Source organism: Allobosea sp. GW823-FHT01F03, assembly GCF_058798075.1.
Map to the genome: position 1 here is coordinate 1,213,001 of NZ_CM179505.1, position 112,116 is coordinate 1,325,116.

General features: G+C 67.8%; 107 protein-coding genes (2 of these 107 only partly in view). 52 read left to right on the forward strand and 55 right to left on the reverse strand.

The features are described from left to right. The 5 genes from AC3RCC_RS05615 to AC3RCC_RS05635 all read right to left on the reverse strand — a co-directional run. Positions 1–464, reverse strand: partial view of an NAD(P)-dependent oxidoreductase gene (locus AC3RCC_RS05615; protein ID WP_492258753.1) — the 5' portion only. It extends 394 nt beyond the left edge of the window; the window shows 464 of its 858 coding nt (coding positions 1–464); its start codon is at positions 462–464; its stop codon lies beyond the left edge, outside the window. Between the two features lie 88 nt (positions 465–552). Further along, the gene (locus tag AC3RCC_RS05620) at positions 553–1,455 is read right to left on the reverse strand and encodes a carbohydrate ABC transporter permease (protein ID WP_291641387.1); all 903 of its coding nucleotides are present in this window, start codon (positions 1,453–1,455) and stop codon (positions 553–555) included. Beyond that, on the reverse strand, positions 1,448–2,401 hold the full coding sequence (locus AC3RCC_RS05625) for a carbohydrate ABC transporter permease (protein ID WP_291641389.1): 954 nt from the start codon (positions 2,399–2,401) through the stop codon (positions 1,448–1,450). The genes AC3RCC_RS05620 and AC3RCC_RS05625 overlap by 8 nt, the downstream gene beginning before the upstream one ends. A 60-nt stretch (positions 2,402–2,461) precedes the next feature. Next, a complete protein-coding gene (locus tag AC3RCC_RS05630) occupies positions 2,462–3,769 on the reverse strand; it encodes an ABC transporter substrate-binding protein (protein WP_291641391.1) in 1,308 nt (435 codons plus the stop codon). 119 nt (positions 3,770–3,888) lie between these two features. Next, positions 3,889–4,941: an ABC transporter ATP-binding protein gene (locus tag AC3RCC_RS05635; RefSeq protein WP_492257856.1), complete on the reverse strand. Its 1,053-nt coding sequence runs from the start codon at positions 4,939–4,941 to the stop codon at positions 3,889–3,891. 258 nt (positions 4,942–5,199) lie between these two features. Here AC3RCC_RS05635 and AC3RCC_RS05640 point away from each other — a divergent pair, with 258 nt between their 5' ends. The 3 genes from AC3RCC_RS05640 to AC3RCC_RS05650 all read left to right on the forward strand — a co-directional run bounded on the left by AC3RCC_RS05640 (position 5,200) and on the right by AC3RCC_RS05650 (position 7,930). Further along, complete coding sequence (locus AC3RCC_RS05640) at positions 5,200–5,958, forward strand: FadR/GntR family transcriptional regulator (protein WP_492257857.1); 759 nt, start codon at positions 5,200–5,202, stop codon at positions 5,956–5,958. 200 nt (positions 5,959–6,158) lie between these two features. Next, positions 6,159–7,133, forward strand: a complete 975-nt coding sequence (locus tag AC3RCC_RS05645) for a 2-hydroxyacid dehydrogenase (protein ID WP_492257858.1) — start codon at positions 6,159–6,161, stop codon at positions 7,131–7,133. Continuing rightward, positions 7,118–7,930: an AprI/Inh family metalloprotease inhibitor gene (locus AC3RCC_RS05650; RefSeq protein WP_492257859.1), complete on the forward strand. Its 813-nt coding sequence runs from the start codon at positions 7,118–7,120 to the stop codon at positions 7,928–7,930. Before AC3RCC_RS05645 ends, AC3RCC_RS05650 begins: the two co-directional genes overlap by 16 nt. Positions 7,931–8,079: 149 nt before the next feature. On the opposite strand, the gene denD (AC3RCC_RS05655) is transcribed toward AC3RCC_RS05650, so the two are convergent. From denD (AC3RCC_RS05655) to AC3RCC_RS05690, 8 genes are all read right to left on the reverse strand, one after another. Further along, positions 8,080–9,063 carry a D-erythronate dehydrogenase gene (gene denD, locus AC3RCC_RS05655; protein ID WP_452117245.1) on the reverse strand — a complete coding sequence of 328 codons (984 nt, stop codon included), beginning with the start codon at positions 9,061–9,063 and terminating at the stop codon, positions 8,080–8,082. A gap of 25 nt (positions 9,064–9,088) precedes the next feature. Continuing rightward, positions 9,089–10,081, reverse strand: a complete 993-nt coding sequence (denD, locus tag AC3RCC_RS05660; protein ID WP_492257860.1) for a D-erythronate dehydrogenase — start codon at positions 10,079–10,081, stop codon at positions 9,089–9,091. A 130-nt stretch (positions 10,082–10,211) separates the two neighbouring features. Continuing rightward, positions 10,212–10,958, reverse strand: coding sequence for an SDR family oxidoreductase (locus AC3RCC_RS05665; RefSeq protein WP_066477402.1), 747 nt, complete (start codon positions 10,956–10,958; stop codon positions 10,212–10,214). 26 nt (positions 10,959–10,984) lie between these two features. Next, entirely contained in the window at positions 10,985–11,431 is a 447-nt protein-coding gene (locus AC3RCC_RS05670; protein ID WP_492257861.1) for a GNAT family N-acetyltransferase, read from the reverse strand. 1 nt (position 11,432) lies between these two features. Further along, positions 11,433–12,110, reverse strand: coding sequence for a GNAT family N-acetyltransferase (locus AC3RCC_RS05675; protein ID WP_492257862.1), 678 nt, complete (start codon positions 12,108–12,110; stop codon positions 11,433–11,435). After that, positions 12,107–12,433, reverse strand: a complete 327-nt coding sequence (locus AC3RCC_RS05680; protein ID WP_492257863.1) for an immunity protein CdiI family protein — start codon at positions 12,431–12,433, stop codon at positions 12,107–12,109. Before AC3RCC_RS05680 ends, AC3RCC_RS05675 begins: the two co-directional genes overlap by 4 nt. After that, complete coding sequence (locus AC3RCC_RS05685) at positions 12,430–13,269, reverse strand: isocitrate lyase/PEP mutase family protein (RefSeq protein ID WP_492257864.1); 840 nt, start codon at positions 13,267–13,269, stop codon at positions 12,430–12,432. The genes AC3RCC_RS05680 and AC3RCC_RS05685 overlap by 4 nt, the downstream gene beginning before the upstream one ends. A gap of 267 nt (positions 13,270–13,536) precedes the next feature. Further along, positions 13,537–15,387, reverse strand: a complete 1,851-nt coding sequence (locus AC3RCC_RS05690; protein WP_492257865.1) for an IlvD/Edd family dehydratase — start codon at positions 15,385–15,387, stop codon at positions 13,537–13,539. A 358-nt stretch (positions 15,388–15,745) separates the two neighbouring features. Here AC3RCC_RS05690 and AC3RCC_RS05695 point away from each other — a divergent pair, with 358 nt between their 5' ends. The 3 genes from AC3RCC_RS05695 (at position 15,746) to AC3RCC_RS05705 (ending at position 17,664) form a co-directional block, all read left to right on the forward strand. Continuing rightward, a complete protein-coding gene (locus tag AC3RCC_RS05695) occupies positions 15,746–16,930 on the forward strand; it encodes a pyridoxal phosphate-dependent aminotransferase (RefSeq protein WP_492257866.1) in 1,185 nt (394 codons plus the stop codon). A 2-nt stretch (positions 16,931–16,932) separates the two neighbouring features. Further along, positions 16,933–17,265, forward strand: coding sequence for an NIPSNAP family protein (locus AC3RCC_RS05700; protein ID WP_291637606.1), 333 nt, complete (start codon positions 16,933–16,935; stop codon positions 17,263–17,265). Positions 17,266–17,334: 69 nt separating this feature from the next. Next, positions 17,335–17,664 (forward strand): SMR family transporter, encoded by a 330-nt coding sequence (locus AC3RCC_RS05705; RefSeq protein ID WP_492257867.1) that lies wholly within the window; start codon positions 17,335–17,337, stop codon positions 17,662–17,664. A 173-nt stretch (positions 17,665–17,837) separates the two neighbouring features. Here the strand turns inward: AC3RCC_RS05705 and AC3RCC_RS05710 are convergent, their stop codons facing one another. Next, entirely contained in the window at positions 17,838–18,749 is a 912-nt protein-coding gene (locus AC3RCC_RS05710; protein WP_291637611.1) for a tellurite resistance TerB family protein, read from the reverse strand. A 289-nt stretch (positions 18,750–19,038) separates the two neighbouring features. Here AC3RCC_RS05710 and ykgO point away from each other — a divergent pair, with 289 nt between their 5' ends. The 6 genes from ykgO to AC3RCC_RS05740 all read left to right on the forward strand — a co-directional run bounded on the left by ykgO (position 19,039) and on the right by AC3RCC_RS05740 (position 23,125). Beyond that, complete coding sequence (gene ykgO / locus AC3RCC_RS05715; RefSeq protein WP_114828362.1) at positions 19,039–19,164, forward strand: type B 50S ribosomal protein L36; 126 nt, start codon at positions 19,039–19,041, stop codon at positions 19,162–19,164. Positions 19,165–19,309: 145 nt separating this feature from the next. Continuing rightward, a complete protein-coding gene (locus AC3RCC_RS05720; RefSeq protein ID WP_492257868.1) occupies positions 19,310–19,981 on the forward strand; it encodes a tetratricopeptide repeat protein in 672 nt (223 codons plus the stop codon). 48 nt (positions 19,982–20,029) lie between these two features. Continuing rightward, positions 20,030–20,986, forward strand: coding sequence for an alpha/beta fold hydrolase (locus AC3RCC_RS05725; RefSeq protein WP_492257869.1), 957 nt, complete (start codon positions 20,030–20,032; stop codon positions 20,984–20,986). Between the two features lie 73 nt (positions 20,987–21,059). Next, a complete protein-coding gene (locus AC3RCC_RS05730) occupies positions 21,060–21,473 on the forward strand; it encodes an MbcA/ParS/Xre antitoxin family protein (RefSeq protein WP_291637619.1) in 414 nt (137 codons plus the stop codon). After that, the gene (locus AC3RCC_RS05735; RefSeq protein ID WP_492258754.1) at positions 21,467–22,180 is read left to right on the forward strand and encodes an RES family NAD+ phosphorylase; all 714 of its coding nucleotides are present in this window, start codon (positions 21,467–21,469) and stop codon (positions 22,178–22,180) included. Before AC3RCC_RS05730 ends, AC3RCC_RS05735 begins: the two co-directional genes overlap by 7 nt. Before the next feature lie 216 nt (positions 22,181–22,396). Beyond that, entirely contained in the window at positions 22,397–23,125 is a 729-nt protein-coding gene (locus AC3RCC_RS05740) for a class I SAM-dependent methyltransferase (protein WP_492257870.1), read from the forward strand. Positions 23,126–23,147: 22 nt separating this feature from the next. On the opposite strand, the gene pncB is transcribed toward AC3RCC_RS05740, so the two are convergent. The 4 genes from pncB to AC3RCC_RS05760 all read right to left on the reverse strand — a co-directional run bounded on the left by pncB (position 23,148) and on the right by AC3RCC_RS05760 (position 28,032). Continuing rightward, the gene (pncB, locus tag AC3RCC_RS05745) at positions 23,148–24,452 is read right to left on the reverse strand and encodes a nicotinate phosphoribosyltransferase (protein ID WP_452117231.1); all 1,305 of its coding nucleotides are present in this window, start codon (positions 24,450–24,452) and stop codon (positions 23,148–23,150) included. 258 nt (positions 24,453–24,710) lie between these two features. Further along, positions 24,711–26,150, reverse strand: a complete 1,440-nt coding sequence (pyk, locus tag AC3RCC_RS05750) for a pyruvate kinase (protein ID WP_291637625.1) — start codon at positions 26,148–26,150, stop codon at positions 24,711–24,713. A gap of 125 nt (positions 26,151–26,275) precedes the next feature. Further along, a complete protein-coding gene (locus tag AC3RCC_RS05755) occupies positions 26,276–26,728 on the reverse strand; it encodes a DUF1036 domain-containing protein (RefSeq protein WP_492257871.1) in 453 nt (150 codons plus the stop codon). Next, entirely contained in the window at positions 26,725–28,032 is a 1,308-nt protein-coding gene (locus tag AC3RCC_RS05760) for a glycerate kinase type-2 family protein (RefSeq protein ID WP_291637629.1), read from the reverse strand. Before AC3RCC_RS05760 ends, AC3RCC_RS05755 begins: the two co-directional genes overlap by 4 nt. 228 nt (positions 28,033–28,260) lie before the next feature. Here AC3RCC_RS05760 and AC3RCC_RS05765 point away from each other — a divergent pair, with 228 nt between their 5' ends. Further along, on the forward strand, positions 28,261–29,034 hold the full coding sequence (locus tag AC3RCC_RS05765) for an N-formylglutamate amidohydrolase (RefSeq protein WP_492257872.1): 774 nt from the start codon (positions 28,261–28,263) through the stop codon (positions 29,032–29,034). Positions 29,035–29,112: 78 nt separating this feature from the next. Next, positions 29,113–29,355, forward strand: coding sequence for a DUF2312 domain-containing protein (locus tag AC3RCC_RS05770; RefSeq protein WP_066477463.1), 243 nt, complete (start codon positions 29,113–29,115; stop codon positions 29,353–29,355). 93 nt (positions 29,356–29,448) lie between these two features. Here AC3RCC_RS05770 and AC3RCC_RS05775 read toward each other — a convergent pair whose 3' ends face one another. Beyond that, on the reverse strand, positions 29,449–30,144 hold the full coding sequence (locus AC3RCC_RS05775; protein WP_492257873.1) for a pentapeptide repeat-containing protein: 696 nt from the start codon (positions 30,142–30,144) through the stop codon (positions 29,449–29,451). Positions 30,145–30,279: 135 nt separating this feature from the next. Beyond that, a complete protein-coding gene (locus AC3RCC_RS05780; protein ID WP_291637636.1) occupies positions 30,280–30,867 on the reverse strand; it encodes a nitroreductase family protein in 588 nt (195 codons plus the stop codon). 185 nt (positions 30,868–31,052) lie between these two features. On the opposite strand from AC3RCC_RS05780, the gene AC3RCC_RS05785 reads away from it, so the two are divergent. Then, complete coding sequence (locus AC3RCC_RS05785) at positions 31,053–32,018, forward strand: LysR family transcriptional regulator (RefSeq protein WP_291637639.1); 966 nt, start codon at positions 31,053–31,055, stop codon at positions 32,016–32,018. Positions 32,019–32,097: 79 nt separating this feature from the next. After that, positions 32,098–32,706, forward strand: a complete 609-nt coding sequence (locus tag AC3RCC_RS05790) for a glutathione S-transferase family protein (protein WP_492257874.1) — start codon at positions 32,098–32,100, stop codon at positions 32,704–32,706. Positions 32,707–32,715: 9 nt separating this feature from the next. Here AC3RCC_RS05790 and AC3RCC_RS05795 read toward each other — a convergent pair whose 3' ends face one another. The 6 genes from AC3RCC_RS05795 to AC3RCC_RS05820 form a co-directional block, all read right to left on the reverse strand. Continuing rightward, positions 32,716–35,865 (reverse strand): efflux RND transporter permease subunit, encoded by a 3,150-nt coding sequence (locus AC3RCC_RS05795; protein ID WP_291637643.1) that lies wholly within the window; start codon positions 35,863–35,865, stop codon positions 32,716–32,718. Positions 35,866–35,868: 3 nt separating this feature from the next. Next, the gene (locus AC3RCC_RS05800) at positions 35,869–37,035 is read right to left on the reverse strand and encodes an efflux RND transporter periplasmic adaptor subunit (RefSeq protein WP_492257875.1); all 1,167 of its coding nucleotides are present in this window, start codon (positions 37,033–37,035) and stop codon (positions 35,869–35,871) included. A gap of 140 nt (positions 37,036–37,175) precedes the next feature. Further along, a complete protein-coding gene (locus AC3RCC_RS05805; protein WP_492257876.1) occupies positions 37,176–38,909 on the reverse strand; it encodes a peptidoglycan L,D-endopeptidase MepK in 1,734 nt (577 codons plus the stop codon). Between the two features lie 223 nt (positions 38,910–39,132). After that, positions 39,133–41,037 carry a L,D-transpeptidase family protein gene (locus tag AC3RCC_RS05810; protein WP_492257877.1) on the reverse strand — a complete coding sequence of 635 codons (1,905 nt, stop codon included), beginning with the start codon at positions 41,035–41,037 and terminating at the stop codon, positions 39,133–39,135. A 60-nt stretch (positions 41,038–41,097) separates the two neighbouring features. Beyond that, positions 41,098–42,666: a sigma-54-dependent transcriptional regulator gene (locus AC3RCC_RS05815; RefSeq protein ID WP_291637651.1), complete on the reverse strand. Its 1,569-nt coding sequence runs from the start codon at positions 42,664–42,666 to the stop codon at positions 41,098–41,100. 106 nt (positions 42,667–42,772) lie between these two features. Further along, a complete protein-coding gene (locus tag AC3RCC_RS05820; protein WP_492257878.1) occupies positions 42,773–44,029 on the reverse strand; it encodes a GGDEF domain-containing protein in 1,257 nt (418 codons plus the stop codon). 220 nt (positions 44,030–44,249) lie between these two features. On the opposite strand from AC3RCC_RS05820, the gene AC3RCC_RS05825 reads away from it, so the two are divergent. The 6 genes from AC3RCC_RS05825 (at position 44,250) to grxD (ending at position 50,384) form a co-directional block, all read left to right on the forward strand. Further along, complete coding sequence (locus tag AC3RCC_RS05825; RefSeq protein WP_492257879.1) at positions 44,250–46,106, forward strand: M3 family oligoendopeptidase; 1,857 nt, start codon at positions 44,250–44,252, stop codon at positions 46,104–46,106. Between the two features lie 16 nt (positions 46,107–46,122). Further along, positions 46,123–47,010: a methyltransferase domain-containing protein gene (locus AC3RCC_RS05830; RefSeq protein WP_492257880.1), complete on the forward strand. Its 888-nt coding sequence runs from the start codon at positions 46,123–46,125 to the stop codon at positions 47,008–47,010. Continuing rightward, positions 47,007–47,444, forward strand: coding sequence for an acyl-CoA thioesterase (locus AC3RCC_RS05835; protein ID WP_291637660.1), 438 nt, complete (start codon positions 47,007–47,009; stop codon positions 47,442–47,444). The genes AC3RCC_RS05830 and AC3RCC_RS05835 overlap by 4 nt, the downstream gene beginning before the upstream one ends. A gap of 95 nt (positions 47,445–47,539) precedes the next feature. Further along, entirely contained in the window at positions 47,540–49,750 is a 2,211-nt protein-coding gene (purL, locus tag AC3RCC_RS05840; protein WP_291637662.1) for a phosphoribosylformylglycinamidine synthase subunit PurL, read from the forward strand. 14 nt (positions 49,751–49,764) lie between these two features. Beyond that, positions 49,765–50,001 carry a BolA family protein gene (locus AC3RCC_RS05845; RefSeq protein WP_492257881.1) on the forward strand — a complete coding sequence of 79 codons (237 nt, stop codon included), beginning with the start codon at positions 49,765–49,767 and terminating at the stop codon, positions 49,999–50,001. Between the two features lie 47 nt (positions 50,002–50,048). Then, the gene (gene grxD / locus AC3RCC_RS05850; RefSeq protein ID WP_291637666.1) at positions 50,049–50,384 is read left to right on the forward strand and encodes a Grx4 family monothiol glutaredoxin; all 336 of its coding nucleotides are present in this window, start codon (positions 50,049–50,051) and stop codon (positions 50,382–50,384) included. Between the two features lie 99 nt (positions 50,385–50,483). Here the strand turns inward: grxD and AC3RCC_RS05855 are convergent, their stop codons facing one another. Further along, positions 50,484–52,229, reverse strand: a complete 1,746-nt coding sequence (locus tag AC3RCC_RS05855; protein ID WP_492257882.1) for a carbamoyltransferase family protein — start codon at positions 52,227–52,229, stop codon at positions 50,484–50,486. Positions 52,230–52,431: 202 nt separating this feature from the next. Here AC3RCC_RS05855 and AC3RCC_RS05860 point away from each other — a divergent pair, with 202 nt between their 5' ends. After that, a complete protein-coding gene (locus AC3RCC_RS05860) occupies positions 52,432–54,645 on the forward strand; it encodes a mechanosensitive ion channel domain-containing protein (RefSeq protein ID WP_492257883.1) in 2,214 nt (737 codons plus the stop codon). Positions 54,646–54,688: 43 nt separating this feature from the next. On the opposite strand, the gene tlpA is transcribed toward AC3RCC_RS05860, so the two are convergent. Further along, positions 54,689–55,315, reverse strand: a complete 627-nt coding sequence (gene tlpA / locus AC3RCC_RS05865) for a thiol:disulfide interchange protein TlpA (protein ID WP_492257884.1) — start codon at positions 55,313–55,315, stop codon at positions 54,689–54,691. Positions 55,316–55,345: 30 nt separating this feature from the next. Here tlpA and argH point away from each other — a divergent pair, with 30 nt between their 5' ends. The 6 genes from argH (at position 55,346) to AC3RCC_RS05895 (ending at position 63,432) form a co-directional block, all read left to right on the forward strand. Continuing rightward, entirely contained in the window at positions 55,346–56,752 is a 1,407-nt protein-coding gene (gene argH / locus AC3RCC_RS05870; protein ID WP_492257885.1) for an argininosuccinate lyase, read from the forward strand. A 129-nt stretch (positions 56,753–56,881) separates the two neighbouring features. Continuing rightward, positions 56,882–57,145 (forward strand): LPS translocon maturation chaperone LptM, encoded by a 264-nt coding sequence (gene lptM, locus AC3RCC_RS05875; protein WP_291645758.1) that lies wholly within the window; start codon positions 56,882–56,884, stop codon positions 57,143–57,145. A 7-nt stretch (positions 57,146–57,152) separates the two neighbouring features. Continuing rightward, positions 57,153–58,442, forward strand: a complete 1,290-nt coding sequence (gene lysA / locus AC3RCC_RS05880) for a diaminopimelate decarboxylase (protein ID WP_492257886.1) — start codon at positions 57,153–57,155, stop codon at positions 58,440–58,442. 149 nt (positions 58,443–58,591) lie between these two features. After that, entirely contained in the window at positions 58,592–61,285 is a 2,694-nt protein-coding gene (locus tag AC3RCC_RS05885) for a TIGR02302 family protein (RefSeq protein ID WP_492257887.1), read from the forward strand. A gap of 155 nt (positions 61,286–61,440) precedes the next feature. Beyond that, positions 61,441–62,073, forward strand: coding sequence for a glycoside hydrolase family 19 protein (locus tag AC3RCC_RS05890; RefSeq protein ID WP_492257888.1), 633 nt, complete (start codon positions 61,441–61,443; stop codon positions 62,071–62,073). Positions 62,074–62,217: 144 nt separating this feature from the next. Beyond that, entirely contained in the window at positions 62,218–63,432 is a 1,215-nt protein-coding gene (locus tag AC3RCC_RS05895) for a GGDEF domain-containing protein (protein ID WP_492257889.1), read from the forward strand. A 92-nt stretch (positions 63,433–63,524) separates the two neighbouring features. On the opposite strand, the gene AC3RCC_RS05900 is transcribed toward AC3RCC_RS05895, so the two are convergent. Then, positions 63,525–64,679 (reverse strand): trans-sulfuration enzyme family protein, encoded by a 1,155-nt coding sequence (locus tag AC3RCC_RS05900; protein WP_492257890.1) that lies wholly within the window; start codon positions 64,677–64,679, stop codon positions 63,525–63,527. Positions 64,680–64,783: 104 nt separating this feature from the next. Here AC3RCC_RS05900 and AC3RCC_RS05905 point away from each other — a divergent pair, with 104 nt between their 5' ends. After that, complete coding sequence (locus tag AC3RCC_RS05905) at positions 64,784–65,293, forward strand: TspO/MBR family protein (protein WP_291637687.1); 510 nt, start codon at positions 64,784–64,786, stop codon at positions 65,291–65,293. Positions 65,294–65,297: 4 nt separating this feature from the next. Here AC3RCC_RS05905 and AC3RCC_RS05910 read toward each other — a convergent pair whose 3' ends face one another. The 5 genes from AC3RCC_RS05910 to AC3RCC_RS05930 form a co-directional block, all read right to left on the reverse strand. Beyond that, entirely contained in the window at positions 65,298–65,705 is a 408-nt protein-coding gene (locus AC3RCC_RS05910; RefSeq protein WP_492257891.1) for a type II toxin-antitoxin system VapC family toxin, read from the reverse strand. 9 nt (positions 65,706–65,714) lie between these two features. Next, complete coding sequence (locus tag AC3RCC_RS05915; protein WP_291645750.1) at positions 65,715–65,984, reverse strand: antitoxin; 270 nt, start codon at positions 65,982–65,984, stop codon at positions 65,715–65,717. A 70-nt stretch (positions 65,985–66,054) separates the two neighbouring features. Beyond that, a complete protein-coding gene (locus AC3RCC_RS05920; protein WP_291637692.1) occupies positions 66,055–66,429 on the reverse strand; it encodes a response regulator in 375 nt (124 codons plus the stop codon). Positions 66,430–66,433: 4 nt separating this feature from the next. Continuing rightward, positions 66,434–66,994, reverse strand: coding sequence for a hypoxanthine phosphoribosyltransferase (hpt, locus tag AC3RCC_RS05925; RefSeq protein ID WP_291637694.1), 561 nt, complete (start codon positions 66,992–66,994; stop codon positions 66,434–66,436). Between the two features lie 126 nt (positions 66,995–67,120). Further along, a complete protein-coding gene (locus AC3RCC_RS05930; protein WP_492257892.1) occupies positions 67,121–68,077 on the reverse strand; it encodes a zinc-ribbon domain-containing protein in 957 nt (318 codons plus the stop codon). 199 nt (positions 68,078–68,276) lie between these two features. On the opposite strand from AC3RCC_RS05930, the gene ftsE reads away from it, so the two are divergent. The 5 genes from ftsE to AC3RCC_RS05955 all read left to right on the forward strand — a co-directional run bounded on the left by ftsE (position 68,277) and on the right by AC3RCC_RS05955 (position 72,053). Beyond that, positions 68,277–68,936 (forward strand): cell division ATP-binding protein FtsE, encoded by a 660-nt coding sequence (gene ftsE / locus AC3RCC_RS05935; RefSeq protein WP_291637698.1) that lies wholly within the window; start codon positions 68,277–68,279, stop codon positions 68,934–68,936. Then, the gene (locus AC3RCC_RS05940; protein ID WP_291637700.1) at positions 68,923–69,909 is read left to right on the forward strand and encodes a cell division protein FtsX; all 987 of its coding nucleotides are present in this window, start codon (positions 68,923–68,925) and stop codon (positions 69,907–69,909) included. Before ftsE ends, AC3RCC_RS05940 begins: the two co-directional genes overlap by 14 nt. Before the next feature lie 120 nt (positions 69,910–70,029). Next, on the forward strand, positions 70,030–70,776 hold the full coding sequence (locus AC3RCC_RS05945; RefSeq protein WP_291637703.1) for a YdcF family protein: 747 nt from the start codon (positions 70,030–70,032) through the stop codon (positions 70,774–70,776). 48 nt (positions 70,777–70,824) lie between these two features. After that, positions 70,825–71,607 carry a lysophospholipid acyltransferase family protein gene (locus AC3RCC_RS05950; RefSeq protein ID WP_291637705.1) on the forward strand — a complete coding sequence of 261 codons (783 nt, stop codon included), beginning with the start codon at positions 70,825–70,827 and terminating at the stop codon, positions 71,605–71,607. Between the two features lie 59 nt (positions 71,608–71,666). Beyond that, on the forward strand, positions 71,667–72,053 hold the full coding sequence (locus AC3RCC_RS05955; protein WP_492257893.1) for a hypothetical protein: 387 nt from the start codon (positions 71,667–71,669) through the stop codon (positions 72,051–72,053). Positions 72,054–72,057: 4 nt separating this feature from the next. Here AC3RCC_RS05955 and AC3RCC_RS05960 read toward each other — a convergent pair whose 3' ends face one another. Further along, complete coding sequence (locus tag AC3RCC_RS05960) at positions 72,058–72,615, reverse strand: gamma-glutamylcyclotransferase (RefSeq protein WP_492257894.1); 558 nt, start codon at positions 72,613–72,615, stop codon at positions 72,058–72,060. Positions 72,616–72,746: 131 nt separating this feature from the next. Here AC3RCC_RS05960 and AC3RCC_RS05965 point away from each other — a divergent pair, with 131 nt between their 5' ends. Further along, positions 72,747–73,811: a DUF2125 domain-containing protein gene (locus tag AC3RCC_RS05965; RefSeq protein ID WP_492257895.1), complete on the forward strand. Its 1,065-nt coding sequence runs from the start codon at positions 72,747–72,749 to the stop codon at positions 73,809–73,811. On the opposite strand, the gene rpoH is transcribed toward AC3RCC_RS05965, so the two are convergent. From rpoH to hemC, 5 genes are all read right to left on the reverse strand, one after another. Then, complete coding sequence (gene rpoH, locus AC3RCC_RS05970) at positions 73,805–74,701, reverse strand: RNA polymerase sigma factor RpoH (RefSeq protein ID WP_291642136.1); 897 nt, start codon at positions 74,699–74,701, stop codon at positions 73,805–73,807. The genes AC3RCC_RS05965 and rpoH overlap by 7 nt on opposite strands. 206 nt (positions 74,702–74,907) lie before the next feature. After that, positions 74,908–75,936: an RluA family pseudouridine synthase gene (locus tag AC3RCC_RS05975; RefSeq protein ID WP_492257896.1), complete on the reverse strand. Its 1,029-nt coding sequence runs from the start codon at positions 75,934–75,936 to the stop codon at positions 74,908–74,910. Positions 75,937–76,101: 165 nt separating this feature from the next. Further along, positions 76,102–77,787, reverse strand: a complete 1,686-nt coding sequence (locus AC3RCC_RS05980; protein ID WP_492257897.1) for a heme biosynthesis protein HemY — start codon at positions 77,785–77,787, stop codon at positions 76,102–76,104. 10 nt (positions 77,788–77,797) lie between these two features. Continuing rightward, positions 77,798–79,813 (reverse strand): uroporphyrinogen-III synthase, encoded by a 2,016-nt coding sequence (locus AC3RCC_RS05985; RefSeq protein ID WP_492257898.1) that lies wholly within the window; start codon positions 79,811–79,813, stop codon positions 77,798–77,800. Positions 79,814–79,845: 32 nt separating this feature from the next. Further along, on the reverse strand, positions 79,846–80,805 hold the full coding sequence (gene hemC / locus AC3RCC_RS05990) for a hydroxymethylbilane synthase (protein WP_291642130.1): 960 nt from the start codon (positions 80,803–80,805) through the stop codon (positions 79,846–79,848). Between the two features lie 158 nt (positions 80,806–80,963). On the opposite strand from hemC, the gene tsaD reads away from it, so the two are divergent. From tsaD to acs, 5 genes are all read left to right on the forward strand, one after another. After that, on the forward strand, positions 80,964–82,007 hold the full coding sequence (gene tsaD, locus AC3RCC_RS05995; protein WP_492257899.1) for a tRNA (adenosine(37)-N6)-threonylcarbamoyltransferase complex transferase subunit TsaD: 1,044 nt from the start codon (positions 80,964–80,966) through the stop codon (positions 82,005–82,007). Further along, positions 82,007–83,002 carry an NAD(P)H-dependent glycerol-3-phosphate dehydrogenase gene (locus AC3RCC_RS06000; RefSeq protein WP_492257900.1) on the forward strand — a complete coding sequence of 332 codons (996 nt, stop codon included), beginning with the start codon at positions 82,007–82,009 and terminating at the stop codon, positions 83,000–83,002. The genes tsaD and AC3RCC_RS06000 overlap by 1 nt, the downstream gene beginning before the upstream one ends. Before the next feature lie 29 nt (positions 83,003–83,031). Next, a complete protein-coding gene (locus tag AC3RCC_RS06005; RefSeq protein ID WP_492257901.1) occupies positions 83,032–83,367 on the forward strand; it encodes a hypothetical protein in 336 nt (111 codons plus the stop codon). Then, positions 83,367–83,777, forward strand: a complete 411-nt coding sequence (locus AC3RCC_RS06010) for an EVE domain-containing protein (RefSeq protein WP_291645738.1) — start codon at positions 83,367–83,369, stop codon at positions 83,775–83,777. The genes AC3RCC_RS06005 and AC3RCC_RS06010 overlap by 1 nt, the downstream gene beginning before the upstream one ends. Before the next feature lie 264 nt (positions 83,778–84,041). Next, positions 84,042–85,994: an acetate--CoA ligase gene (acs, locus tag AC3RCC_RS06015; RefSeq protein WP_492257902.1), complete on the forward strand. Its 1,953-nt coding sequence runs from the start codon at positions 84,042–84,044 to the stop codon at positions 85,992–85,994. A gap of 123 nt (positions 85,995–86,117) precedes the next feature. Here the strand turns inward: acs and AC3RCC_RS06020 are convergent, their stop codons facing one another. Continuing rightward, positions 86,118–86,576 (reverse strand): Fur family transcriptional regulator, encoded by a 459-nt coding sequence (locus tag AC3RCC_RS06020; protein ID WP_492257903.1) that lies wholly within the window; start codon positions 86,574–86,576, stop codon positions 86,118–86,120. 128 nt (positions 86,577–86,704) lie between these two features. On the opposite strand from AC3RCC_RS06020, the gene AC3RCC_RS06025 reads away from it, so the two are divergent. The 5 genes from AC3RCC_RS06025 to AC3RCC_RS06045 all read left to right on the forward strand — a co-directional run bounded on the left by AC3RCC_RS06025 (position 86,705) and on the right by AC3RCC_RS06045 (position 90,587). Then, the gene (locus AC3RCC_RS06025) at positions 86,705–87,625 is read left to right on the forward strand and encodes a metal ABC transporter substrate-binding protein (protein WP_492257904.1); all 921 of its coding nucleotides are present in this window, start codon (positions 86,705–86,707) and stop codon (positions 87,623–87,625) included. After that, positions 87,622–88,533 carry a manganese/iron ABC transporter ATP-binding protein gene (locus AC3RCC_RS06030; protein WP_452117190.1) on the forward strand — a complete coding sequence of 304 codons (912 nt, stop codon included), beginning with the start codon at positions 87,622–87,624 and terminating at the stop codon, positions 88,531–88,533. The genes AC3RCC_RS06025 and AC3RCC_RS06030 overlap by 4 nt, the downstream gene beginning before the upstream one ends. Further along, positions 88,530–89,384 carry a metal ABC transporter permease gene (locus tag AC3RCC_RS06035; protein WP_291642114.1) on the forward strand — a complete coding sequence of 285 codons (855 nt, stop codon included), beginning with the start codon at positions 88,530–88,532 and terminating at the stop codon, positions 89,382–89,384. Before AC3RCC_RS06030 ends, AC3RCC_RS06035 begins: the two co-directional genes overlap by 4 nt. After that, positions 89,381–90,250 carry a metal ABC transporter permease gene (locus tag AC3RCC_RS06040; protein ID WP_291642113.1) on the forward strand — a complete coding sequence of 290 codons (870 nt, stop codon included), beginning with the start codon at positions 89,381–89,383 and terminating at the stop codon, positions 90,248–90,250. The genes AC3RCC_RS06035 and AC3RCC_RS06040 overlap by 4 nt, the downstream gene beginning before the upstream one ends. Before the next feature lie 79 nt (positions 90,251–90,329). Further along, a complete protein-coding gene (locus AC3RCC_RS06045) occupies positions 90,330–90,587 on the forward strand; it encodes a hypothetical protein (protein ID WP_291645735.1) in 258 nt (85 codons plus the stop codon). Positions 90,588–90,626: 39 nt separating this feature from the next. Here the strand turns inward: AC3RCC_RS06045 and AC3RCC_RS06050 are convergent, their stop codons facing one another. The 4 genes from AC3RCC_RS06050 to AC3RCC_RS06065 form a co-directional block, all read right to left on the reverse strand. Beyond that, positions 90,627–91,832, reverse strand: a complete 1,206-nt coding sequence (locus tag AC3RCC_RS06050) for a CaiB/BaiF CoA transferase family protein (protein ID WP_492257905.1) — start codon at positions 91,830–91,832, stop codon at positions 90,627–90,629. Continuing rightward, positions 91,829–92,659, reverse strand: a complete 831-nt coding sequence (locus tag AC3RCC_RS06055) for an IclR family transcriptional regulator (protein ID WP_492257906.1) — start codon at positions 92,657–92,659, stop codon at positions 91,829–91,831. The genes AC3RCC_RS06050 and AC3RCC_RS06055 overlap by 4 nt, the downstream gene beginning before the upstream one ends. 4 nt (positions 92,660–92,663) lie before the next feature. Continuing rightward, a complete protein-coding gene (locus tag AC3RCC_RS06060; RefSeq protein ID WP_492257907.1) occupies positions 92,664–93,416 on the reverse strand; it encodes an enoyl-CoA hydratase-related protein in 753 nt (250 codons plus the stop codon). A 66-nt stretch (positions 93,417–93,482) separates the two neighbouring features. Beyond that, positions 93,483–94,433, reverse strand: a complete 951-nt coding sequence (locus AC3RCC_RS06065) for an NAD(P)H-dependent flavin oxidoreductase (protein WP_492257908.1) — start codon at positions 94,431–94,433, stop codon at positions 93,483–93,485. A gap of 237 nt (positions 94,434–94,670) precedes the next feature. On the opposite strand from AC3RCC_RS06065, the gene AC3RCC_RS06070 reads away from it, so the two are divergent. The 4 genes from AC3RCC_RS06070 (at position 94,671) to AC3RCC_RS06085 (ending at position 100,600) form a co-directional block, all read left to right on the forward strand. Next, positions 94,671–96,746, forward strand: a complete 2,076-nt coding sequence (locus tag AC3RCC_RS06070; RefSeq protein ID WP_492257909.1) for a 3-hydroxyacyl-CoA dehydrogenase NAD-binding domain-containing protein — start codon at positions 94,671–94,673, stop codon at positions 96,744–96,746. A 65-nt stretch (positions 96,747–96,811) separates the two neighbouring features. Then, entirely contained in the window at positions 96,812–97,996 is a 1,185-nt protein-coding gene (locus AC3RCC_RS06075) for an acetyl-CoA C-acyltransferase (protein WP_492257910.1), read from the forward strand. A 107-nt stretch (positions 97,997–98,103) separates the two neighbouring features. After that, on the forward strand, positions 98,104–99,300 hold the full coding sequence (locus AC3RCC_RS06080; protein ID WP_492257911.1) for an acyl-CoA dehydrogenase family protein: 1,197 nt from the start codon (positions 98,104–98,106) through the stop codon (positions 99,298–99,300). Between the two features lie 151 nt (positions 99,301–99,451). Then, a complete protein-coding gene (locus tag AC3RCC_RS06085; protein WP_492257912.1) occupies positions 99,452–100,600 on the forward strand; it encodes an acyl-CoA dehydrogenase family protein in 1,149 nt (382 codons plus the stop codon). A 7-nt stretch (positions 100,601–100,607) separates the two neighbouring features. Here AC3RCC_RS06085 and AC3RCC_RS06090 read toward each other — a convergent pair whose 3' ends face one another. After that, positions 100,608–101,087: an Lrp/AsnC family transcriptional regulator gene (locus tag AC3RCC_RS06090; protein WP_066477611.1), complete on the reverse strand. Its 480-nt coding sequence runs from the start codon at positions 101,085–101,087 to the stop codon at positions 100,608–100,610. A 182-nt stretch (positions 101,088–101,269) separates the two neighbouring features. Here AC3RCC_RS06090 and AC3RCC_RS06095 point away from each other — a divergent pair, with 182 nt between their 5' ends. Continuing rightward, entirely contained in the window at positions 101,270–101,791 is a 522-nt protein-coding gene (locus AC3RCC_RS06095) for a cysteine dioxygenase (protein ID WP_492257913.1), read from the forward strand. 20 nt (positions 101,792–101,811) lie between these two features. On the opposite strand, the gene AC3RCC_RS06100 is transcribed toward AC3RCC_RS06095, so the two are convergent. Next, positions 101,812–102,492: a nitroreductase gene (locus tag AC3RCC_RS06100; RefSeq protein WP_492257914.1), complete on the reverse strand. Its 681-nt coding sequence runs from the start codon at positions 102,490–102,492 to the stop codon at positions 101,812–101,814. 174 nt (positions 102,493–102,666) lie between these two features. After that, positions 102,667–104,379, reverse strand: coding sequence for a lysine--tRNA ligase (locus tag AC3RCC_RS06105; RefSeq protein ID WP_492257915.1), 1,713 nt, complete (start codon positions 104,377–104,379; stop codon positions 102,667–102,669). Between the two features lie 164 nt (positions 104,380–104,543). On the opposite strand from AC3RCC_RS06105, the gene AC3RCC_RS06110 reads away from it, so the two are divergent. Then, positions 104,544–105,713 carry an amidohydrolase gene (locus tag AC3RCC_RS06110; RefSeq protein ID WP_492257916.1) on the forward strand — a complete coding sequence of 390 codons (1,170 nt, stop codon included), beginning with the start codon at positions 104,544–104,546 and terminating at the stop codon, positions 105,711–105,713. On the opposite strand, the gene AC3RCC_RS06115 is transcribed toward AC3RCC_RS06110, so the two are convergent. The 7 genes from AC3RCC_RS06115 to kduD all read right to left on the reverse strand — a co-directional run. Continuing rightward, a complete protein-coding gene (locus tag AC3RCC_RS06115) occupies positions 105,714–106,610 on the reverse strand; it encodes a transporter substrate-binding domain-containing protein (RefSeq protein ID WP_291642063.1) in 897 nt (298 codons plus the stop codon). Between the two features lie 201 nt (positions 106,611–106,811). Beyond that, positions 106,812–108,281: a mannitol dehydrogenase family protein gene (locus AC3RCC_RS06120; protein WP_492257917.1), complete on the reverse strand. Its 1,470-nt coding sequence runs from the start codon at positions 108,279–108,281 to the stop codon at positions 106,812–106,814. Next, the gene (locus tag AC3RCC_RS06125) at positions 108,278–109,558 is read right to left on the reverse strand and encodes a TRAP transporter large permease (protein WP_492257918.1); all 1,281 of its coding nucleotides are present in this window, start codon (positions 109,556–109,558) and stop codon (positions 108,278–108,280) included. Before AC3RCC_RS06125 ends, AC3RCC_RS06120 begins: the two co-directional genes overlap by 4 nt. A gap of 3 nt (positions 109,559–109,561) precedes the next feature. After that, complete coding sequence (locus AC3RCC_RS06130) at positions 109,562–110,095, reverse strand: TRAP transporter small permease (protein WP_291640965.1); 534 nt, start codon at positions 110,093–110,095, stop codon at positions 109,562–109,564. Between the two features lie 131 nt (positions 110,096–110,226). After that, a complete protein-coding gene (locus AC3RCC_RS06135; protein ID WP_291640963.1) occupies positions 110,227–111,210 on the reverse strand; it encodes a TRAP transporter substrate-binding protein in 984 nt (327 codons plus the stop codon). Between the two features lie 92 nt (positions 111,211–111,302). Then, on the reverse strand, positions 111,303–111,644 hold the full coding sequence (locus tag AC3RCC_RS06140; RefSeq protein WP_291640961.1) for a cupin domain-containing protein: 342 nt from the start codon (positions 111,642–111,644) through the stop codon (positions 111,303–111,305). Beyond that, positions 111,641–112,116: the 3' portion of a 2-dehydro-3-deoxy-D-gluconate 5-dehydrogenase KduD gene (kduD, locus tag AC3RCC_RS06145; protein ID WP_492257919.1), read on the reverse strand. It continues 289 nt past the right edge of the window; the window shows 476 of its 765 coding nt (coding positions 290–765); the start codon falls outside the window, past its right edge; it ends in the stop codon at positions 111,641–111,643. The genes AC3RCC_RS06140 and kduD overlap by 4 nt, the downstream gene beginning before the upstream one ends.

Consider the following 112,116-nt stretch of genomic DNA (forward strand, 5'->3'; position numbering starts at 1 on the left):
TGGCCGGGCTTCAGGCCGACATGGAAGACCTTGTCGCCCATCGCGTCGAGCATCGGCTTGCCGGCGTCGAAACTCTCCTGCGAGGCGCCGGCCATGATCGTCAGCGTGCCGTTGCGGGCGCCGTTGACGCCGCCGGAGACCGGCGCGTCGACGAAGCGGCGGCCGCTCTTCTCGACTTCGGCGGCGATCGCCTCGACCTCGCCGGGCGGGCAGGTCGCCATCAGGATGACGGTCGCCGCGGGCGCGAGGGCGGCGAGCGCCCCGGCCTCGAACAGCACGGAGCGGGCCTGAGCGGCATTGACGACCATCAGGATCAGGGCATCCGCACCTTGCGCCGCTTCGCCGGCGCTCGCCGCGGCATGACCGCCGGCTGCGGCTAGGGCGTCGCGCGCCTGCTGGCGCATATCGAAACCGGTGACGCGGAACTGGCGCTTGACGAGGTTCTCGGCCATCGGCGCACCCATGGCGCCGAGACCGACGAAGGCGATCGAACTCACAAAACCAACCTTTTTGCTGACAATGGGCCCGTCCCTGGACGGGCCCGGCAGGGGCTCATTCCTTCACCGCGCCGGTGAGCGAGGCGACGTAATAGTCGACGAAGAAGGAATAGAGCAGGGCGACCGGGATCGAGCCGAGCAGGGCGCCGGCCATCAGCGAGCCCCAATGGTAGACGTCGCCCTCGACGAGCTGGGTCAGCACGGCGACGGGCACGGTCTTCTTCTCGGCCGACTGGATGAAGGCCAGCGCGTAGATGAACTCGTTCCAGGACAGGGTGAAGGCGAAGATACCGGCCGAGATCAGCCCGGGCAGCGCCAGCGGCAGGGTGATCTTCCAGAGCGTCTGCAAACGGGTCGCGCCGTCGATCATGGCGCATTCCTCGAGCTCGAACGGGATCGACTTGAAATAGCCGATCAGCAGCCAGGTGCAGAACGGGATCAGGAAGGTCGGATAGGTCAGGATCAGCGCCCATTGCGAGTCGAACAGACCGAGCTGGAAGATCAGCGTCGCCATGGGGATGAACAGGATCGAGGGCGGCACCAGATAGGCGAGATAGATCCCGAGCCCGACATATTGCGAGCCCTTGAACTTCAGGCGCTGGATCGCATAGGCGGCGAGCACGCTGGAGAACAGGGAGAGAGCCGTCGCGACCGTGGCGACGGTCATCGTCGTCAGCAGCCATTGCGGATAGTCGGTCTGGAAGAGCAGCTTGTTGATGTTCTCCAGCGTCGGCGACTTCACCCAGAACGGGTTGTTGTTCTTGTAGTCGTAGAGTTCCGAGTTCGGTTTGATCGCAGTGATCGCCATCCAGTAGAACGGGAACAGCAGTATGATCACGAAAAGCGAAAGCGGCAGATAGAGGGTGATGAAGCGGCGCGGCCCCGACGACCAGTCGATGACGCCGGCCTGCTCCTTCTCGACCAGATGCGGGCGCTCCGCGGCAGCGTGATCAGTCATTGTCTTCTCCCTGCTGCCATTTGCGGCGGGCGAGCGCGAAGTAGCTGAACAGCGTCGCCATCACGAGGAAGGGGATCATCGCGACCGCGATCGCCGCGCCCTCGCCGAGCTGGCCGCCGGGGATGCCGCGCTGGAAGGCGAGCGTCGCCATCAGATGGGTGGAGTTGATCGGCCCGCCGCGCGTGATGGCGTAGACGAGCTGGAAATCGGTGAAGGTGAACAGCACCGAGAAGGTCAGCACCACAGCCAGGATCGGCATCAGCATCGGCAGCGTCACATGTCGGAAGCGCTGCCAGGCATTGGCGCCGTCGAGCATCGCCGCTTCGTAGAGGGCCGGTGAGATGGTCTGCAGGCCGGCGAGCAGCGAGATCGCGACGAAGGGAATGCCGCGCCAGACATTGGCGGCGATCAGGGAAAAGCGTGCCGGCCAGGGAGCGCCGAGGAAGTCGATATAGGTTTCGCGCCAGCCGAGCACGTCGACCAGGATGTAGGAGATGATCGAGAACTGCGGATCGTAGATCCACCAGAAGGCGATCGCCGAGAGCACGGTCGGGACGATCCAAGGCACCAGGATCAGCGCGCGCAGCAGCGATTTGAACGGCAGGTGGTTGTTGAGCAGCAGCGCCAGCCAGAGCCCGAGCGCAAACTTCCCGATGGTCGCGACGCTCGTATAGAGCAGCGTGTTCCAGACCGACGTGATGAAGACCGGATCGTGCCAGAGCGACTGGAAGTTCTCGAAGCCGATGAAATAGCCGGCGCGGCCGATGCGGGTGTCGGTGAAGGCGAGCCAGACGCCGAGGCCGAGCGGATAGCTCAGGAATACCAGCAGCAGGCCCAGTGCCGGCAGCAGGCAGATGAAAACCAGAAATGGCTTGTAGTCGAACAGGCGCGTCAACCAGCCCTGGGAGAACTGGTGGCCGGCCCGTGCCTCGGCCGCGATCGTCATGGCGCGATTTCCCGTGATGAAGCCGCGCCGCCGCGGTGGCGGCGGCGCGGTCGTGACGGATCAGGTGCGGTAGTAGCGCTTGGCGCGGCGCTCGGCTTCCGCAGCGGCCTGTTCGGGCGTCGCCTGGCCGGCGCAGACCGAGGCGACCATCTGCACCATGACGTATTCGGCGTTGACGGTGCCGGCAGCCTCGGTGATCGCGCCCTTGTAGCCGCTCCACAGAGCGCGCTCCCAGGTGTCGCGATAGACCAGGATCTTCGGATCGCTCTCCCAGACCTTGCTCGAGGCATAGGCCTTGAGCGGCTGGGTCCAGTAGCCATAGCAGCCGGTCAGCCACTTATCGTACTGCTCCTTCTCCATCATGAAGCGGAGGTACTCTTTCGCGGCGTTCGGGAATTTGGTGTGCTTGAACACCATGGCGTTGATGACCAGCGCCGTCTCGGTCGGACGGCCGACGCCGGCGCCGATCGGCATCGGTGCATGGTTGAGGTCCTTGCCGACGGCGGCGATCTTCTCGTCCTTGGAGTTCTTGATCGAGAAGTAGAGCGAGACGCCGTTCTGAGTCAGGCCGACTTCACCGGCCGTCAGCGCCTTGTTGTTGCTGATGTCGAGCCAGGAAAGCGTACCCGGGATGAAGGTCTCGTAGAGCGCCTTGGCGTATTTCAGCCCCTCGATCGTCTCCTTGCTGTTGATCGCGACCTTGTTGTTCTCGTCGACCATGTAGCCGCCATGCGACCAGATCAGCCAGTTGCAGAAGGCATTGCCGTCGCCGACGGCATTGCCGAGGGCAAAGCCCGCCGGGTGGCCATTGGCCTTGAGCTTGCGGCAGAGGTCGAGGAAACCGGCATGGTCGGTCGGGAACTTGTCGAAGCCCGCTTCCTTGACCCAGGATTCGCGATAGACCGCCGGGCCGCCCGAGCCGCCCATCGGGATCGAGATCCAGGTGTTGGTCTTGTCCTTCTTGCCGTATTTCTCGGCGATCGGGTACCAGCCGCCGTATTTCTTGCCGAGGTCCTCGGCGATACCAGTCAGGTCGACGAGCTTGTCGGCGAAGATATGGGGGTCGTCGGCCCAGCCGACGACGACGTCCGGTCCGGCGCCGGTATTCGCGGTCACTGCCGTCTGCGGGCGCAGGTCTTCCCAGCTCGCATAGTCGACGCGGACCTGGACACCGGTCGCCTTGGTGAAGGCGGCGGTGTTCTCGTCGAAGATCGCCTGATCGGGATCGACGAACTTGGTCGGACGCAGGACGCGCAGGGTCGCGCCCTTCTCGATATTTGCGGTCTGGGCGATCGAGGGTGCGGCAAGCGTTGCGCCGGCGGCGAGTCCGGCGCCGCCGATCAATACGTCACGTCTGGAAATCGTCATGGGTCAGCTCCTCCGTTGGACCGCGAGGCCCTACATGGGAGCCTCGTCAGGGTTTGTAGTCGGCGGATGCGCGACGCCGCCCCGGGGGCGGCGCCCCCATTGGGCGGAGCAGCGGATGGTCAGATGCGCGTGCCGGTCGCGGCGTCGAAGAGATGCGTGACCGAGGTGTCGGGCCGGATATGGATGTTCTCGCCCGGCTTGGCGGTGATGCGCTCGCGGAAGATGCAGGTCAGATCCTGGCCACCGCAGCGGACGACCACCTGCGTCTCGGAGCCCATCGGTTCGATCACCACGACTTCGGCCGGCAGGCCGGCCGGGTCGAGCAGGATGTGCTCGGGGCGGATGCCCATCACGGCGGCGCGCCCGTTCGAATCGGCCGGATGCTGCCCGACCGGCCAGATCACGCCGCCCTCGGTCTCGAAGCCGTTGGCGCGGATCGTGCCCTTCAGCAGATTCATCGAGGGCGAGCCGATGAAGGCGGCGACGAAGAGGTTGGCCGGGTTGTCGTAGAGGTCGAGCGGTGCGCCCATCTGCTCGACGATGCCGTCATGCATCACGACGATCTTGTCGGCCATGGTCATGGCCTCGATCTGGTCGTGGGTGACGTAGACCGTCGTGGTCTTGAGGCGCTGGTGCAGCTCCTTGATCTCGGTGCGCATCTGGACGCGCAGCTTGGCGTCGAGATTGGAGAGCGGCTCGTCGAACAGGAAGACCTGCGGGTCGCGCACGATGGCGCGGCCCATGGCGACGCGCTGGCGCTGGCCGCCCGAGAGCTGGCGCGGATAGCGGTCGAGCAGCTTGTCGAGGCCGAGAATGCCGGCGGCCTTGTTGACGCGCTCGTCGATCTCGGCCTGCGGCGCCTTCCGCAGCTTCATCGAGAAGGCCATGTTGTCGGCCACCGTCATATGCGGATAGAGCGCATAGTTCTGGAAGACCATGGCGATGTCGCGCTCTTTCGGCGGCACGTCGTTGACGACGCGCGGGCCGATGCGGATCTCGCCGCCGGTGATGTTCTCCAGCCCGGCGATCATGCGCAAAAGGGTCGACTTGCCGCAGCCGGAGGGACCGACCAGAATGACGAACTCGCCGTCGTCGATGTCGATGTCGACACCATGGATGACCTGCGTCGAGCCATAGGCCTTGCGCACATCGGCGATCTGGACTGAGGCCATCTTGGCGTCTCCCGGTCTTCGTTTCCTTCGGGGACGAGTGATCGCACCCCGGCGGCATGGCCGCAATCCCATTGGTCTCGGCTTCTCTGGGCCGATGACCATGGCGCGCCGCAATGCAGGCAAATCCTCGCCTGTTGCGTAGCCCCCGTTCCCGGATAAAGTCATACGATACGAACGGGCGTGTCAAGCGCTCGGCCAGAAGAGCGCCGACGTCGCCGGAAGGCGGCGTGGCGCGGAGGAAAGCCGAAGCGGATGCGGATGCGCGACATTTCGCGGGCGAGGATGCTGAGCCCCGACCGGCTGTTCGGACAGGTCGCCCACAAGCTGGCGGTTTCGATCATCAGCGGCGCCTCGCGGGCTGGTGATCTGTTGCCGAACGAGGACGGCATCCGCGGCGAGATCTCCGTGTCGCGTACGGCCTACCGCGAGGCCGTGAAGTTCCTGACCGGCAAGGGGATGGTTGAGGCGAGGCCGAAAAGCGGCACCCGCGTCGCGCCTCGCGAGTCCTGGAACCTGCTCGATCCCGATGTCCTGGCCTGGCATTTCGAAGCCGATCCGAACGAGAAATTCATTCGCGATCTCTTCGAGTTGCGACTTTTCGTCGAGCCGAGCGCAGCGCGGCTGGCGGCACAACGGCGCAGCGAGGACGACCTCGCCCGGATCGAGGCTGCCTATCGCGGCATGACGGTGAATCCGCCCTATGCCGAGCCGACCGTGCAGGCCGATCTCGCTTTCCACGAGGCGATCTTCGAGGCGACGCGCAACCCGCCGCTGCAATGCCTCGCGCCGGCCGTCTGCGCCACGATCCAGTGGTCGCTGTTCCTGAAGGCGCCGGACGACCGCTTCTTCTTCACGGCGTCACTGGTGGATCACGAGCGGGTGCTGGATGCGATCAGCCAGCGCGATGGCGATCTCGCCGCGGCCCGGATGAGTGGGCTGGTGATCGACAGCCTGAACAGCACCCTGCGATTGCTGGCCGGCCGCTCGTCGGAAAAAGGCGAGCCAGGCCGTGAATAAGTCATACTATAAATGCCGGGATTGGTGGCTCGGCAGGGAAGCGGCGCCTCGGGCCGTCTCTGCTCTGCGGGCGACCCGGCGATGCATCCGCCCCGGTGGGCGGATCGAGCTGGAGCCTCTACGCTTCATTTAATCGTTTTAATATTTTGAAATCAACCCGGATACGCGTATCCGTTCACGTCCACGAGAGCACAGGCCCCATGACCGCGCAGAACAAGATCGAGATCATCATGACCGGGCCGCTGATGGCCTATGCCGCCGACCAGCTCAAGGCACGCTTCATCGTGCACGAACTCTGGAAGGCAGAGGATAAGGCCGCCGCGCTCGCCGAGCTCAGGGACCGGGTGCGCGGCGTCGCCGGCGGTGGCGCGCATATCAAGATCGACGGCGCCCTGTTCGATGCGCTGCCCAAGCTCGAGATCGTCTCGAATTTCGGCGTCGGCTACGACAATGTCGACGCTGCCGAGGCCGGAAGGCGCGGCCTCGTCGTCACCAACACGCCGGATGTGCTGACCGACGAGGTCGCCGACCTCGCGCTCGGGCTCCTGCTTTCGACCGTCCGGCAATTGCCACAGGTCGACCGCTATCTGCGCGAGGGCAAGTGGCTCGCCGGCCCCTATCCGCTGACCACCTCGCTGCGCAAGCGCAAGATCGGCATCGTCGGGCTCGGGCGGATCGGCAAGGCGGTGGCGCATCGCCTCGAGGCCTTCGGGGTCGAGATCGCCTATCATGGCCGCTCGCGCCAGGCCGATGTCGCCTATCGCTATTATCCTTCGCTGGTCGAGATGGCCCAGGATGTCGACACGCTCGTCTCGGTGGCCCCGGGGGGTGACTCGACCTATCACATCATCAATGCCGAGGTGCTGAAGGCGCTGGGGCCGAACGGCATCGTCGTCAATGTCGGCCGCGGCACGGTGATCGACGAGCAGGCGTTGATCAAGGCGCTGCAGGACAAGACCATCCTCTCCGCCGGCCTCGACGTGTTCGAGGACGAGCCGCGCGTGCCGGCCGAACTGATCGCGCTCGACCATGTCGTGCTGCTGCCGCATGTCGGCTCGGCCTCGGTGCACACCCGCGAGCAGATGGGCCAGCTCCTGGTCGACAATCTGAGTTCGTGGTTCGACGGCAAGGGGCCGCTGACCCCGGTCGTCGAGACGCCATGGAAGAAGGCCTGATCTCCATCCGCAAAGCGAAGGGGTTCGCGGCGCTCGCCGCCGGGCTCCTTCTGCTCGCCGACCCGGTTTTCGCGCAGGGGCAACCCGCGGGCAGGCCGGCGGCCGCGCCGCGCGCGCTGGCCGGAGCCTGGGAGATCGAGAAGATCGGCGCGCCGCGCAGCTGCACCGTCACTTTCGGCACGGAGCCTGCGGCGAAAGGCTGGCAATTGCGCTTTCCGGCGACCTGCCGGCGGGCGCTACCGATCCTGAACGAGGCCGCCGGCTGGGATCTGGGCTCGGCCGGCGCTCCGCGCCTGGTCGACGGGGCGGGCAAGGTGCTGATCGCCTTCGACGAGAGGTCAGGCGCGGCCGGGCGGCGCGGCAAGGGGAGCGACGGCGCGCAATACGGGCTCGACCCCAAGGGCCATGCCCGCGTCGTGGCGGGCCCGGCGCCGAGCGCCGCCGAACTGGCGGCGACCGCCGCGAGCCGACGTACCCCGGTCGATCCGGCGCAGGCGCCGGCGATGGAAAGCGTGCCGGGCCGCTATGCGGCGATGCGCCAGCCGGGGCGGGAGGTCTGCAAGCTTTCCCTGACAGCGGCGGCCTCCGAGACCGCAGGCGCGACAGTCGCGAGCTTCGAAGGCGCTTGCACCGACACTGGCCTGACGATCTTCTCGCCCGTGGCCTGGCGCTATGTCGCCGGCCGGCTCGAGCTGATCGCCCGCAAGGGCCACAAGGTCGAGCTCGTCTTCGAGGACGGGCAATGGCGCAAGGACCCGGCGGTCGGCGCACCGCTGATGCTGAAGAAGCTGCCTTAGGACAGGTTAGCTTTCTGCCTGAAGGCCTTTCTCGTCATGGTCGGGCTTGGCCCGACCTTCCACGTCTTTGCTGATCGAGTGCGGTGATCAAGACGTGGATGCTCGGCACAAGGCCGAGCATGACGGTGGAGGCATTCGACCTTCGGTCCTTACGCGACGAACTTGCCGCCGAGCTCATCCTCGATATGGACGCGGATGATCTCCTCGAAATTCGCCTCGGCCTTGAAGCCGAGCGCGGTCGCGCGCTGGGCGTTGAAGTTGCGCGGCCAGCCGGCGACGATCTTGTCGATCACCGGATCGATCTCGCGGCGGATGCGCTTGACGACGTTCTCGCCGGCGACCTTGCGCAGGGTCTCGATCTGCTCGGCAACCGTGCAGGAATAGCCCGGCATGGTCAGGGCGCGGCGCGGGCCGATCGCGGCGGTGTCCATGGTCGCGGCATGGACGAGGAAGCCGACGGCCGAGCGCGGCGAGGCATGCCAGTGGCGGACCTGGTCGGAGACGGGCAGCACCGCTTCCTGGCCGTTCAGCGGCTCGCGGATGATGTTGGAGAAGAAGCCGGAGGCGGCCTTGTTCGGCGTACCCGGGCGCACGCAGATGGTCGGCAGGCGGATGCCGACGCCGTCGAAGAAGCCGCGGCGGCTGTAGTCGCAGAGCAGGAGTTCGCCGATCGCCTTCTGGGTGCCGTAGCTGGTCAGCGGCGTGGTGAAGAACTCGTCCTCGATCTTGTCATGGAAGGGCGCGCCGAAGACGGCGACCGAGGAGGTGAAGACCACGCGCGGCTTGTAGCCGTCGCCGGCGTGGCGGATCGCCTCGAAGAGATAGCGCGTGCCGTCGAGATTGATGCGGTAGCCCTTGTCGAAATCGGCCTCGGCCTCGCCGGAGACGACGGCGGCGAGATGGACGATCAGCTCGGGGCGCGAGGCGATCAGCTTCTCGGCCTCGCCGGGTTGCGACAGGTCGGAGGTCAGCGTCTCGAAGGCGAAGGGGGCGTTGGCCGGCGGGCTGGCCGGGAAGATGTCCTGGGCCGTGACCTTGTCGACCGTCTTGCCGCCGAGCTCCTTGTCGCGCGCCAGGCGCTCGATGAACTTGCGGCCGACCATGCCGGCGCCGCCGAGAACGAGAATATGCATGGGTGTTTCCTCGATGTCCTGATTGTCAGTTCGGAAGACGGCCGCCGAGGTCATCCTCGATGTGGATGCGGATGATCTCGTCGAAATACTTCTCGGCCTTGAAGCCGAGGGCGGTGGCGCGGGCGGCGTCGAAGCGGGTGGGCCAGCCCTTGACGATGTCGGAGGCCGCCTTGTCGGGCGCGCGCCGGATCAGCTTCACCGCCTTGTCGCCGGCGATCCGGCGCAGCGCCTCGATCTGCTCGCCGACCGTGACGCAGACGCCCGGCATGCTCAGATTGACGCGTGGGCCGAGCTGTTCGCGGCCGAGGCCGGCGGCATGGATCAGGAAGCCGACGGCCGAGCGCGGGCTGGCATGGCTGAAGAGCACGCTGTCCTCGACCGGCAGCAGCGCCTCCAGCCCCTGCAGCGGCTCGCGGATGATGCCGGAGAAGAAGCCGCCGGCCGAGGCGTTGGGCTTGCCTGGACGGATCACGATCGAGGGGAAGCGGACGCCGACGCCCTCAATGAGCCCGCGGCGCGAATAGTCGGCGAGCAGGAGTTCGCCGATCGCCTTCTGGGTGCCGTAGCTGGTCAGCGGCGTGACGTGGAATTCGTCCGAGATCGAAGCCGGGAAGGGGGCGCCGAAAATCCCGCTCGACGAGGAGAAGACCAGCTTGGGGACGTAAGGCCCGTTGCGGATGCCCTCCTGCCGGATCGCCTCCAAGAGGTTGCGCATGCCGTCGAGGTTGATGCGATAGCCCTTGTCGAAATCGCGTTCCGCCTCGCCGGAGATGATCGCGGCGAGGTGGAAGACGAGGTCGGGCCGCAGCACGGCGAGGGCTGCGGCGACCGCGGGCTCGGCGGCATCCTCGGTGCGGGTCTCGATCTCTCCGGAAAAGCCGGTAGGCCTTGGTGGAGCGACGACATCGGTCAGGGTCAGGCGTGAGATCGGCCGGTCGTTGCAGGTGCCCTCGCGCGCCAGGCGTGCGGCAAGGCGCTGGCCGATCATGCCGCCGGCGCCGGTGATCAGGACATGCATGGCGTCGCTCCGATTGCCGGAGCCTGTTCGGCAAAGAGGAAAGCTACTCTCAGCGATCCGAACAGGCTCGACTTATTGACCTGGCAGGAGTGATTTCCGCTCGGCTGTTTCCAGCCGAGCGGAAGGCGCCTCAGAGCGCGAAGCCGCCGTCGGCGAGGTGGATCTGGCCGGTGGTGTAGCTCGCCTCGTCGGAAGCGAGGTAGACGGCGAGCCAGGCGATCTCCTCGGCGGTGCCGAGACGGGCCATGGGCTGGCGATCGATGAAGGCCTGGCGCGCCTGGGCCTCGGTCGTGTTCGTGACCTTGGCGAGCTCGATGATGCGCTGGTCGAGCGAGGGCGACTGGATGGTGCCGGGGCAGATCGCGTTCGAGCGGATGCCCTTCTTGATGTAGTCCGCCGCGACCGCCTTGGTCAGGCCGATCACCGCCGCCTTGGTCGCGCCGTAGACATAGCGGTTCGGGATGCCGCGCACCGAGCCGGCGCCCGAGGCGATGTTGACGATCGAGCCCTTGCCGGCGGCGAGCATGCCGGGGACGAAGGCCTTGATCGTGCGGTGCATCGACTTGACGTTGAGGTCGAAGGAGAACTCCCAGGCCTTGTCGTCGCATTCCAGCACGGTGCCGTGATGCACGAAGCCGGCGGCGTTGACGAGGATGTCGATGGTGCCGACCTTCTCGGCGAAGGCCTCGACGGCCTTGGTCGAGAGCACGTCGAGCTTGCGCTTCTTGGCCTTCGGGATGCCCTCGAGCAAGGCGACGTCCTTGTCGGTCGCCCAGACGGTCGCGCCCTCGGCGACGAAGGCCTCGGCGATCGCGCGGCCGATGCCCTGTCCCGCCGCGGTGACGACCGCAACCTTGCCCTTCAAACGTCCAGCCATTGTGCTTCTTCCTCGTATTTTTCCGACTATCGGAGGTTCTTGCGCATATGGATCAGCCGACGATCCGGCAGATCCTCGAAATGGGTGGTCTGGTAGCCCAGCCGCTCATACCAGCCGATGCGCTCGGCAAGCCTGGCATGGGTATAGAGGTGGATGGCGTCGTGGCCGAGCGCCCGGGCCTGCTCCTCGGCGAAATCCATCAGGGCCGAGCCCACCTTGCGGCCGCTGGCGGCGGGGGCGACGGCGATGCTCCAGAGCGTGAACTTCGCCGGCTCCTCCTCGAGCACCAGGACGCCGTCGAGCGTGCCGTCGCTTTCTGCGAGCCAGACTTCATGCTCCGCCAGCACCTGATGATAGTCGGCGATGCGCGGTAGCGAGGGCACGCCGATGACGCTCTCATTCGGCAGATAGGCAGCCTCGGTCAGCGCGGCGATCGCCGGGATATCGTCCGTCGAGGCGCGGCGCAGCGACATGTCAGGCTGCTTTCGCCTGCTTCATGAAATCCGTCAGCGAGGTCTTCTGCCGGCCTTCCGCATCGAAATTCTCCGGCGCCAGCCAGCGCTCGAAGGCTTCGGCCCGTTTCGGCCATTCGCCATCGGTGATCGAGAACCAGGCGGTGTCGCGGTTGCGGCCCTTGACCACCATGTGCTGGCGGAAAAGCCCCTCATACTGGAAGCCGAAGCGCAGAGCGGCGCGCTTGGAGGGCTCGTTGAGATTGTTGCACTTCCACTCATAGCGGCGATAGCCGAGCGAGAAGCCATAGGCGCCGCAGAGATAGATCGCCTCGCTCGCCACCCGGGTGCGCTGCAAGGACGGCGAGTAGGTGATGTAGCCGACCTCGAAGACGCCCTGCTCGGGGCGGATCTCCATCAGCCAGAGATGGCCCTTGGCCTTGCCGTCGGCCTTGTCGATCACGGCGAAGGGCACGATGCCGGGCTTGGCGACCATGGTCGCCAGCAACTCGCCATAGGCCGCCTTGTCCTCGGGCGGATGGGCCGGCATCCATTCCCAGAGCGCGTCATGGCCGGCCATTGCCGTCCAGATATCGTCGAGATGACGGGCCGGGTCGATCGGTTCGAGCCGGCAATAGCGGCCGTCGAGGACCTTGGCGGGCGGGAAGGGCGGGGGAGTCCAGTCCAGAACCGGGTTCATTTCGTCGCCTTTTCGCGCCAGCCGTTCAGGTCCTGGGTGACGTCCCAGTCCGGTCCGAGCTCGTCGATGATGGCCTCTGCCAAAGCGGCGCCTTCGGCTTCCCAGGCGAGCCGCTCGACCGGGTTGCCGAAATCGGAGGCGGCTTCATCGGCTTCGTCATAGATCGCGTCGAAGGAATCCATCCAGCTTTCGAGCCGGTCGGCAAGATCGTCGGAGAGGCCGACATCCTCGGCGTCGACCGGCTTGCGCTTGCCCTTGGCGTCGACCAGCCAGAGGCCGCTGCGGCCGAGCCATTCCGGCGCGATGAGGAGTTGTCCGCTCACGAGCGTGCCTTCAGATCATCGCGGAAGAACGGGATGAGCGGGGCGGAGGCGCCATTGCCGGCAAAGCCCCGAAAACTGCCCTCGTCCTTGATCAGGCGGGTGGCCTCGATGAAGGCTGCCCAGGCGGCGCGGGCGAGCGCTCCGCCGATCGAGATCCGGCGGGTGCCGGCCGCGGCGATGTCGGAAACGCTGAGGCCGAAATCGCCATAGACCAGTGTATTGACCGGCTTGCCGCCGGCCGCGGCGACGATGGTGCCGATATCGGCCGCAGTCTTCGGGCCGGGGGCATAGAGCACGTCGGCGCCCGCCTCCGCATAGGCGCTGATGCGGCGCGCCGACTCGTTGAGCGGATCGGGGTGGCCGGTCAGGAAGCACTCGGCCCGGGCGGTCAGCAGCGCGCCGGAGCCGGTCTCGTCGATGGCGCGGCGGGCGGCACGGACGCGCTCGACCGCGAGCTCGAACGGATAGAGCGGGTCCTCGGTGCGGCCGGTCGCATCCTCGATCGAGAGGCCGGCTACGCCGGTCGCGATACAGAGCTTGACGTTGGCGGCGACGCCGTCGGGCGTGTCGGCATAGCCGTTCTCGAAATCGGCATTGATCGGCAGGTCCGGCACGGCCTTCACCAGCTCGGCGAGATGCGCCAGCATCATGTCGCGCGGCACGTCCTGGTCGGCGCGGGCCCTGGTGAAGGCGAAGCCGGCGCTGGTCGAAGCCAGAGCCGGAAAGCCCTGTCCGCGCAGCCAACGCGCCGAGCCTTCGTCCCAGGGATTGGGCATGACGAAGCAGCCGGCTTCATGAAGCCTACGGAAGATCTCGACCTGCGGGCTGTACGCCATTTTAAATCGTTTCAAAACGGTCTAGGGGCGCCATACTGTCGTTCTTGCGCCGATTTGTCAGCCCCGCAGCCCCGCATCGGGGGGCAAGCCGGGATGCGCCATGCGAATGCCGTGTCCTGAGGCGGGCCGGATGGCGCCGCGAGCGGCCCGGGCCCGTATCCCGACGACGCATCCTTCGCGGCTGAAAGAGCATCGCCCCGCGGCGCGGTCGCGCGGGCGGGGCGATGTCGTAGACGCTGGATGGCGTCGCGATCGTTGCGGGCGCGATCAGTGGTTGTCGCGCGGCACGCCGAACTTCTTGTGGATCTTCTGGTACTTGACCGCCGGCTTGAGAACCATGCCCTCGGAGAGCTCGCCGACGATCTTGCGCTGGATCTCCTGCCAGGGGGTCTGGCTCTTCGGATACTTGTAGCCGCCATTGGCCTTGAACTCGGCCCGGCGCTGCGCCAGCTCCTCATCCGAGATCAGGATGTTGGCGGTGCGCTTCTTCAGGTCGATGCGGACCTTGTCGCCGGTGATGAGCAGAGCCAGCCCGCCGCCGGTCGCCGCTTCCGGCGAGGCGTTGAGGATCGAGGGCGAGCCCGAGGTGCCGGACTGGCGGCCATCGCCGACGCAGGCCAGCGCGGAAACGCCCTTCTTGATCAGGTAATCCGGCGGCCGCATGTTCACCACCTCTGCCGCGCCCGGATAGCCGATCGGCCCGACGCCGCGGATGAACAGGATGCAGTGCTCGTCGATGGCGAGCGCCTGATCGTCGATGCGGTGGTGATAGTCTTCCGGTCCGTCGAAGACGATCGCCCGGCCCTCGAAGGCCATCGGGTCCTTCGGGTTCTCGAGATAGCGCTTGCGGAACTCCGGCGTGATCACCGAGGTCTTCATGATTGCCGAGTCGAACAGGTTGCCGGAGAGGTTGAGGAACCCGGCCTCCTTCTTCATCGGCTCGTCATAGCTCTTGATGACGTCGCGGTTGATCGCGAAGAAGCCCTTGCAGTTCTCTTCGTGGGTGCGGCCATTGGCGGTGATCGCCGGCTTGAGCTTGCCCTTCTCGAGCAGCTCGGCGATCACGGCGGGCAGGCCGCCGGCGCGATAATAGTCCTCGCCGAGATATTCGCCGGCGGGCTGCATGTTGACCAGCAGCGGTGTGTCGTAGCCGATCTTGGTCCAGTCCTCGTTGTCGAGGGCTACGCCGATATGCTTGGCGATGGCGTTGACATGGACCGGCGCATTGGTCGAGCCGCCGATCGCCGAATTGATGACGATGGTGTTCTCGAAGGCTTCACGCGTCAGGATCTTCGAGGGGATCAGGTTCTCCCAGACCATCTCGACGATGCGGCGGCCGGTGAGATAGGCCATCTCATAGCGGTCACGATAGGGGGCCGGAATGGCGGCCGCGCCGGGCAGGGTCATGCCCATCGCCTCGGCGAGCGCGTTCATGGTCGAGGCCGTGCCCATGGTATTGCAGTGGCCGGCCGACGGCGCCGAGGAGGCGACGAGGTCGACGAAGCCGCGATAGTCGATCTCGCCGGCCGCCATCATCTGGCGCGCCTTCCAGACGATCGTGCCCGAGCCGGTGCGCTCGCCGCGGAAGTCGCCGTTCAGCATCGGGCCGCCCGGCAGGGCGATCGCCGGGATGTCGACCGTCGCAGCCGCCATGATCTGGGCCGGGGTGGTCTTGTCGCAGCCGGTGGTCAGCACGACACCGTCGATCGGGTAGCCGTAGAGGATCTCGACCAGGCTGAGATATTGCAGGTTGCGGTCGAGCGAGGCGGTCGGCCGCTTGCAGGTTTCCTGGATCGGATGGATCGGGAACTCGAAGGGCACGCCGCCCATTTCGCGGATGCCGTCGCGGACGCGGCTGGCGAGCTCGAGATGATGGCGATTGCAGGGGGCGATGTCGGAGCCGGTCTGGGCGATGCCGATGATCGGGCGGCCCGACTGCAATTCCTCGCGCGACAGGCCGAAATTCATGGTGCGCTCGATATAGAGCGCGGTCATGTCGGCATTGGCGGGGTTGTCGAACCAGGCCTTGGAGCGCAGCTGCTCCGGCTTGATCCTGCGGACCGGCTTCTTGCCGTTCGAAGACTTGCTCGGCGTCTTGCCTGTGGGGCTCTTGGCCATCCCGTCGTTTCCTCTCGCGGCCAGGCGGCCTTCGAGCCGCTTCGGCATCGTCTTTAAATCGATTTGACCGACAGGTCATGCCGGCCAGGGCAGCACGGCAAGCGCACTTGCCGTTGCTGCTGTATTCTGCATACAGCAGCTTTGAGCGGCCTGCCAATCGCCAATGCACGCCCGGCACCAGCAAAGGTCGCGGCGGCGCAGTTTGCAAGTGTTCCAAATGCGGCCCAGCCCGGCGAGGGGCGCAGATGCGGGGGCCGAGAGCAGGCTTGCCCGGGCGCGGCTTTGCGGCCAAGACAGATGGACAAGGCCGGCCCGGCCTGCGGGACGGGTGCGACAACAAGCGCAAGAGGAAACCGCCATGACGCTCCAGGTCGTCCCATCCTTCGCCCGGATCGGCGAGGAAAACGCTTTCGCCGTGCTGGCGCGGGCGACCGAATTGCAGCGCCAGGGCAAGGACATCATCAATCTCGGCATCGGCCAGCCGGATTTCCCGACGCCGGAGCATATCGTCGAGGCGGCGGTGAAGGCGCTGCGCGACGGCCATCACGGCTATACGCCGGCGAATGGCATCCTGCCCCTGCGCGAGGCGGTCGCTGCCGACCTGCACAAGCGCTATGCCGTGAATGTCTCGCCGGAGGAGGTGATGATCGTGCCGGGCGGCAAAGTCACCATGTTCATGGCGATCCTGATGTTCGGCGAGCCCGGCGCCGAGATCCTCTATCCCGATCCCGGCTTCCCGATCTATCGCTCGATGATCGAGTACACCGGCGCGACGCCGGTTCCGGTGCCGATCCGTGAGGCGAACGGCTTCGCCTTCTCGGCCGAGGAGACGCTGTCGCTGATCACGCCGAAGACGCGGCTTTTGATCGTCAACTCGCCGGCGAACCCGACCGGCGGCGTGACGCCCAAGGCCGAGGTCGACAAGCTCGTCGCCGGCCTTGCGAACTTCCCCTACGTCGCCGTGATGTCGGACGAAATCTACGACCAGATGCTCTATGACGGCGAGAAGCATGTCTGCCTGTTGAGCTATCCGGAAATCCGCGACCGGCTGATCCTGCTCAATGGCTGGTCGAAGACCTATGCCATGACCGGCTGGCGCATGGGCTTCTCGATCTGGCCAAAGCCGCTCTACGACAATGCCCGCAAGCTCGCGGTGAACTCGCATTCCTGCGTCAACGCGCCGGCGCAATGGGCGGGGCTCGCGGCGCTGACCGGCCCGCAGGACGCGGTCGCGATGATGCTGGCGGAGTTCTACCGGCGCCGGAAGGCGGTCGTCGCCGGGCTGAACGAACTGCCTGGCGTCTCCTGTATCGAGCCGAAGGGGGCGTTCTACGCTTTCCCGAATGTCTCGCAGACCGGCTGGAAGGCGAAGAAGCTCGCTTCGGCGCTGCTCGAGGAGACCGGCGTCGCGACCATCGGCGGGCCGGATTTCGGCGTGCATGGCGAGGGCTATATCCGCCTGTCCTATGCCAACTCGCTGGAGAATATCGAGCGGGCGCTCGGCCGGATGGGCGAGTTCCTCAAGAGCGCCAAGGCCGCTTGAGTATGATCACCTGCCATTTGCGCTATGTCGTCGATCCCTATCAGCTGCCGGCGTTCGAGCATTACGGCAAGCTCTGGATCAGGCTGGTCGAGAAGTTCGGCGGGAAGCATCACGGCTACTTCATGCCATCGGAAGGGACCTCGAACGTCGCCCTGGCGATGTTCAGCTTTCCGTCGCTGGCCGCTTATGAGGAATACCGTGAGGCCTCGTTCAAGGACGAGGAGTGTCTGGCGGCCGTCGCACTGAACGAAAAGCACCGCTTCATCATCAGCTATGAGCGCTCGTTCTTCCGACCGGTCTTCGAGGACGATCAGGGGGCGCGCCGCGCGCCCTGAAACCGGCAGATATGGCGAGCGCGTCTGCCGGCTCTCCCGAGCGCCGGGGCGAAGGAAGAGCCTGACCGCATGAGCTATCTTTATCTCGCATTCGCGATCGTCAGCGAGGTGATCGGCACCTCGGCCCTGAAGGCGTCGGAGCAGTTCAGCCGGCCGGTGCCCTCGCTGATCACCCTGGTCGCCTTCGCGAGCGCGTTCTACTTCCTGTCGCTGACCCTGCGGACCATGCCCGTCGGCGTCGCCTATGCGATCTGGTCGGGCGTCGGCATCGTCTTGATCAGCCTGATCGCGCTCGTCCTGTTCGGGCAGAAGCTCGACCTGCCGGCGGTGATTGGCATGGGCCTGATCGTCGCCGGCGTCGTGGTGATCAACGCCTTCTCGAAATCGGTCGCCCACTGAGCGGCGCGCGGGCAGGGCGCTAACACAGTATAGTCCTCATCCTGAGGAGCCATTCCGAAGGGAATGGCGTCTCGAAGGATGCTCTATGAGCCTCAGCGCCTTCTGGAGCATCCTTCGAGACGGCCCTCTCGGGCCTCCTCAGGATGAGGGCTGATTGTTTTTCCAGTAGGTGGTCAGACCTTCGCGGCGCTCGCGGCGGCGTCGATATTGGCCACCAGCTCGGCATCGAGGCCGAGGGAGCCGGCGAGGCCGGCGAGGAAGTCCTTCTCCGCCGGCTTGTCCGGATTGATGGCGATTCGGGCCGCCGTGTAGATTTGCGCCGCGAGTTCCGGCGACTCTGCGCCCTCGACCAGCTCGTCGACCGAGGCGGGATTCGCCATCTCGTTGGCGAGCCAGGCATTTGCCTCCGGGTCGAAGCCGGCCTCGCGCAGGCCGCCGAGAATGGCGCCACGCTCGCTGTCGTCGATATGGCCGTCCGAGGCTGAGGCGGCGATCATGGCGCGGATGAAGATCAGCGCATTGGCGTCACTCGCGGCTTCCGGCTCGAAGCCCGAGCCGGCGGGGGCTGGCAGCAGCACCCGCTGCTCGGCGCCGAGCAGCGGCTTGCCGGCCTGATAGTTCTGGTAGGCCTTGTAGGCGAGGCCGCCGACCAGAGCGAGGCCGCCGACCTTGACGGCGGAGCCGGCAATGGAGCGCCCGGCCGAGGTGCCGAAGATCAGCGCGCCGAGCCCACCGAGGACCGCACCGGCGGCCAGCTGATTGTTGCCGAACATGCCCTTCGCCTGGGCGAGTAGCTCCTCCGGCGTCTTGCCGCCGGAAATCTGGCCGACGATGTCGGTGGCGCCCTGCTGCAGCCCGGTCTTCTGGGCGGCGTCCTGCACGCCCTGCGTGGCCTGGCCGAAGATCTGGCCGGCCATGCCGGCGAGGCCGCCGGCGCCGCCCGCCTGCTGGACCTGCTGGGCGATGTTGCCGAGCATGCCGCTCAGCCCGCCGCTGCCGCCCTGTGCGCCCTGCTGCCCTGCCTGGGCACCGATCTGGCTGCCGGCGCTGACGAGCGCATCGAGAAGGGATTTGGCGTTGAACATCGAAGGACTCCTTCGGAAGGCATGCCGGGGCGGCGGCGCACTCTAGGCACCGCATTCTGTGGCCGCTAGACGGGTCATGCGAAAACGGCGGGAGGATGGCGGCGGGCGGTCGCGAGAAAGGCGATGAATTCGGCGCCTTCGCCCTTGCTTTCGGCGTCAAAGTCCTTATACAGCCGCCATCGCATCAGGCGCGCTGTCGTTTGTTCGATGAGGGCCGGTCAAACGGTTCGCGTCGCGCCAAAATTTTTGACCGGTTTCGCCGCAGGGCGAGCCGATGGGAGTTCGAGCCATGAAGATCCGCAATTCGCTCAAGTCGCTGCGTCTCCGTCATCGCGACAACCAGCTCGTGCGCCGCAAGGGCCGCGTCTACATCATCAACAAGGTCCAGAAGCGCTTCAAGGCGCGCCAGGGCTGAGTTTTGACGCGGCTTTGTGCCGCGTCGACCGGCGCTGTGCCAGACCGGAACAAGAGCGGGCTGCACTTCGGTGCGGCCCGCTTTTTTGGCTTGGCCGTCCTGGCTTTCCGGCGAGTTCGCCGTCCCGTGAATTGACGCCGGGCCGATGCCGCCTACATTCACCGGCATGAGGCTCGCCCGTTTCCTCCGCCTGGCGTTGGTGCCGCTGTCGCTTGCCGTGACGGCGCCGCTATCCGTCTGGGCGCAGCCGGCGCCGCCGTCGCGCGACGGCGCGGTGCCGCCGGCCGACATCGACGACAAGCCCAATCAGCCAGAGACGCCGGCGCCGCGCAGCCCGGCGGCGACACTCGACAAGCTGTTCGAGCGTCTGGCTGCCGCCAAGACGCCGGAAGAGGCCAAGGGCATCGCCAATCTGATCCAGCGCCGCTGGGCGCGCTCCGGTTCGGACACCGCCGACCTCCTGATGAGCCGGGCGCAGCAGGCCGTGAAGGCGCAGGAGCTGCCGCTGGCGATCGAGCTGCTCGACCGGGTGATCACGCTCGAGCCCGACTGGGCCGAGGGCTGGAACCAGCGCGCCAATGCGCTCTTCCTGCTGGGGGACCCGATTCGCTCGCTTTACGACATCGGAGAGACGCTGAAGCGCGAGCCGCGCCATTATGGTGCGATCATGGGGCTGGGCACGATCCTGCGCCAGCAGGGCGACGACAAGCGCGCCATGATCGCCTATCGGCAGGTGCTGGCGATCTATCCCGAGCTCGAAGCGGTCAAGGAGGCCGTCGAAGCGCTCAAGATCGAGGTTGACGGTCGCGACGCCTGAGTCGCGCTCGCGTAGCGACTCAATGCGATTGCCCGCGATGGAGCGGCAATGTTGCGTTGCGCCCTGATCGCCATCCTGCTCCTCACGCTCGGCCTGGCCGTCTTCAGCGAGGTCACCCGCGCCGAGGTGGAGGCGCGCCACCCGCCCCGAGGCGCCTTCGTCGCGGTTGAAGGCGGGCGGCTGCATTATCGTGAGTGCAGGCCGGCGGGGGAGCCGCGCGGTACGGTGGTGCTGCTCCATGGCGCCTATGACAATCATGCCGATCTGCTCGCGGCGCTCGGTCCGACGCTCTCCAGTTATCGCGTCATCGCACCGGATCGCCCCGGCCATGGCTGGAGCGAGCGCTTGGGTGGGCGGGACATGGCCGATCCCGGCCGGCAGGCGCAGGCCCTGATGCAGGGGCTCGACCGGATCGCGCCGGAGCGCTTCGTGCTCGTCGGGCATTCGCTCGGCGGTGCGATATCGTCCCGAATCGCACTGGAGCGACCGGAAAGGCTGCAGGGCCTCGTGCTGCTCGGCGCCATGAGCCATCCCTGGCCGGGCGGCATCACCTGGTCGCAGCGCATCGCCGCTACGCCCTGGATCGGGTCGCTGTTCAGCCATGTCGTCGGCGTGCCGCTGGCGCGCTACCGGCTGGGCGGCGGGACGGACGCGGTCTCGGGCCTTGTCCCGCAACGGCCTTGCCATGAGGCGGCGGGCGAGGCTCGCCTGCTGCTGCGTCCCGACGTTCAGCAATCCAATGCGGAGGACATGGCTGTCGCTTTCGATTTCCTTGCCGATCAGGCGCCGCGCTATCGCGAGCTCGAAGTGCCGGTGCTGGCGGTCGCTGGGGATGCCGACACCATCGTTTCGCCAACGATCCATTCGGCTGCGATCGCGCGCGAGGCTCCGCAGGGGCGCCTGCTGCTGCTGCCGGGCGTCGGTCATATGCCGCAGCATGTCGCGCCGGGGCTGATCGCCGCGGCTATCGACGCGATGCTCGCAGTGGCTCGTGATCGGCGCTGAGCCAGCCAATCGCTGATCTAAACTTGCCATATGGCATCAATTTATCTATATGATGCCATATGGAGGACTAGTCATGACTGCGCTTTCTCCGGTCGATACCGCTGCTGCGCCGTTTTCTCCCGCCGCGATCACGCAGGAGGAGGCGGCGGCGATGTTCCGGGCGGCGGTCAATCTGTTTCGGCTCTGGGGCGTCACCGACGAGGAGGCCGCCATGCTGCTCGACCAGCCGGTGCGCAGCTACCGGCGCTGGAAGTCCGGCGAGATCGGCCGGATCGACCGCGACGGCGCGGCGCGGCTCTCCAATCTGATGGGCATTCACAAGGCGCTGCGCCTGATCTTCCGCGAGCCGCAGCGCGGCTATGCCTGGATCAGGGCTGCGAACGAGGCCTTCGGTGGCAAGTCGGCGCTCGCGGTCATGCTCGATGGCGAACTCACCGATCTGATGCGGGTGCGGCGCTATCTCGACGCCGAGCGTGGGCTCTGGTGAGTTCCGGCGAGTTTCCGGTCGTTCCGGTCGCGTGCTCGGCGGCGGTCCGCATCATCCGCAGCGCCTTCCCGCCGATCGATCTGTTCGAGGACATCGCCGACCCCGCCGACTGGCCACTGCTGATCTCGGCCGAGATGAAGACCAATCCGCGGCTGATGGAGACGATCGGCAATCTCGACCTGGTGCCGCCAGGTCGTCGCGTCTCCGGTCCCGGGGCGAGCCTCCTGATGGCGCCCTTCACCCATGTCAGCCGCGACCGGCCGAGCCGGTTCAGCGACGGCTCGTTCGGCGTGCTCTATGCCGGCGACGTCTTCGAGACGGCGCTGTTCGAGACGATCCATCACCATGCAAGCTTCATGGCGAAGACACAGGAGCCGCCGGGCTGGACCTCGCAGTTCCGCGAGATCGTTCTCTCGGTCGAAGGCTCACTGCACGATCTGCGTGGCGAAGCGGTCGGGACGAGCCCGCTGCTGCTGGCGGAGGGGTACGAGGCCGGGCAGGCGCTGGGCGCGCGGCTCAGGGCGTCGGGCTCGGACGGCGTCGTCTATCCGAGCGTGCGCCGGCCGGACGGCGAATGCGTCGGCCTGTTCTGGCCGGACCTCGCGCACGATCCGGTTCAGGGCCGGCATCTCGACTATCACTGGAACGGCAGGCGGGTGGATCTCTACCGCGAGGCGGGGACGGGGAGGGTGTTCCGGATCGGGTAGCCCGTTGACAGGCCCTCGCTCTCCTCCAGATAATGCCGGCATGATCGAGAAGGACACGCATATTGTCGCCCGGCTCGCCGGCATCCCGACAGGCGGGATGCCGGGGCATCGATCGCGTTAGTCCAAGCGTATCGCGCACCCGCAGCCTCGCCGGATACGGACGAGGCCGTCTTTTCGCCTGTGCCTCGCCCATCCGCATGACCGATGGAGCCTTGCATGGCACAGAACATCTATGACGATCCCAAATTCTTCGCCGGCTATAGCCAGCTTCCGCGGCAGGTCCACGGCCTCGCCGGGGCGCCGGAATGGCCGGCCATCCGCGCGCTCATCCCCGATCTGAAGGGGAGGCGGGTCGTCGATCTCGGCTGCGGCTTCGGCTGGTTCGCGCGCTGGGCGCGCGAGCAGGGGGCCGCATCGGTCACGGGTCTGGATGTCTCCGAAAAGATGATCGCGCGTGCCCGGGCGCAGACCTCGGATGCCGCGATCGCCTATGAGATCGCCGATCTCGAGATGCTTGAGCTGCCTCCGGCGGCGTTCGACTTCGCCTACAGCGCCCTGACCTTCCACTATATCGCGGATTTCGGCCGGCTGGTCCGCATGATCCACCAGGCTCTGACGCCGGGCGCGCATTTCGTCTTCACGATCGAGCACCCGATCTACATGGCGGCGGCCCATCCGCGCTGGTCGAGCGATGAGGACGGGCGCAAGACCTGGCCGGTGAACCGCTATGCCGTGGAGGGCGAGCGCCGCACCAACTGGTTCACCGACGGCGTCCTCAAATATCACCGGACGCTGGGTACGACGCTGAACGGCCTGATCGCCGCCGGCTGGACGCTCCGCCATGTCGCGGAATTCGCGCCGACGGCCGCGCAGATCGCGGAGAATCCCGGGCTGGCGGAGGAGCTGGAGCGGCCGATGATGCTGCTGGTGTCGGTGCAGCGCTGATACCGTGCGGATCGCGGCGTGCTCAGACCCTGACCGCCTTCGCCTTGCGATCCGCGCCGCCGAAGACACGCAGATACCTCGCGATCTCGGCCGGATCGCCCGTGGCCTTGTTCGGGTTGTCGGAGAGTTTCACCGCCGGGCGGCCATTGGCGCTGACGACCTTGCAGACCAGCGAGATCGGGTCGAGATCGGGCGTGCCGACCGGCGAGCAGCCGACGAAGTCGTTGGTGAGGTTGGTGCCCCAGCCGAAGCTGGTGCGGACCCTGCCGTGGAAATGGTGATAGGCCTCCTCGATCGAGTCGATGTCCATGCCGTCGGAGAAGATCAGCAGCTTGCTCTGGGGATCGCGGCCCTGGGATTTCCACCAGGCGATGATCTGCTCGCCGGCCTCGATCGGTGGGGCGCTGTCGGGGCGAAAGCCCGTCCAGTCGGCGAGCCAGGAGGGGGCGTCGTCGAGGAAGGCGGTGGTGCCGAAGGCGTCGGGCAGCACGATCAGGAGGTTGCCGGCATAGACCTGACGCCATTCGTCGAGCACGCGATAGGGGGCGGCGCGCAGTTCCTCGTCGCTGTCGGCCAGCGCCGCCAGCACCATCGGCAGTTCATGGGCGTTGGTGCCGATCGCCTCGAGATCGTTCTCCATGGCGAGCAGTACGTTCGAGGTGCCGGTGAAGGTCGGCCCCAGGCCCTCCTTCAGCGCCTCGACGCACCAGCGCTGCCAGAGATGGCCATGGCGGCGGCGGGTGCCGAAATCGGAGATGCGCAGATCGGGCAGCTTCTTCAGCCGCTCGACCTTGTCCCAGAGCTTCGACTTGGCACGGGCATAGAGCACGTCGAGCGCGAAGCGCCCCCAGCCCTTCAGGGCCTGGCGCGAGCGCAGTTCGTTGACGATGGCGAGGGCCGGGATCTCCCACATCATCGAATGGGTCCAGGGGCCGGCGAAGGTCAGCTCGTATTGCCCGTCGACCTTGCGCAGCTCGTAATCGGGCAGGCGGAACTCGGCGAGCCAGGCGATGAAATCCGGCGTGAACATCTGGGTCTTGCCGTAGAAGCTGTTGCCGGCGAGCCAGATCAGCTCCTTCTTGGTGAAGCGCAGTTCCCGGGCATGGTCGAGCTGGGCGCGCAGCTCACCCTCGTCGATCACCTCGGCGAGGCGGATCGCCTTGCTGCGGTTGATCAGCCCGAAGGTGACCTCGACCTTCGGGTGGAAGCTCCTGATCATCTGCAGCATCAGGAGCTTGTAGAAATCGGTGTCGAGCAGGCTGCGCACGATCGGGTCGAGCCGCCAGCTGTGGTTGTAGGTCCGTGAGGCGATGTCGGTGATGGCCATGGGCGTCGCGGGCTGCTGGAAGGATCGCTCAAGCAGTAGAGCAGGGGCGGCCGCAGGGGAATGGTGGGCGGCGGCACAGGGCCATTCCGGGGCAGGCCGCAAGGCCCGAGCCCGGAACTCATGACCTCGATGCGTTTTCGAGAAAGCAGCACGACCGAAAGTCTTGCTGCCGGCCGTGGTATTCATGGGGCCGGGCGCTTCGCTGCGCGAAGCCCCGGAAAGACGGCGTGCTTCCTCAGCAAGCGCGAAGAGACGTCCTCACGCCTGTTCGACATGCTCCTTCGCCACGAAGGCGATCCGGACCATGTTGGTCGCACCCGGCGTGCCGAAGGGGACGCCGGCGACGACGATGATGCGGTCGCCGAGCGCCGCATAGCCCTCGCGCACCGCGAATTTGCAGGCGCGGAAGGCCATGTCGTCATTGTCGCTGGCGTCCTTGGTGACGACCGCGTGCACGCCCCAGACCAGGGTCAGGCGGCGCGCCGTGGCGCGGTTGGGCGTCAGCGCGACGACCGTCGAATTCGGCCGCTCGCGGGCGAGGCGGAAGGCGGTCGAGCCCGAGGAGGTCCAGGCCGCGATCGCCTTCAGATGCAGGGCCGAGGCGATCTCATGGGCGGCCTTGGCGATGGCGTCGGCGCCGGTCGCCTCCGGCTCGGCGCGCTGCGCGTCGAGGATCGAGCGATAGGTCGTGTCGTTCTCGACCTCCTCGGCGATGCGGTTCATCATCGTGACCGCCTCGACCGGGTATTGGCCTGCGGCGCTCTCGGCCGAAAGCATCACGGCGTCGGCGCCCTCGAAGACGGCGGTCGCGACATCGGAGACCTCGGCGCGGGTCGGCACCGGGGCGGTGATCATGCTCTCCAGCATCTGGGTCGCGACCACCACCGGCTTGCCCATGCGCCGCGACAGGCGGGTGATGCGCTTCTGCGTGCCGGGGACCTTCTCGAGCGGCATCTCGACGCCGAGATCGCCGCGCGCGACCATGATCGCGTCGGAGGCATCGATGATTTCCTCGAGCCGCAGCAGCGCCTGCGGCTTCTCGATCTTGGCCAGGGCGAGCGCGCGGCCGCGCACGATCTTGCGGAGATCGGCCATGTCCTCGGGCCGCTGCACGAAGGAGAGCGCGATCCAGTCGACGCCGGCCTCGGCCGCCGCCTCGGCGTCGGAGCGGTCCTTGTCGGTCATCGCCGAGACCGCAATCGTGGTGTCGGGCAGGCTGATGCCCTTGCGCGAGGACAGCCGCCCGCCGACCGTGACCTTGGTGACGGCCTGCTTCTCCGAGGCCTTCTCGACCACGAGCCGGATCTTGCCGTCATCGAGGATCAGGTTGTGACCGGGCTCCAGCGCCGAGAGGATTTCCGGATGGGGCAGGTGGACGCGCTTGACCGTGCCGGGGGCAGGATCTGAATCGAGGGTGAAACGCGCGCCGTTCTCCAGCAGCACGCCGCCATCGCCACCGAACTGGCCGACGCGCAGCTTCGGCCCCTGCAGATCGGCGAGGATGCCGACCGGACGCCGGAACTGCGTCTCCAGCGCCCGCAGCATCGCGACCCTCTCGGGCAGCGTCTCGCGCTGGGTATGGCTCATGTTGATCCGGAAAACGTCGACGCCGGCCTGGAAAAGTTTCGCACACATCTCCGGCGTGGAGGAGGCGGGCCCCAATGTCGCGATGATCTTGATCCGTCGTTCCCGCCACATTGGGTCGTTTCTCCTTGTTTGCGCAGTTCGTTCTGCGTCCGGTCGTTCCGTCGCTTATTCGTGGCTCCAGGGCAAGCGCCGACGCAAGATTCTGCGCTCGCCCGAAACTGAAAAGGCTACCGCGGTCAAGGCCGCGGCGGCGCTGCGCCGGGGGTGTCGGTGAGCTGGATCGTCCAGCCCTTCTGTTCGCCGGTGTCGACCTCGAAGAAGCCCGAGCGGTCATAGCCGCGCGACAGGCAATCCTCGATGCCGCGGATGGTGAACTCCTTGTTGCGCGTGCACATGATCGACTTGCCGGTCCATTCGCCGCCCTTGTCGTAGTCGACGGCGTGGACATAGTAGAAGCGTGCCGCCAGCGTGCCGCGCAGCAGGGTCTCGCAGGCCCGCGGCGCGATGTTCCACCAGCCCTCGGTGACCCAACCCTGGGCGTCGCGATAGCCGATGGCGACGCCGACGCGGCTGCCCGTGGTGTTGCACATGCGCAGATCAGCCAGCGCCGGGACGGCGCCTGCGAGCAGGAACGCCGCCGGCAAGGCGAGGCGAAGCACGGATCGGGCGAGGCGTGCGCTCAAAATCATGGATCGATCAGGATTACGCGGCAATCGTTGACATTGGTCAGGGTCGGGCCGGTCCGCAGCAGGTCGCCAAGGCCTTCGAAGAAGCCGGTCGAATCATTGTCGCGCAGCGATTGGGCGGGATCGAGGCCGAGCGCGCGGGCGCGTGCCAGCGTCGTCTCGTCGATGATCGCGCCCGCCGGATCGCTGGCTTCGCCGCCGCCGCCATCGGTGCCGTCGGTGTCGCCGATGAGCGCGACGATGCCCGGCTCGCTGGCGAGCGCGATGGCCAGCGCCAATGCGAACTCCTGGTTCGGGCCGCCACGGCCCTTGCCGGCGATGGTGACGGTGAGTTCGCCGCCCGAGATCAGCGCGGCGCGCCGGCCTTCCGCCTTCAGCGCAAGGGCCTGCCGGGCCTGCCCCTGCGCGACCTCGCGGGCCTCGCCTTCGAGATCGGGGCCGAGATCGATCGGTTCGTAACCGGCGGCGCGGGCGGCTGCCACCGCGGCGGCGATCGCGTCGGCCGGGCGGGCGACGATGCGATAGTCGCTGCCGGCAAAGGCGGGATGGCCGGGCTTCGGCGTCTCGTTGGCCTCGTCGGCGAGGAGTGCCTCGGCCGCCGGCGGTAGCTTCAGCCCGTAGCGGGCGACGATGGCGCGGGCATCGGCCATGGTGCTGGGGTCGGGCACGGTCGGGCCCGAGGCGATGGCGGCGGGGTCATCATGCGGCACGTCGGAGACCGCGATGGTCAATAGCCGTGCCGGGGCGGCGGCGAGGGCGAGCCTGCCGCCCTTGATGCGCGAGAGCCGCTTGCGCACGATGTTCATCTCGCCGATCGGCGCGCCCGAGCGCAGCAGCGCCTTGTTGACAGCCTGCTTCTCGGCCAGCGTGAGCGTGCCGGCCGGTGCGACCCAGTTGGCCGATCCGCCGCCGGAGAGCAGGACGAGGACGAGATCGTCGGCCGTTGCGCCCTGGGCGAGAGCGAGCGCGCGCTCGGCGCTGGCGATGCTGCCTTCGTCCGGTACCGGATGGCCGGCGGCCACCATCGGGATGTGGCGGGTCTTGGTCTCGTAGCCGTGCCGGGCGACGGCGTGGCCGAGCAGGCGTTCGGGCGCGAGGCCGAGCGTGTCGAGATAATGCGCTTCGGCGAGCGCGGTCATGCTGCCGGCGGCCTTGCCGGCGGCGAGCAGGATCAGGCGGCCGGACGGGGGAGGCTTGGGCAGGTGCCCGGCGAGCCAGCTGCTCGGATGGGCGCGCGCCACGGCGGCGTCGAAGATCGTCCGCGCCACTTTGCGCTGCTGTTCGATTGCCTTGCGAAGCTGTTGCAAACCGTCGGCCTTCCCGCGAATCCGATCATGCCAATCGACTTTCGTCTCAGCCCCTTCTATGTCGCTGGCGCGCGGGCGTCATCCGCGATTTGCTAGATCGCCGCGCGTCCGTCCGGACGCGGCTACGGTGATCTATCTTTTTGTTATCGCATCGGAGTTTTCCGAAAAGTGGATTCCACTTTTCAGTCCGATGCCATAGGCAGTTCCGAGGGCGGAATGGAAGCGCAGATGGCCTTGCCGAACGGAGCTCCCGTGTTGCGACCCGGCGAGGTCGAGATCATCCTGGGCGATCCGGCGACCGGCGTGCTGCTGCTCTGTGACCACGCCACCAACGCCATTCCTGCCGAGCTCGACGGGCTCGGCCTGCCGGCCCAGCAGCTCGAGCGCCATATCGCCTACGATATCGGCGCGGCCGAGATGACCCGCGCTATGGCGGCGGCGCTGGGCGCGCCGGCGGTGCTGAGCAATTTCTCGCGGCTCCTGATCGATCCCAATCGCGGGCGCGACGACCCGACCCTGGTGATGCGCATCTCGGACGGTGCGCTCGTTCCCGGCAATGCCCGGATCGACGAGGCCGGCATCGCCGAGCGGATCCTCCGCTATTACGCGCCCTATGACGCCGCCATCGACGTGGCGGTCGAGGCCGCGATCGCGGCCGGGCACCTGCCGGCGATCGTCTCGCTGCATTCCTTCACGCCGTTCTGGAAGGGCGTGCCCCGCCCCTGGCATGCCGGCGTGCTCTGGGACCGCGAGGGCCGGCTGGCACAGGCGCTGATCGCGGCGCTGCAGAACGAAGGCGATCTGACCGTCGGTGACAACGAGCCCTATAGGGGCGGGCTGCCGGGCGACACGATCGACCGGCATGCGACGCGGCGCGGCTTGCTCGACGCGCTGATCGAGATCCGCCAGGACCTGATCGGCGAGCCGCATGCGGCGCGCGCCTGGGGCAGGCGGCTGGCGCGCTTGTTGCCCGCGAGCCTCGCAATCGCGCGAGAAATGTGAAATCCGGCCGCTTCCCGCTTGACCTCGCGGCCCATCCGGGCGAACCCCTGCGACCAATTTTCGAAGAAGGGTTTGAGAATGGACGATCCGGTTGCAGGCGATCAGCTGCTTAGCATCGTGCAGCGCATCGAGCGGCTCGAGGAAGAGAAGAAGACGATCTCCGACGACATCAAGGAGGTCTATTCCGAGGCCAAGGCCAATGGCTACGACGTCAAGGTGCTGCGCAAGGTGATCGCGCTGCGCAAGCGCGACCTCGACGAGCGCAAGGAAGAGGAGGCGATCCTCGACCTCTATCTGCAGGCCGTCGGCGAGACGCCCTGATCCGGGCGGCGCGCCGAGCGCCAACCCGCCTATTGCCAGCCGGACTGCCCCTGTCGTCAGGCGATCGAGGCCGTCCGGCCCTGGCGCTGTCCGCTACCGGACGTTCAGCCCGAATTCCCGCAGCAACTGCCCGGCCTGTTCGCGCGAGATCGTCGCGCCCTTGAAGGCGGCTGCATCGCCGAGCCGCAGTCCACCGAGATCGGCGCCGCGCAGATCTGCGCCCTGAAAGCGCGCGCCTTTCAGCGAGGTCTCGCGCAGGCTGACGCCTGCGAGGATCGCGTCGCGGAAATCGCAGTCGCCGAGATCGGCCTGCGAGAAGTCGACGCCCTCGAGGTGCATCCCGCGAAACGACATGCCGCGGAGCTTGGCGTAGACCAAAAGCGTGTCGCGGAAGCAGGTGTCCAGCGACCGGGTTTCCGTCAGGGTGGCCCCCGTGAGCTTGCAGCCGATGAAGGATGCGGCGGTGAGCTTCGCCCCGCGCAACCCGGCATTGTTGAGGTCGCAGGACGTGAATTTGGCCTCGGTCAGGTCCGCTGCGGTCATGTCGGCGAAGGCGGCGCTGCACGATGTCCAGCTCGTGCGCTCCAGAATGGCGCCCTTCAGTTGCGCGTGCTGGAGATTGCAGCGCTCGAAGGTCCAGTCGGAAAAGTCCAGCCGCGACAGGTCGAGCCCCTGCAGGTCGCAGCCGGAAAGGCGGGCTGGTTGCTCCCTGGCGGCCAGAGCGGCCAGCTCGGAGCGATCGGGCCTGCAGCTGGCGACGACGGCGTCAGGCGTCCTGTTCTCGGCCATCGCGAAGCTCCTGCGGGTGCGTTCTCAGTTGGCAGCCCTGTCGGCCATCGCTCCCGCGCCGTCAATTCATGACGGAAAACGCCGGCCTCGGATCATCCGAGACCGGCGTTTCCTGGGCGGCCTTGCGGGCGGCTGTCAGCTATGGGTCCGGAACCGGACCTCGTCATCGATGAAGGTCTTTTCCTGGAAAGCCGCTTCATTGGAGCCGAAGGGCATCTGCGCCGTCAGCTTCCAGGACGCAGGGATGTTCCAGGCCTTGGCGACGTCTGCGTCGACGAGCGGATGGTAATGCTGGAGGCTCGCACCGATATCGGCGTCGGCGAGCGTCGTCCACACGGCCAGCTGCGCGATGCCGGTCGAATGTTCCGACCAGATCGGGAAGTTGTGCGCGTAGAGCGGGAAGCTGGCCTGGAGCGCCTTGACCGGCTCCTGATCCTCGAAGAACAACACGGTTCCCGCGCCGTTCGCGAAGCTGTCGATCTTCTTGCTCGTCCCCTCGAAATCGGCGGCCGGCACGACGGCGCGAAGCGCTTCCCGCGTGATGTTCCAGAACTTGTCGCTCTCCTTGCCGAAGAGAATGACGGCGCGCGAGCTCTGCGAGTTGAAGCTGGAGGGAGACAGGCGGATCGCTTCCCTGATCAGGGTATCAACCTGCGCTTCGGGGATCGGCAGATTCTTGCCGAGAGCGTATTGCGTACGGCGCTTCTTGAGCTTGTCGAGCATGGCTTCCTCATATGCGAACGCATGTCACGTCGGTGGACCGATGAGACAGGACGGGTTTCCCTGAGCGCCTGCACAGGCGCCGTCCCGGCGAAGGCGGGACTTGATGAGGGAGAGGTAGCGGTTCACTTGCTGCATCGGAATGCCCATATTGGGCACCAATCTGTTGCTAGCGGGGGAACGCCTGCATGTCCGAGCTCGACGATATCCGTAGCTTCGTCGCCGTGGTCGATTCCGGAGGCTTCGGCCGGGCCGGGCGTAGCCTCGGCCTGTCGAAATCGATCGTCAGTCGCCGCGTGGCGCGGCTGGAGGCCGATCTCGGCACCAGACTTCTGAGCCGTACCACCCGCGGCGTCAGCCCGACCGAAGCCGGGCTCGAGTTCAAGGCGCGCGGCGAGCGTATCCTGGCCGAGCTGACAGAAGCCCGCGAAGCGGTGGCGCTGCAGGCCGGCGGGGTCGCGGGCCGCCTGCGGCTGAGCATGCCGCTCTCCTTCGGCATCCACCATGCCGCGCCGGTGCTGGCCGAGTTGGCGCGCCGGCATCCCCGGCTCGAGATCGATGCCGAGGCCAGCGACCGGCAGGTCGACCTGATCTCCGAGCGCTTCGACATGGCGATCCGGATCGGCGTGCTGAAGGATTCCAGCCTGGTGGCGCGTCGGATCACCTCCGTGCGCGGCATCGTCGTCGGCAGTCCCGCCTACCTTGCCGGGCATGGCCGCCCGGCGACGCCGGCCGATCTCACCGGCCATGAATGCCTGATCTATACCGGCGGGGCGGTGCCCGACTGGAATTTCAAGGTCAATCGGCGGCTTGTCTCGGTCCGGCCGAGCGGGCGGCTTCGTTCCGATAATGGCGACACCTTGCTGCAATGGGCGGAGGCCGGGCTGGGTCTCGCCCTGCTGCCGAGCTTCATTGCCGGCGAGGCGATTCGCGCCGGCCGGGTCGAGCCCGTTCTGGTCGAGTTTCCGCTGCCGGAAAGCGGGCTTTATGTCGTGCGTCCGCCGGGCGCCTATGTCTCCGGCAAGGTCCGTGTGCTCACCGATCTCCTGGTCGAACGCTTCGGCTCCGCCGCGACCTGGGATCCCTGCCGGAAGGTGCTGGATCAGCATGCGCAGATGGTCGGATCTGGTGAGGACGAACATCAAGCTGCGTGAAGTTGCACTTCACCCGATTTCACGTGCCAGCCGTCTTTCGCAAAGGCAGTGTTGCGGCCCATCGAAGCGGGAGATCGTGATGCTGCTGGTTGGAATGCTCGACAGCCCCTATGTGCGGCGCGCCGCGATCACCGGAACCTTGCTCGGGCTCGAATTCGAGCACCGCTCGGTCTCGGTGTTCCGGCACATGCCGGAGTTCAGCAAGATCAATCCGCTGATCAAGGCGCCGACGCTGGTCGCCGATGACGGCACGGTGATCAGTGAATCGCTGCTGATCATCCAGCATTTCGAGGATGTCGCCGGACGCTCATTGCGGCCCGTCGACCCGGCCGCACGGGTGCGAGACCTCAGCCTGACCGGCATCGGCATCGTGGCCGCCGACAAGGCGGTTTCGGTCGAATACGAGCGCAAGCGTCCGGAAGAGCGCCGCTACGCCAACTGGCAGGAGCGCATTCTGACGCAGCTGCATACGGCGCTCGATCTGCTCGACCAAGCGACGCGGCGCGGCGAGCTCGCCGCCGGTCCGGAATTGCGGCCGGGCGACATCGCGGCGGCGATCGCCTGGGGCTTCTGCCGTTTCGTCATCCCGGAGTTCGTCGACGAAGCGCGCTGGCCGGCGCTCGCCGCACAGGCCAAGGCCTGCGAGGCGCTCGACGTGTTCGAGGCCTGGCCGATCGACCGGGAGTAAGACCCGGCGCTACTGCGCCGGGTCGGGTTCGCGCTCGACCTTCGGCCTGGAGGCCGGGCGGAAGCGCTCGCGCAGCGACTGGAAGATGACGTAGAGCGCCGGGATCAGGAAGATGCCGATCACGGCCGCCGCGATCATGCCGCCGAAGACCGGCGTGCCGACATTGCGTCTGGCGAGCATCGAGGGCCCCTCCGCGATCACCAGCGGCAAGAGGCCGAGGATGAAGGCGAGCGAGGTCATCATCACCGGCCGGAAGCGCAGGCGCGCGCCCAGCGTCGCCGCGTCGAGGAGGGGAAGCCCTTTTTCGCGCTGCTCCTTGGCGAATTCGACGATCAGGATGCCGTTCTTGGCCGCGAGGCCGATCAGCACGACGATGCCGATCTGGGCATAGAGGTCGAGCGTCAGCCCGCCGATGACAATGCCGACGAAGGCGCCGAGCACGCCGACCGCGACCGAGAGCAGGACTGGCACCGGGATCGTCCAGCTCTCATAGAGCGCGACCAGGAAGAGATAGGCAAAGAGCAGGGCGAAAGCGAGGATCATCCCCGTTTGGCCCTCGGCCCGCTTCTCCTGGAAGGAGACGTCGGTCCAGTCGCCGCGATAGCCCGCCGGCAACGTCTTCGCCGCGACCTGCTCCATCGCCGCCAGCGCCTGGCCGGAGGAGACCCCCGGCGCCGGCGAGCCCTGTATCGTGACGGCGAGGCGGTTGTTGTAGCGGATCAGCGCCTGCGGCCCGACGATGATGCGTGCCTCGAGCAGGCTGCGCAGCGGGATCATGCTGCCGTCGCGGCTGCGGACATTGATGCGGTAGATGTCGTCGATCGACTTGCGGTCGGCGCCGTCGGCCTGGATCTGGACCTGCCAGGTGCGGCCGAAAAGATTGATGTCGTTTACATAGTAGCCGCCGAGCGAGGCCTGGAGCGACTGGAACAGGGTGCTCAGCTCGACGCCGAGGATCTGGACCTTGTCGCGGTCGATGTCGAGGAAGACCGAGGGCGTCGTGTCCGAGAAGGTCGAGAAGACGCGGCTCAGCTGCGGGTCCTGATTGGCGGCGATGGTCAGGCCGCGCAGCGTGCGGGCGAGCGCCTTGGGATCGGAGCCGCCCATGTCCTGCAGCACATAGGTGAAGCCGCCGCCGGTGCCGAGGCCGACGATCGGTGGCGGCGCGATCGGCACCACGGCGCCGCCGCGTACCGCCCGCAGCTTCTGCGCGACGCGGGCGAGGACCGCGTTGGCGCTCTGGTCGGCACCCTTGCGATCCGCGAAGGGTTTCAGCGTGACGAGGAAGAAGCCGGCATTGGACTGCGAGTTCCCGTCGATGAAGTTCAGCCCGATGATGGTCGAGTAATCCTCGACCGTTGGCTCGGCCTTGAGGATCTTCTCGACCTCGGCGGCGACGGCGGCAGTGCGGCCGACCGAGGCGCCGTCGGGCAATTGCGCGACGACGAAGAAGGCGCCCTGATCGTCCTCCGGCAGGAAGCCGGTCGGTGTGATGCGCCCCATGCCGTAGATCGCGGCGCCGAAGGCCGCGGTCAGCGCCAGGCTGATCAGCGAGATGCGCACCAGCCGGGCGACGAGGTCGCCATAGCGATCGCGCGTCCAGTCGATGCCGCGCATGACATGGCCGATCGGCCCGCGGCGCGGGCCGTGATGCGGCTTGAGCAGAACGCCGCAGAGCGCCGGCGACAGGGTCAGCGCATTGATCGCCGAGATCAGCATCGCGACCGCGACGGTGACGGCGAACTGGCGGAAGAGTTCGCCGGAAATGCCGGGGATGAAGGCGACGGGCACGAAGACCGAGAGCAGCACCAGCGTGATCGCGATGATCGGCGCCACGATCTCGCCCATGGCGCGCTTGGTCGCATCGGCCGGCGAAAGCTCGGGATGCTCCTCCATCACGCGTTCGACATTCTCGACGACGACGATCGCGTCGTCGACGACGATGCCGATGGCGAGCACGACGGCGAGCAGCGAGACCGTGTTGGCGGAGTAGCCGATGGCGTTCAGCACGATGAAGGTGCCGATGAGGCTGACCGGGACGGCGAAGGTCGGGATCAGGGTGGCGCGGAAGCTGCCGAGGAAGAGGAAGACGACGATGATGACGAGGATGAACGCCTCGATCAGCGTCTTCTTGACCTCGTCGATGGTCGCGGTGACGAAGGCGGTCGGGTCGTAGGTCACCTTCCAGGCGAGGTCTTCCGGGAAATTGCGGGCGATGTCGCCGACGGTCTTCTTGACCGCATCGAGCGCCGCGATGGCATTGGCGCCCGGCGACTGGTAGATGCCGATTAGGACGGCCGGGCCGCTGTTGAGGCGGGTCTCGCGGTCGAGATTGGCGGCACCGAGCTCGATGCGCGCGACGTCGGAGAGCCGCAGCACCGACCCGTCCGGGTTGGTGCGCACCACGATCTTCTCGAATTCCTGCGGCGAGCTCAGCCTGCCCTTGGTCTGGATGTTGAGCTGAAGCTGCTGGTCGTCGGAGATCGGACGTGCGCCGATGCGGCCGACGGCGGCCTGGGTGTTCTGCGACTGGATGGCGTTGATGATGTCGCCGGTGGTCAGGCCGAGCCCGGTCAGGGCGTCGGTGCGGACCCAGGCGCGCATCGAATAGTCCTGCGCGCCGAACAGCGAGGCGTCGCCGACCCCCGGGGTCGAGCGGATAGCATCGAGCAGGTTGATGGTGGTGTAGTTCGAGACGAAGAGGTTGTCGTAGGTCTTCTTCGGAGAATAGACCGCGATGACGCCGAGCAGCGCCGAGGACTGCTTCTTAACCGTCACGCCGTTGCGCTTGACCTCCTCGGGCAGCTTCGACAGCGCGATCTGGACGCGATTATTGACGTTGACGGTGTTGATGTCGGGATCGGTGCCGAGCTCGAACGAGATCTTCAGCGAATAGCTGCCGTCATTGCCGCTGACGCTCTTCATGTAGAGCATCTTGTCGGTGCCGACGATCTGGGCCTCGAGCGGTTGCGCCACGGTCGATTCGACCACGGCCGCCGATGCGCCGGGATAGGAGGTCGTCACCGAGACCTGGGGCGGCACGATGTCGGGATATTGCGCGACCGGAATCGCAAAGAGCGAGATCAGGCCGGCGATGACCGTGACGACCGCGATGACGATGGCGAGGCGCGGCCGGTCGACGAAGACGGAGGTGAACATGCCTCAGCTCCGGCCGGCCGGCGGCGCCGCGACGGGGGAGGCGAGAACCGGCGTGCCGGGCCGCAGGCCCTGGAGCCCCTCGACCACGATCTGCTCGCCGCCATTCAACCCCTGGTCGACCACGACATAGGCGCCGGCTTCGGCCCCGATCTTCAGGCGTTTGACCACGGCCTTGCCGCCCTCGACCACAAAGACGTAAGCGCCTTGCTGGTCGGCGATCAGCGCCGCCTGGGGCACCAGGACCTTGTCCACGGGCTTGTCGGCATGGACGGCGACATTGACCAGGGTTCCGTCGATCAGCCGGCCTTTCGGATTGGGCACGACGGCACGGACTAGGACGGTGTCGGTGGAGCGGTCGACCGAGACGTCGACGAAGTCGATCGTGCCCTGCTGGTCATAGGTCGAGCCGTCTGAAAAGCGCAGGGTGACCTTTGGTCCGGTCGCGCCGGCATCGACGCGATTATGGCCGAAGGTGACGAATTCGCGCTGACTGACCGGGAAGTTCACATACATCGGGTCTTCGCTGACGATCAGGGCCAGCGCGCCGCTGTCCGGCGAGACGACATTGCCCTTGGTCAGCTTGGTACGGCCGATCCGGCCGGCGATGGGCGAGGTGATCTCGGTGTAGCCGAGATTGATCTCCGCGGTCTTCAGATTGGCGGCGGCGGTGGTGGTCGAGCCCTTCGCAGCGGTCTCCTCGGCGACGCGCTGGTCGCGTACCGCGACCGAGCCGGCATTGGTCCGCAGCAGGTCCTCGGCACGCTGGCGCTGGGTGGTGGCGTTCTGCAGCGTCCCCTCGGCGCTCTCGAGCGTGCCCTGCGCCTGCTGCACGGCCGCCTCGAACGGCGCTCTCTCGATGCGGAACAGCGGGGCGCCTTCCTTGACGCTGTCACCGTCGCGGAACAGGACGGCTTCCAGGAAACCGGTGACGCGGGCCCTGATCTCGACCCGGTTGATCGCCTCGATGCGGCCGACGAAATCGGCGGTGCGCTCGATCGGGCGCTTCTGCGCCGGGGTGGTGCCGACCGGGATGGCCGCCGGCTGGGCGGGTTGAGCCGGCTGGGCGAGTGCGGACCAGGAGGGGCCGAGCAGGGCGAGGCCGGCGACGAGCAGGAAGGTCGCTCCATTCCGCGACCGGCGAGCCGGACTTTCCGCAAGTTGAGCGCGCATTTCCATGACTCCCGTAGGCATCGTCCGTATCCTGCCATGACGCGTATCATGACGCGACGGCACTGTGCGCGTTTTATTGATGCAGCGCTACGCCTACAAGATCATGACGGGCGCTGTCGCAGCGTCGGCCCGTCGGCAGGTCAGTTCTGGACGAAGGTCGTCGGCAGGGCGCGGACGGCGGGGCCGCTGAAGCCGCTGGTCTTGAGGTCGCTGGGGGCGGCGTTGCTGAAGCCGAGCGCGGCCGCCGGGCTTGGCCCCGCGACCCACCCCCTGGCGGCAGGATCGGTCACCTTCGCCTTGGCGGTGGCGACGCCGGCGCGGCGCGGCGCGGCCGCCGGCTGGGCGACGGCGGCGAACAGCGAATCTAGACCGGAGCGATCGGCATCGTATTCGGCGGCCATCGGCGTCCGCGTTTCGGCCGCCGCGCCTTCGGCGACGCGTCGCGGCGCTTCGCCCGGCGCACGCGGACGGATCGGCGGCGGTGGATGCGAGACATTGACCAGGCGGGCGCCGGCAGGAGCCGCGTCCTCGGCCTCGGCGCGAGCGGGCTCCGGGGCGAGGTTCGCGAGAACGACCGGGCGGATCGGCGGCAAGGGCGCCGCGACAGGCCGGCCGGCCACGACAGCCTCGATCACGGGGGGCGGCAGGTCGCCGGGGCGGCGCGGCGGCAGCGAGGCGAGAATCAGCTTCTGCTCGGTCTGCGGCAAGGGCAATGCCGAGGCCTCGGCGGCCAATGCGGCGAGTTGCGGCGAGCCGGCGGGCGGCGGCGGCAGCGTCAGGCTGGCCGGTCGTGCGACCGGCAATGCTGTCGCGATCGCGCTGGGCTTGGGCGGCTCGGCCGGCGGTGGCGCAAGGGCGGCGAGCTGGGTCTCGGCCGGTGCGGCAGCGGGCGCTGCGGGAGCCGGTGCCGTGGCGCGGTTCGAGCGCTCGCGCATCAGGGCGCGGCCGGTCGGCTCGGTCTGGGCGGGCTGGGCATTGAAGACCGCGAAACGGCCGCCATCGCCACTGTTGCTGTCGCCGGCATAGGCCATGACGGTGGGTTGCGGCGTCGGTGCGCGGCGGGCCGCGGCGCGGCCGCGGCTCGGGCGGGCATCCGCCTCCTCGTCGTCGCCGCCGAAGAGCGCTGCCCAGAAGCCCTTGCCGCCGCGGCCGGAAGCGATGATCGCGCCCTCGTCGAAATCTGTGGCGGCATAGCCCATCACCGAGCCGCCACTGGAGAGAATCTCGGCCTTGGCGACCTCGTAGCCGCCGAGGGGCTTGCCGTCGGCCGGCAGATGCACGGTCTTCTCGTCCGGGAACAGACGCACCAGCTGGTCGCGGGTCATGCGTGGCCAGGAGCGCACCGAGCCGGCGTCGAGATGGATGAACGGGGTATGGGCGCCGGGATAGAAGCCGACGCCGCCGCGTTGCAGCCGCATGCCGACCTCCCGGATCTTCGCGGTCGGCGTGTCCGGCAGGTAGAAGTCCATCGCCTTGCCGACCATGTGCTGGCTGGACTTGGCGACCCCGCGCGAGCGCCGGCGCAGCATCGAATTGGTGCCGGGCGAGCGATAGGCGGACACGACGTGGAAGGGCTCTTCGGAGCCGACCTTGCGATGAACTTCCCAGGCGAGATCGAACAGGCGCGGGTCCATCCGGATCGGCTCGTCGGTGCGCCAGTCGCGCATCGCCCAGTTCAGCTTCTCGAGCGCTGCGGAATCGTAGCGGCCGTCACGCCTGAAGGTGACGGTCGTCTCCTCCTTGGTATGCATGTGCTTGATGGTGATGGTGCGGGTATCGCCGTTGGCGACGGCATCCTGCGTGCCGCGGACCCCAATGCACAAGACGACCACGCTGGTCGCGACGAGCGCGCCGGTATGCGCGAAGCGCCGCATGGGGCGCGTCAGCCGTCTCGTCGTCTCGGCTTTCGACCAGCTCACTCTCACCTGACCCGTCTCGAAGCGCCGGCGAGCCGGTGCGGTAAACGTGAAGGAACAGTTGCCGAGAAGGCTTAACGGGAGGTTACCGGCGGCACAACCATCCCGCCGGATTTTCGGCAAGTCCGCAGCTGGCTACCCACAGATCATGGCGAAACCGTGCCGCCGCCGCAATCTGGCCTCAGGAGAGCCGCTCGAGCGCGGTGCGGACGAGCCGGTGGAAGCCGTAGAGATCCTCAAAGGTCGTGATCGCGCCGGCCTCGTTCACCACCAGCGTGTTGTAGACCAGATGGATCGGCAGCGGCTGCGGCAATCTGATCGTGCGCTCGCCGGAGCCGATCAGGCGCTTCAGCCGTTCGTTCGTCCATTCCGGGCCGAGCACGAGATCGGCGAGCGCGAACGGGTTCTCGACGCGCACGCAACCATGGCTGAGCGCGCGCTTGTTGCCGGCGAAGAGGCGGCGGTTCGGCGTGTCGTGCAGATAGACGGCATGGTCGTTCGGGAACATGAACTTGATCCAGCCGAGCGCGTTGCGCTCGCCGGGGGGCTGGCGCACCGAGATCGAATTGCCGCGGCGGGTGACGACATAGCCGCGCTTGGCGGCATAGTCGGGATCGGCCTTGAGCCCGGGCAGGAATTCCTTCTTCAGGATCGAGGGCGGCACGTACCAGGACGGATTGACGACGACATATTCCATCTTGTGCGAGAAGATCGGCGTCGCGCTCTGCGGCTTGCCGACGATGACGCGGGTATCGTGCACGGGCTTGCCGTCATGGACCATGCGCATCCGGAACTCGGGGACGTTGACCATGACATGGCTGGCACCGAGATCGGCGGGCAGCCAGCGCCAGCGCTCCATCTGGGCGATGATGTCGTTTTCCAGGCGGGCGGCGGGCGGCGAGCCGAGCGCGGCGAGCGTCTGGTTGCTGAGCACGCCGTCGGCGCGCAGCCCGGCCTGCTTCTGGAATTCGGCGAGTGCGGTCGCGGTCGAGCGGTCGAAGACCGGTTCCTCGCTGGCGCCGAGGCCGAGGCGGGCGCGGACCAGCGGCACGCGCTGGTCGCGCATGCCGAGCCGCAGCGGTGGCCCGGCAGGGATGCGCACCGAAGGCACATCCTCGTCGTTGGAGCGCAGCGTGGCGAGCTTGGCCTTGAGCCGGCGATAGCCCTCGTGCTGCGGGTTGTAGGCGGCGAGCACCGCGCCCGGGTCGGCGGCGCCGGCGAGCTCCGACAGCACCTCGGTGGCCGAGGGCAGGTCGAGCTCCGGGGTCAGCATCTTCGAGAGGCGGCGCGGATCGATGCGGCCGCCGCGCGCGTCGCGGGCATAGAGCACGGCGAGGGCCGAGAGCCTGACATCGGCCTCGGCGAGGCCGTCCTTGTCGCTGGCCTCGAAAGCCGGCACGGCATAGTCGGCGGGGCGCAAGCCGTCCTGGCCAGCGCGGGCGAGCTGGGCGACGAGCTGCTTGCCGGCGGGGCTCCAGCCCTTGCCCTCGATCCAGAACGGCCGATTCTCGTTGGCAGCGTAGGCGGCGAGGATGTCGGCGCGCTCGCGCTGGGCGAGGCGCGGCACGGCGAGACCTTCCTCGGCACGCTGGGCGATGCGGGCGGCGAGCTCGAGCGCGCTCGGCAGCGACAACACGACTTCGGGCAAGGCCGGCGGCGCGATCTCGATCTGCGCCGGGAGCGCGGCCGGGGAGGGCGCGTCCGGCGCCGGCCTGGCGGTCAATGCGGGATCGACCGGCGGCAGCTCGGGAGCCGGGATGTCGAGCAGGAATATGCGGTCCTCAGGCTGCGGCGTCACCGAGATCGCTCCGGTGACGAGCTCGGTCGCATCGAGCGGGGCGGCGAGCTCAGGCTGCTCTTCGGCGGGGCCGGTTCGCAGGTCGAGCACCAGCTCGGGCGGGGCGGGAATGTCGAGCCTGAGCGGGGCCGCTTCCGGCGGCATCACCAGCGGAGCCGGCAGTTCCGGCAGCGGCAGGCGCGGCGCGGCGGCCTCGTACGGCGCTTCCTGCGCGAGCGCGCCGGCGATGCCGAGCGCGAGAGCCAGGATAGCGGCGGAGGCGGATTCCGCCAGAAGGCGACGGCGCATGCTGTGTCCCCGAATCGCTGCCGATCCACGCCGATACCTGCGTGAGGCAGCCTGTTTCGACTAGTGCCGCCCTGCAACAGCGGCGGCCATTCTGTCCGAAGCCGGTTCTGCCGGCCGCGGCGCTCGGTCCGGTTCCGGCTCGGCGGCGTCCACTCCGGTCGGACCGGTCTCGCCTTCGATCAGCCCGTAATCCTTGAGCTTGCGATAGAGCGTCGAGCGGCCGATGCCGAGCTTGCGCGAGATCTCGGACATGTGGCCGCGATAATGGGCGAGCGCGAATTTGATGATCTCGCGTTCGAGCTCGTCGAGGCTGCGCATGTCGGAGCCGGCGACGAGGTCGAGCGCGTTGGGATCGCGCACCGGCACCTGGACGATGCGCGGCGGCGCATCCTCCTGGCGCGCGCCGGAAAGGGGAGGCGGAGCCGGCGGGATGCGGACGTCGAAGCCCTCCATCTGCGCGGCGATCTGCGGGAATTCGGCGATGGTCAGTTCGTCGCCATCGGCCAGGACCACGGCGCGGAACATGGCGTTCTCGAGCTGGCGGACATTGCCCGGCCAGTCGTAGCGGCTAAGCAGTCCGAGCGCCTCGCTGCTGATGCCGCGCAGCTTCTTGCCCTCTTCGGCGGAGAAGCGGGCGAGGAAGCCGCGGGCGAGGTCGGCGACATCCTCGCGGCGCTGGCGCAGCGGCGGCAGGGTGATGGGGAAGACGTTGAGGCGGTAATACAAGTCCTCGCGGAACTCGCCGCGCTTGACCTGATCGAGCAGGCTCTTGTTGGTCGCCGAGATGATGCGGATGTCGACGCGCACCGATTTCTTGCCGCCGACCGGGTCGACCTCGCCCTCCTGGATGGCGCGCAGCAGCTTGACCTGGGCGTCGAGCGGCAATTCGCCGACCTCGTCGAGGAAGAGCGTGCCGCCATTGGCCTCGACGAATTTGCCGACATGGCGCTCGGTGGCACCGGTGAAGGCGCCCTTCTCGTGGCCGAAGAGGATGGATTCGACGAGGTTGTGCGGGATCGCTCCGCAATTGACGGTGACGAAGGGCTTGCCGCGGCGGTCGCTGGAGCCCTGGATGGCGCGGGCGAGGACCTCCTTGCCGACGCCGGATTCGCCTTCGACGAGGACCGGAATGTTCGACTTGGCGGCGCGCTCGGCGAGCTGCACGACCCGGCTCATATCCGGGCTCTTGCTGGCGAGGTCGCGGAAGCCGAGCTGGCCGGCGGAGCGCCGCTTCATGTAGCGGATCTCATGCTCGAGCGCGCCGAGCTTGAGCGCGTTCTTGAGCGAGACCTGCAGGCGCTCGGCTCCGACCGGCTTGACCACGAAGTCGACCGCGCCCGCCCGCATCGCGGAAACTACGGTCTCGATCGATCCGTTCGCGGTCTGGACGATCACCGGCGTCGCGATGCCGCGCTCGCGCAGCGCAGCGAGCACCGCCATGCCATCGCGGCCGGGCATGACGAGGTCGAGCACCAGGCAGTCGATATGCTGCGATTCGTCGCCGAGCAGAGCGAGCGCCTGCTCGCCGCCCTCTGCCGTCAGGACGTCATAGCCGAAACGCTTGAGCATCGCGTCGAGCAGCCGGCGCTGGACGGGATCGTCGTCGACGACGAGGACGGTGGCGGACATGGACCCTCGATCGGACAGGGGCTTGCAGGCGGAAGCGCTGTTCCGTTTCGGGGCAATCTCGGCCAGAAGGGTTAAGCCGTGATTAAGGCAGCGACACCGTTCGCGCTCAGGGGCGCGTGCGGGTCCGTGCTTCAGGTGCGGTGAAGGCGCGCCTGTAGCGGCGGCTATGCGAGGTGCCACGCTGCGAGACTTCCGGCGTGCCTTCCGCCAGGCCGGCGACCTCGACCCGGTCGCGGCCCTTGCGCTTGGCCCGGTAGAGCGCCGCATCGGCACGCTCGATCACGGCTTCCAGCTCCTCCTCGCCGGCCGTCTCGGCGACGCCGATGCTGACCGTCACCGGGCCTTGCAGGGGGCGGATGGCGCGCGAGCGACGCGCATAGTCGGCCCGGATCGCCTCGGCCATGGCGAGCGCCGGCTCGAGTGGCGTGCCGGGCAGGAGAGCGACGAACTCCTCGCCGCCGAGGCGGCCGAGAATCGCGCCGTTCCCATCCGCCGCTTCGGCCAGGACGTTGGCCAGCTCCTTGATGACGAGATCACCGGTGGCGTGGCCATAGACGTCATTGACCTGCTTGAAGGCGTCGATGTCGCAGAGCAGGAGCGTCGCCGGCGCTTCGCGGCAGGTTGCGGCCAGCGCGGTCTCGGCGGCGGTGAAGAAGCCGCGGCGATTGCCGATGCCGGTGAGCGGGTCGGTCAGCGACTGCGCGGTCGCCTCGGCCATCAGGTCGCTAGTCGCCCTAAGCAGGAAGAGGGCGGCCATGGCGCACCAGCTCAGCATGGCGAAAATCCGGAAGCTCACACCCCAGAAGGCGCTCGTCACTTCCGCCTCGCTCTCGATCGGTCCCTCCAGCGCGAAGGCGAGGGCGGGACGGGCGAGGAGCAGGGCGGCCGTCAGCACGAAGACCAGGCCGGTCAAACGGTCGATCCTGCTGCGATCCGGGGCACGCGCGATCGCGCGCGCCGCGATCAGGAAGATCAGGGCGGCTCCGATGCTGGCGATGGTGCCGCGCCAGAAGACGCTCGGGCTCACGAGGCCGAACCAGATTCCGGCGAGGATGGTGGCGAGCAGGATCGGCAGGGTGACGCGGTCGGCCGCCCGGCCGTCATGCAGAAGCAGGGCGCCGCGGGCCGCGAAGAAGGCGACACCGACCAGAAAGGCGTTGGCGATCAGGGAGAAGGGCGCGGCGTTCTCGGTGACGAGGCGCGCTAGGCTGATCGCGGAGCCGAGGACGGCGCAGGCATAGGCCAAAGACCAGTTGAGCACATGCCGGTGCTCCCTTTGCTTCAGCCAGAGGGAATAAAGGGTCGCGCAGAGCACCGCGGCAATGACGGGCAGAATCGCGGTCAGAAGATAGGCGTGGTCCATTCCACCATTCCGCGGTCGGCGCGCGCTCGCAGAGGCCGGTCTCGACCTTGGGTAGTGGCAGCCCTTACGGAAAGTCAACGTCTTCAGTTCGTGCGGATGCCCCGCATGCACAGGCGGTGCGAGCGAGCCGCGGCGCGATTGCGGCGCAGCGCAACGTTGATCGCGCGGTCTTGTCCGCGCATATGGGAGGGAACGGTTTCGCCAGAAAGGTGCCTTTGACATGACGACAGCCTTCGCCGGGACGACCGCCGCCAATGTCGCAAGGAGCCCTGTCGGCCGCGCCGACAAGGCGGCCAAGGCGCTGGGCGTCCTGCCGGAATGGGATCTGACGCATCTCTATCCGGCGATGGACGCGCCGGAATTCGCCGCCGATCTCGAAAAAGCCCTGGCCGAGGCGCGCAGCTTCGCGGCCCTCTACCGCGGCAAGCTCGCGGTGCTGGCGGCGCGCGCCGACGCCAGCACCGTGCTGGCGGAAGCGGTCTCCGCCTATGAGAAGCTCGAAGACCTCGTCGGCAAGATCATGTCCTATGCCGGGCTGGTCTATTCCGGCGATACCACCGACCCGCAGCGCGCCAAGTTCTATGGCGACACGCAGGACAAGGTCACGGCGATCTCGACCGAACTCTTGTTCTTCGGGCTGGAGCTCAACCGGATCGACGAGGCCGCGCTGGCCAAGGCGGCGGCACAGGCGCCGCTCAGCCATTGGAAGCCGTGGATCGAGGACCTCGCCAAGGACAAGCCGCATCAGCTCGAGGACCGGATCGAGGAGCTGTTCCACGAGAAGTCGGTGACCGGCCACGGCGCCTGGAACCGGCTTTTCGACGAGACCATCGCCTCGCTGCGCTTCAAGGCCGGCGGCGAAGATCTTACGCTCGAACTGACGCTGAACCGCCTGCAGGACGCCGATGGGGCTGTGCGCAAGGAGGCGGCGGAGGCGCTCGGAACGGTGTTCCGCCAACATCTGCGGACCTTCGGTCTGATCACCAACACCCTCGCCAAGGACAAGGAGATCTCCGATCGCTGGCGCAAATTCGAGGATGTCGCCGATTCCCGGCATCTGGCGAACCGGGTCGAGCGCGAGGTGGTCGATGCGCTGGTCGCGGCGGTGCGCGAAGCCTATCCGCGCCTGTCGCACCGCTACTACAAGCTGAAGGCGCGCTGGTTCGGGCGCGAGGCGCTCGACTACTGGGACCGCAACGCGCCACTGCCACGCATCGAGCAGCGCACAATCCCGTGGGACGAGGCGCGCGACACCGTGCTGTCGGCCTATGGTGATTTCTCGCCGGAAATGGCGGACATCGCCCGGCGCTTCTTCGACGAGCGCTGGATCGACGCGCCGGCGCGGCCCGGCAAGGCGCCGGGCGCCTTTGCCCATCCCACCGTGCCCTCTGCGCACCCCTATGTGCTGGTCAACTATCAGGGCAAGCCGCGCGACGTGATGACCCTCGCCCATGAGCTCGGCCATGGCGTGCACCAGGTGCTGGCCGGGCCGAACGGCGCGCTGATGGCGCCGACGCCGCTGACGCTGGCCGAGACGGCGAGCGTCTTCGGGGAGATGCTGACCTTCCGCAAGCTGCTCAACGAGACGGTCGACGCCAAGCAGCGCAAGGCGATGCTCGCCGCCAAGGTCGAGGACATGATCAACACGGTCGTGCGCCAGATCGCCTTCTACTCCTTCGAGCGGAAGGTCCACGAAGCCCGCCGCTCGGGCGAGCTGACGGCGGAAAATCTCTGCGAACTGTGGATGAGCGTGCAGTCGGAGAGCCTCGGTCCCGCGATCAGGCTCGGCCCGGGCTACGAGACCTTCTGGGCCTATATCCCGCACTTCATCCACTCGCCCTTCTACGTCTACGCCTATGCCTTCGGCGATTGCCTGGTGAACTCGCTCTACGGCGTCTACCAGAACTCGGCGGAGGGCTTTCAGCAGCGCTATTTCGCGCTGCTCTCGGCCGGCGGCACCAAGCATCATTCCGAACTGCTCAAGCCGTTCGGCCTCGACGCCCGCGATCCGGCGTTCTGGCAGATCGGCCTCAACATGATCGAGGGGCTGATCATCGAGCTCGAGGGTATGGAATAAGCGAGGGGGTGCGCAGGTGAGCTCCCAGGTCTTCGACCGCGCGCTCTATCGGCGTCGCCTCGCGGCGGCGCTCGCGGACGGCTATCCCGATTTCCTGCTGGCGCGCTGCGCCGATGATCTCGCGGAGCGGCTTTCTGCGGTGCTGCGGCGCTTCGGGGTCGCCGCCGATCTCGGCTCGGCCCTGCCGCTGGCGACACCGGTGCTGCGGCAGAAGGCGGACGGGGTGCTGCGGTTGGCGGAAGCGGCCGGCGCTGGCGCCGACATCGTCGGCGATCTCGAGGCGCTGCCCTTCGCCGCCGCCTCGCTTGACCTTTCCGCCTCGCTGCTCGCCCTGCATGCGGTCAACGATCTACCCGGCACGCTGCTGCAGATCAGGCGCAGCCTTCGGCCGGACGGGCTGTTCATCGGCTGCCTGCTCGCCGGGGAGAGCCTGACCGAACTGCGCCAGTCACTGCTCGCCGCCGAGGTCGAGGTGAGCGGCGGGGCGAGCCCGCGGGTCGCGCCCTTCGCCGATCTGCGCGATCTCGGTAGCCTGTTGCAGCGGGCCGGCTTCGCCCTGCCGGTCGTCGACAGCGAGCTCGTCACCGTGCGCTATGGCGACCTGTTCGGCCTGCTGCGCGACCTGCGCGCCATGGGCTGGGCCAATACGCTGCTGGAGCGCAGCCGCAAGCCGCTGCGGCGGGCCGTGCTGCTGCGTGCCGCCGAGCTCTATGCCGGGCGCTTTGCCGATCCGGATGGCAGGCTCCGGGCGAGTTTCGAGATTGTCTGGCTCTCGGGCTGGGCGCCGCATGAGAGCCAGCAGAAGCCGCTCCGGCCGGGTTCGGCCAAGGCGCGGCTGGCGGATGCGCTCGGCGTGACGGAGGTCGGCACCGGCGAGAAGCCGGGCGGAGAGGGGCAGGGATGAGCGACAAGCCGGTACGACTGAAGCGGGCCGGTTTCCGGCTGTTCCGCACGATCCCGACGCGCTGGGCCGATAATGACGTCTTCGGCCACGTCAACAATGTCGTCTACTATAACTGGTTCGACACGGTGGTGAACGCCTGGCTGATCGAGCAGGGCTTCCTCGACGTGAAGGAGAGCCCGGTCGTTGGCCTCGTGGCCGGCACGCGCTGCGACTATTTCGAGAGCGTCGCCTTCCCCGAGACGGTCGAGGGTGCGCTCGCGGTCGAAAGGCTCGGTCGCTCCTCGGTGACCTACCGCATCGGCATTTTTCGCGAGGGCGCGGAACTGACGGCGGCACAGGGCCTGTTCACACATGTCTATGTCGAGCGCACCGCGCAGAAGCCGGTGCCGATCCCGGAAGGGCTGCGTGCGGCGCTGGCGGGACTGAGCATCTGAAATCTGGCCCGGAAAAGTTGTTTCTCCGCCGGCTTCGGGCTATGCCCCGCCCTGAATGAGCGCTCCGCTCGCCCCGTCCGTCAGGAACAGGTCGCGTGATTCCCAACGACATCAAGATCACCCCCCAGCTGGTCGCCGAGCATGGGCTCAAGCCCGACGAGTACCAGCGCTTCCTGCATCTGATCGGGCGCGAGCCGACGATCACCGAGCTCGGCATCGTCTCGGCGATGTGGAACGAGCACTGCTCGTACAAATCCTCGAAGATCCATCTGAAGACGCTGCCGACCAAGGCGCCCTGGGTGATCCAGGGCCCGGGCGAGAACGCCGGCGTGATCGATATCGGCGACGGGCTCGCCGTGGTCTTCAAGATGGAGAGCCACAACCACCCGTCCTTCATCGAGCCCTATCAGGGCGCGACCACCGGCGTCGGCGGCATCCTGCGCGACGTCTTCACCATGGGCGCGCGTCCGATCGCGGTGCTCGACGCGCTGCGCTTCGGTGACCCGTCGCATCCGAAGACCCGTCATCTCGTCTCCGGCGTCGTCGCCGGCATCGGCGGCTACGGCAACTCCTTCGGCGTGCCGAATGTCGGCGGCGCCACCGGTTTCCATCGCCGCTATGACGGCAACATCCTGGTCAACGCCATGGCGGTCGGCCTCGCCCGTGCCGACGAGATCTTCTACGCCAAGGCGTCCGGCGTCGGTAAGGCGATCGTCTATCTCGGCTCGAAGACCGGGCGCGACGGCATCCATGGCGCGACCATGGCTTCTGCCGCCTTCGACGAGGGCGCCGAGGAGAAGCGCCCGACCGTGCAGGTCGGAGACCCCTTCGCCGAGAAGCTGCTGCTGGAAGCCTGCCTCGAGATCATGGCCGCCGGCCATGTCGACGCGATCCAGGACATGGGCGCAGCCGGCCTGACCTGCTCGGCCGTCGAGATGGGCGCCAAGGGCGATCTCGGCGTCGAACTCGACCTTGATTCCGTGCCCTGCCGCGAGGAGCGGATGAGCGCCTATGAGATGATGCTCTCGGAGAGCCAGGAGCGCATGCTCATGGTGATCAAGCCCGGGCATGAGGAGCCGGCCGAGGCGATCTTCCGCAAATGGGGCCTCGACTTCGCCGTCGTCGGCAAGACCACCGACACGCTGCGCTTCGTCGTCAAGCACCAGGGTGAGACGATGGCCGATCTGCCGATCAAGGAGCTCGGCGACGAGGCGCCGGAATATGATCGGCCGTGGATCGAGACGCCGAAGCGGCCGGTGGTCGATGCGGCGAGCGTTGCCCAGCCGATGGCGAATGCCGAAGCCCTGCTCAAGCTGGTCGGCTCGCCCGATCTCTGCTCGAAGCGCTGGATCTGGGAGCAATACGACACGCTGATCCTCGGCAATTCGGCGGTGACGCCGGGTGGCGACGCCGGCATCGTGCGGGTCGAGGACGGGCCGAAGGGCCTCGCCATGACCGCCGATGTGACGCCGCGCTATTGCGAGGCCGACCCGTTTGAGGGCGGCAAGCAGGCCGTCGCCGAGGCCTGGCGCAATCTGACCGCGGTCGGCGCCCTGCCGCTCGCCGTCACCGACAATCTCAACTTCGGCAATCCCGAGCGGCCCGAGGTGATGGGCCAGCTCGTCGGCTGCATCAAGGGCATCGGCGAGGCCTGCCGGGCGCTCGATTTCCCGGTCGTCTCCGGCAATGTCTCACTCTACAACGAGACCAATGGCGTCTCGATCCTGCCGACCCCGACGATCGGCGGCGTCGGCGTCCTCGCCGATGTGACCAAGCATGCGACCGTCGGCTTCAAGGCCGAGGGCGAGGCGATCATCCTGATCGGCGAGACCAATGGCTGGCTCGGCCAGAGCGCCTATCTCGCGACGATCTGCGGCCGCGAAGAGGGCGCGCCGCCGCCGGTCGATCTTGCCATCGAGCGGCGCAATGGCGATTTCGTCCGCCCGCTGGTCACGGCCGGCCGCGTCAGCGCCTGCCATGACCTCTCGGATGGCGGACTTGCGGTCGCGCTTGCCGAGATGGCGATGGCGAAGGGCGTCGGCGCCAAGGTCGCGGCCCTGCCGGCCGGTCCCGCCCATGCGGTGCTGTTCGGCGAGGATCAGGGCCGCTATCTCGTCACGGTGCCGGCCGGTGCCGCAGAGGCGCTCATCGCCGAGGCAAAAGCGGCGGGCGTTCCGGCGCAGCTGATCGGGCAGACCGGCGGCGCCGATCTTGCCCTGCCGGGCGAGGCCGCCGTTTCGATCGTGGCTCTGCGCAAGGCGCATGAGAGCTGGCTGCCGGACTACATGGCCGGCAAGGCTGCCTGAGGAGACCTAAAGACATGGCGATGGACGCCTACGAAATCGAGAACATGATCAAGGCGGCGCTGCCCGATGCGGTGGTCGAGATCAAGGACCTCGCCGGCGACGGCGATCACTACGCCGCGACGGTGACCTCGGCGGCCTTCAAGGGCAAGTCCCGGGTGCAGCAGCACCAGATGGTCTATGCCGCGCTGCAAGGCCGCATGGGCGGCGTGTTGCACGCCCTTGCGCTGACGACGGCGGTTCCCCAGAATTAGAACGAATGCATCCAGCGGGCCTTGAACCCGCCCCAGGAGATCAGGACATGACCGACATCAATGCCCGCATCGACGCCGAGGTGAAGTCCGAGGACGTCGTGCTCTTCATGAAGGGCACGCCGCAATTCCCGATGTGCGGCTTCTCCGGCCAGGTGGTGCAGATCCTCAATTACGTCGGCGTGCCGTTCAAGGGCGTCAACGTGCTCGAGGATCAGGAGATCCGCGAGGGCATCAAGGCCTATTCGAACTGGCCGACGATCCCGCAGCTCTACGTCAAGGGCGAGTTCGTCGGCGGCTGCGACATCGCCCGCGAGATGTTCCAGGCCGGCGAGCTGCAGACGCTGCTGGCGGAGAAGGGCATCACCGTCAAGCAGGCGAGCTGACGCTCTCAATTTGTCGAAGCCTTCGAGAGGGCGGCGCATCCGGCGCCGCCCTTTTGCATTTGGCGCCGGGTGGCGGTCTACCGATGCCACGTCGGAGGCTCACTTCACCAGCAGCCAGTCCTCGACGACCAGCGCGTCGAGGCCCGAGGTGTAGAACATCAGGATCGCATCCTCGCTCGTATGCAGGATCGGCTTGCCCATGATGTTGAAGGAGGTGTTGAGGATCACCGGCACCCTGGTCAGATCGTGGAAGGCCGAGATCAGCGCGTGATAGCGCGGATTGCGCTGCGCCGTGACGCTCTGCAGCCGGCCGGTGCCGTCCTCATGGACGACGGCCGGGACGCGGGCGCGGACCGCTTCCTTCCAGCTCAGAGTGCGTTCCATATAGGGCGAGTCCTGGTAGTCCTCGAACCAGTCGGGGCCATGTTCGGCCAGGATCGACGGGGCGAAGGGCCGGAAAGCCTCGCGATACTTCACCTTGGCGTTGAGCAGGTCCTTGGCGTTCGCCGGGCGCGGATCGGCGAGGATCGAGCGGTTGCCGAGGGCGCGCGGGCCGAATTCGGCGCGGCCCTGGACCCAGCCGACGAGCTTGCCTTCGGCGAGCAGGCTTGCGGTCGCGGGCGCGATCTCATCGGCCGCGAGCTTGCGCAGTCGCGGCTCCCAGGCAGCCATCCGCTCGAACGGCTCGGTCGAGACGGTCGAGCCGAGATAGGGGCTCAGCGGTCCCGCCGGCGGGCGCCAGCCGGGATTGGCTTCGGCATAGGCGAGCCAGGCGGCACCGAGCGCATTGCCGTCATCGGCTGGCGCCGAGGGCACATGGACATGGGCGAAACCGTGGCGGCCCGCGACCTTGTCGTTGCAGATCTTGCCGTTGAAAGAGGAGTTCAGGGCGCAGCCGCCGGCAAGGACGAGGTTCTCGGAGGGGCAGAGCGCCGCCGTCTCGGCCAGCAGCGCCGCCATCATCTCGGCGAAGACGTCCTGTCCGCAGCGGGCGAGGTCGGCCCAGCCCTGATCGAGCGCATCGGCCGGGCGGTGGGCAAGGATCTCGGCGCCGACCTCCCTGACCGTCGCGGCATCGGCGAAGGAGAGCTTGCTGCCCTCGATCCGGTAGAGCCGGCGGAGCAGCGTCAGTAGTTCCGGGTCCTGCCGGCCATAGGGGGCGAGCCCCATGATCTTCCATTCCTCGCCCTTGGCCTGGTCGAAGCCGGCGAGATCGGTGACGAAGCCGAAATAGAAGCCGATCGAGGCGCGGCCGCTATGGCGCCTGAGCTCGGTGATCTCGCCGTCCCTCAACGCAAAGATCGCCGAAGCGCCGGTTTCGCCCATGCCGTCGACCACCAGGCAGGCGGCGTCGCGGAAAGGCGAGGACCAGCAGGCATAGGCGGCATGGCTGAGATGGTGGCCATAGCGCGTAAGGCCGGTGATCCTCGCATCGCCGAAGGCGCGGTCGAGCCCGATCAGCGTGCCGATCCCGGCGCGCTGCTGGGCGAGGTGGAGCGAGGCGATGAAGGCCCGCTCGGAGCGCTCCGGCACCATCGAGCGGTTGAATTCCGGCGAGAGCTTGAGCAGGGCATCGAGCGTGAAGGCGCCGCTGCGGTCCATCTGCGCCAGGAAATCGGTGAACTCGGCGCCCCAGCTGGTCGCGAGGCGGATCTCGGCACCGCGCGGAATGTAGCGCCTGAGCAGAGAGTCCATCCGCGCCGTGGTGTCCGGCTCGCAATTGGGGGCGCGCTTGTACTGGAGATAACGCTCGGCCGCTTCCGCGAAGAGAACCTCGCCATCCGGGCCGACGATGGCGATGGCGGGGTCGTGGAAGGTGGTGGCGAGGCCGATCGTGTAGGTCATGTACTCGGGCAAGTGATGGGGTGGCCGATACTCTAACATGAGGGATGTCGAGATTGCGACGCGCCAGCGCTCCTTGCGAGTTGATTTTCGCGAATTTGCCGTTATCGTATTGTATTTGTTTGTATAATTTTATTTTCGTTGACTGGACATATGATGCGCCTAGGCTGCGCGTCTCCCAAAATTCGCCCGCAGGTCCTGTTTGATGTCGAAATTTCTATTTGTTCTATCTTTTATTTTTTCTGTATTTTCTAATATCTGCCTTGCTCAAGGTATTGTCCCTGGCAATTCTAGTTCTACTTCTGATTCGGCGGTCGAGCGCGGGGCTGCGTCGCTCGACGATCTCGTGCGCGTGCTCGAGGACGACAAGCTGCGCGCGGATCTGCTCCAGCGCCTGCGGCAACGTCCGCCGGGGCAGGCGGCACCGGCGCAGCCGAGCGAGGCAGGGCTGGCGCAACGTGTCGCGGAGTACACCAGAGCGGTGGCCGAGCAGAGCGCCGAGGCGGTCTCGGCAGCGCTGCAGGCGGCGCGGCAGATCGGGTCGGTGTTTTCGGGCGATTCAGGGCTCGACATGGTGCGCCTGCGCGATGCCGGGCTGGCACTGGCGCTGGTCGCGGCGGGGCTGTTCGCCAGCTTTCTGGTCGTCAGGTTCGCCGTCGAGGCGGTGCAGGGCAGCCTGGCGAGGCGGGTCGAGCGGGCATCCTGGGCGCCCCGGCTGGCCGCGCTCATCGGCGCGGGGATCCTGGATCTGGCGGGCGTCGCCCTCGCCTGGGGGGCGGGCTATCTGATCGCCCTCCAGCTTGTCGGCGGCGCAACCCGCCGCATGACGCTGGACCAGACCCTGCTGCTCAACGCCTTTCTGGTGATCGAATTCGTCAAGGTGGCGATGCGGGCCGTGCTCGAGCCACGCCATCCGGGACTGCGCGTCCTGCGGCTCGACGATACGATGGCGGCGTACTGGTATTTCTGGCTGGCGCGGCTGGTTTCGCTGATGGGCTACACATTCCTGTTCGCGGCACCGGTCATGGCGCTCTACCTCCCGGCCGCCGCGGCGCAGGCACTCAAGGTCCTGGTGACGCTGACGGCCCTGGTGATCACGATCATCATCATCCTGCAGAACCGGCACAGCGTGCGCCGCCGGCTGTTCGCGCGGATGCAGGCCGGCCGGCGCGACCTGCTGGCCCGCGCCGGCCACGTCTTCGGGCGCTACTGGCACATCCTCGTCATCACCTATCTCGTCGGCATCTTCCTGGTCTGGCTGGTCAACCCGGCGCGTGCCTTGCCGTTCGTCATGGCTGCGACGGTCCAGTCCGTGGTCGTCGCGCTGATCGGCGGGCTGGTGGTCGCCTTCGTCTCGCGATTGGCCAATGTCGGCGTCCGCCTGCCCGAGGATATCCGCCTGCGCCTGCCGCTGCTCGAGCCGCGGCTTCAGGCCTTCACGCCGCGGGTGCTGCAGATCGTCAGGACCCTGGTCGTCCTCGGTGTTCTTCTCGCCGTCGCGCAGGCCTGGCAGCTGCTCGATTTTGCGGGATGGCTGGCGAGCGCGTCCGGCCAGAGGCTGACCGGTTCGGTGATCGCGGCGGCGCTGATCGTCCTCGTCGGCATGGGCATCTATGTCGCGATGCTGTCCTGGGTCGAATATCGGCTCAATCCCGATTTCGGGACGGTCCCGACCGCCCGCGAAAAGACCCTGCTTGCCCTGTTCCGCAATGCCTTCACCACGGCGCTCGCGGTCCTCGTCATCATGCTCGCGCTGGGGCAGCTCGGCCTGAACATCGCGCCATTGCTGGCCGGCGCCGGGGTGCTGGGCCTGGCGATCGGCTTCGGTGCGCAGAAATTCGTGCAGGACATCATCACCGGCGTCTTCATCCAGTTCGAGAACGTCATGAACGAGGGCGATGTCGTCGAGGTCGGCGGTAAGTCCGGCGTGGTCGAGCGCCTGACCATTCGCTCGGTCTCGGTCCGCTCGCTCGACGGCACGCTGCACCTGATCCCGTTCTCTTCGGTCGATCAGGTCTCGAACATGATGAAGGGCTTCTCCTTCCACGTCGCCGAAATGGGGGTCGCCTATCGCGAGAGCATCCCCGAGGTGAAGGAGGCGATGGCGGAGGCCTTCGCCAGCCTGCAGGCGAGCGAGCATGGCGAGCGGATCATCGGGCCGCTCGAGATGCAGGGCATTACCGCTTTCGGCGATTCCGCCATCACCGTGCGGGCGCGGATCAAGACCTTGCCGGGCGCGCAATGGGCGGCCGGGCGCGCCTATAACGAGCTGCTCAAGGAGGTCTTCGACCGCCGCGGCATCGAAATCCCGTTCCCGCATCTGACGCTCTATATGGGCGCCGACAAGGCGGGCGCGGCGCCGCCGCTCAACCTTTCGGGGCAACTTGCGCTCGCCGGAGCGTCGGCGGGCAAGCCATAGGCGTCGCGGGCAGAGGTTCCGGCCGGGGCGGCGAAAGCTCGGCTCAGCGGCCGAGCGCCGTCCGGATCAGGGCGAGGGCTTCGGTGCCGGCCCATTCGGCGGGCCCCTGCAATGTCGCGAGCTCGCAGCCCTGCGGATCGACCAGGAGGCTCACCGGCATGCCCTCCGCCTTCTTGGCGGCGCGCAGATCCTGGAAGACCTTGGCTTCGGGGTCGGCGTAATAGGCGAGGCCGGCGATGTCCTTCTTCGCCAGCCACTCCTTCGGCTTGTCGAGGTTGCGCGTGTCGATATTGACGGTGACGACCTCGAAATCCGGACCGCCGAGCGTCTTCTGGAGCTTGGCCAGCGCCGGCATTTCGAGCAGGCATGGCGGGCACCAGGTCGCCCAGAGATTGACCAGCACCGTTCGCCCGCGCATCGCCGAGAGGCTGGTCGGCTTGCCGTCCGGGCCGTTGAAGGCGAGATCGGGCACGGGCGTCGACTTTTGCGGCACCTGGATGGCGGCGATTTCGCCCTTCACCAGCGGTCGCAGCTGGACGAGCTTCGTCGTCGCGGCGCTGCAAGTGGAATTGCCGGCTCCGCCCTGCCCGGAGTAGAAGGCGGCCACGCCGCCGAGCGCGACCAGAACCAGCGCGCCGAAGGCCACCGCCATTTTCGAACGAGACGTCATCGTGCGTCCTCAAGAGCAGGAAAGATCGCCGTGAGCAACCGCATGTGGGGTGGGCGTTTCGCCACAGGTCCAGACGCCATCATGGAGGAGATCAACGCCTCCATCGATTTCGACCAGCGCCTGTGGCGGCAGGACATCAGGGGCTCGCTCGCGCATGCGGCCATGCTGGCCGCGACCGGGATCCTGACGCAGGACGACGTGGACGTCATCACCAAGGGACTCAAGGGCATCGAGGCCGAGATCGAGGGCGGGCGCTTCACGTTCTCGCGTGCGCTCGAGGACATCCACATGAACATCGAGGGCAATCTGCGCGAGCAGATCGGCCTTGCCGCCGGGCGCCTGCACACGGCCCGCTCGCGCAACGACCAGGTCGCGACCGATATGCGGCTCTGGGTGCGCGACGCGCTCGACCAGCTCGACGAGCAGGTCGCCGATCTCCAGCTCGCCCTCGCCGAGAAGGCCGAGGCCTATGCGGGGGCGGTGATGCCGGGCTTCACCCATCTGCAATCGGCGCAGCCCGTCACCTTCGGCCATCATCTGCTCGCCTATGTCGAGATGCTGGCGCGCGACCGCAGCCGGCTCAGGGATGCCCGCGAGCGCATGAACGAATGCCCGCTCGGCGCCGCCGCGCTCGCCGGCACCTCCTTCCCGATCGACCGGCACATGACGGCGGAGGCGCTCGGCTTCGCCCGCCCGACGGCGAATTCGCTCGATTCGGTCTCGGACCGCGATTTCGTGCTGGAGACCCTGTCGGCCGCCTCGATCTGCGCGATGCATCTGTCGCGCTTCGCCGAGGAGATCGTGCTCTGGGCGACGCCGCAATTCGGCTTCGTCAAGCTCTCCGACAAGTTCTCGACCGGCTCCTCGATCATGCCGCAGAAGCGCAATCCGGACGCGGCCGAGCTGGTGCGCGGCAAGGCCGGGCGCATCTTCGGCGCGCTGCAGGCTCTGCTGACGATGATGAAGGGCTTGCCGCTGACCTATTCGAAGGACATGCAGGAGGACAAGGAAGGCACCTTCGACGCGGTGCAGACCCTGTCGCTCTGTCTGGCCGCGACCACCGGAATGGTTCGCGACATGCAGCCGGACCTCAAGGTGATGAAGAAGGCGGCCGGCCTCGGCTACGCCACCGCGACCGATCTCGCCGACTGGCTGGTGCGCGTCCTCAAGATGCCGTTCCGCGACGCGCACCATGTCACCGGGCGCCTCGTCGGCCTGGCTTCGGAGCGTGGCGTCGGGTTGGAGAAGCTCTCGCTGGCCGAGATGCAGCAGGTCGAGCCGACGATCACCGAGGCGGTCTTCGCGGTGCTCGGTGTCGAGCAGTCGGTGAAGAGCCGGGTCAGCTATGGCGGCACCGCGCCCGCCAATGTGAAGCGGCAGGCCAAGCGCTGGCTGAAGCTGCTCGCCAAGGATGCCGGCCGCCAGTCCCGGGCTTGACCTGAGCCTCTCGTGTCCCAGTTTCTCGGGCCTGCGCTGCGCCGGCCCGAGAATGACGCCGGCGAGGCTCGCAAGCCTCGGCGCCATTCGCTACACTGCCGCTCGAACCTAGTCCGAGGATTTTCTTTCGTGCCGCATTCCCGCCTGAAATTCGGCCGCGCCGTTCTGTTGGCCGGCCTGCTCGGACTCGCGCTCGCGGCCTGTGGCCGCAAGGGCCCGCTCGAGGCCCCTCCCAACGCCAAGAACGCCATCGCGCTGCCGGACAAGCAGATCGGCGCCGTCGAGAATACGCCGCCGACCGCCATGGACGCCTCGCCGCTCGGTAAGCCGGCGAAGGCGAGCAAGGCGCTGCAGATTCCCGAGACGCCCTTCGTGCTCGACCCGCTGCTCTGAGCTGACAATGCACCACTTCGCCTATCGCGACGGCGCGCTCTTCGCCGAGAATGTCGACCTGCGCGAGATCGCGGAGAAGGTCGGAACCCCCGTCTACGTCTATTCCTCGGCCACGATCGAGCGGCATTACCGGCTCTACGAGCAGGCGATGGCGTCGATCACGCCAGGGCGGAAGCCACATGTCTTCTATGCCATGAAGGCGAACAGCAATCTCGGCGTGCTGAAGACGCTGGCGGGGCTGGGAGCGGGGGCGGACACGGTTTCCGAAGGCGAGATCCGCAAGGCGCTGGCGGCCGGCTTCCCACCGGAACGCATCGTCTTCTCCGGGGTCGGCAAGAGCGAGGGCGAGCTCGCCTTCGCCGTCGAGGCCGGAATCTACCAGGTCAATATCGAGAGCGAGAGCGAGCTCGACTTGCTGTCGCGCATCGGCGAGCGGCTCGGCCGGCGCCAGGAGGCGGTGTTCCGGGTCAACCCCGATATCGGGGCCGGCGGCCACGCCAAGATCACCACCGGCTCCTCGGCCAACAAGTTCGGCGTCTCCTTTGAGGACGTGCACCGGCTCTACGCCCGCGCTGCCAACCTGGCCGGCGTCCGGATCATGGGGCTCGCCGTGCATATCGGCAGCCAGATCCGCGAGACCGGAGCCTTCGAGGCGGCCTATGCCAAGATGCGCGACCTCGTCCTGGCGCTGCGCGAGGAGGGGCACCGGGTCGACCGGCTCGATCTCGGCGGCGGCCTCGGCATTCCCTATGAAGTGCCGCGGGATTTCGACCATGGCCCGGGGCTGATCGAAGCCTATGCCGGGATGGTCGGGAAGCTGACGGCGGGACTCGATGTCGAGCTCGGCTTCGAGCCGGGCCGGCTGATCGTCGGCAATGCCGGCATCCTGCTGACGCGGGTGCTGCACCTCAATCCGCGGCCGACCAAGCAATTCCTCGTCGTCGACGCCGCGATGAACGATCTGATGCGGCCGGCGATGTACGAGGCCTATCACGAGATTTGGCCGGTCGCGGAGCCCGAGGAGGGCGCAAAGACGGTCGCCTATGACGTGGTCGGGCCGATCTGCGAATCAGGCGACACCTTCACCACCGGGCGCGAGCTGCCGCAGCTCCGGCAGGGCGATCTGATCGCATTCATGACCGCCGGCGCCTATGGCGCCAGCATGTCTTCGACCTATAACCAGCGCCTGCTGGTCGCCGAGGTCCTGGTGAAGGGTGATCAGTTCGCGGTGACGCGGCCCAGGCAGAGCTATGAGGAGCTGATCGGCACCGATCGGTCCCCGCCCTGGCTGTCCTAGACCGAGCATGATGATCGCTCTGGCGGCTTCACAATTCCCGGAGCGCCTGTGGGCTGCCGCGCTTCCGCGCTGGTCATGCCATATTCCCGTGCTAGCCTTTGTCCCATATCGGAGGCAGAGGGCCGTATGGCGCGGCCCGGAGCAGCGGGATGAATGACAGGCCGCGCCACACGGCGCTCGATCCGCTCGCATTGATCCGCCGCAGGCTCGATCGCCTCGCGGTGGTGTCACGACTATCGCTGGCCTGGGAGCGGCTCTGGCCGCGGCTCTGGGCGCCGCTTTCCATCGCTTTCGCCTTCCTCGCCGTTTCCTGGCTCGGGCTCTGGCTGCATCTGCCCTGGTGGGGCCGGGCCGGAGGCGCGCTTCTGTTCGCCGGCGCCTTTCTTGCGAGTTTCTGGCCGATCGTCCGCGACCGTTGGCCGAGCCGGCGCGAGGCGCTGGCGCGGCTCGACCGCTCGGTGGCGGGCGGCCATCGTCCCGCGACGGCGCTCGAGGACAGCCTCGCCGTCGGTGGGCGCGATCCGGTCTCACAGGCGCTGTGGAAGCTGCATCTGCAGCGCCAGAGCGAACATGTCACGGCGCTGAAGGTGAGCGTGCCTCGGCCGCTGATGGCCGCACGCGACCGACGCGCGCTGCGCGCCGTGCCGCTGCTCGCGGCGGTCACCGGCTTCTTCGTCGCCGGCCACGAGGTCTGGCCCCGGCTCTCGGCGGCTTTCGACTGGCGCGGCCCGGCCGCGGCGACGGCGCCGGCGCGGATCGATGCCTGGATCGATCCGCCGGCCTATACGCGCCTGCCGCCGATCCTGATCGATTTCTCCAGGCTCGCCAGCCCGCGCTTCAACGTTCCCGAGAAGTCGACGGTGGTCGTGCGTATCGCCGGCCGCAGCGCCATGGACGTCGCCACGACAGGCCGGCTCGACGCGCTGCCGGCCGATGACAAGGCGGCGCCGGCCGGCGCCGGCCCAGGCGGGGCTGCCAGATCAGCCGAGCCTGCCGTCGCGGTCGTCGAGAAGCGCTATCTCCTCGCCGGTGACGGCACGCTGCGCATCACAGGCAGCGGCGCCCCGGAGCCGACGCTGAGCCTGCACGCCGTCATCGACGCCAAGCCCGAGATCGCTTTCGTCGATGCCCCCAAGCCCGTGAGCGGCGTGCAGGGCGGGCTCGGGATCGGCTACCGCGCCAAGGATGATTACGGAATCGCGGCGATCGAGGTGATCGTTTCGCGCGCCGGCCCGGTCACGGGCGGGCGTTCTCTGGTCGAAGCGCCGAAGCAGAGCCTGCCGCCGCCATCCTCCGCCTCCGGCGAGGAGGAGATGAAGAGCACGGTCGATTTTTCGGCCCATCCCTGGGCCGGCGCCAAGGTCAATATGAGCCTGCTGGCGCGCGACGAGGCCGGCCAGGAGGGCCGTAGCGAGACGCTCGAAGTGGTTCTGCCGCAGCGCGTCTTCACCAAGCCGCTGGCCAAGGCGCTGGTCGAGGAGCGCCGCCGTCTGGTGATGAATGTCGAGACCCGCAAGCGCGTTCAGCTCGCCATCGACGCGCTGATGATCGAGCCCGAGCGCTTCATGAAGGAGACCGGGGTCTATCTCGCCATGCGGATGATCGGCGAGCGCCTGCGCCGTGCGACGAGCGACGATCAGCTGCGCGAGACCGCCGACCTGATGTGGGGGCTCGCCTTGCAGCTCGAGGATGGCGATCTCTCCGATGCCGAGAAGGCACTGCGCGCCGCTCAGGAGAACCTGCAGCAGGCGCTGGAACGCGGCGCTTCCGAGGAGGAGATCCGCAAGCTCACCGAGGAAATGCGGCGGGCGATGGATCGCTATATGCGCGAGCTCGCCCAGCAGATGCAGCGCCAGCAGCAGAATGGCGAGCAGAACCAGGCGCAGCTGCCGGAGAATTTCCGCTCGGTGACGCCGCGCGACCTGCAGAACATGCTCGACCGGATCGAGGAATTGTCGAAGCGCGGCGATCTCGCCGAGGCGCAGCGGCTGATGGAGGAGCTCAACAACCTCCTCAACAATCTCAAGACGGCAAGGCCCGGCCAGCAGGATCCGCGCCAGCGCGAGATGAACCAGGCGCTCGGCGATCTCGACCGGATGACGCGCGAGCAGCAGCAATTGCGCGACGAGACCTATCAGCAGGAGCAGCAGCGCCAGAACCGGGCCCAGCGTGGCCAGCGGCCGGGCCAGCAGCAGGCCCGCCCCGGCCAGCAGGGCCAGCGCCAGCAAGGGCAACAGGGCCAGCGTGGGCAACGCGGCCAGCAGCCCGGCGAGCAGGGCGACGAAGGCGAGGGCGAGGACGGCCAGAACGCCGAGGGCGGCCAGGGCCAGGGGCAGGGCCTGTCGCAGCGTCAGCAGGCCCTGCGCGAGCGCCTGCAGGACCTCCAGCGGCGCATGCGCGGCATGGGCGCCGATCCCGGGGAGCTCGGCGAGGCCGAGGAGGCGATGCGCGAGGCGGAGGGACAGCTCGGCCAGGGCCAGGAAGGCGAGGCCGTCGATGCGCAGGGACGGGCGCTCGACGCGCTGCGCAAGGGCGGCCAGAACCTCGCCCAGCAGATGCAGGGCCAGCCCGGCGAGGGTGAGGGCAATGATAACGCTTTTGGCGAACCCGATGGGCGCCCGGCGGGGCGGCCTTCAGCCCAGCAGCGCACCCGCGACGACCCGCTCGGCCGGCCGCAGCGCCAGCGCGATTGGGCCGATGGCCGGGTCCGCGTGCCCGGCGCCGACGAGAGTGCGACGCAGCGCGCACGGCGCATCCTCGAGGAGCTGCGCCGCCGCCTCGGCGATCCCTCGCGGCCGCTGGAAGAGCTCGACTATCTCGAGCGGCTGCTGCGGCGGAACTGAGCGCGTCGCCTCGCGTCATGCTCGGGCTTGACCCGAGAATGACGACGAGTAACCCGCTCCAACGGCGCGACTGATCGGCTGGCGGGATATCCGGCCGCGTTATCCCCGTCCCGGAAAACCGGTGCATGATACCCGCAGCCACGGGGAGCGCCGTCATGTCGATGAAGGGATCGCGAAGCCGCAGGAAGTCCGCCGCGCCGGTGCCGGCCGAGGACCTTCCGGTCGAGATGCCGGAGGCCGTCGCCGCGCCGGACCTCGCCGTGACTGTGGCGCGCCTTGCCCGGCTTGCCCCGGTCGGCAAGGCCGAGATCATGGCGAACGTCGCGCTGCATTTCGAGCGGCTCGCCGTTCAGGCCGAGGTCACGACGCGGCTGCGCCTCTGCCATTTCCTCGCCCAGGCCGCGCATGAGACCAACCGTTTCCGGACACTCGAGGAGCAGGGTGGGCCGGCGCAGTTCGCGCGCTATGAAGGGCGCGCGGATCTCGGCAACAGCGAAGCCGGGGATGGCGCGCGCTATCATGGCCGCGGCGTCTTCCAGCTGACCGGCCGGGCCAACTACCGGCGTTATGGCCGGATGCTGAACGTCGATCTCGAGGGCCGGCCGGAGCTCGCGCTCGATCCGCGCATCTCGATCCAGATCGCCTTCGCCTATTGGCGCGACCGCAACCTCAACGCCGCCGCAGACCGCGACGATGCCGCCCGCGTCACGCAGCTGATCAATGGCGGCGCCAACGGTCTCGCCGACCGCCGGCAATTGCTGGCCACGGCGAAGGGCATCTGGGTTTAGGCCGGGCAGCCAGTCCAGGGGCCGAAACCGATCAGGATCGGCCTCGGCCGCTATAGCTTGGAATCCACGCGGTCGGCTTAAAGCTTTCGCAAGGGCAGGCGGCGATAAGCTGCGCAGCTGTCGCCACCTGCCGCAGAGTGTGCCTTGCCGCTGGACTACCATTCGCTGCTGACGGCCTTCGCCCTTTCCGGTTGCGGATTGGCGATCACCTTTTTCGTCAGCTGGCTGGCCTCCAGAACGGAACGCTTCCTGATCGCCTGGACTTTCGGCGTGGCGTTCATGGCGCTCGGCGTGCTGATCTACAGCTGGTACGCGCAGACCATGGTGCCGGCCATCGGCGCCGCCGGATACACGATCCTGCTGACCGGCCTCGCCTTCGTGTTCGGCGCCGGCCGTGAGTTCCGCACCGGCGTCCTGCCCTGGCGCAGCATGGTCGTCATGGCGGTGGTGTCCTCCGCCGCCATGGCCGTCCCGATGCTGGCCGGCTACAACGGCGCCGCCATCGTCATGCTCAATGTCGCAGCGACGGTCATTCTTCTGATCACGGCCTGGGATTACTGGCTCGGCCGCGCCGAAGCCCGGTTGGCCATTCCGCTGCTGACGGTCCTTTACGTGCTGACGGGGCTCTCCTTCGTCCCCTGCGCCATCCTGCTGCTACTGGATGGCGAATGGCGCCTGTCGCAGGCTCCATCAAACTGGGCCGAAGACCTCAACATCGTCATCTGCCTGCTCACCCTGTCCGGTATCGGCGCGCTTTCCCTGGCGCTGAACCAGGCGCGGCTGGCGCGCGGCCACAAGCGCGATGCCGAGACCGATCCTTTGACCGGCTTGCTCAACCGGCGGGCGCTGCTCAGTCGCCTCTCAGGCGACGTCAGAGGTCCCGCGGCATTGATCGTTTTCGACATGGACCACTTCAAGACGACCAATGATGTCCATGGTCATCTGGCGGGCGACGAGGTGCTGCGAAGCTTCGGGAAGATCCTGGCGCTGACCAGCCGATCGCAGGGGCTCGCGGCGCGGCTCGGCGGCGAGGAATTCGCGCTGCTGTTGCCGGGAGCCTCGCTGATCATGGCGGCAAATCTCGCCGATGGCGTGCGCAGGCGCCTCGCCAAACGCAATTTCAGCGGGAATGGTGGTTCGTTTTCGAGCACGGTCAGCGCCGGCGTCGCCTGGTCCGAGGATGCCCTCATTGATTTCGAGGCGCTCCTGCACGATGCCGACAAGGCGCTCTATGCCGCCAAGCGGAATGGCCGCGATCGGGTCGCCCGTGCGGGCGACACGGAACCTCCGGCCAGCGGCCGGCCATTGCCGGAGGGGCGGCGCGATGTCGTCGAGCGCGTCCGGCTCAAGGTCGGCTAGATCGCCGTGCGTCCGTCCGGACGCGGTTACGGTGATCGATCTTTTTGTTATCGCATCGGCCTGCGGAAACTGATGCGAAACAGCCGCACTGCTCAGCCGTGTCCCGCCTTCAACGCCTGGTCGAGATCGGCATAGAGGTCCTCGACATCCTCGATGCCGGTCGAAAGCCGCAGCAGATCGGGCGGGCAGGGTGAGCCGGCGCCCTCGATCGAGGCGCGATGCTCGATCAGGCTCTCGACGCCGCCGAGCGAGGTCGCTCTCTTGTAAAGTTCGACGCGAGCCGCTGCGGCAACGGCCGCCTGCTCACCGCCGCTGACCTGGATCGAGAGCATGTAACCGAAGCCGCCCTGCATCTGGCGCGCCGCGATGTCGTGGCCGGGATGCTGCGGCAGGCCGGGATAGAGCACGCGCGAGACCAGCGGATGGGCCGAGAGCTTCTGGGCCAGCGCCATGGCCGAGGCCGACTGGCGCTCCTGCCGGACATGGAGCGTGCGCATGCCGCGCATCAGGAGATAGGCCTCGAACGGGCCGAGGATGCCGCCCTGCATCTTGCGGACGGTCTTGACCCTGCCCCAGAACTCGTCGTCCTCGCTGGCGCAGAGCGCACCGGCGACGACGTCGGAATGGCCGTTCAGCACCTTGGTCGCGGCATGCATGACGATGTCGGCGCCGAGGGTCAGCGGCCGGGTATGGACCGGCGAGGCGCAGGTTGAATCGACCGCGAGCTTGGCGCCGGCGGCATGGGCGATCTCGGCGGCGGCGGCGATGTCGGTGATGGTCCAGAGCGGGTTCGACGGCGTCTCCGCCCAGACGAGCTTGGTGATGCCGGGCTTCACCGCGGCCTTCAGCGCGGCGAGATCGTCGGTCTCGACGAACTCGATCTTCAGCCCCCAGCGCGTCGCCTCGGTCAGGAGCCAAGCCCGCAGCGCCCAGTACATCACCTTGGAGGCGACGACATGGTCACCCGGGGAGAGCGCCTGGAACACCGCGGTCGCCGCGGCCATGCCGGAGCCGAACAGCAGGGCGCCGGCCTTGGCCTCCTCGAGCATGGCGAGCACGGCCTGCGCCTCGTGCACCGTCTCATTGTCGGGACGGCCATAGACGAAGCCCGAGGAATAGGCGTTGTCCGCGTCGCGGATATAGGTGGTGGCGACATGGATCGGCGGCACGACCGCCTTGGTCAGCGGGTCGATCTTGCCCATGGCCTGGGCGGCGAGCGAGCGGGGATGCAGCGGGCGCTTGGTCATCGGTGATCCAGTTTCCACTATGAGAGACGATTCATCTCACTGTCTTTGTTGCGGTGCAATAGGCTCGTCTTGCGAGGAGCGCAGGGATACCCCATCCTTGCCGCATGAGCACACAGACCGATAGGGCCGATCGCCAGCTGCCCGCATGGCTGGCCATTATCCTCGCCATCGTACCCGTGGCGGCGGCGTCGCTGATCGGCAGCGCGGCGACGGTGCCGCAGATCCCGGGCTGGTATGCCGGGCTCGCCAAGCCGCCCTTCAACCCGCCGAACTGGCTGTTCGCACCGGTCTGGACCGTCCTGTTCGCGCTGATGGGCCTCGCCGCCTTCCGCGTGCTGCGCCGCCCGTCAGGCACGATCGGTCGTGGCCGGGCGCTGCTGGCCTATCATGTCCAACTCGCGCTCAATCTCGCCTGGTCCTGTGTCTTCTTCGGGCTGAACAGCCCGGCGAGCGGGCTCATCGTCATCGCCCTGCTGATCGCCGCGATCATCTGGACGATCAGGCGCTTCGCGGCCCTGCCGGACCGGTTCGCGGCCTGGCTGCTCGCGCCCTATCTCGCCTGGGTCGCGTTCGCCGCGGTGCTCAACCTCGCGATCTGGTGGTTGAACCGCTGAACGATCACGCTGCCCAGTCGGTGACCATCAAGCCGGGTATGCGCTCGAATTCGCGACGATTACCCGTGACGAGAACCGCGCCGCGGCGACGGGCCTGGGCAGCGATCAGGACGTCGTAGGCGCCGATCGGCATGCGGGAGGATTCGAGCGCGGCGCGGATGTCGCCGGCCTCGGCGGCGTCCTCAGCGTCGAAGAGAAGTGCCTCGAAGCCTTCCGCAAGGAAGGCGTCGAGTACCCGGGTGGACGCTTCGCGCCGAACGCTCTTGGCGATGCCATAGTGCAATTCGAAGAGGACGATGGTTGGGATGAGCAGCGTCGTTCCTGCCGCCAGCTCCTGCTGAAGTCGCTGTTCGACGGCCGGAACGCGGCCATTGATTGCGAACACGATCACATTGGTATCGAGACAGAACATCGGACCAGCTCAGCCGAATACGATCTCGTCCTCGTTCCCCGGTGGCGGATCATCCGGCAGCTCATCGACCAGGAAATCGCGTGCACCAAGCGCATCGAGGCGGGCGCGCCAGGCTACGGCGTCGAAAGGCGGGCGCGTGACAGGTTCCAGGATGACCTTGTCGCCGACCTTGCTGACTCGTACTTCGCTGCCCTCGAAACGGAACTCCTTGGGCAGCCGGACAGCCTGGCTGCGGCCGTGCATGAAGAGCTTGGCCCTTGCCGATGACACTGTGCTCATCACGACGCCTCCAGGGTCGATATCTACCAAAGATAGATATCGCTCGTCTGGCGTCAATGGACAAAGGGCTTCAACCGATCGAGCGTTCGATCACCCGCATCACGGTCTCGCGCAGCTCGGCGATGGTGAAGGGCTTGGCCATCACCTCCGCGACGATCGTCTCGAGGCTCTTGGCGCGCTCGCGCTGCTCGGCATAGCCGGTCATCAGCATGATGGTGAGGTCGGGGAATTCGCGCTTCGCGGCGAGGGCGAGCGCGATGCCGTCCATCAGCGGCATGCGGATATCGGTCAGTACAAGGTCGAACCGGCCCTGTTCGGCGGTCAGGATCTCCAGCGCCTCGGCGCCATCGCCCGCCATCATGCAATCGTGCCCGTCCATGGCGAGGCCGCGCGCGACGAGCATGCGCAGGGTCTCCTCGTCATCGACCACGAGAATGCGCGACATGGGTTCAGATCCCCGGCAAGCCGGCCTGGTCGGCGGTCTCGATCACGCCGACATAGGGGAGTTGGCGATAGGAATGGGCGACGTCCATGCCGTAGCCGACGACGAAATAATCCGGGCATTCGAAGCCAACATAATCGGCCTTGATGTTGACGGCACGCTTGCCCGGCTTTTCCAGCAGGACGGCGCTCGAAACCTTGGCCGCACCGCGCGCCGCCAGCAGATCCTTGGCGAAGGCGAGGGTGCGGCCGGATTCGAGGATGTCGTCGACGAGCAGGACCTGGCGGCCGCGGACATCGCTCTGCACGTCGCGCAGGATCTCGACCTGACCGGAGGAGATGGTGGCGGCGCGGTAGCTGGAGAGATGGACGAACTCGACCTGGGGCGCCATGCCGGCGCGGTGCATCGCGCGGATCAGATCGGCCACGAACATGAAGCTGCCCTTCAGCACCGCGACGACCAGCAGGTCGGCGGGCGAATCAGCCGCGATCGCCGCAGCCATCTCGGCGTTGCGGGCGGCAATGGTCGCCTCGTCGTAGAGCACCCGGATACGCTGGGATGGCGGCATGGTCTGGCATTCCTTCCGGGCTCCGGCGCCCGCTAGCGCCGCCCCATGATCGCGGCTGAAACTGGACCTATCGATAACGCCGGAGCGCAGATAATTGAAGTCTGCCACGGCAATGCGGTGGAGGAATCACCGAGCGCTGGCGAGCGTCGCCTGGGCGAGCGGCCCGAAACGGACCTGTACCGAGCGGCCGTTCTCCGGCGGTGCGGCCAGCCGCGCCCGGAAGCGGACCAGCTCCGCCGGCTCGAGTACGGGCCGCGGAGGATCCGCGGTCCAAGTGTAGAGCACCTGGCCGGCCTCGTCCTTCACGGCGACCGTGATCGGTGGCAGCTTCGCCTTCTCGCGGGTGATGTTGGTGACGTCGCCCTCGACGACCAGGAACCGTCCCTGCGCATCCTGCACGAGTTCGCTCTCGACGGCGCTGAAGGCGAGCCCGCGCAGATTGACGGGCAGGCCGAGCTTTTCATAGAGCGCGGCAAATTGCGGCAGGGTGCGCACCACTGCGCCGCGCTGCCAGAGAGCCAGGCCGAGGACGCAGACCCCCGCGAGGGCGATTGCGGCGGGCGTGCTGAGCGGCAGGCGCCCGGCCGGCCGGAGCCTTTCGAGCCAGCCTTTCGCCGCAGGCTTGCGGCGCCGTCTGGTCGGCGCGGTGGTCGGCGTCGCCGCGGCGTCGCTGCGTTCGGCGGCGAGCGCCGAGACGCTTTGTTCGATCTCGGCGGCCTGGCGCAATTCCTCGGCCAGCAGGGCGTTGGTCTCGTCCTCGCTGGGGGCGCTGGGAAAATCCTGGGCCGCGATCTCGCCGAGATCGGCCTCCGGCTCGGCCGCTGGCGCCTCCGCCTGCTGCGGCTCGGGCTGGGGCGCGGCCAGTGCCGGGGCCTCGACCTGCCAGGTCGTCTGGCAGGACGCGCAACGGACCTTGCGCCCGGAAGGGCCGATCTTGGCCTCGTCGAGCTCATAGCGGCTGGCGCAGGAGGGACAGACGATCAGCATGGTCTTGGGGCGGTCGCTCCGCGCGGCGTTGGTCTGCAGCCGGCTGGAAGGCGCGGCGATGATGTCCGAACCTCCTCGGTTCCGTGCGGCGCGCAAGCGCCGCCATGCCGGGAGGCGGTTCGTCCAGTCATTGGCGCAATTTATGGTTAACGTCGCGTAAAGCGGGTGCTTTCAGGGGAAGAATTGCGGGGAGCGACGGCATGACCCTTCCCGCGGGCGGCCGCTCCGGGTGTAGGATCGCGCTGCGGCGAGACCGGCGAAGCGCGATTCGGCGGGTTACGGGATAGGAGCAGAGTTGGTTCGGTTCGAAAATGTCGGGCTGCGATACGGTATGGGGCCGGAGGTGCTGAAAGACATCAATTTCAGCATCGCGCCGCGTTCGTTTCAGTATCTGACCGGGCCTTCGGGAGCCGGCAAGACCACGCTGATCCGGCTGATCCTGATGGCGCTGAAGCCGACGCGCGGCCTCGTGCACCTCTTCGGCCAGGACGTCTCGCGGCTCGAGGCGACGACGCTGACCGATTTTCGGCGCAAGATGGGCGTCGTCTTCCAGGATTTCCGCCTGCTCGACCATCTCACCGTCTACGAGAACGTCGCCCTGCCGCTGCGCGTGCTCGGCAAGGAAGAGGCCGGCTATCGCGCCGAGGTCGTCGAATTGCTGCGCTGGGTCGGGCTCGGGGAGCGCATGCATGCGGTGCCCTCGGTTCTGTCCGGTGGCGAGAAGCAGCGCGCGGCGATCGCCAGGGCGCTGATCTCGCGGCCGCAGCTGCTGCTCGCCGACGAGCCGACCGGCAATGTCGATCCGGGTCTGGGCCGGCGCCTGCTGCGCCTGTTCATGGAGTTGCAGACGCTCGGCACTGCGGTGGTGATCGCGACCCATGACCTGGCGCTGATGGAGCTCTATGACGCACCGCGCCTGGTGCTCGCCGACGGGCATCTTCATGTCGACGCCTGACCGGGGCGCCGAGCCGGCCGAGCACGAGGAGGGCGAGGAGTTCGCCCGGCCGCGATCGCGGTTGCCGGATAATCTGCGGCGCGATCAGCCGCTGGTCCCGGTCGACACGGTCGCCGGGCGTGCCCTGGTGGTGGTGATCGCGATCCTCACCTTCCTGGCCGCGCTCAGTGCCGGCGGTGCCTTGATGGCGGCGCGGGCTTCGGAGCAATGGCGCGGCGCGGTCGCCAACGAGATGACGATCCAGGTCAGGCCCGATCCGCGCCGCAATATCGAGGCCGATCTCGCCCGGGCCGTCGAGCTCGCCCGTGCGGTTCCGAGCGTCGCCGAGGTACGGGCGATGCCGCGGGCCGAATCGGACAGGCTGCTCGAGCCATGGCTCGGCGCGGGGCTCGATCTGATCGAGCTACCGGTGCCGCGCCTGATTGTGCTGCGCCTCAATGCCAGCGTGGCAAACGACCTCGTCGCCTTCAGCCAGACATTGCGGCGCGAGGTGCCGAGCGCGACGCTGGACGATCATCGGCTCTGGGTGCGCCGGCTTTCGACCATGGCGAACACGATCATCGTCGCGGGGGTCGGTGTGGTGATGCTGGTGCTGGTGGCGGCGGCGCTCGCCGTCGCCTTCGCCACGCGCGGTGCGATGGCTGGCAGTCGCGACAGCGTCGAGGTGCTGCATCTGGTCGGCGCCGATGACGAGTTCATCGCCCGAGAGTTCCAGAACCGGTTCATCACGCTAGGGTTGCGGGGCGGCGGCGCCGGTGGATTCGCGGCCGTCATCGTCATCGCGCTGCTCGGCTGGCTGGCTTCGGCCTGGAGCGCGACCCCCGAGGCAGATCAGTTGCAGGCTATGTTCGGCGCCTTCGAGATCGGCTGGTCGGGCTATGGCGTCGTCATTCTGGTTGCGGCAATCGTTGCCGCCATTGCCGGTCTCGTCTCTCGCGTGACGGTTCGGCATTATCTGCGGGCGATGTCGTGATGTATTGCAAGGGGGGGCCTGCGATCATGCCGCTATTGCGCCCGAATGGGCGAGTATCTTGCAGTGGTCATGGCGATGATCGCAGCGAGGCCAGCTCATCCTACGCGTGCTGAGGGCGATGTGGCCGATGCGCGCGCCATCGTGACGAAGGCGTCGTTCCGCCGCAGGTTGGGACGTGCGCTGCTTTGGCTCGCCTTGCTGGGAACTCTGGCGCTTGTCGCCGGCTATGTGCATTTCGCGATGCGCCTGGCCCAGAGCGAGGCCAGGGCGCCGCGAACCGACGCGATCGTCGTGGTGACCGGCGGTGCCCAGCGCGTCGGCGACGCGATCGGCCTGCTGCATGCCGATCGCGGTACGCGATTGCTGATCAGCGGCGTCAATGAGCGGACCGGGCGAGAGGAGCTGGCGAAGCTCAACCCAAGGGCGCGCGAGGTGCTGACCTGCTGCGTCGATCTCGACTATCGCGCCCGCAACACCATCGGCAACGCCATCGAGACCCGGCGCTGGATTCGCCAGCACGGCTTTCGCTCGCTGCTGCTGGTGACCTCCAATTACCACATGCCGCGCACCATGCTGGAATTCAATCACGCCATGCCCGGCGTGCGGATCGTGCCCTATCCGGTGGTCACCGACCAGGTCGACGTCACGGCCTGGTGGAAGGACTGGCACACGATCAGGCTGCTGGTGCCTGAATATGCCAAATACCTCGTGGCCTTCCTGCGCAGCCTGGTCGAGGACGATCCCGAAACCTCGCGGCTTTCGGTGATCATCGGCGGACGAAAGCCGGTTTCGCCCAAGCCGGGCGACCAGATGGGACCGGAGCAGGACAAGCGTTCGCGCTCCGCAGGGCAGGTGCCGGGCGCCTGAGGCCGCGGTGCTCTTGACGGGCGCGCGCCGGCGAGGTTCTTGCCCCGCATGCTCGTGCTCCGCTCGCTCCTCTTCAATATCGCCTTCTACCTCAACCTCGCCTTCTGGCTGGTCTGCGCCATGGTGACCATGGTGTTGCCGAAGCGCTTCCTGCTCGGCGTCGCCCTGAATTGGGCGAGCAGCTCGCTCTGGCTGATGCGGGTGATCGTCGGCACGCGCTGCGAGATCAGCGGCATCGAGAACATTCCGCCCGGCGGCATCATCATGGCGGCGAAGCACCAGTCGGCCTGGGAGACCTTCGCGCTGATCACGGTGTTCCGGAACCCCGTCTACATCCTGAAGCGCGAGCTGACCTGGCTCCCCTTCTTCGGCTGGGCGCTGCTGAAGATGAAGATGATCCCGGTCGATCGCAGCGCCGGCAGCCGCGCGCTGCAGATGGCGACGCGCCGGGCCAAGGTCGAGCTCGGGCAGAACGGGCGGCAATTGCTGATCTTCCCGGAGGGGACGCGTCGCCCCGTCGGAGCCCCGCCGGCCTATAAGTTCGGGGTTTCCCATCTCTATGGCGAGCTCGGCGTGCCCTGCGTGCCGGTCGCGCTCAATGCCGGCCTGTTCTGGCCGCGGCGCTCCTTTCTGCGCCGCCCGGGGACGATCCGCGTCGAGATCCTGCCGGCGATCCAGCCCGGCATGGACAAGAAGGCCTTCCACATGCTGCTGCAGGAGCAGATCGAGAGCGCCACCGACCGTCTGGTCAGCGAGGGCCGGGCCGAACTCGCCCGCCTCGGCGTGCCGGCTCCTGTCAGTCCGCGGCAGGAAGCGACGCGCAATGGCTGATTGAACTTGACAGCAGCGTCACTATGTTCTGATTTTGTTCTTGAACAAAGGAGGAACCGATGGCTGCTCTGGCTCTTCTGGCCGACCCTTGCGAGGATCGCCCGGTGCGGACCGCGCGTGAGGCGCCGCTGCGTGGTGCGGCGCAACTGGCTGAGCGGCGCTTCACGGCCTGGCGCGGCCGCTCGGGGCGGCGCTATGTCGCTTCGGTCTTCGCGGTGCAGGACGGGCATGCGCTGAACTTCACCGATGCCGTGCTGCTCGCCGTCTCGCCGGAGCGGACGATCGTCGCGGCGCGCGACAGCGGCGCCTTCGGCATCGACGCGGCGCTGACCCGTTGGCGCGACGCGGCCGCCATGGCCGGTGCCTGCGAGATCCATGTGCATTTGCTGGCCGAGGACGGCGCGAGCCGGCGCGCCGCGCTCGCCGATCTGATGCCCGAGGCCTGAAGGCTCAGGTCGGGCTAGGGCTCGGGCTCTTGTCGAGTTCGGCGACGAGGTGGGTCAGCAGCGGGTCGTGGATGCCCATCTCATGCAGATGCTCCTGGGTGCGCCGGACATAGTCCGGATTCTCGCCTGAGACGCCCTTGCCCTGCCGCACGAAGCCGAGCACAGCCGCTTCCGGCAAGCGGCCGGCATACTGGCCGTGGGCCCGGTCGGCGATATAGGTGAGCGCATTCAGGCGCCGCCCGTCGTCGAGGCGGATGGCGAGCCGCCTTTCGAGATAGACCGCGGTCGCCTGCTCGCGGGCCCGCAGATAATCGATGGTTTCCTCGGCCTGGTCGACCGGCACGCGAAAGGCGACGCCGCGGCAGATGCCGCCGCGATCCAGCCCCAGCACCAGCCCCGGCGTCTCGGGTGTGCCGCGATGGACATGCGAGTAGATGCAGAGCGAGCGGTGGAAACCGTGCAGCCGCGCCCCGGCGCGCTCGGCGAAATCGAAGCCAGGCCGCCAGATCAGCGAGCCATAGCCGAAGACCCAGAGATCCTCCGGCGTTTCCGCTTCGGTCATCCGTACCCTCACAATTTGGCCCGCTTGCCTCGGCAGACAGGACGCCACGATCCGCAAGCGGATCGGCGCTGGCCTCCTGCCGCCCCGGTCGCTATCAATCCGCCGGAATCCTTGCAAGGGAGCGACCGCGCATGCCTGCCGACACCACCGCGCGACGGAACAGCCGTTTCTGGCTCTATGCTCCCTTCGTCCTGCTCGCCATCCTCGCCGCGGGCTGGTCGGGGCTCTGGGTGATGGCGCGCGGCAAGGTCGAGCAGCATCTCGACGCGGGAATCGCGCGCGAGGCGGCCGCCGGCCGCAACTGGACCTGCCGCGATCGCAGCATCGGCGGCTACCCGTTCCGGATCGAGCTGCGCTGCGCCGGCGTGACGCTGGTCTCCTCGCGCTGGGGCGACGAGGTCAAGGTCGAGACCGGCCCCGCCGTCGCCGTAGCCCAGGCGACCGCGCCGGGGCATCTGATCCTGCAAGCCACCGGGCCGCTGACCGCGACCCTGCCGGCCAGGCAGAACGCCGATCTCAACTGGAGCGCGCTCGAGGCCAGCCTGCGCCTGACCACGACCGGTTTCGAGCGCATTTCGCTCGTCGTGCACGACCCGGTCGCGACGCTGCGCACTCCGGACGAGACCGGCGGCCTGCGTAGCGAAACGCTGCGCTCGGCGCTGTTCGAGGCGCATCTGCGGCCGAACCAGCAGAATTATGCCAGTCAGCAGGCGGTCGATGTCGCGCTGGCCACGAAGGGAGCGGTCTTGCCGGTGCTCGATGCCCTGCTCGGCGATGCCGCGCCGAGCGATCTCGACGTGCAGGCGACCGTCTTGCAATCCTACGCTTTTCGACGCGGCTTCAATCCCGACGCGCTGGAAAGCTGGCGCACGGCCAATGGCGGGATCGAGATTACGCGGCTTAGCCTGCTCAAAGGCACGGCCCGGTTCGAGGCTTCCGGCCGGCTCGGGCTCGACGAGGCGCATCGGCCGGCCGGGCAGGTCGATGCCGCGGTCGCCGGGATCGAGCGCGTCGCCGGCATCAGGGTCGGGGGGCTGACCGCGGGGCTCGGCGCGCTGCTGGGCGGGCGGGCCAATGCGGCGCAAAGCAATGCGGCGGCAGGGCTCACGCCGCTGCCGCCGGTCGTCCTGCGCGAGGGCAGGGTCTTTCTCGGGCCGGTGCGGCTGCCCCTGCAACCGCTGCGGCCGCTCTACTGAGCGCCGATCGCGGCGCGCGGCGCCTCGATCCGCACCAGCGCCTTCTTGACCGCCTCCTGCACCTTCTCGAAGGCACGGACCTCGATCTGACGGACGCGCTCGCGCGAGACGCCGAACTCCTCCGAGAGCTGCTCGAGGGTGATCGGGTCCTCGGCGAGGCGGCGCGCCTCGAAGATGCGGCGCTCGCGCGGGTTGAGGACGTTCAAGGCCTCGCGCAGCGCCGAATGGCGATTGTCGCTTTCCTCGGATTCGGCGAGCCGGTTCTCCTGGCTCTCGCTGTCGTCGACCAGCCAGTCCTGCCATTCACCCTCGCCATCCTCGCGCAGCGGCGTGTTGAGCGAGGCGTCGCCGCCGAGGCGACGATTCATGTCGACGACGTCCTGTTCGCCGACGCCGAGCTTGGTGGCGATGCTCTTGACCTGGTCGGGCCGCAGATCGCCGTCGCCGAGCGCCGAGATCTTGCTCTTGGCCTTGCGCAGGTTGAAGAACAGCTTCTTCTGGTTGGCGGTGGTACCCATCTTCACCAGCGACCAGGAACGCAGGATATATTCCTGGATCGAGGCCTTGATCCACCACATCGCATAGGTCGCGAGCCGGAAGCCCTTGTCGGGCTCGAAGCGCTTGACCGCCTGCATCAGGCCGACATTGCCTTCGGACACGACCTCGCCGATCGGCAGCCCGTAGCCGCGATAGCCCATGGCGATCTTGGCGACGAGGCGCAGATGCGAGGTGACGAGCTTGTGCGCCGCGTCGCGGTCGCCATGCTCGCGCCAGCGCTTGGCCAGCATGAATTCTTCGTTCGGTTCCAGCATCGGGAACCGACGGATCTCTTCCAGATAGCGTGAAAGTCCGCCCTCGGCGGACATGACGGGCAGCGACGCAATCGCCATGCTCGTACTCCTCTCCAGGCTCCCGCACAGCGGCGAGCCGACCACCCGATGATCCATCGGGCAGGATTGTGTGGCGCGCCGGCTCGACGAAGACCGTCGTCAATTCGCGAGTAGCGCTCCCAGCGGCGCCCCTTCAGCCATCCGCTTCGCAGTGCAGTATATTCAATGCGAGAGTGACCGAAAGTGGGCGGCGCAGCAAAAAACCGTCACAGGATCGCGAGTTCTCTTTGCAAACGTGCAAAGTCGTCCGGTGGTTCCGACTCGAAATGCAGCTCCTCGCGGGTGACCGGATGCGCGAAGCCGAGGAGGCGCGCATGCAGAGCCTGGCGGCCGAGAGCGGTGAGCGCGGCACGTGCGCCTTCCGGCAGGCGGCTGGCCTTGGTCATGAAGCCCGAGCCGTAGAGCTGGTCGCCGAGCAGCGGATGGCCGATATGGCTCATATGCACCCGGATCTGGTGGGTGCGGCCGGTCTCGAGCTGGCATTCGACCAAGCTCGCCAGCGCCTCGACCTCCTCGTGGCCGCGCAGCAAGGGCGGATAGCGCTCGATCAATTCGATATGGGTGATGGCCTCGCGGCCCCGGCCTTCGCCGACCACCATCATCTTCTCGCGATTGCGGTTGGAGCGTTCGATCGGTGCATCGATCGTGCCGCTATGGCGGCGCGGCGCTCCCCAGACCAGGGCCAGGTAGGCGCGTTCGAGCGGCCCCGTGCGGCCGTGATCGGCGAATTGCTTGGCCAGTCCCTGATGCGCCTTGTCGTGCTTGGCGACGACGAGCAGGCCGCTGGTGTCCTTGTCGAGGCGGTGGACGATGCCGGGCCGGCGCACGCCGCCAATGCCGGAGAGGCTCGCGCCGCAATGGGCGATCAGCGCATTGACCAGCGTGCCGTCCTCATGGCCCCCGGCGGGGTGGACGACGAGGCCGGCGGGCTTGTCGATGACGATCAGGTGCTCGTCCTCGAAGACGACGTCGAGGGGGATCGCCTGGCCGACCGGCGCGGCGGGCTTGGCCTCGGGCATCACCAGAGCGAGCTTCTGTCCCTCGGCGACCTTGCGGCTGGGGTCGGTGACCACGGCGCCGTCGATGCTGACGCCGCCCTCCTTGATCACCTGCTGCAGTCGGGCACGGGAAATCTCGCCGGCGAGCAGCGCCAGCGCCTTGTCGAGGCGCAGGCCGGCATGCTCGGCGGCAATGACGAGTTCAGTCGGGACATCAGTGGGGTTGGGCGCGTTCATGTCCCGTCTATAGGCGCAAGGGAAGAAAATCGCACCCAAAGATCACAGATCATGTGCGGGCCTTGATCGGCAGTTCGGGCCGCGCGAGGCGCGAGTCGGCGCTCTCCCGTCAGGAGGTGGCCGGCTCGTCATGGCGCTCTGGCCGAGGAAGGACGCCGAATTGCGTCAGCCGAAGAGGCGGAAGCGGCCCTTCGGTTCTTCCGGCTTTGCCTGTTCCGGTCCCGGATCGTCGGGAGCGTGGGCGACCGGGAAGACCACCGGCGATGGCCGGGCCTGTCCGGCTGGCTTGGCGGGGCTCGGAGCGGCCTCGGCGGGCGCGGCAGCCGCCGGCTCGGGCTTCGGCTCGGCAACGGGCTCGGGCTTGGCTTCCGGCGTAGATTCGGCTCGCGTCTCCGCAGCGGCAGGCGTCGGGGTGGGTGTGACCGCCTCGGCCACGGTGGCGGCCGGAACGGCCTCGACGATCGCGGTGGCGGGCTCCGGCGTCGCGGTTTCGACACGTCCTTCGAGGAGCGGGGCGGACTCGTCGAGATCGGCGAGCACGTCGTCGAGATCGGCGGCGGGGCGGCCGAGCGTCGCCGGCGGCATCGTCCAGACGAAGGCATCGAGGCGGCCGGAGATCGGCGAAACCGGCAGCCAATGGTCGGAGACGAGTCCGTCCGCGACCCAGGCCGCATCGCGCGGGGCACGGGTGGCACGAGCGAGCCATTCACGGACGCGCCCGGCGGCGCCGTGCTCGGCCTCTTCGAGCTCGGCCATCAGCAGGCAGACCCGGACCGAGGCGCCACCGGCGAGCAGCGGCTTCAGCGTCGCGCGCGCCTTCTCGAAGTCCTGGGCGTGGATCGCCGCGCCGGCGAGCGCCAGCACGCCCTCCGGGTCGGAGGGACGCAGCCGGGTCAGCGTCTCGGCGCGGGCGAGGCGATCGCGGGCGCTGTCGCCGGGGCGGACATCGAGATAGGCGGCGGCGATATCGGGGTGGGAAGCTTCCTTCCAGGCGGCTTCGAGCAGCCTCGCCGCCTTCTTGACGTCGCCGCGCTCGGAGAGCATGCGCCCGGCCAGTGCCGCCGCCGGGGTCAGCCCCGGGGCGAGCTTGGCGGCTTCGAGTGCGGCGGCGAGCGCCTTCTCGGGTTCGCGGCCCTTGGCTTCGAGCGCCTCGGCGGCGAGCAGAACGGCGCGCTGGCGCTTGGCCTCGGCCTTGTCGGCGAGGCGCAAGGCGGCACGGCGCTCGACGGCGGTGCGCGCCGCCTGCCAGTCGCCGGCGCTGGTGTGGAAATCGAGCAGGGCATCATTGGCCCAGGCGAGCGAGGGCGAGCGGCGCACCGCCTCGTCGGCGAACGCGCGGGCCGCAGCCATGTCGCCGCGGCGGCGCGCCTCGACGAACAGGCCGCGCAGGCCGAGCACCCGGGTCTCGGGTTTGTCGAGCATCGCCTTGAAGGCGGCCTCGGCGCGGCCGCGATCGCCGGTGAGCTGGGCGGTCTGGGCCTCGAGCAGCAGGGTCAGCGGCTCCTCGGCCGCGAATTTGCGGGCGTCATGGGCGTGACGGCCGGCGGCGATGGGATCGCCGGCGCCGATCGCGACCATGCCGCGGGATACCGCCTCGAAGCCGCGCGCCCGGCGGCGCGACCGTGAGGCGAAGCTGAAGGCGGAGGGCAGGCCGAGCACGAAGCGCAGCACCGCCCAGACGACCAAGGCCAGGAAGGCGAGCAGGATGACGCCGATCGCGGCGATCGCGACGCTGGTCTCGATCCGGTAGCCCTGCCAGAGCACCGAGACCTCGCCCGGGCGGTCGGCGAGCCAGACGGCGCCGGCTGCCAGCGCGGCGATGACGAGGAGATAGGTCAGTACGCGAACCATGGAGCCTTCCTCAGCCTGCCGAACCCAGGGCGGCGACCGCATTGCGCGCGATCGCGGCGATGGCGGCCTCGGCTGCCGCACGTTGCTTGAGCGCCGTCCCGAACGCCTCGCTGGGGCGTCGGGCCGGCTCCGGCAGCTGCGCCCAGAGCGCCGCCGCAGTGGCGATGTCGTTCTGCACCAGAGCGTTCTCCAGCCGGATCGGCAGCGTCGCCGGATCGTTCGCGCCGGTGTCGCCGACCGGGCGGATGGTGACGATCCGGCTGGCCAGCCCGAGCAGCTTGTCCTCCCAGCTGCTGGCCGGGGGGGCGCTCTCGCGGGCAAACAAAGCGCGGTGGCTGCGGAACTGGGCGAGCAGGACGTCGCGGGTCGAGGCGCCCTTGGCGGCGACCGTATCGAGTGCGGTCAGCTCGGCGGCCGGGATGCCGCCTGCTGCGAGCGCGGCGACGTCCTGCTGGAAGGGCCGGCCGGCGGCGATCGCGTCGCGCACGCGCTCGGCGAGGACGATGCGGGTGGCGGCGAGTGCCTGCCGGCTCGGCACCAGAGCGTTCTTGGCGGTGGTCTCGACAGCGGCGAGGCGTTGCCCGGTCTCGCCGAGGCGGCGCTCGAGTTCGGTTGCGGCAGTGCGGGCGGCGGCGGCGTTGCTGTCGGCCTGGCTGAGCTTTTCGGTGACCTGGGCCAGGGCGGCGGCGTCGCCCGCCGCGACCGCGGGGGCGGCCTTGGCGAGCTCGGCGAGGCGGCTCGCATTGCTCTGCGCCACGGCGTCGGCCTTGGCCGCGCTGTCGGCGGCGGCGCTGGCCTTGCGCTCGATCGCCTCGAGTGCGGCGCGGCTGGGCAAGGCGGCGCTCTGGGCCTGCAGCGCCTCGATCCGACGGTTCAACTCGGCGAGGCGGGCGGCGTCGTCGGGGCCGGCGAGCTTGAGGCCGAGCAGCACCAGCCCGGCGCCGACCGCGCCGCCGATCAGTCCGGCGAGAGCAAGCGCCGGCAGGCCGGGGCGGCGCTCAGGCAGGGGAGGCGGGGGCGGCTCGAACTCGCGGGGGAGGGCCTCGCTGGGCAATACGGCCTCGGCGGCGCGCTCGGTTTCGGCGGCGGGGGTCGCGGCGGACTCCGGCTCAGGCGTCGCGGCTTCGGGGGAGACCTCGGCGGTCGGTTCGCCCTGCGGCTGCAATTCGATGGTCGGCGGGGTGCGGCCCGAGCGGCTGCGACGCTTTGCGGCCGGGCTCTGTTCGCTGCTCGGCTCGCTCATGGCATCCTTTTCCGTCTCGGCAGCCGGTTCGGCCGCCGCCGTTTCCTCTCTAGCACCGCCATCGAGCAGAATGCGAGCCGGCAGTTGGTCGAGTGCGGCGAGCAGAGCGGCCTCCTCGGCATGCTCGGCGACCAGCACGGTGCCGGCGCCGGCGCCGATCAGCGGTGCGGCGATCTCGGCCGAAAGCGCGACCTGCGGCAAGGCGAGCGCCTGCTCGGTCAGGCCGGCAGCGCCGGCCAGCGAAAGGAAGGTCTGGGCGCTGCGCGGAGAATAATGCAGGGCGGCATCGACCTCGCCGCGGCGCAGGGCCTCGACGGCGGCCTCGGGCAGGCTCTCGACCGCCCTGGCCTCATAGGCCGTCCAGATCGCGACCTCATGGCCGGCGGCGCGCAATTGCTCCGGCAGATCGTCATGGCGGTCCTGCCCGGCGACGAAGAGCAGCTTCTTCGGCGCCGGCAATTGGCTGGAGATCAAAGCGAGGAGATCGGCGCGGTTGCCCTTGGCGTTGCGGGTCGCGAAGCCGAGTTCCCCGGCCGCATCGGCGGTGCGGCTGCCGACACAGAATGCGGGCAGCGCCTTGCGCCAGGCCTTCGGCAACTGCTCCAGCGCCGGAACGGCGTTGGCGCTGGTCAGCACGATCGCGTCGAACGGGCCTTTCGGTGCCGGCTCCGCGCCTGGGACGATGCTGAAGAGCGGCGCCGGGACCGGCTCCTGGCCGCGCTCGCGCAGCACCTTGGCGGTGCGCTCGGCATCGGGCTGCGGTCTCAACACCAGAACGCGCATGTCGTCTCCTCGTTTCGGCCGGTCGTAGAGGCTCAGGCCGGATCGTAAATGCCGGCCGGGGCGCGGGCGCGCAATTCGCGCCCGAGATCGGCTCCCAGTTGCGCGGCTTCCGTGACGGAACCATGGCGCTCACCCTCGGCGCATTGCGAGCCGTCGGGCGAGAGCAGCTGGGCGCGCAGATGCACGCGGTCGCCGTCGACGACGGCATGGCCGGCGATCGGCATGCGGCAGGAGCCGTCGACCTCGGCCAGGAAGGCGCGCTCGGCCGTGACCGCGATCCCGGTTTCACGGCAGATCACCGGGGCGAGTGCCGCGATCGCGGCGGCGTCGTCCTCGCGGATCACGATGCCGATCGCGCCCTGGCCGACCGCCGGTAGCGATTCCGCTATGGACAGGATGCCGCTCGCCTTGTCCTCGAGGCCGAGCCGGCGCAGCCCGGCAAGCGCCAGCAGCGTCGCGTCGATCTCGCCGCTGGCGACCTTCTCCATGCGCCGCGCGACATTGCCGCGCAGCAGAACGACCTTCAGATCGGGCCGGATCCGGCGCAGCATCGCCTGCCGGCGCAGCGAGGCCGAGCCGATCACGGCGCCTTGCGGCAGGTCGGCGAGGCGGGAGATGCCGCGTGAGATCAGCACGTCGCGCGCATCCTCGCGCGGCAGATAGCCGCCGACCACGAGGCCGGGCGGCAGCTCCGTCTGCAGGTCCTTGGAGGAGTGCACGGCGAAATCGATCATCCCGGCGAGCTGGGCGACATCGAGTTCCTTGGTGAACAATCCCTTGCCGCCGGCCGCGGCGAGCGAGCGATTCTGGATCGAATCGCCGGTGGTGACGATCGGGTCGAAGGGCAGTTCCTCGGCGGCCCAGCCATGGGCGTCCATCAACCGGCCGGCGAATTCCCGGGCTTGCGCCATGGCGAGTGGGCTGGCGCGCGTACCGATGACGAAGCGGCCGGGCAGGCGCTGCTGCCGCGGGGGGGTGGGCTGTTCGCTCATTCGGCGCAAATTCTCCGTTTCCCGGCGCAGCGTCCCGCGCGCCATTGGCCTTCTCTTTCTGCAGCACTATACGAAGGAAATCCCCGCGCGAAACCGCGCACCTGTCAGCCACCCCGCTGCCGGGACCTTAAACCAGCGAGCTTTCCGACCGACCGGCCATGCGAGTTCTGGGCATAGAGACCACCTGCGACGAGACCGCCGCCGCGATCGTCGGCGTCGAGCGCGGCGGCGCGGCCAAGATTTTGTCCAACGAGATCCTGAGCCAGATCGCGGCGCATGCCGCCTATGGCGGGGTCGTTCCGGAGATCGCGGCACGCGCCCATGTCGAGGCGATCGACCGGATCGTCGCGCGCGCCTTCGAGAGTGCCGGGCTCAAGGCCTCGGAGATCGACGCGGTCGCGGCGGCGGCCGGGCCGGGATTGGTCGGCGGCGTGATGGTCGGCCTGACCAGCGCCAAGGCGATCGCTCTGGTGACCGGAAAGCCCTTCATCGCGGTCAACCATCTCGAGGGCCATGCCCTGACCGCGCGGCTGACCGACGATGTCGCCTTCCCCTATCTGCTGCTGCTGGTTTCCGGCGGGCACACGCAATTGCTCGCCGTGCGCGGCGTCGGCGACTACCTTCGGCTGGGCACGACCATCGACGACGCGGTCGGCGAAGCCTTCGACAAGATCGCCAAGATGCTGGGCCTGCCCTATCCCGGCGGCCCCTCGGTCGAGCGCGAGGCACTCAAGGGCGATTCCGAGCGTTTCGAGTTCCCGCGGCCGATGACCGGGCGACCCAAGCCGGATTTCTCGCTGTCGGGCCTGAAGACGGCGGTGCGGCTGCTGGCGGAGCGGATCGCGCCGCTTTCCGATCGCGATGTCGCCGATCTCTGCGCCTCCTTCCAGGCCGCGGTCGTCGATGTTCTGGTCGACCGGACCCGGGCCGGGCTGCGCGCCTGCCGCGAGGCCGGGATCAGCCCGTCGACGCTCGTCGTCGCCGGCGGCGTCGCCGCCAACCAGACGATCCGTTCCGGGCTGATGCGGCTTGCCACCGAGGCCGGGCTGCCGATGGTCGCGCCGCCGCTGGCGCTCTGCGGCGACAATGGCGCGATGATCGCCTGGGCCGGGCTGGAGCGGCTGCGGCTTGGCATGATCGACGATATGAGCGCGGTCGCCCGGCCGCGCTGGCCGCTCGACGAGCTCAAGGCCGCCGGGTGATGGCAGCGGATCGGTTCGCCACGATCGGCGTCGTCGGTGGCGGCGCCTTCGGCGCGGCGCTTGCCTTGGCGGCGGCACGGGCCGGACGGCGCGTGATCCTCTGGGCCCGCGACGGCGAGGCGGTGGCGGCGATGCGCGCACGCCGCGAAGTGCCGCGCCTGCCGGGCGCGATCCTGCCGGAGGCCGTCGAGCCGGTCGCCGAGCTGACGGCGCTGGCCGCGGCGCAGGCGCTGATCCTGGCGGTGCCGACCCAGTCGCTGCGGCCGGTCTGCACGAGCCTCGCGCAAGCCTTGCCTTCCGGATTGCCGGCGATCTCGGCCGCCAAGGGCATCGAGCAGAAGAGCGGCCTGTTCACCACGCAGATCATCGCCGAGCTCTGGCCGGGCGCGGTGCCGGCGATCCTGTCGGGCCCGAGCTTCGCCGTCGACATCGCCCGCGGCCTGCCGACGGCGCTGACCCTGGCGGCGAGCGAGCCCGTGCTGGCGCAGAAGCTCGCCGAGGTGCTGAGTTCGTCTTCGCTGCGCATCTATCACAGCAACGACCCGCGCGGCGTCGAGATCGGCGGCTCCGCCAAGAACGTGCTCGCCATCGCTGCGGGCATCGCGATCGGGCTCGGTTATGGCGAGAGCGCCCGGGCGGCGCTGGTGGCGCGCGGCTTTTCCGAGCTGCGCCGTTTCGGCGAGGCCTTCGGGGCGCAGTCGGAGACGCTGATGGGGCTTTCGGGCCTGGGTGACGTCGTGCTCTCCTGCGCCTCGGCACAATCGCGCAATTTCGCCTATGGGCTGGCGCTGGGGCAGGGCAGCACGCCGGCCGAGGCAGCCGGCGGCAAGCTCGCCGAAGGCGCCTTCACGGCGGCGATCCTGGCGGAGATGGCGCGGGCGCGAGGAATCGAGACGCCTATCGCGGAAGCGGTCGCGGCGATCATCGCCGGAAAGATCGGGGTCCGCGAGGCGGTCGCCGGGCTGCTGGCGCGGCCGATCCGTTCCGAGAACTGAAACGGCTGGAACCGGGCGGGGAGCGAATAATGGCCAATGACTGGTCCGACCTGACGAAACGCGTGGCCCGCGGCATCGCCGAGGTACGCAAGACCACCGGCGCGGAGCTGGTGGCCGAGAGCCAGCCCGTGCCTCTGGCCGGGCGGATCGCCGGGCGGGTGATCGAACTGCGCCGCCGCCGCCGCGAGGACACGCATCGCTTCGTGCTGATCCTGCCCTTCGGCGAGGGCGAGACCAGGATCGAGCTCAGCCCGCAGGACTACGCCGCGCTGACCCGCGAGATGGTGCGGTTCTGGAACGAGCAGGGCGAAGCCGCCTCGCGGCCGCCGGCGCCTTTGAAAGACGAAGAAGAGGACGACGCCTGATGGCTCACTGGCTGATCAAATCGGAACCCTCGGTCTGGTCCTGGGAGGACCAGGTCAAGGCCGGGGCCGAGGGCACGCGCTGGGACGGGGTGAAGAACCACACCGCCAAGCTCAACCTGATGGCGATGAAGAAGGGCGAGCAGGTCTTCTTCTACCATTCCAATGAAGGGCTCGCGGTGGTCGGCATCGTCGAGGTCATCAAGGAGCACTATCCCTGGAGCGAAGCGGGCCCGCCCTGGGTGCTGGTCGATTTCAAGGCGGTGAAGCCCTTGCCCAAGCCGGTGACGCTCGCCGCGGTGAAGGCCGAGCCGAGCCTCGCCAAGATGTCGCTGGTTACCTCCTTCCGCCTGTCGGTGCAGCCCGTGACCGACGAGGAATGGGCGATCGTCTGCAGGATGGGCGGGCTCTGAGACCGTTTCCGCGTGCGTCCACCGGGAGGCCGGCAGGGCACGCGACGGCGTATCCGGAGCGACCCGGGCGCCGCGGCGGAGCTCGCTCCCCCGCCGAAAGTCGCAGCAACGAAAGTGCGAGCCGCCGGCGCTTGTCGCCGATGGCTTGCGTCTTATGATGTGATGAACTTGAAAGAAGCCGCGTCGGATCGCGACGACGGCGCCATGCCGCCCAGAGCCGCCTCCGGCTCACGCCGACGGCCGAAGTCTGGGGAGACGTCTGATATGACCGAGATGATCTACGATGTGCCGGCGACCTGGGCCAAGAAGGCCTATCTGAACGACGCCAAGTACAAGAAGATGTACGCGGCCTCGATCAAGGATCCCGACAAGTTCTGGGGCGAGCAGGGCAAGCGCATCGACTGGTTCAAGCCCTATACCAAGGTCCGCAACGTCAGCTACAAGCCGGGCAAGGTCTCGATCAAATGGTATGAGGACGGCACCACCAACGTCGCCTATAACTGTATCGACCGGCATCTGCCGACGCGGGCGAAGCAGACCGCGATCATCTGGGAGGGCGACGACCCCTCGGAGTCGAAGAAGATCAGCTACGGGCAGCTCTACACCGAGGTCTGCAAGTTCGCGAACGTGCTGAAGGCCCAAGGCGTCAAGAAGGGCGACCGCGTCACCATCTATCTGCCGATGATCCCGGAGGCGGCCTATGCGATGCTGGCCTGCGCGCGCATCGGGGCGATGCATTCGGTGGTGTTCGGCGGCTTCTCGCCGGACTCGCTCGCCAGCCGGATCGAGGACTCCGATTCGAAGATCGTGATCACCGCCGATGAGGGGCTGCGTGGCGGCCGCTCCGTTCCGCTGAAGAAGAATGTCGATGCCGCCGACCCCAAGGTGAAGGGCGGCATCGCGACGGTCATCGTCGTCAAGCGTACCGGTGGCAACGTCACCATGCAGGATGGCCGCGACGTCTGGTACCATGACGAGGCGGCGAAGGTCTCCGGCCATTGCCCGCCGGTCGAGGTCAAGGCGGAGGATCCGCTCTTCCTGCTCTACACGTCCGGCTCGACCGGCAAGCCGAAGGGAGTGCTGCACACCACCGGCGGCTACCTCGTCTATACCGCGATGACGCATCAATACGTCTTCGACTACCACGACGGCGACATCTACTGGTGCACCGCCGATGTCGGCTGGGTCACCGGCCACAGCTACATTCTCTACGGGCCGCTCGCCAATGGCGCGACGACGCTGATGTTCGAGGGCATCCCGACCTATCCGACCATCTCCCGCTTCTGGGAGGTGATCGACAAGCACAAGGTCAACACCTTCTACACCGCGCCGACCGCGATCCGTTCGCTGATGGGCGCCGGCGAGGAGGCCGTGACCAAGACCAAGCGCAAGTCGCTGCGCCTGCTCGGCTCGGTCGGCGAGCCGATCAATCCGGAAGCCTGGGAATGGTATCACCGCGTCGTCGGCGAGCGCCGTTGCCCGATCGTCGACACCTGGTGGCAGACCGAGACCGGCGGCATCCTGATCTCGCCGCTGCCCGGCGCGACCCGGCTGAAGCCGGGCTCGGCGACCCGGCCCTTCTTCGGCGTCAAGCCCGAGATCGTCGACGCCGAGGGCAAGGTCCTCGAGGGGGCGGCCGAGGGCAACCTCGTCATCTCCGAGAGCTGGCCGGGCCAGATGCGTACGGTCTATGGCGACCATAAGCGCTTCGAGGAGACCTATTTCGCGACCTATCCGAACCGGTACTTCACCGGCGATGGCTGCCGGCGCGATGCTGACGGCTATTACTGGATCACGGGGCGCGTCGACGACGTGATCAACGTCTCCGGCCACCGCATGGGCACGGCCGAAGTCGAGTCGGCGCTGGTCGCGCATCCCAAGGTCTCGGAGGCCGCGGTGGTCGGCTATCCGCACGACATCAAGGGGCAGGGCATCTACGCCTATGTCACGCTGATGGCGGGCGAAGAGCCTACGGCGGACCTGAAGAAGGAGCTGGTCACCTATGTCCGCAACGAGATCGGCCCGATCGCGTCGCCGGACCTGATCCAGTTCTCGCCGGGCCTGCCCAAGACCCGCTCCGGCAAGATCATGCGCCGCATCCTGCGCAAGATCGCCGAGGACGAGTTCGGGGCGCTGGGCGATACCTCGACGCTGGCCGATCCGGCCGTGGTCGAAGACCTGATCGCCAACCGCCAGAACAAGCGCAAGGCGGGCTGAGTCCGGGAAGGACGGTAGCGACGTCATGCTCGGACCTGTCCCGAGCATGACGTCTTGACCGCCGCTTCTCATCGAGGAAGACGTGGATGGTCGCCACAAGGGCGACCATGACGGAAAGTGGCGCTACGCGCCCTGCTTGCCGGGCTTGCGGCGCGGCGCCTTGATCTTGCGCCCATAGAGCTCCAGCCGGTGGCGCACGATCTCATAGCCGAGCTCGGCGGCGATCTTGGCCTGCAGCGCCTCGATCTCGGGCGAGGAGAACTCCACCACCGTTCCGGTCTCGACATCGATCAGGTGGTCGTGATGCTCCTGGTCGGCGTGCTCATAGCGCGAGACGCCGTCCTCGAAGGCGTGGCGCTCGATCGCGCCTTGCGTCTCCAAGAGCTTCATCGTCCGGTAGACCGTCGACAGCGAGAGTGTCGGATCATGCGCGAAGGCGCGGGTGAAGATGCCCTTGGCGTCCGGATGGTCGTCGGCTTCGGCGAGCACGCGCAGGATCAGCCGACGCTGCTGCGTCATGCGCAGCCCCGCCTGGCGGAGCTGGCCCTCGAAAGCCTCCACGCGCTGGTCGATTCCCTTCATGGCAGAGAGGTAGCAACGCTGAGAGGCATTTGCAAAAGCAGTTATCGCAAATCGTTCGCAACTGCGTTGACAGATGCAAGTGGTTTGCAATAGCGTTCGGTCATGCGCCATCGAACGCTGGAGAAAGCATGTCCCTGCGCCGCCGTTTCCTGAGCCTGCTCGCTGCTGCCCCGCTGGCGCTGGGCCTCGCCTTCGATCCTCTGACCGCGCTGGCGCAGGCCGTGTCCGGCAAGCCGTTGCGTGTCGTCACCACTTTCACGGTGATCCAGGACATCGCCCAGAACGTCGCCGGCACGGCGGCGATCGTCGAGTCGATCACCAAGCCCGGCGCCGAGATCCACGACTACCAGCCGACGCCGCTCGACGTGGTCAAGGCGCAGTCGGCCGATCTCGTGCTCTGGAACGGGATGAATCTCGAGCGCTGGTTCGAGCGCTTCTTCGACAATGTGAAGAACGTGAAGAGCGCGGTGGTGACCGAGGGCATCGTGCCGATGGGCATCAAGGAGGGGCCCTATGAGGGCAAGCCCAACCCGCATGCCTGGATGTCGACGGCAAGCGCGCTGATCTATGTCGAGAATATCCGCAAGGCGCTGAGCGAGGCCGATCCGGCCAATGCCGAGACCTATGCCAGGAACGCCGCCGCCTATGCCGCGCAGATCCAGGCGATGGACGCGCCGCTGCGCGCAAGGCTCGACAAGGTGCCGGAGGACAAGCGCTGGCTCGTCTCCAGCGAGGGCGCCTTCAGCTATCTCACGCGCGACTATGGCTGGCGCGAAGCCTATCTCTGGCCGATCAATGCCGATGAGCAGGGCACGCCGCAGCAGGTGCGCCGGCTGATCGACCTCGTCCGCAAGAACAAGCTCCCGGCTGTGTTCAGCGAGAGCACGATCTCGGACCGCGCCGCCAAGCAGGTGGCGCGCGAGACCGGGGCGAAATATGGCGGCGTGCTCTATGTCGACTCGCTCTCCGATGCGCGCGGCGCCGTGCCGACCTATCTGAAGCTGCTGGAAGTCACCGTCGACACCATCGCCAAGGGATTTGGCCAGTGAACCTGCACCGCCCGGTAGCGCCGCTGCTCGCGGCGGAAGGCGCGCCCTCGATCACGGTCGAGGGCGTCACCGTGAGCTATGCCAACGGCGTCACCGCCGTGAACGACGCCTCCTTCGGGCTCGGGCCGGGCACGATCTGCGCGCTGGTCGGCATCAACGGCTCCGGCAAGTCGACGATCTTCAAGACGCTGATGGGCTTCCTGAAGCCGGCTGCCGGCCTTGTGCGGATCGCCGGACTCGAGGTGCAGCGGGCGCTGAAGCGTGGCCTTGTCGCCTATGTCCCCCAGGCTGAGGAGGTCGACTGGACCTTTCCGGTTCTGGTCGAGGACGTCGTGATGATGGGGCGCTATGGCCATATGGGCTTCCTGCGCCTGCCGCGGAAGGCTGATCGCGAGGCGGTGGAGCAGGCGCTGGCCCGGGTCAACATGCTCGATTTCCGCCGCCGCCAGATCGGCGAGCTCTCGGGCGGGCAGCGCAAGCGCGTCTTCCTGGCGCGTGCGCTGGCGCAGGGCGGGCAGGTGATCCTGCTCGACGAGCCCTTCACCGGCGTCGACGTCAAGACCGAGGACCAGATCGTCTCGCTGATGCGCGAGCTCAGGGCCGAAGGGCGGCTGATGCTGGTCTCGACCCATAATCTCGGCTCGATCCCGGAATTCTGCGACCAGGTCGTGATCATCAACAAGACCGTGCTGGCGGCGGGGCCGACCGAGACCACCTTCACCCAGGAGAACCTGCAGCGGGCCTTCGGCGGCGCGCTCCGGCATTTCCGGCTCGAGGGCACGGCCCTGCACGACGATGCCGATGCCCGGCGGATCACCGTGCTCACCGACGATGAGAGGCCGCTCGTGCTCTATGGCGAGCGCGACCATGAGAAGCTGGCGAGCGGCAGCACGGACGACAAGCCATGATCGAATTCCTGCTCGAGCCCTTCGGCTACCAGTACATGGTCAAGGCGATCTGGGTCTCGGCCCTGGTCGGCGGGGTCTGCGCCTTCCTCTCCTGCTATCTGATGCTGAAGGGCTGGTCGCTGATGGGCGACGCGCTGGCGCATGCGATCGTCCCCGGCGTTGCGCTCGCCTATCTGCTGAAGGTGCCCTATGCCGCCGGCGCCTTCTTTTCCGGGCTGCTCGCGGCGCTCGCCATGGCGCTGGTCAGGGTGCGCACGCAACTGCGCGAGGACGCGGTGATCGGCATCGTCTTCACCAGCTTCTTCGCCATCGGCCTGCTGATCGTCTCGATCAATCCGACCTCGGTCAATGTCCAGTCGATCGTGCTCGGCAACATCCTCGGCATTTCCGACGAGGACGTGATCCAGGTCGCGATCATCACGCTGGTCTCGCTCGCGATCCTGCTGGCGCGCTGGAAGGACCTGATGCTGGTCTTCTTCGACGAGAACCATGCCCGCAGCGTCGGGCTGAACCCGCTCAGGCTGAAGATCCTGTTCTTCGTCCTGCTCAGCGCCTGCACGGTCGCTGCGCTGCAGACGGTCGGTGCCTGCCTCGTCATCGCCATGGTGGTGACGCCGGGGGCCACCGCCTATCTCATGACCGATCGTTTCGGCCGGCTGATCGCGATCGCGGTGACGATGGGCGTCGTCACCTCGGCGGTCGGCGCCTATGTCAGCTACTTCCTCGACGGCTCGACCGGCGGGCTTATCGTCGTCTTCCAGACCCTGCTCTTCCTCGCTGCCTTCGTCTTCGCGCCGAAGCATGGAAGGCTGGCGGCGCGGCGGGCGGCGAGTGCGAGGGCTTCCGCATGAGCCTCGTCCAGACCTGGCTGCTCGCCCCCTTCGCGCACGAGTTCATGCAGCGCGGCCTGATCGTCGCGGTGATGGTCGGCCTGGTCTGCGCCGTGCTCTCCTGCTTCCTCGTGCTCAAGGGCTGGTCGCTGATGGGCGATGCGGTCTCGCATGCGGTGCTGCCGGGCATCGTGCTCGCCCATATCGCCAGCCTGCCGCTGGCGCTCGGCGCCTTCGCCGCCGGGCTCGGCTGCGCCTTCGGCATCGGCTATCTCAAGGAGAACAGCCGGGTGAAGGAGGATACGGTGATGGGCATCGTCTTCTCCGGCATGTTCGCGCTCGGCCTTGTGCTCTTCGTCAAGGTCGATAGCGACCAGCACCTGATGCACATCCTCTTCGGCAACATGCTCGGCGTGACCTGGGCCGACATCGCCGAGACCGCGCTGATCGCGCTGCCGGTCACTGCGATCATGCTGCTGAAGCGACGCGACTTCCTGCTGCACGCCTTCGATCCCGGCCATGCGCGCGCCATCGGTCTGCCGGTCAGGGCGCTGCATTTCGGCCTGCTCGCCTTGCTGGCTTTGACCATCGTCGCGGCGCTCAAGGCGGTCGGCATCATCCTGGTCGTCGCCATGCTGGTGGCGCCGGGCGCGATCGGTTACCTGACGAGCCGCCGTTTCGACCTGATGCTGCTGGTCGCGATCGCCTCGGCGACCTTGTCGAGCGTCGCCGGCACGATCCTCTCCTTCCATCTCGACGCCGCGACCGGCCCCTGCATCGTGGTGGTCCAGGGCGGGTTCTTCGCCCTGGCGCTCGCCGCCAATCTCTGGCGGGCGAGCCGGCGCCGGGCCTCGAGCGCCGTCGCCGGAGACTTCACGAAAGCGTGATCGCCAGGAATAATGGCTCGGCTGGGGCGTTTGGCATCGGTCGGCATCTCCCTGTCGGCCTTCGAGGAGCGCGTGGATCATGGCCGAAACCGATCTCGATCGCCGCCGCCTGCTGCGCGGCAGCCTGTTCGGGCTACCCTTGCTCGCCGTCTTTGCGACGGTGATCGGCAGCGCCCCGGCGCGGGCGGACGATGATGACGACGACGATGATGATGACCGCCGTCGCCGTCGGCGCCGCTACTGGCGGGAGCGTGAACGTGAGCGCCAGTATTGGCGGCAGCGTGAACGCGAGCGCTATTATCGCCGTCGCCGCGATTACGACGACTACGACGATTGAGCACCGTCGCGCGCCCGGCCCCGCTGGCCGGCCGTGCGATCAGGCGATCACGCCCGCTCCCTGCAAGAGCGCGAGGCGTTCCGCGTCGAGCCCGAGCTCGGCGGTGAGCACCTCCCGCGTGTCCTGGCCGAGATCGGGCGGCAGACGTCCCACCGGGGCGCGCGCGCCGTCGAGACGGTAGGGCGGCGCGAGCACGGTGCCGGTGCTGCCGTCCGGCCGCTGGCTCTCGACCACCATCCCGGCCTGCTGCGCGCGGGCCGAACGCAAGGCCTCGTGCAGGCCGAGCACCTCGCCGCAGGGAATGGCGTGCGCACTCATCCGCGCAAGCAGTTCGGCGCGGGGGCGGGCGCGCAATTCGGCCTCGATCACCGTGATCAGCGCGGCGCGATGCACGGTGCGCTGCAGATTGGTGCGGAAGCGCTCATCCTCGAGCAGATCGGGCCGCTCGATCACCTGACGGCAGAAGCGTTCGAACTGGGCATTGTTGCCGACGGTGACGACGAGGGCGCCATCGGCCGCCTCGAACACGCCATAGGGCACGATCGAGGGATGGGCATTGCCATAGCGCGGCGGATCCTGGCCGAGCGCCAGCGCCTCCAGCGCGTAATAGGCGCCGATCGTCATGCCGGAATCGAACAAAGCGAGCTCGACATGGTGGCCCTTGCCGGTGCGGCCGCGCTGGACGAGCGCGGCGAGCACGGCCTGCGCCGCATATTGCCCGGTGAAGAGATCGACGGCGGCGACGCCGAATTTCAGCGGCGGCTGGGTCGGCTCGCCATTCAGCGCCATCAGCCCGGCCTCGCCCTGGATCACGAGGTCATAGCCCGGCCGGGTCGCCTCCGGCCCATCCGAGCCGTAGCCGGCGATCGAGCAGTAGATCAGCCCGGGATTCTCGGCGCTGAGCGCGGCATAGCCGAGGCCGAGCCTGTCGGCGCCGCCGGTCTTGAAGTTCTGGATCACGACGTCCGCCTTCGCCGCCAGCGCCCGGACGATGGCGAGGCCCTCGGGCTGGGCGAGATCGACGCCGACCGAGCGCTTGTTGCGGTTGACGCTGTTGAAATAGCAGGTGTTGCGGCCGCCGACGCGGATGCCCCAGTCGCGGGTGTCGTCGCCGCGCAGCGGATGCTCGATCTTGATCACCTCGGCGCCGAGATCGCCGAGCACCTGGCCGCACCAGGGGCCGGCCAGGATGCGCGAGAGATCGAGCACGCGGATGCCGGCGAGCGGCAGGTCGAGTTCGCTCATGAGCCCATCACGCCTTCCAGGCTGGCGGCGAAGGCGATCAGGCGCGGGCGCACCTCATCGAGCAGGAAGCCTTCGTCGAGGATGACGGTCGGCGCGCCGCAGTTGATCGACATCGGCGGCAGGCCGCCGCCGGGGCGGAAGCCGACCGCGATCGAACTCACCGTCGGCTGCCACTCGCCGAAGGAGCGCACGCAGCCGGTCTCGCGGTATTCGGCCAACGCCCGCTCGACGCCTTCGCGCAGGCGCGGCCAGGCGGTCTCGTCGACCGAGCGCACATCTTCGAGGATGGCCTCGCGCTCGGCCTCGTCGCAGATGGCGAGATAGGCCCGGCCCATGGCGCTGCGGCAGAGCGAGAGCCGCGAGCCGACATCGATGTTGAGCGCGATCGCCGCCTCGCCGCGGCAGCATTCGACATAGCGCATGCCGAGCCGGTCGCGGACGCCGAGGCCGACCGAGGCGTTGGAGAAGGCGGCGAGCTCGCGCATGCCGGGCCGGGCGATGCGACGCACGTCGAGCCCGGCGAGCGCCGTGGCGCCGAGCGCGATCGTCGCGGTGCCGAGCCGGTAGCTGCCGCTTTCCGGCATGGCCTGGAGATAGCCGAGCCGCGTCAGCGTATGGGTCAGGCGCGAGACCGTCGAGCGCGCGAGGCCGCAGCGCCGGGCGATCTCGGAATTGGCGAGCGCCTCCTCGCCGCGCCGGAAGCAGGAAAGCAGTTCGAGCCCACGCGCCAGCGCCGTGATGAAATGCCGGTCCTCGCCCGCCTCGCTCGCGGTCGCGCGGGCCGGCCGCCCGGGCCTCGCACGCAGCTGAGGAGCGGCGGCGGGCATCGCCTCAGCGCTTCATCAGGAAGGCGGCGAAGGCGGCCTGCGCTTCCGCCGACATCAGGCGCTCGCCGAAATGGCGGGCTTCGGTGGCGATGGTCTCGGCGGTCGCGGCGGCGCTGCCGCGCTTCAGCAGCATCTTGGTCAGCGCGACGGATTGCGGCGGCAGGGCGGCGAGCGCCTTCGCCTTCTCGACCGCCAAGGGGAGCGCCTCGCCGGCTTCGGTGATGGCGTTGAGGAGACCGGCCTCCTGCGCCACCTCCGGGCTGAAGACCTCGCCGAGCATCAGGAGTTCGGCGGCGCGCTTGGAGCCGGCGATCAGCGGCAGCAAATAGCTCGAGCCGCCCTCCGGGCAGAGGCCGAGCGCGACGAAGGGCAGGCGGAAGCTGGCGCCCTTGCCGGCGAAGGCGAGGTCGCAATGCAGCAGCATGGTCGTGCCGATGCCGACGGCGAAGCCCTCGACAGCGGCGACGATCGGCTTCTTCGTGGTCGAGATCGCGCCGAGGAAGTCGATGGCGATGCGCGCCCCGACGCCGGTGGCGGCCGCGGCGGCGAAATCCTTGATGTCGTTGCCGCTGGTGAAGCAGCCGCCGGCGCCGGTCAGGACGATGGCGCGCACGCCCGCATCGGCATCGGCGGCGGCGAGTGCGTCGATCAGGCCCTGATAGGTCGCCCGGTCGAGCGCATTGCGCCGGTCCGGCCGGTTCATGGTGATCTGCCGGACGCCCTCGGCAACATCTTCGTTCAGCACCGTCTCGGTCATCGTCTGGTTCTCTTCGTCAGAAAGGGGCAGGGGCGGCGGAGAGCCTGCAGCGCATCGCGGTTTCGCTCAGAGCAGGCGGGCTCTCGCCTGCTCGTATTCGTTCTTCAGGCGGGCGATCACCTCGGCCACGGGCGGGGCGTCGTCGATCAGGCCGACGCCCTGGCCGGAGCCCCAGATATCGCGCCAGGCTTTGGCCGAGCCGGAGCCGAAGCTCATCTTGCTCTTGTCGGCATGGGGCAGGTCGTCGGGGTCCAGCCCCTGAGCCGCGATGCTCGGCTTGAGGTAGTTTCCGGGCACGCCGGTGAAATAGGGGGTGTAGACGATGTCGGCGGCCGAGGCGCCGACGATCATCTCCTTGTAGCCCTCGGCGGCGTTCGCCTCCCGGGTCGCGATGAAGCGGGTGCCGATATAGGCGAGGTCCGCCCCCGTCGCCTGCGCCGCCAGGATGGCGTCGCCGCTGGCGATCGCGCCCGACAGGATGATCGGCCCGTCATAGAAGCGCCGGACCTCGCCGACGAGCGCGAAGGGCGAAAGCGTACCGGCATGACCGCCGGCGCCGGCGCAGACCAGGATCAGCCCGTCGACGCCGGCCTCCAGCGCTTTTTCCGCATGGCGGATCGTGGTCACGTCATGGAAGACGAGGCCACCATAGGAATGTACCGCCTTGACCACGGCATCGGGCGCTCGCAGCGAGGTGATGACGATCGGCACCTGATGGCGGACGCAGGCTTCCATGTCGTGCTGGAGCCGGTCGTTCGAGGCGTGGACGATTTGGTTGACGGCGAAGGGCGCGATCTTGCGGGCGGGGTCGGCCGCCTTGGCGGCGGCGAGCTCGGCCTTGATGCGCGTCAGCCAGATGTCGAGCTGGTCGGCCGGGCGGGCGTTCAGTGCCGGGAACGAGCCGACCACGCCATTGAGGCATTGCGCGATCACCAGCTCCGGGCCGGAGACGATGAACATCGGCGAGCCGATCACCGGAAGCGAGAGCGATTGCGCGAGGCCAGGCGGGAGGGACATGCGGGCGGCTCTTGGGCAGGCGTTGCAGTGGGTCGACTGGGGCCGACGATGTTCGAGCGGTCGCGGGCGGTCAAGCGTTGCCGGCAATAATTCTGCGATGCAGAATGTGCCATGGCCCTGCGACCTGGCTCGATGATCGGCGCTTGACAATGCCGTGCGCTGCCGCTCCCTAGCTGGGCCGTTTGTGCAAGAATATTCCGCTTTGCGGAATTGAGGCCGAGACCGAGGAGCCAGCCGATGCAGACCGTCCGGATCGCCCGCCAAGGTTCCGTCGCGGTGGCGACCATCGACAATCCGCCGGTCAATGCGCTCGGCGCGGCCCTGCGCCGCGATCTCGCCGCGGCGGTGACCGAGGTCATGGCCGACCCAGAGGTCGAGGCGCTGGTCATCGCCGCTGCGGGCAAGGCCTTCATCGCCGGCGCCGATATCAGCGAATTCGGCAAGCCCTTGGCCCAGCCGATCCTGCCCGAGGTGATCGCCCTGATCGAGGATGCGCGAAAGCCGGTGGTTGCGGCGATCCAGGGCGTCGCTCTTGGCGGCGGGCTCGAGGTCGTGCTCGCCTGCCATGGCCGGGTCGCGCTGACGGTCGCGAAGCTCGGCCTGCCCGAGATCAAGCTCGGCATCATTCCCGGCGCCGGCGGCACGCAGCGCCTGCCGCGCCTGATCGGTGCCGCCAAGGCCTTTCCGATGATGCTGTCGGGCGAGCCGATCGCGGCGCAGAAGGCGCTCGATCTCGGCCTCGTCGACCGGGTGGTCGAGGGAGATCTCGTCGCGGCGGCCGTAGGCTTGGCGCAGGAGCTCGCCGCGAAGGGCAGGCCGCGCAAGACCGGTGAGATCGCCGAAAAGCTGACGCAGGCCGATCGCGAGGCTTTCGAGGCGCTGGCCAAGGACGCGACCGTGAAATCGGGCGACATGCCGAACACGATGGCGCTGATCGAGGCGGTGCGCGGCGCCGTCACCTTGCCGCTGGCCGAGGGCCTCGCCAATGAACGGGCTCTGTTCGCCAGACTCGTCGTCGACGAGCGCTCCAAGGCGCTGCGCCATGCCTTCTTCGCCGAGCGCGAGGCGGCGAAGGTCCCGGGCATCGACGACAGCGTCAAGCCGCGCCCGATCGCGCGCGCCGCGGTGATCGGCGCCGGCACCATGGGCGGCGGCATCGCCATGTGCTTCGCCAATGCCGGTATCCCGGTGACGCTGATCGAGACCTCGCAGGAGCAGGTGGAGAAGGGCCATGCCCGCATCCGCGACACCTATGGCTTCTCGGTGAAGCGCGGCTCGATGACCGAGGCCACGCGCGAGCAGCGCATGGCATTGATCACGCCGGCGGTCGGGATCGCCGCCGCCGCGGAAGCGGACATCGTGATCGAGGCGGCCTTCGAGGAGATGAGCGTCAAGCGCGAGATCTTCGGTGCGCTCGACAAGGTCGCGAAGCCGGGTGCGGTCCTCGCCAGCAACACCTCCTATCTCGACCTGACCGAGATCGCCGCGGCGACGACGCGCCCGGCCGATGTGCTCGGCATGCACTTCTTCAGCCCGGCCAATGTGATGAAGCTGCTCGAGATCGTGCGGCCGGAAGGCGTCGCCGCCGATGTCGTGGCGACCGCGATCGCGCTCGGGCGCCGGCTCGGCAAGGTGCCGGTCGTGGTCGGCAACTGCTTCGGCTTCGTCGGCAACCGCATGCTGGAGCAGCGCACCCGCGCCGCCGAGCGGCTGCTCGTCGCCGGCGCCCTGCCGCACGAGGTCGATGCGGCGCTGACCGGGTTCGGCTTCAAGATGGGGCCGTTCGCGATGTCCGACCTCGCCGGCAACGATATCGGCTGGCGCAGCCGGAAATCGCGCGGCAAGACGGCGGCCGTGGCGGATGCGATCTGCGAGCGCGGCTGGTTCGGCCAGAAGACCGGTCGCGGCTATTACCTCTATCCGGAAGGCGCCCGCGCCGGGCAGCGCGACCCGGAGGTCGAGGCGCTGATCGCCGATGTCTCGGCGAAGGAGGGCGTCGCCCGCCGCAGCTTCACCAGGGAGGACATCCTGGCGCGCCTGCTCGACCCGATGGTCAACGAGGGCGCACGCATTCTGGAAGAAGGCATCGCGACGCGCTCCGGCGACATCGATATCGTCTGGCTCACCGGCTACAACTGGCCGGGATGGCGTGGCGGGCCGATGCACTGGGCCGAGGCCGTCGGCCTCGACGTGATCGTCCGGCGGCTGGAGGAGCAGGCAGCCGAAAGCGGCGATGCTTCGCTCCAGCCGGCGCCGCTGCTGCGCCGGCTCGCCGCCGAGGGCAAGGGCTTTGCGGCGCTGAAGGCGGCCTAGGAGGCAGAGCAGCCGGCCGTTCGGCAGAGTCAGATCAGATCACCGATAGAGGACACCCCAGCTCCATGACCGAAGCCGTCATCGTCTCGACCGCCCGCACGCCGATCGGCAAGGCCCATCGCGGCGCCTTCAACCAGGTGCGGGGCGCCGACATGGCTGCCCATGCGATCCGTCACGCCATGGCGCGGGCAAAACTCGAGCCGGAGGCGGTCGAGGAGGTCGTGATGGGCTGCGGCTATCCGGAGGCCGCAACGGGCCTGAACGTCGCGCGCCATGCCGCGCTGGTCGCCGGGATCCCGGTGCAGTCGGCCGGCGTCACGGTCAGCCGCTTCTGCGCCTCCGGGCTGGAGGCGATTGCCCATGCGGCGCGGCGCGTCGTGATGGACGGCGTGCCGGTCGCGGTCGGCGGCGGCGTCGAGTCGATCTCGCTGGTGCAGCCGGTGACGCGGCGCGATCTCGCCATGAACGACTGGCTCATCGCCAACAAGCCCTCGATCTACACGACGATGATCGAGACGGCCGATAATGTCGCGCAGCGTTACGGCATTTCGCGCGAGGCGCAGGACGCCTTTTCGCTGGAAAGCCAGCGCCGCACCGCCGCGGCGCAGCAGCGCAGGCTCTTCGACGACGAGATCGTGCCGATGAGCGCGGTGATGGCGGTGACCGACAAGGCGACCGGCGAGGTCCGCCAGGAGGAGGTGACGCTGGCCAAGGACGAGGGCAACCGGCCGGACACGACGCTGGAAGCGCTCGCCAAGCTGAAGCCGGTGCGCGGCGAGGACCAGTTCATCACCGCCGGCAATGCCAGCCAGCTCTCGGATGGCGCCTCGGCCAGTGTGGTGATGTCGGCGCAGGAAGCGAAGCGTCGCGGGCTGGAACCGCTCGGCATCTTCCGGGGCTTCGCCGCTGCCGGCTGCGAGCCTGACGAGATGGGCATCGGCCCGGTCTTCGCGGTGCCGCGTCTGCTCGAACGCAACGGTCTCAAGGTCTCCGACATCGATCTCTGGGAGCTGAACGAGGCCTTCGCCTCGCAGTCGCTCTATTGCCGCGACCAGCTCGGCATCGATCCTGAGAAGGTCAACGTCAATGGCGGGGCGATCGCGATCGGCCACCCCTTCGGTATGAGTGGGGCGCGCCTTGTCGGCCATGCGCTGCTGGAAGGCCGCCGGCGCAAGGCGCGCTATGCGGTCGTCACCATGTGCGTCGCCGGCGGCATGGGCTGCGCCGGGCTGTTCGAGATCAATTCGTAAGCGAGCGTCATGGTCGGACCTGACCCGGCCACCTCGGAAATCAGCATTTGCGTCAGGAGATTCTCGGATCCGCGCTTTGCTTCGCCCGAGAATGACGGGAGGTACCCATGGACCTGCGCTTCACCCCCGAGGAACTGGCCTTCCGCGACGAGGTGCGCCAGTTCTTCCGACATGAGATCCCGGCCGAGATCCGGCGCAAGGTTTCGGAAGGGCGGGGGCTGGCGCGGGAGGACTATGTCACCTCGCAGCGGATCATGAACACCAAGGGCTGGGCGGTGCCGCACTGGCCGAGGGAATGGGGCGGGCAGGGCTGGACGGCGATCCAGCGCTACATCTTCACCGAGGAGATGCTGCTCGCCGCCGTGCCGCTGCCGCAGCAGTTCAACTGCTACATGGTCGGGCCGGTGATCGCCGCCTTCGGCTCGCAGGCGCAGAAGGAGCGCCACCTCGCCCGCATCGCCAATCTCGACGACTGGTGGTGCCAGGGCTTTTCCGAGCCCGGCGCCGGCTCCGATCTCGCCTCGCTCAAGACCAGAGCGGTGCGCGAAGGCGACCATTACATCGTCGACGGGCAGAAGACCTGGACGACGCTCGGCCAGCATGCCGACTGGATCTTCTGCCTGGTCAGAACCGACCCGGCGGCGAAGAAGCAGGCCGGCATCTCCTTCCTGCTGATCGACATGAAGACGCCGGGCATCAGCTTGCGGCCGATCATCACGCTGGAAGGCCGGCACGAGGTCAACGAGGTCTTCTTCGACAAGGTCAGGGTGCCCGCCGAGAACCTCGTCGGCGAGGAGAACAAGGGCTGGGACTATGCCAAGTTCCTGCTCGCCAATGAGCGCACGGGCATTGCCCGTATCGGCCTCTCCAAGGAGCGCATGGCAAGGATCAAGCGTCTCGCGCAGGAGATGCCGGCGGGTGAGGGCATGATGTGGGATGATCGCGACTTCCGCGAGCGCTTCGCCGACGTCGAGATCGAACTGAAGGCGCTGGAGATCACCCAGATGCGGGTCGTCGCGGCCCAGGCGCGCGATCCCGGCAGGCCGGACCCGGCCTCCTCGATCCTCAAGATCAAGGGCTCGCAACTGCAGCAGGCGACGACGGAACTCCTGCTCGAAGTCGCCGGCCCCTTCGCGCTGGCGGCGCCGGAACGCGGCGCCGAGCCGACCAATGACTGGCCCTTCGACCATGACTGGGCCGATGCGGCCGCCGCGAGCTATTTCAACAACCGCAAGGTCTCGATCTATGGCGGCTCGAACGAGATCCAGAAGAACATCATCGCCAAGGCGGTGCTGGGCTTGTGAAGCCACCATGCCTCAGCCCTCATCCTGAGGAGCGGGCTTAGCCCGCGTCTCGAAGGATGTTCCAGTGTTCTCTGGAGGCATCCTTCGAGACGCCGCCACGCGGCTCCTCAGAATGAGGGCTGGTGATTCCGGCCGTTGACAGGAAACCGCCATGGATTTCGACCTCTCTCCCGAACAGGCGCAGCTCAAGGACGGCGTCGAGCGGCTGATCGCGGCGAGTTACCCTTCGCTGGAGACGCGCCAGAAGCTCGCCCGCGAGCCGCTCGGCTTCTCCGAGCGGGGCTGGGCGCAATTCGCCGAGATGGGCCTTCTGGGGATTCCGTTCAGCGAGGCCGAGGGCGGTTTCGGCGGCGGGCCGGTCGAGACGCTGGTGGTGATGGAGGCGCTCGGCAAGGGGCTGGCGCTGGAGCCTTACCTTGCGAGCGTGGTGCTCGGCGGTGGCGCCCTGCGGCTCGCCGGTTCGGCCGAGCAGCAGCAGCGGCTGATCCCTGCCGTGGTCGACGGTTCGCTGCGGCTCGCGCTCGCCCAGACCGAGAAACAGGCGCGCTACGATCTCAACGACATCGCCATGACGGCACGCAAGGTCGAGGGCGGCTATGTGCTGGATGGCGCCAAGAGCGTCGTGCTCAGTGGCGACAGTGCCGGGCTCCTGGTGGTCAGCGCTCGCACCTCCGGTGTGCGCCGTGATGCCGAAGGGATCAGTCTCTTCCTGGTGCCGGCCGATGCGCCGGGCCTGCGGATCACGGGCTATCCGACGCAGGATGGCGGGCGGGCGGCCGAGATCGGCTTTGCCGGGGTGCGGGTCGCCGATGCGGATCTGCTGGGGGAGGAGGGCAAGGGGCTGCCCGTGCTGCAGCGCCTCTCCGAACATGCGATCGCGGCGCTTGCCGCGGAGGCGGTCGGCGCGATGGCGGCGCTGCACGCCCTGACCGTCGACTATCTCAAGACCCGCACGCAGTTCGGCATGCCGATCGGCAATTTCCAGGTTCTGCAGCACCGGGCCGTCGACATGCTGATCGCGCTCGAACAGGCGCGGTCCATGGCCTTCTATGCCGCGATGATGGTCGAGCATCCCGAGGCGCAAGAGCGCGCCGCGGCGCTGTCGGCGGCCAAGGTCCAGATCAACCGCTCCTGCCGCCTCGTCGGGCAGGAGGCGGTGCAGCTTCATGGCGGTATCGGCATGACCATGGAGTATATCGGCGCCCACTACTTCAAGCGCCTGACCATGATCGAGAGCCTGTTCGGCGACACGCCGCACCATCTGCGCCGGGTCGCGGCGGCTGACGGGCTGGTGGCCTGAGCCGGTCTCAGCGCCCCTCGGCAGCAAAGCCGAGCGGGATCGCGCTGGTCGATTTCAGCTCCTCCATCGCGAACATCGAGGTGACGTCGCTGAGGTCGATGCGCGAGATCAGCTTCTTGTAGAGCGCGTCATAGGCGGCGATGTCGGAGACATAGGCCTTGAGCAGATAGTCGATCTCGCCGCTCATCCGGTAGAAATCGACGATTTCCGGCAGGTCATGCACCGCCGTGTGGAAGCGCTCCAGCCATTCCATCGAATGGCGGGAGGTCTTGACCGCGATGAAGACGGTGACGCCGGCGCTGAGCTTGTCGCGGTCGAGCAGCGCGACCCGGCGCCTGATATAGCCGGCGGCTTCGAGCTTCTGGATGCGCCGCCAGCAGGGCGTCGAGGAAAGCCCCACGGCTTCGGCGATGTCGGCCAGCGGCAGGCTCGCATCCGCCTGCAGCAGCGCAAGGATGCGCAGATCGAAGCTGTCGAGCTTGGCCAAGGGGATTCTCCGAGGCTGGAATGAAAAGTGTCTGAAATTACCTGTGTGAGAATCTGATGCTCGTTGCAATTTGATTATTGGCATCAGTTTTTAATTTTCATGGATTTTGGCGTCAGGTAGCAAATCCTTCCCCGCAAGCCCGACCTATCATCACCCGGTGTTCGAGACGGGGAGATCAGGGCATGCAGGGGTACCTCAGCGAGGAGCGGCGCGGGGCGGTGCTACGCGATCTGCGGACCCAAGAGGGCACCTGTTCGCGCGACTATCTGGCGGCGGCGCGCAATGTCCTGCGCGAGCTCGTCGCCATTCCCGATCTGGTCCAGCGCCTGCCGCTGCTGCGCAAGCAAGGCGGCTATGCCCGCAATCTCCTCGCCGGCAACGATGCCGTTAGCGTCTGGGCGATGGTCTGGGCCGAGGGCGCGACGACCTCGATCCATGATCATCACTGTTCCTGCTGCTTCGGCGTCGTCTCCGGCACGGTGTCGGAAACCTGGTATCGCGCCGTCGACGCGGCCCGTGCGGTGCCGACCGAGGAACATGACCGGCAGGCCGGCTATGTCGCCTGCATGCTGCCGACCGGCCCGAACATCCACCGCATGCAGAATCGCGGGCCGGGCGAGGCGATCTCGATCCACATCTATGGCTTCGATCACGAGGCCCATGCCTCTTCGATCGAAACCGAGTACACCGCCGTCGCGGGCTGAAGAGGCGCCGGCGCGGCGGTTCAGTCCAGCCAGCTCGTAAAGCCTTCGACCGGTTCGCGCTCCGGCACCAGCCGGTTGGCCGGGGCCTCGGGGTCGGCCTTGCCCAGCGCGATGCCGCAGACCACGACCTCGCTCTCGGGGATCGCGAGCTCGCGCCGCACCACCGGGTGGAAGCGCGCGAAGATCGCCTGCGGGCAGGAATCGAGGCCGTGGGCCTGGGCCGCGATCAGGAAGGTCTGCACGAACATGCCGAGATCGAGCCAGGAGCCGATCTCCAGGTCACGGTCGATCGTCACCATCAGCGCCACAGGCGCGCCGAAGAAGCGCAGATTGGCCTTTGTCTGGCGCTTCATGCCTTCATGGTCGCCGCGGACCACGCCGAGCAGCGAGTAGAGGTCCCAGCCGACCTTGCGGCGGCGCGTGAGATAGGGCTCGCGGAAAGTCTGCGGGTAATAGCGGTATTCTTCCTCGATCGGCAGATCGGGGGAATCCAGCGCCGCGATCAGCCCCTGTTCCAGCCGGGCGCGCGATTGCGAGCCGAGTACGCGCACACGCCAGGGCTGCATATTGGTGCCGCTCGGCGAGCAGGCCGCAAGCTCGAGCAGGCGACGGACCAGCGTCGGATCGACCGGATCGGGCAGGAAGGCGCGGATGGCGCGGCGGCTCTCGATGGCGTGCTCGACGGTCGCAGCGTCGGTCATCAGTGGCTCCATCCACAGCGCATCTTTGAGGCGCGGTCCTGATCCTGAGGAGGCCTGCAAGGCCGTCTCGAAGGATGCTCCAGTTGGCTCCTCATCACACAGGAGCATCCTTCGAGACGCCGCTGACGCGGCTGCTCAGGATGAGGCGTTGCGAGGAGCAACCTTCCGGTAACCTCAGCCCGCTTTGCGGGCTGCGACGAAGTCTTCGTGCTCGTGCAGGAGATCGCCGGCCAGCGCCTTGGCGATCAGCTTGCGGGTGTTCTCGAGCCCGTAGATCGCCGCGAAGGAGCCGAAGCGCGGGCCCTGCTCCTCGCCGAACAGCACCTGATAGATCGCCTTCCACCATTCGCCGGTGACGGCGGGGCGCTCGGGCGTCGCGCTCTTGGCCTGGAAGTTCTGGTAGCGCGGGATGGCGCGGGCGATGTCCAGGGCGGTGTCCTGCACGGTCTCGGCGGAAGCCCCGTCCGGCAGGGCTGCGAGCGCGTCGGCCAGTGCCGAAAAGGCCTGGCGCTCGACATCGTCAGGCAGACGGTAGTGCTTCGCCGGCTTAACGAAGTCGCGGAAATAGGCGATGGCGTAGCCGACGAGCGCATCGAGGCGCGGATGGGTCTGCGCCGAGACATCCGGCGCATAGCGCTGCAGGAAGGCCCAGAGCACCGCCTTGTCCTCGGAGTTGGCGACGGCGACGAGGTTGAGCAACAGGCCGAAGGTGATCTGCGTGCGGGTCGCGTTCTCGCCGGTTCCGGCCTGCGCCACCAGCTCGGGCGCGGGCGGATTGCCGGCATGGATGTGCCAGGCCGGGTTGCCGAGCCGGTTCTTCCAGTCCTGGCGCTCATAACCGCCGAGGAACTGCAGATATTCGTCGACCGCCCGTGGGATCACGTCGAAATGCAGCTTCTTGGCCTCGCGCGGCCGCGCATACATGAACAGCGCCAGGCTTTCCGGCGAGCCGTAAGCGAGCCATTCCTCGATGGTCAGGCCGTTGCCCTTCGACTTCGAGATCTTCTGGCCCTGCTCGTCCAGAAAGAGCTCGTAGTTGAAGCCTTCCGGCGGCGTGCCGTCGAGGGCGCGGGCGATCTGCGAGGAGACCTTGACGGAGTCGATCAGGTCCTTGCCGGCCATCTCGTAGTCGACGCCGAGCGCGACCCAGCGCATCGCCCAGTCCGGCTTCCATTGCAGCTTGGCATGGCCGCCGGTGACCGGGGTAGTGAAGCGCTCGCCGGTCGCGGGGTCGCTCCAGGTGATGGTGCCGGCTTCGACGTCGCGCGCCTCGATGGGCACCTGCATGACGATCCGGGTCTTCGGGTGGATCGGCAGGAAGGGCGAATAGGTCGCGGCGCGCTCCTCGCGCAGCGTCGCCAGCATGATCGCCATGATCTTGTCGAAGCGGGCGAGCATCTTCAACAGGGTCGCGTCGAACTCGCCGGCGCGATAGGCGTCGGTCGAGGACTTGAACTCGTAGTCGAAGCCGAACTGGTCGAGGAAGGCGCAGAGCCGGGCATTATTGTGCCGGCCGAAGGAGTCATGCGTGCCGAAGGGATCGGGCACCTCGGTCAGCGGCTTGCCGAGATGCTGCGCCAGCAGCTCCTTGTTCGGGACGTTGTCGGGAACCTTGCGCAGGCCGTCCATATCGTCCGAGAAGGCGATCAGCCTTGTCGGGATGGCGTCGTCGGTCAGCACGCGAAAGGCGTGGCGGACCATGGAGGTGCGCGCGACCTCGCCGAAGGTGCCGATATGCGGCAGGCCCGACGGGCCGTAGCCGGTCTCGAACAGAACCTCCTTCTTGCCCGATTTCTGCAGCCGCGCGACGAGCTTCTTCGCTTCCTCGAACGGCCAGGCGGCCGAGACGCGGGCGGCTTCGATCAGCGCGGGTTCGAAAACGGACATTTGGCCTGGGATCCTCGCAAATGCGGCAGGGGAGCGGGCGGTTTCGCAGATATGCGTGGGCGGCGTCAATGCGCTGTCGCGCCTCGCCAGCCCCCGCAAGGACGCCTTGCCGGAGCTGGGCAGGGGTATAGGCTGTGGCCGCCCATGCCTGAAAGGATGCTGCGTTGGACCGCGATCTGCACGACGAACTCACCGCCTGGCGCCAGCATCTGCACGCCAATCCGGAATTGTCGATGCAGGAGGAGAAGACCAGCGCCTTCATCCAGGAGAAGCTTCGGGAACTCGGCGTGCCCTTCACCGCCAATATCGGCGGTCATGGCGTGGTCGCGACGCTGAAGCGCGGCAACTCGGATCGCAGCGTCGGCCTGCGCGCCGATATCGACGCCTTGCCGATCAAGGAGGCGAACGCAGTCCCCTATGCGTCGCAGCGTAGCGGGGTGATGCATGCCTGCGGCCATGACGGCCACACCGTGTCGCTGCTCGGTGCGGCAGCATTGCTGCTGCGCGACGAGAGCTGGAGCGGCACGGTCCAGCTGATCTTCCAACCCTCCGAGGAGAACGGCGCCGGCGCGAGGGCGATGATCGCCGACGGGCTGTTGGAGCGCTTCCCGATGGAGCGTGTCTTCGGGTTCCATAACTGGCCGGGGCTGGAAGCCGGCACGGTGCAGGTTCATCGCGGGCCGGTGATGGCCGATCCCGGACGGTTCGAGATCACCTTGCACGGCACGGCCGGGCATGGCGCCAAGCCCGACCTGACCCGCGACCCGATCGTCGCCGCCGGCCATCTGATCGTCGCCTTGCAGACCATCGTCTCCCGCAATGTCGAGCCGATCGACAGTGCCGTCGTCTCGGTCGGGGCGATCCATGGCGGCACGGCGCCTAACCAGATTCCGGACAGCGTCACGCTCTCGGGGACGTTCCGCACCTATCGGCTGTCGGTGCGCGAGCGCGTGATGGACCGGATCAGGCAGATCAGCGAGGGCATCGCCGAGACCTTCGAGATGCGGGCGCAGGTGCTGCTCACCGCGATGGGGGCGCCGACCGTCAACAGCGAGATCGAGGAGGAGCTCGCGGTTTCGGCCGCCAGGAGCCTCGGCCTCGCGGTCAGGCGCGACCTGCCGCCGAGCACGGCCTCGGAGGATTTTCCGATGCTGACGCGGGATCGGCCGGGCGCCTATGTCTGGATCGGCAACGGTCCGGCGCGGGATGGCGGCGAACTGCACAATGAGCGCTATGATTTCAACGACGCGATCCTGCCGGCGACGGCGGGCTGGATGGCGGCGGTGGCCCGCCAGGCACTTGAGGGCGCGCTGAGCAACACCTCGCCGGGCTGATCAGTAGGGGCTCACCGGGAAGAAGCGGATGAACAGGCGGGCATAGGTGCCGTCGTCCCAGAGCGATTGCAGCGCATAGTCGATGGCGCGCTTCAACGGCAGCTCGTCCTTGCGCAGGAGGAAGCTGACGCCTTCGCCGAAATAGCGCGACTCCAGATAGGGGCCGCCGGCGAAGGCGAGTTCGTTGCCGCCGCGGCCGGCGAGGGCCAGCGCCAGGGCGAAGCCGTCGCCGAAGACATATTCCGCGTCGCCGCTGCGCAGCAGGGTCAATGCCGCCAGCATGTCGGAAACCTCGCGGCGCTGGACGAAGGGAGCGACGCGCTCGAGGAAGGCCTGGTGGGCCGTGCCTGCGATCACGGCGACGCGCTTGCCCTGCAGAGCGGCGAGATCGAGATCCGCGCGCGCATTGCCGCGCGTCGTGACGAAACGGGCCGGCGAGCGATGATAGAGATGGCTCGCCGCAAAGCGCTCGCGCAGCTCGCGGGTGATCGGGATCGCCGCGGCGAGCACGTCGCCGCGGCCCTCGGCGAGCGAGTCGAGCAGGGTGTCGAAGCGCCGCGCCTGGATCGTGCAGCTCATGGCCAGCTTCTCGCAGACGGCGCGGGCGAGCTCGACCGAGAAGCCGGTGACGCCGCCCTCCGGCGTCGCGAAATGCATCGGTGGGAAGTCGTCGTCCGTCAGGAAGCGGATGACCCGCGGCGGGCCGGGATCGGGCCGCTCGAGCCGGACATTCGGATCCCAGAAATTCGGCACGACATAATTTGGTGCCGGCTGCGCCTGGGCTATCGCCCCGCCCGCGGGCAGGAGCAGCAGGGCGGCAAGGGCGCTGCCGGCGAAGGTTTTGGTGATGCGGGCGATCATCGCCCGCATCTGGCGCCAGGCCGGGGCGGGGATCAAGGGGGCAGAGGCTCGTCATAATGGCGCGGGATCCCCTCTCCTGGAAGGAGAGGGGTAGGGGTGAGGTGTTCGGGAGAGGAAACACTCGCAGCTACGCGGCCGCGGGCTGCGCTCATGCAACTGGTCTTGCCGCCAACATCTCACCCTGCCCTCTCCTTACAGGAGAGGGTTCCCAGCGCTTGGTTCGGCAGTGTCCTACCCTCACCCCAACGTCGCCGCCGTCGCCTTCGCGCCCTTCTGGAACAGGTTGCCGAGATGCCCCGCCACGGCCTGCGTGAAGCGATCCTCGCGCGGCAGGTCGTCGCCGAAGATCGCGCCGAGGCCGAACAGGGCTTCGCTCAGTGCCGCGGTATTGCGGCCGGCCGCCTTGGCGCGCGTCGCGAACTCGGCGGCGAGCGGGTCGCGCACGTCGATCGCGGCGCCCTTCTCGTCGGTGCCGGCGACATAGGCCATCCAGGCGGCGACGCCGAGCGCGAGGTGATCGATCGGCGCACCGGCCTTCAAGCGCTCGCGGATGGTGCCGAGCAGGCGCTGCGGCAGCTTCTGCGAGCCGTCCATGGCGATCTGCCAGGTGCGGTGACGGATCGCCGGATTCTGGAAGCGGGCGAGCAGGTCGCCGGCATATGTCTTGAGGTCGACGCCCTGCGGGGCCGGCACGGTCGGGATGATCTCGTCCCAGAGGCCTTGCAGGAAGCGCGCGAAGACCGGATCGCCGCTGGCATCGGCGACCGTCTCATGGCCGGCGAGATAGCCGAGATAGGCGAGGCTCGAATGGGCGCCATTGAGCATGCGCAGCTTCATGAACTCGAAGGGCGCGACCTCGGAAACCATCTGGGCACCGACCGCGTCCCAGCGCGGCCTTCCGGCGACGAAGCGGTCCTCGATCGCCCATTGCCGGAAGGGCTCGCCGATCACCGGGGCGGCATCATCCTGACCGAGGAGGCGCGCCACCTCGGCGATATCGGCCTCGGTGGTCGCCGGCACGATCCGGTCGACCATGGTCGAGGGAAAGGCGCCATTGGCCTCGATCCAGGCCGCGAGCTTGTCGTCGCGCAGCGCGGCGAAATCGCGGACGAGGCCGGCCAGGACATGGCCGTTGGAGGGGAGATTGTCGCAGCAGAGCGCGGTGAACGGGCCAAGGCCGGCGGCCTTGCGGGCGGCGAGGCCGGCGACGATCAGGCCGATGGCCGAGCGCGGCGCGCCGGGATCGGCGAGGTCGTGGACGATGTCAGGATGGTCGGCCCTGAGCCTGCCGGTTGCCGGATCGTGGCAATAGCCCTTCTCGGTAACGGTGAGCGAGACGATTCTGGTCTCCGGCGCGGCGAGCTTCGCCACCAGCGTCTGCGGGCTCTCGGGCGCGACCAGGACGTCGAGGACCGAGCCGATGACGCGCAGCTCAGGCCCGGCAGGGGCCCGCTTCAGGAAGGTGTAGAGCCCGTCCTGGGGTTTCAGCCGGTCGCGCTGGTCGGGCCTTTGCAGGCTGGCGCCGGTGATGCCCCAGGCGCCGAATTCGGTCTCCAGCGCATCGTCGGTGAATTCGCAGAGATGGGCACGGGCGAAGGCGCCGAGCCCGAGATGGACGATGCCGGGCGTGAGCGCAGCGCGATCATAGCCGGGCCGCCGGACGGTGGCAGGCAGGGCGGCGAGCGTGGCGGAAGACAGGCGGGTCAATGGAACAGCCTCGGCAGCCAGAGGGAGAAGCCCGGCACATAGGTCACGAGCAGGAGTACGGCAACCGAGGCGCCGTAGAAGGGCCAGATCGTGCGCATGGATTCGCCGATCGAGATGCGCCCGATGGCGCAGGCGACGAATTGCACCGAGCCGACTGGCGGAGTGTTCAAGCCGATGCCGGCGTTGAGAATCAGGATCACGCCGAAATGGATCGGGTCGACGCCGAAGGCCTTGACCACCGGCAGGAAGATCGGCGTGCAGATGATGATCATCGGCGCCATGTCCATGAAGGTGCCGAGCACCAGCAGGATGATGTTGATCATCAGCAGGATGGTGAGCGGGTTGTCCGAGACCGCCTTCATCGCCGCGATCGTCGCCTGTGGCACCTGCAGGAAGGCCATCAGCCAGCCGAAGGAGCCGGCGGCGCCGATGACCAGGAGCACCATTGCCGTGGTGCGGACGGCGCCGAGCGTTGCTTCGACGAAGGCGGTCCAGGTCAGTTGCCGATAAACCAGGATGGTGACGAGGATGGCGTAGACCACCGCGACGCAGGAGGATTCCGTCGCGGTGAAGACGCCGGAGCGGACGCCGCCGAAGATGATGCCGATCAGGAGGATGCCGGGCGTGGCGACGACGACATAGCGGCCGACAGCGGCGAAGCCCGGAAAGGCCTCGCGCGGATAGCCGCGCCTCACCGCCACAGCCCAGGCCGCGACCATCAGCGCGCTGCAGAGCATCAGGCCGGGCACGATGCCGGCGGTGAAGAGGTCGGCGATCGAGAGATTGCCACCCGCCGCCAGCGAATAGATGATCATGTTGTGCGAAGGCGGGATCAGGAGCGCGATGATCGCCGCGTTGGCGGTGACGTTGACGGCGTAGTCGGCATCGTAGCCGCGCTTCTTCATCTGCGGGATCATCAGCCCGCCGACCGCCGAGGCGTCGGCGACGGCCGAGCCGGAAATGCCGCCGAAGAGCGTGCAGGTCACGACATTGACCTGGCCGAGGCCGCCGCGCAGGTGGCCGACCAGGCTCGCCGCCATCTGGATCAGGCGCTCGGCGATGCCGCCGCGGATCATCAGATCGCCGGCATAGATGAAGAACGGGATCGCCATCATGGCGAAGGCGTTCATGCCGGAATTCATCTGCTGGAAGACGACGACCGGCGGCAGGCCCATATAGACGACGGTCGCGACCGAGGCGATGCCGAGGCAGAAGGCGACGGGCACGCCGATCAGCAGCAGCAGCGAGAAGGAGCCGAACAGAACCCAGAGTTCCATGGCTCAGACCTCCTGCTCGGAGCCGAAATGGCCGAAGCCGAGCGGGGCCTGCTTCAGGCCTGTGACGAAGAGCAGCATCTTCTCGAGTGCGAACAGGGCGATCAGGGCGCCACCCGCGGCGATCGGGACATAGTCCCAGCCGCGCGAGATGCCGATGATCGGCATGCGGTCGCTCCAGGTGCCCATGGCGAGCTGGGTGCCGTAGACCAGCATGGCGAGGCCGAAGGCGCAGACCAGCCCCTCGCCGATCAGGACCAGCGCTGCCCGCATGGGCGGCGGCGACATGATCAGCCCGACTTCGAAGCCGAGATGGTCGCTCTCGCGCACGCCGACGGCGGCGCCGAGCAGGATGAACCAGGACATCAGGAAGAGCGAGCCGGCCTCGACCCAGATCGGCGTGTCGTTGAGGACGTAGCGGCCGAACACCCCCCAGGCCACCATGGCCGTCATCAGGACGAGGCCGGTGCCGGCGGCGACGAGCGAGTACAGGCTGAGCTTGGCGCCGAGGCGCGTCAGAAGCGCGGTGAAGGCGTGCATGGGATGTCCAGATGATGTCTGCCGATTGCTTATGCTCAGCCCGCATCCTCAGGAGCCGCGAAGCGACGTCTCAGGATGGGGGCCTCCTCGATAAAAAACGGGGCAGCCCGGAGGCCGCCCCGCCATTCAGCTCACTTCACCGCCTGGATCGCGGCGACCATGTCCTTGAGCTTGGGATCGGTGACGAACTTGTCGTAGACCGGCTTCATCGCGTCGATGAAGGGCTGCTTCTCGACGCTGTTCACCTGGGCGCCGCCGGCCTTGACCTTGGCTTCGGAAGCCTTTTCGCGAGCGTCCCAGAGCTCGCGCATCTTGGCGACGGATTCCTTGGCGGCCGTCTTGATCAGCGCCTGGTCGGCGGCGTTGAACTTGTCGAAGGAGCGCTTCGACATCACGAGCACCTCCGGCGAGAGCGAGTGCTCGGTCTGCGAATAGAATTTCGAGACCTCGAAATGCCGGGTCGATTCATAGGACGGCCAGTTGTTCTCGGCGCCGTCGATAACGCCGGTCTGGAGCGCCGAATAGACCTCGCCGAAGGGCATCGGCGTCGCATTGGCGCCGAGCGCCGAGACGAGGGCGACGAACATGTCCGACTGCTGGACGCGGATCTTCATGCCCTTCATGTCGGCGGGCGTGTTGATCGCCTTCTTGGAATTATAGAAGGAGCGCGAGCCGGAATCGTAGAAGGCGAGGCCGATCAGGTCGTGCTTCTCGAAATCCTTCAGGAGATTGTCGCCGATCGGCCCGTCCATCACCTTCCGCATATGGTCGACCGAACGGAAGATGAAGGGCAGCGAAGGCACATTGGTCGCCGGGATCAGATTGTTGAACGGCGCCATGTTGATGCGGTTCATGTCGATGACGCCGAAACGCGTCTGGTCGATCGTGTCCTTCTCCTGGCCGAGCTGGGCCGAGTGGAAGACGTTGATCTTGATACGGCCCTGGGTGCGCTCGTCGAGCAGCTTGCCCATGTGGCGGACGGCCTCGACCGTCGGGTAATCTGTCGGATGGATGTCGGTGGAGCGCAGGGTGACGTTCTGTGCCTGAGCCGACAGGCTGAAGCTGGTGATGAAGGCCGCGCCCGCAAGCGCGGCGAAATACCGTCTCGTGATCATGTTGAAGTCCCTCCCGTTGAAACCTGCCGGATTTTCCGGTCGTTTTTGCCCGTGGCGAGCGCCATGGCCGCAGAGGGCCGGCGCGGCGATGTCTAGAGAAATTCCTCCCGCATCGGCGTGAAGGAATCGACGAGCTGCCCGGCCTCGATGGCGACGACGCCATGGACGAGGTTCGCCGGCACGAAGAAGCTGTCGCCGGCGGAAAGTCGGCTGGTCTCACCATCGATGGTGACGTCGAAGACGCCGCTCTCGACGAAGCAGGCCTGGCGGTGCGGGTGCTGATGCGGCTTGCCGACCGCGCCCTTCTCGAAGGCGACGCGCACCACCATCAGATCCGGCCCATAGCCCATGATCTTGCGCTTGATGCCGGGATCGGTCGCCTCCCAGGCGATATCCGCATCATGCTGGAAAAAGGCGTCGAGACGGTCGGTCATCGTGCCAGCCAGCCTCCGTCGACAGGAAGGATCGCGCCGTGGATGTAGGAAGCGGCGTCGCTCGCCAGGAACACCGCCGCGCCGCCGATATCCGAGGGCTTGCCCCAGCGCCCGGCCGGGATGCGGCCGAGGATCGCGGCGTTGCGCTCGGGATCGGCACGCAGCGCTTGCGTGTTGTTGCTCTCGACATAGCCGGGCGCGATCGCGTTGACGTTGATGCCGTGCTGTGCCCATTCGCAGGCGAGGAGCCGCGTCAGCCCCGCGAGGCCGCTCTTGCTCGCCGTATAGGAGGCGACGCGGATGCCGCCCTGGAAGGAGAGCAGCGAGGCGATGTTGACGATGCGCCCGCTGCGACCGGCCGCGAGCGCCGCCTTGGCGAAGGCCTGGGCCAGGAAGAAATTGGCCTTGAGATTGAGGTTCATCACCTCGTCCCAGTCGCTCTCGCTGAAGTCGAGCGCGTCCGCCCGGCGGA

Coding starts and splice junctions, on each gene's coding strand:
- AC3RCC_RS06135 (WP_291640963.1), bottom strand. CDS start 111,210: ATGATCACGAGACGGTATTTCGCCGCGCTTGCGGGCGCGGCCTTCATC.
- AC3RCC_RS05635 (WP_492257856.1), bottom strand. CDS start 4,941: ATGGCCTCAGTCCAGATCGCCGATGTGCGCAAGGCCTATGGCTCGACG.
- AC3RCC_RS06065 (WP_492257908.1), bottom strand. CDS start 94,433: ATGTCCCTCCCGCCTGGCCTCGCGCAATCGCTCTCGCTTCCGGTGATC.
- AC3RCC_RS05645 (WP_492257858.1), top strand. CDS start 6,159: ATGACCGCGCAGAACAAGATCGAGATCATCATGACCGGGCCGCTGATG.
- AC3RCC_RS05950 (WP_291637705.1), top strand. CDS start 70,825: ATGCTCGTGCTCCGCTCGCTCCTCTTCAATATCGCCTTCTACCTCAAC.
- AC3RCC_RS06070 (WP_492257909.1), top strand. CDS start 94,671: ATGCAGACCGTCCGGATCGCCCGCCAAGGTTCCGTCGCGGTGGCGACC.
- tsaD (WP_492257899.1), top strand. CDS start 80,964: ATGCGAGTTCTGGGCATAGAGACCACCTGCGACGAGACCGCCGCCGCG.
- AC3RCC_RS05980 (WP_492257897.1), bottom strand. CDS start 77,787: ATGGTTCGCGTACTGACCTATCTCCTCGTCATCGCCGCGCTGGCAGCC.
- AC3RCC_RS05665 (WP_066477402.1), bottom strand. CDS start 10,958: ATGGCTGGACGTTTGAAGGGCAAGGTTGCGGTCGTCACCGCGGCGGGA.
- AC3RCC_RS05700 (WP_291637606.1), top strand. CDS start 16,933: ATGATCACCTGCCATTTGCGCTATGTCGTCGATCCCTATCAGCTGCCG.
- tlpA (WP_492257884.1), bottom strand. CDS start 55,315: ATGACGTCTCGTTCGAAAATGGCGGTGGCCTTCGGCGCGCTGGTTCTG.
- AC3RCC_RS05690 (WP_492257865.1), bottom strand. CDS start 15,387: ATGGCCAAGAGCCCCACAGGCAAGACGCCGAGCAAGTCTTCGAACGGC.
- AC3RCC_RS06060 (WP_492257907.1), bottom strand. CDS start 93,416: ATGACCGAGACGGTGCTGAACGAAGATGTTGCCGAGGGCGTCCGGCAG.
- AC3RCC_RS06000 (WP_492257900.1), top strand. CDS start 82,007: ATGGCAGCGGATCGGTTCGCCACGATCGGCGTCGTCGGTGGCGGCGCC.
- AC3RCC_RS05800 (WP_492257875.1), bottom strand. CDS start 37,035: ATGCGCGCTCAACTTGCGGAAAGTCCGGCTCGCCGGTCGCGGAATGGA.
- AC3RCC_RS05900 (WP_492257890.1), bottom strand. CDS start 64,679: ATGACCAAGCGCCCGCTGCATCCCCGCTCGCTCGCCGCCCAGGCCATG.
- hemC (WP_291642130.1), bottom strand. CDS start 80,805: ATGAGCGAACAGCCCACCCCCCCGCGGCAGCAGCGCCTGCCCGGCCGC.
- AC3RCC_RS06100 (WP_492257914.1), bottom strand. CDS start 102,492: ATGACCGACGCTGCGACCGTCGAGCACGCCATCGAGAGCCGCCGCGCC.
- AC3RCC_RS05885 (WP_492257887.1), top strand. CDS start 58,592: ATGAATGACAGGCCGCGCCACACGGCGCTCGATCCGCTCGCATTGATC.
- AC3RCC_RS05740 (WP_492257870.1), top strand. CDS start 22,397: ATGGCACAGAACATCTATGACGATCCCAAATTCTTCGCCGGCTATAGC.
- AC3RCC_RS05770 (WP_066477463.1), top strand. CDS start 29,113: ATGGACGATCCGGTTGCAGGCGATCAGCTGCTTAGCATCGTGCAGCGC.
- AC3RCC_RS05915 (WP_291645750.1), bottom strand. CDS start 65,984: ATGAGCACAGTGTCATCGGCAAGGGCCAAGCTCTTCATGCACGGCCGC.
- AC3RCC_RS05625 (WP_291641389.1), bottom strand. CDS start 2,401: ATGACGATCGCGGCCGAGGCACGGGCCGGCCACCAGTTCTCCCAGGGC.
- AC3RCC_RS05820 (WP_492257878.1), bottom strand. CDS start 44,029: ATGGACCACGCCTATCTTCTGACCGCGATTCTGCCCGTCATTGCCGCG.
- denD (WP_492257860.1), bottom strand. CDS start 10,081: ATGCATGTCCTGATCACCGGCGCCGGCGGCATGATCGGCCAGCGCCTT.
- AC3RCC_RS05670 (WP_492257861.1), bottom strand. CDS start 11,431: ATGTCGCTGCGCCGCGCCTCGACGGACGATATCCCGGCGATCGCCGCG.
- denD (WP_452117245.1), bottom strand. CDS start 9,063: ATGCATATTCTCGTTCTCGGCGGCGCCGGCATGGTCGGCCGCAAGTTC.
- lysA (WP_492257886.1), top strand. CDS start 57,153: ATGCACCACTTCGCCTATCGCGACGGCGCGCTCTTCGCCGAGAATGTC.
- acs (WP_492257902.1), top strand. CDS start 84,042: ATGACCGAGATGATCTACGATGTGCCGGCGACCTGGGCCAAGAAGGCC.
- AC3RCC_RS05640 (WP_492257857.1), top strand. CDS start 5,200: ATGCGCGACATTTCGCGGGCGAGGATGCTGAGCCCCGACCGGCTGTTC.
- AC3RCC_RS05965 (WP_492257895.1), top strand. CDS start 72,747: ATGCCTGCCGACACCACCGCGCGACGGAACAGCCGTTTCTGGCTCTAT.
- AC3RCC_RS06080 (WP_492257911.1), top strand. CDS start 98,104: ATGGACCTGCGCTTCACCCCCGAGGAACTGGCCTTCCGCGACGAGGTG.
- AC3RCC_RS05910 (WP_492257891.1), bottom strand. CDS start 65,705: ATGTTCTGTCTCGATACCAATGTGATCGTGTTCGCAATCAATGGCCGC.
- AC3RCC_RS05785 (WP_291637639.1), top strand. CDS start 31,053: ATGTCCGAGCTCGACGATATCCGTAGCTTCGTCGCCGTGGTCGATTCC.
- AC3RCC_RS05960 (WP_492257894.1), bottom strand. CDS start 72,615: ATGACCGAAGCGGAAACGCCGGAGGATCTCTGGGTCTTCGGCTATGGC.
- AC3RCC_RS05620 (WP_291641387.1), bottom strand. CDS start 1,455: ATGACTGATCACGCTGCCGCGGAGCGCCCGCATCTGGTCGAGAAGGAG.
- AC3RCC_RS05710 (WP_291637611.1), bottom strand. CDS start 18,749: ATGTTCAACGCCAAATCCCTTCTCGATGCGCTCGTCAGCGCCGGCAGC.
- rpoH (WP_291642136.1), bottom strand. CDS start 74,701: ATGGCGATTGCGTCGCTGCCCGTCATGTCCGCCGAGGGCGGACTTTCA.
- AC3RCC_RS06125 (WP_492257918.1), bottom strand. CDS start 109,558: ATGGAACTCTGGGTTCTGTTCGGCTCCTTCTCGCTGCTGCTGCTGATC.
- grxD (WP_291637666.1), top strand. CDS start 50,049: ATGACCGACATCAATGCCCGCATCGACGCCGAGGTGAAGTCCGAGGAC.
- AC3RCC_RS06010 (WP_291645738.1), top strand. CDS start 83,367: ATGGCTCACTGGCTGATCAAATCGGAACCCTCGGTCTGGTCCTGGGAG.
- AC3RCC_RS05825 (WP_492257879.1), top strand. CDS start 44,250: ATGACGACAGCCTTCGCCGGGACGACCGCCGCCAATGTCGCAAGGAGC.
- AC3RCC_RS05835 (WP_291637660.1), top strand. CDS start 47,007: ATGAGCGACAAGCCGGTACGACTGAAGCGGGCCGGTTTCCGGCTGTTC.
- AC3RCC_RS06005 (WP_492257901.1), top strand. CDS start 83,032: ATGGCCAATGACTGGTCCGACCTGACGAAACGCGTGGCCCGCGGCATC.
- AC3RCC_RS06045 (WP_291645735.1), top strand. CDS start 90,330: ATGGCCGAAACCGATCTCGATCGCCGCCGCCTGCTGCGCGGCAGCCTG.
- AC3RCC_RS06050 (WP_492257905.1), bottom strand. CDS start 91,832: ATGAGCGAACTCGACCTGCCGCTCGCCGGCATCCGCGTGCTCGATCTC.
- AC3RCC_RS06075 (WP_492257910.1), top strand. CDS start 96,812: ATGACCGAAGCCGTCATCGTCTCGACCGCCCGCACGCCGATCGGCAAG.
- AC3RCC_RS06105 (WP_492257915.1), bottom strand. CDS start 104,379: ATGTCCGTTTTCGAACCCGCGCTGATCGAAGCCGCCCGCGTCTCGGCC.
- AC3RCC_RS05780 (WP_291637636.1), bottom strand. CDS start 30,867: ATGCTCGACAAGCTCAAGAAGCGCCGTACGCAATACGCTCTCGGCAAG.
- AC3RCC_RS05755 (WP_492257871.1), bottom strand. CDS start 26,728: ATGATTTTGAGCGCACGCCTCGCCCGATCCGTGCTTCGCCTCGCCTTG.
- pncB (WP_452117231.1), bottom strand. CDS start 24,452: ATGGCCATCACCGACATCGCCTCACGGACCTACAACCACAGCTGGCGG.
- AC3RCC_RS05790 (WP_492257874.1), top strand. CDS start 32,098: ATGCTGCTGGTTGGAATGCTCGACAGCCCCTATGTGCGGCGCGCCGCG.
- AC3RCC_RS05855 (WP_492257882.1), bottom strand. CDS start 52,229: ATGACCTACACGATCGGCCTCGCCACCACCTTCCACGACCCCGCCATC.
- AC3RCC_RS06055 (WP_492257906.1), bottom strand. CDS start 92,659: ATGCCCGCCGCCGCTCCTCAGCTGCGTGCGAGGCCCGGGCGGCCGGCC.
- AC3RCC_RS05795 (WP_291637643.1), bottom strand. CDS start 35,865: ATGTTCACCTCCGTCTTCGTCGACCGGCCGCGCCTCGCCATCGTCATC.
- AC3RCC_RS05955 (WP_492257893.1), top strand. CDS start 71,667: ATGGCTGCTCTGGCTCTTCTGGCCGACCCTTGCGAGGATCGCCCGGTG.
- hpt (WP_291637694.1), bottom strand. CDS start 66,994: ATGCCGCCATCCCAGCGTATCCGGGTGCTCTACGACGAGGCGACCATT.
- AC3RCC_RS06095 (WP_492257913.1), top strand. CDS start 101,270: ATGCAGGGGTACCTCAGCGAGGAGCGGCGCGGGGCGGTGCTACGCGAT.
- AC3RCC_RS06140 (WP_291640961.1), bottom strand. CDS start 111,644: ATGACCGACCGTCTCGACGCCTTTTTCCAGCATGATGCGGATATCGCC.
- AC3RCC_RS05685 (WP_492257864.1), bottom strand. CDS start 13,269: ATGGCGTACAGCCCGCAGGTCGAGATCTTCCGTAGGCTTCATGAAGCC.
- AC3RCC_RS05985 (WP_492257898.1), bottom strand. CDS start 79,813: ATGCGCGTTCTGGTGTTGAGACCGCAGCCCGATGCCGAGCGCACCGCC.
- AC3RCC_RS05695 (WP_492257866.1), top strand. CDS start 15,746: ATGACGCTCCAGGTCGTCCCATCCTTCGCCCGGATCGGCGAGGAAAAC.
- AC3RCC_RS05940 (WP_291637700.1), top strand. CDS start 68,923: ATGTCGACGCCTGACCGGGGCGCCGAGCCGGCCGAGCACGAGGAGGGC.
- AC3RCC_RS05815 (WP_291637651.1), bottom strand. CDS start 42,666: ATGTCCGCCACCGTCCTCGTCGTCGACGACGATCCCGTCCAGCGCCGG.
- AC3RCC_RS05805 (WP_492257876.1), bottom strand. CDS start 38,909: ATGCGGCGCTTCGCGCATACCGGCGCGCTCGTCGCGACCAGCGTGGTC.
- AC3RCC_RS05905 (WP_291637687.1), top strand. CDS start 64,784: ATGAGCACACAGACCGATAGGGCCGATCGCCAGCTGCCCGCATGGCTG.
- AC3RCC_RS05720 (WP_492257868.1), top strand. CDS start 19,310: ATGCCGCCTACATTCACCGGCATGAGGCTCGCCCGTTTCCTCCGCCTG.
- ykgO (WP_114828362.1), top strand. CDS start 19,039: ATGAAGATCCGCAATTCGCTCAAGTCGCTGCGTCTCCGTCATCGCGAC.
- AC3RCC_RS05705 (WP_492257867.1), top strand. CDS start 17,335: ATGAGCTATCTTTATCTCGCATTCGCGATCGTCAGCGAGGTGATCGGC.
- AC3RCC_RS06020 (WP_492257903.1), bottom strand. CDS start 86,576: ATGAAGGGAATCGACCAGCGCGTGGAGGCTTTCGAGGGCCAGCTCCGC.
- AC3RCC_RS05890 (WP_492257888.1), top strand. CDS start 61,441: ATGTCGATGAAGGGATCGCGAAGCCGCAGGAAGTCCGCCGCGCCGGTG.
- AC3RCC_RS06035 (WP_291642114.1), top strand. CDS start 88,530: ATGATCGAATTCCTGCTCGAGCCCTTCGGCTACCAGTACATGGTCAAG.
- AC3RCC_RS05765 (WP_492257872.1), top strand. CDS start 28,261: ATGGCCTTGCCGAACGGAGCTCCCGTGTTGCGACCCGGCGAGGTCGAG.
- AC3RCC_RS06130 (WP_291640965.1), bottom strand. CDS start 110,095: ATGCACGCCTTCACCGCGCTTCTGACGCGCCTCGGCGCCAAGCTCAGC.
- AC3RCC_RS05630 (WP_291641391.1), bottom strand. CDS start 3,769: ATGACGATTTCCAGACGTGACGTATTGATCGGCGGCGCCGGACTCGCC.
- AC3RCC_RS05845 (WP_492257881.1), top strand. CDS start 49,765: ATGGCGATGGACGCCTACGAAATCGAGAACATGATCAAGGCGGCGCTG.
- AC3RCC_RS05810 (WP_492257877.1), bottom strand. CDS start 41,037: ATGCGCCGTCGCCTTCTGGCGGAATCCGCCTCCGCCGCTATCCTGGCT.
- AC3RCC_RS05650 (WP_492257859.1), top strand. CDS start 7,118: ATGGAAGAAGGCCTGATCTCCATCCGCAAAGCGAAGGGGTTCGCGGCG.
- AC3RCC_RS05775 (WP_492257873.1), bottom strand. CDS start 30,144: ATGGCCGAGAACAGGACGCCTGACGCCGTCGTCGCCAGCTGCAGGCCC.
- AC3RCC_RS05860 (WP_492257883.1), top strand. CDS start 52,432: ATGTCGAAATTTCTATTTGTTCTATCTTTTATTTTTTCTGTATTTTCT.
- AC3RCC_RS06040 (WP_291642113.1), top strand. CDS start 89,381: ATGAGCCTCGTCCAGACCTGGCTGCTCGCCCCCTTCGCGCACGAGTTC.
- AC3RCC_RS06085 (WP_492257912.1), top strand. CDS start 99,452: ATGGATTTCGACCTCTCTCCCGAACAGGCGCAGCTCAAGGACGGCGTC.
- AC3RCC_RS05920 (WP_291637692.1), bottom strand. CDS start 66,429: ATGTCGCGCATTCTCGTGGTCGATGACGAGGAGACCCTGCGCATGCTC.
- AC3RCC_RS05730 (WP_291637619.1), top strand. CDS start 21,060: ATGACTGCGCTTTCTCCGGTCGATACCGCTGCTGCGCCGTTTTCTCCC.
- pyk (WP_291637625.1), bottom strand. CDS start 26,150: ATGTGGCGGGAACGACGGATCAAGATCATCGCGACATTGGGGCCCGCC.
- AC3RCC_RS05675 (WP_492257862.1), bottom strand. CDS start 12,110: ATGAACCCGGTTCTGGACTGGACTCCCCCGCCCTTCCCGCCCGCCAAG.
- AC3RCC_RS05975 (WP_492257896.1), bottom strand. CDS start 75,936: ATGAACGCGCCCAACCCCACTGATGTCCCGACTGAACTCGTCATTGCC.
- AC3RCC_RS05725 (WP_492257869.1), top strand. CDS start 20,030: ATGTTGCGTTGCGCCCTGATCGCCATCCTGCTCCTCACGCTCGGCCTG.
- AC3RCC_RS06025 (WP_492257904.1), top strand. CDS start 86,705: ATGTCCCTGCGCCGCCGTTTCCTGAGCCTGCTCGCTGCTGCCCCGCTG.